Raw genomic sequence first — 115,343 nt, forward strand, 5'->3', positions numbered from 1 at the left:
GCTTTAGACCGAGCGCCAGCAGAGTACCATGATAATACGTAGACACGATACGCTGCGGATTCGTTGGGATTGTAATTTTGCCTTTGGCGGTATCGATTGTACGCGTAGCCGATGTGTCGGTAGCAGCTGTCGTACTTGTGTCCGTACCGGATTCTGTCGTTGTTGCTGTACCGGATGAGGCTGTCGGAGCAGCGGACGATCCGCATGCAGAGAGCAGCAGGCAGAACATCACCATCATCGCTATCATACAGGCTGGCTTGCGAAGCAGCCGGTTATTCATTGTTCATTCCCCCAGTTTGCTAATTGATAATCATTATCAACCAGAATCATAACAACCTACTGCGGGAACGTCTATGGACAAACATGATCAATTCCTGTCACAAATATGATGCCAGACTATCCAGCCATGCCTGTAATTGCAATTGCTGGGAAAAAGGGTCAAATCCATAAAATACATGCCGATCCATAAGATGCACCTTGCCCGCCTGTACCGCCGGTAATTGCTTCCATAGTGGCGACTCCATCACTGGCGCAGCTAGTTGCCGCTGCTGACCATCCTGATGTTCCACCGGATAATGAATGACGATCATATGATCAGCAGCATAATCGTCCAACCGATGCAGCGGAACTTCTATATTAAGCAAGCCTGTATCAATCAACTGCTGTCGCACTTGATCCGGTGGCTTACACCCTAACCCGTCATATAGGAGCGGCCCGCCCATGCTGCGCAGATTCCCATACACATATACCTTTTCAGAGACGATCTTGTAAATGCCCACCGTTTCGCCTTTATCCTGCCAGCGACGTAGCTGTTGTCGGACTTCTGCTAATTGATCATCCCAGCTGTCCAGCCAATGCTGTGCCTGTTCACTGCGCTGGACACGCTGTGCAAGCCAGAGCCATTGCTGCCGCCAATTGTACTGCTCCACAGGTAAGCACTGCACTGGCGCGTACTCATCCAACCATTCCGCATGTGGATCATCAGTATAAGCGAAGACTAGATCCGGCTGTTGCTCGCTTAGTACAGACAGCGAAGGAGAGGGCATCATCGTAATATCGACTTCTGGCAGGGCAGTATAGCCATTTACATACTCAGCTGTCTTCCGATGCGTTTGCCAGCGGTGCCACATCCTCCTGTCGATCTGCCCGGCAACCGGAAGGATACCGAGACCGAGCAGCATTGCCGTTAACGGTCTATTCCACGTCACATAGGATTTGGGCGCCGTCCTGTACTGACGCGGTGACATCCCGAATTGCTGCTTGAATTTGCGGCTAAAATAATGCATATCACCGTACCCGCAGCGGCGTGCGATCCCATCCAGACTAGCATGCGACAGTTGCAGCTCCAACCGCGCACGATGCAGCCGCAATCGGCTCAAATATTGGCTGAACGAGCAGCCTTTATGACTGCGGAACATCCGTGAGAAGTGCTCTGGCGTCATCCCTGTTTTCCGAGCCAGTTCATCCCGGCGCAGATCGTCACGATAATGGGTCTGCACATAGCTGATCATCTGCTGAAAAGACAAGTGCTCGTTATGCACTCCAGTATCTGTTTCCAATGACAACAGATGCAGCAGCTCATAAAAGCTCCGGTAAAAAGCCAACATATTCAGCGTTGAATGCAGCTGTGCAACATCTCCGGCTAACTTATCCATGTCCTCACACAAGCGCCGCATTTCGGCAGGCGAGTGAATGAGCAATACAACGGCTGTGCCTGCAATATCACCCGTTCTCACTCCACTTGGTAGAAACGAAGGCCATGCCGCATCTGTCGCCTGTTGTTTGTCGTCCGCATGGCTTGACAGTTCCCGAAATACAAGCCGATACAATTCCAGCGGCTGCTGTCCCGTACTGCCGATATGTATACCTGCTCCAGATGGGCAAAATAATAATTGTGCATCATTCATTGTGGTCATTTGTCCACCAATCGTCACCTGTGCCTGACCTTTGCTCATGAACAGCAGCGTATGCCCATCCGCCACCATCCATTCCTGTCCATCGGCATCATCGAACACCATGTTTGTAAAAGACAACGGCATCCACATGATCGGCAACATACCATTCGCCGTATGAGAGAGCGGAAGCGATACTATATCGTTATCTACAGTATGCTGAATAGAATCAGACAACTCTGGTTGTGGCGACGAATTGATCCGCTCCCATGTATCTATATATTCCAGTACTTGCGCCTCCGTAGTGTACTGTTTCAACTGCTGGCGCAGCGCTGCCGCCTGTTCCTGCTCCAACTTGCCTACATAACGTACCGTTCGATGCCGCACTTTGCCATCTTCAGTCCGATACGATTCCACCAGCCGATAATACGTATGTGTATTCGTCCCACGTCGAACGAGTTGCTTTTTCAAAAACATATCGCCCATCACACTCCATCCGAGAGCAAAATAACAATCAACAAAATAATCAACGAAGAAGTAAAACGAAGCAGTAATCAGCTACGTTCCAATGTAGACAAATATAGCCGAATATAGTCAAACGAAAGTTAAAGACTACATATTAAAGTAAGGACTACACTTCATACGTTCATTTTGCCGTAAAAAAGCAATCTGCGAAAGAGCCAATCTTACCATGGCACAACCACCAATAGAACCACTGACGACAGAACGAATGGGATAAAGGAAGTAAACATGCCGCACACCGCTCCATATCAGCGTTCAACCGCATTCGAATATTTTCCCAAACGCCCGGTTTGTGATACATTAATAAACAGATAAAGCTGGGTTTTGTACCATGCTCAACAGGAATGAGGGGAATGAAGGATATGGCTGTAGATGAAAACTATCAACGCAAGCTGGAAGATCAGAAGCGTTTGTTCAAGCAGCTTGGCGTCAAGTTCGATTCACTTACGATTCATGAGAAGGATTTCACCACCAAGATGAGAGGCTATTCACAGGAAGAAGTGGATTTCTTTCTCGATGATGTCATTCAAGATTATGAGCGCTTTTACAAAATCATCACTGATCTGCTGGATAAATATAACGAGCTGCAACGCCGCCAAACGTATGAAAAAGAACGCGCTGCCGTGGAGCGTGATCGCGTCACTGCCGAGCAGGAACGTGCCACCGCCAGAGCACGCGCGCTGGAAAGCGGTGTGGAGCGAAGTGTTGTAACCGATGCGATTAGCAGTTTGGAACGCACAATTGCTCAACTGAAATCACGTCTGGACGAGAAGCGTGACGATTCATACTGAATAATGAAGAAAGGGATGCCCTGCGATGGTTCACAGGGCATCCCTTTTCTTTGTACGTTAACGGTATTCATCCAGAGCTTAATCCGTCACATGGCTGCTGCTCTGACGCAGATCAACAATCTGTTGTAACTTGCGTGCATATTCCGCCAGTTCGTCATATCCGCTAATAAAGTTCAGCAGGGCACGAATCATACCAGAGCGACGTTCCGTCCGAATGACTTCCTGCTCTAGCGAATGCAGCACTTGCCACAGCTCTTGTTGTTCCTCGTCACCGATGGCGAGAGCGTCCACATGGCGTTTGATAGCAAGCAGTAGTTCATGAATCATGATGCCCTGAAATACCGGGCTTTGCTCCACACATTCCGGCTTCATGGTCACTTTTTTCCAATCCCAGATCGGTTTGTACTCGTATTTGACCATATTCTTGACCATCTGGTCGACCAATCCAGCCAGAAAGCGTGCCAGCTCCTCATTGGTCGTCTGCGGCTGTAATCCGATGACTGGCAAGAACAAATATTGCATCAATAGCGAACGTACCATGAAGATAATGTCGTATACATAGATGCTCACTTGTTCACCATAAATATCGGTCAGGCAATCCGTACACCAGCGATTCGCCTGATACTCTACCTGCAAGCAGGCTTGCAGCAGCTTCTCATTTTGCAAAATCGTCTTGTCGTGCAGCGCCATCAGAATAGAGTGGATCTTGCTCTCCAGCATCATGCTTAGATGCAGCTGTACGAATCCGTTCAGCTTTTGCTCCGGCGATTGCTCCATGCCAGCGTACAGCCGTTCAATCCGTTCGTTGATCATACGCCCGTGCTCCAGAACTGTAGCGATCAGAACGTCTTCTTTACTCTGGAAAAACTTATAAAACGAAGCCTTCGCCATACCGCTTTCCCGGGCGATTTCGTCTACCGATGTCGCGGTATAGCCTTTTTCCGAGAAAAGCCGAACTGCCGCTTCGATAATATCCTGTTCTTTTGACTTCAAGGGCGTGTCCTCCTGTATCCGGGGAAGGGCAGAAGCCATTCATCACCGGATAAAAATGCGACAAACGGACAGTTTCCCGTCCGTTTGCCTGTTGTGCCGCGAATGCTGCGGACATTCTATTCCCGCATATCGATTTGTTGGTCACTTGCGATGTTCAGCTGCAAGTGGATATGATCTCGGTACGATATCCGCTTATTCCTGTAACGGTCTATACATTATACTTTCGGAGCAGCATTAAGTTTCTCTAAGCGTCTTTGTTTTCGTTCCATTTTACGAATCTGGCGTTTTTCCTTCCAGCGTGCGACAACCATATAGAGAGAAGGAACGACGAACAGCGTCAGAATGGTCGAGAAGATCAGACCGAAGATAATAACGACACCGAGCGGTCGGAATAGCAATTCCCCAATCGTAGCAATCGGGATCATACCTACGATTGCAGTCAGTGAAGTGAGCAAGATCGGACGGAAACGGGCGGAAGCTGCCATAATGACTGCTTCTTTCAGTTCCATACCTTCACGCCGTGCATCCTCGATAAACTCGATCAGTACGATACCGTTCCGTACGACGATACCCGCGAGCGCGATAATACCCATAACCGACATGAAGCCAATCGGTGTACGTGTCAGGAACAGACCGAGAATACCGCCTGCCGCCGCCAGATACACGGTCGTCATAATGATCAGCGGAATCGACAACGAGTAGAACTGAATCACGATCAGAATGAAGATCAGGAAAACGGCAACAACGAACAGCTTGCCGAGATCGCCGAACGTATCCGCCTGATCAGACGTTTCACCGCCGATTTCGTACGTGTATCCTTCTGGGAAATTCATTTGCTGCAATTTTGGCGTGATTTCTTGCATAACTTCCGTTGCAGTGCGACCATTCACATCTGCTTCAATCGTATTCACGCGTTGCAGATTGTAACGGTCGATTTGTTGGACTGTGAATTTCGGCTTCATTTCCACGATTTGAGACAGTGGAATTTGCGTGCCAGCCGAGTTGGTTACATTGGTTTGTTGCAGCAGGGCGGTTGGATTCGCGGTTTGTGACCCTTTGATATACAGCTTCATATCAACCAGATCATCACCGTTGTCAAAATCACCTACGCTCATACCGCTACCCATCATCAGCAATGTCTGGGTTAGATTGTTGTAGCTCACTTTGTAACGATCCATAGCTTGCTTATTCACGACAAAATCAAGTGCATAGTTGTCGATGCCCAGACTGTCGCTAATGCCGTACGTTCCTGGCGTATCGCTAATAATCTGCTTGATTTCGTTGGACAGCGAACGGATTTCTTCCAGATTGTCTCCGAGAATACGGATCGATACTGGCTTACCGACCGAGACGCCGACGGCGGTTCCGCTAACAGAAGTCTGGATACCCGGATAATCGGCTTCCAATTGATCCGACCATTTGTCCGTCGTTTGTTCTACCTTCATGTCGTGTTTACCAGTAATGAGAATCTGACCGGTATTCGTACCACCACCAGCAAGTGCGCTCAAGTTGGTAAACAGCTGAGGTGCAGCGCCGCCAGAAGCGTACGCCATATTTTCTACTTCTGGTTGTTTTTTGAGCCATGCTGCCATGCTGTGAACCGTTTTATCGGTTTCTTCCAGCGATGTACCAGACGGCATATTCACATTGATCGTAATCTGCGGGTCTTCCGATGTTGGGAACAGCTCAATCGGTGTAAAAGCAGCCAATCCGTACGCAAACGTACTGACGAGCAGACCGACGATGGCTACGATCAATGGACGTTTCAACACTTTTGGCATCAGACGATGCGCATAGCCATTGCTGACTGCTTGAATCTGTTTGCCCAGCAAACCAGCGGGTTTGTCCACATGACGACGACCGCGTTCTAGCTGGCGTTCTTCATACCATTGACGGAAGATTGGAATAATCGATAGCGACATAATCATCGACGCCAGCATACAGAGCGAGATAATCGTCGGAATCGGGCGGATAAATGCTCCCATATCGCCTTGCAATACCATCAACGGCAGGAAGGCAGCAATCGTTGCGAGTGTCGCCGTAATGATAGAGATAGCGACCTCTTTTGTTCCTTTTAGCGCTGCATCGGTTGGATTCTCACCAAGCGTCGATAGTCGCCGCTCAATATTGTCGTTGACGACGACCGCGTCATCGACCAGAATCCCGAGTACGATAATCAGACCGACAATCGTAATCTGGTTGAGCGTGATCCCGAGTTGCGGCAGGAAGATCATGCCGAGTGCAATGGAGATTGGAATGGCAAGCGCGACAAACGCCGCAGTCAGCCAATTCATACCCAGTGTACAAATTAAGATAACCGCTGCAATCGCAATCGCCATCTCTTTGATCAGGTTGTTGTAACTTTTGTTCACCTCATCATTTTGAGCGAACAGCGATTCAATTTTGATATTAGCGGGCAGTGTCTTTTTCAATGTATCCATCTTGGCGGTCAGACGTTGATTCATGGTTGGAACGTCCGAACCGGTCTGACTGCTAATATCGAGCGAGATGGAAGGAGTACCGTTGTAATAACTCAAATACGATTCGGTTGCTTTGACCAGGTGTACATCGGCAACATCTTTCAGATATACCGGAATACCAGCTTCGGTCTGAGACACAACGATATTTTTGAGTGTATTATAATCGGTTGCCTTATCGACCGTGAGTTGATATGTACGGTCTGCATACGTAAAGTTCCCGGTCGGCACGCGGTTATTTTCCGATTGGATTGCCTGCATTACGGTTCCCCACGGAATTCCGTATTGTTGCAGCTTCGCCATATCGGCATCGATGCGTACTTGCTGATCCGGAATCCCTTGGATCTCGACATCGGTAATACCCGGAACCGAACGCAGCTGATCGCGCCAAGTATTCATCAGGTCACTCAGTCCATAAATGTCTTCTTTCGTTTTGCCATAGATGGCGAACGATTGGACAAAGGTTTGCGTCAGATTATCGTTGACGACTGGCGTATCTGCATCGGCAGGAAGCTCTGCTTGCGCATCTTCTACTTTGCGACGCAGCTCGTTCCAAGTGTCTTTGGCATCGGCGCTGTCCTCTGCCTGGACTGTAATGGAAGAAATACCATTACCGGAGGTGGAGGAGATTGTCTTCAGATCCGTAACTTCCTTGATCTTTTGCTCCAGCACCTCGGTTACCGTCTGCTCCATCAGATCAGGGCTGGCACCGGCATACGTTGTTGTAACAATTGCCGTTTTGACCACAACGTCTGGCATGAGCTGCTTCGGCAAACCCATCAGCTGGGCAGTACCGAAAATAATCAGCATCACAAAGAACAGAAGAGTGATTTTACGTTTTTGAACAAAGTACTTAATCATTAGCAGTGGCCTCACCGTTTGTGCCGGTTGAAGCTGCATTGGATTGGCCAGCGCTGCTGTTGCCCTGCGCGTTGTTCGTCGCAGCATCACTTACTTTCAATTCGTCGCCATTGAATAACCGATCGGCGCCGCGGGTAACGACTTTGTCTCCTACTTTCAGACCGCTTGTAACTTCATAGCTATTATTGTACAGATTGCCCAGCTTGACGGTTGTCTGTACAGCTTTGCCATTCACGGCTTTGAATACATACGGTTCACTGCCGGAGCTAACGACTGCTTCCACCGGCACGAGAATGCCGCTCTGCGAGGAAGCTTGACGGGAAGCGCTCACGACCTGTCCCGGTTTCCAATCTTGGTTCGAATTGCTAATTGCAACTTCGACGCTGATCGAACCGGTATTTTCATTTGTTTGTGGATACAGCTTGCTTACTTTTCCAGTGCGTACATCGTCGTACAGACTGATGCTTACTTGTTGTCCGACTTTCCACTGACTGATCTCGCTATCTGGAACCGGCAGCAATACTTTCAGACGATTGATTTCGCCGATTGTAAATACTTCGGTACCTGCGCTTACCGTTTGTCCAGCTGACAGCGTTTTGGTCAAGATCGTACCAGAAGCGGGAGATTGCAGATTGCCGCGAGTCAGATTGAGCTGCGCGGTATCACGGGAAATGACCGCCTGGTCATAACTAGCCTGTGCTTGTTCGACCCCAGCCTGTGCTTGCTCGACTGCGGCATTGGCTTGAGCTACGCTCGCCTGTGCATTTTCGATGCCAACCTGTGCCTGTTTTACAGCAGCGGCGGCAGAAGCACGATCCGAATCTTTGGCACCAGCAAGTGTCAGGGACAACTGCTCCTGTGCATCTTTTAAGCCAGAATCGGCATTATCAAGCGCCGTTTGTGCCTGTTCGTTTTCCTGCTGAGTCAGCAGCCCATTATCGAACAACGTTTGTGCACGGGTAGCGGCTGTTTTCGCTTGGTCATAAGCAATTTGTGCCTTGTTGACCGCGTTTTGCGCTTGCGCCTTTTCTTGTGGACGTGCACCATCTAGTACACCTTGCTGACTTGCCTGTGCACTTTCGACCTGAGCTTGTGCAGAAGCGATACCAGCAGCGGCAGCTTGTTGACCAGCTTTGGCATTGGTCAGCGATGCTCTGGAGCTGGCAAGAGATGCTTGCGCGGCTGCAACTGACTGACTTGCATTTTCAACTTCGAGCTGAAGATCGGCCGTATCCAGTCTTGCAAGCACCGATCCTTTATTTACACGGTCACCTACATCGACGCCTACCGATGATACCGTTCCGTTAATACGGAAAGACACCGGTGTTTCGTCATAAGCAGCAAGTGTGCCAGACAGATCATAGACCGCATCCAATGGTTGCTTCTTGATCGTACTCACTTCAACAGTAGTTGTGGTCGGCTCGACAGCAGCATTGTTTGCTGTTGAGCAGGCGGTCAGGCTGACGGCAAGCAGCAGCGCTGAAAAGGCTGTTGGCCAGCTTTTTTTCATATTGCAGGTTCCTCCTCTAAACTCCCCAGTTTTTTTTATACTCCTTAGTTCATGGCTGAATTATAGAATTAATCCAGTCTACTTGTCAATCATATCAAGACCTCCCGCCGATGTACTCAATCCAGAGATGTAGATTGAGAAAATGGGAACTCCGTCTCTAAGCCGATGTACATTTACCAAATAGATGTACCAACAACAATTACGTATATGTACAGACTCCTATAGCACAGTATCGGACAAAGGTAAGAGGAGATGTACATGTGGCACATAAAAAAAGAATGATATGACTTGTGAATATTGTGTGAACGGGGAGACGTTTGATGGTATAATTAAAATATACAACATTTGGAAGGAAGGTAGACGCATGAAAATTAGTGATGATCTGCAAACTAACCATAAAGCGACGTATGCCGAAGAAGAGCAGCCTTCATATCTTGCCGTCAAGACGTCCATGTCCAACGCACGCGCGCAACTGGTTATTGCAGCGCTTGTACTGGTTGTGTCTGTCGTCCTGTTCATTGAGTGGCAATGGTAGCCCATAACATGTTCCTGATCGTGCACATATCATATATAACTTTTTATATAGAAGATAAAATGGATCGTACTGCAACCTTCACCTGATGTCGGCGTCTAATAAGATAGAGCCGGCAAAGGTGACTTTTTTGTGTGCAGTTGAAATTGTTCCTATGTTAAGGTGGAATAAAGGTTGATTTATTTTGTTAGGAATGCTAAATTAATTTTATTAGTATTACTAAGTGTTTTGCAGACAGAGGATGAATGTCGGTCTCATATTTGCTGAAATACATGAAGGAAGGAATTTTGAATGATGAAAAAAGGAATGGTTAGTGCTTCGGTATTCGCTGCTGTACTGCTGGCTGCAACTCAGCCTGCTACATTTGCCAATGCCGCAGATAGCACCACAACAACTACACCTGCTACAACAGGTACAACAACGGATCAAACGGCAACAACCGATAGCTCCACTACAACGCAAAGCCAGATCTCTGGCGTACGCGAAGCGAAAAAAGTCGATAGTCTGGATCTGGAAAAAGTAATCGATCTGGCGATCAATGACTCGTACAACCTGCAATTGCTGCAACTGAAATATCGTGTACTGGATCAACAAAATGCCAGTCTTGGTTTGAACTATGTCGATTATCTGAACGCTTCTCCGGGTCTGCAATATGTAACAACGAACCGCAGTAACGAAGTGAGCCTGTCTACTGGTTCCCAAACAGGTCAGACACTGGAAACGAATATTCGCGATCTGGATACCCAGAAGCTGAACACACAACTGCAAGTCGATGAAGCCAAAGAAGGTACGAAGCTGGCAATGACCGGTCAGTACGTTCAACTGCTGACGCTGCAAAAACAAATCAACCTGTCTCAAGAATATATTCAAGTGCTGCAACGTGACGTGCAACGTGCACAAACGCTGCAAAGTCTTGGTTCCGGTACACAGGAAGATATCGACAAAGCGGATCGTGCACTCAAAGCAGAGCAGGATAACCTGACCAGCTTGAACGATTCGTACCAAAAAACACTGTCCACACTCAGCTATGATCTCGGCATCGTATACGATCCGAATATCAAACTGGCGGACGTTGATGTAAAACTGGATGCTGCACCGACAGTTGATGCAGATACACTGCTCGGCAAATCGTACCAGATCCAATCGCTGGGCAATAGCCTGAACAAAGCGGAACAAGATGAGCAAAAAGCAATTACAGACAACAGCTTTGAAGATCAAGCGAACAAAGCAACGACTCAAATTGCTGCTCAACAACTGGAACAAGGCAAAGTAACCTATGCCAAAGCAATCGAATCGAATCTGAAAGATATGGACACTGCGCTGAAAGACGTGCAAACAGCACAACGCTCGGCACAGGATGCTAGCGTCGATGGCGTGAACATGCAGATTCGTTACAATGCAGGCGTCGTTACCAAATACGATCTGGACAAATACCAGTATCAAGTCGATGCTTCCCAAGTCAAAGCACAACTGACTCAACTGCAATATTATGTACAAAAAGCAAAAGTAGATGCGATGAACAACGGCTACATCGCCAGCAGTTCATCATCGGCAAGCAGCTCCTCTTCGTCAGGTAGCTAAGCTTAGCTGATTGGTAGATACACGCATATAACTCACAGTGCAACCGTTGGATTGATGCAACCGGATAGACTACGGAATCCGTCATCCGACGTTACACTGTATGAGTAATGAAATAAACCGCCGCAGTTCACAGATTATGTCCGTGAGCTGCGGCGGTTTTTGTTTGACTGAAAATAACGATTGGTTTGATTGAATGATCTACACAGCTAGTAGAACGAAGCATATGTGAGATCAGGTGGCACGAGAATAGACAAATTGCTTTACTACATTACTCGGATGCGCCGTTCGTCCATTCGTTCAGCTTGCGATCCGTCGGCAGCAGGAAGGTGAATGCGCCGAGCAGCGGCAAGAAGCTGCACAACTGCATCACTGGCGAGATGCCGATTGCATCAATCCAGTTGCCGAGTACGAGCGCGCCTACACCACCCAGTCCAAAAGCAAGCCCAGTGATCAAGCCCGATACGGTACCAATCCGACCGGGTACGAGCATTTGCGCATACACGACGGTTACCGAGAAGCTCGATGTGACGATAAATCCGACCAGCGCCAGCAGCACACCTGTCCAGAAGAGATTGGCATAAGGGAGCAATAGCGCGAGTGGAGCAGCTGCTGCCATAGACGTGAAGATGAGATTACGTTTACCAAAACGGTCAGCAAGCGGTCCGCCGAAGAACGTTCCCACCGCACCCGCTGCCAAGAACAGAAATACATACAATTGCGCTTCACCGACATTGGTATGGAACTTATCAATTAGCAGGAAGCTGTAGTAGCTACCGATGGATGAGACATACCAGGAACGAACGAAGACGAGCATAATGAGCACCACCATTGCAAACGCAATGCGCTGCTTCAGCTCGGGGCGGATCACACCAGCTGTTTGTTGTCGTTTCGCAATCGATGTATCGCGCAGTGTATTGCCATACCAGCGAGCGATAAAGATTTGTACGATAATTCCTGCTGCCGCCACTCCGGTAAATCCAATCGCACCGAATTGTCCATACGGTACGAAGATCAGTGACGTTAACAGCGGAGCCAGCGATTGTCCAGCATTGCCACCAACCTGAAAGATCGACTGTGCCAACCCGCGCCGACTACCTGCCGCCAGATTGGATACTTTGGAGCCTTCCGGGTGAAATGCCGCTGAGCCAAGCCCGACAAACACGACTGCAACGAGCACCGCTGTATACGTACCTGCCAGCGCTAACAGCAGCATCCCGGTAAATGTAAACGCCATGCCGATAGGTAACAGCGCTGGTGTCGGTCTTTTATCAGAGAATAGACCGACAAACGGCTGCATAATAGAAGCGGTAAAGTTAATCGTAAACGCGATCCAGCCAATCTGCGTATAATTGAGATTCATCGTTTCCTTTAAAATCGGGAAAATTGCCGGAATCACAGATTGCATCGAATCATTGAATAGATGCACGAGCGAGATCGCCAGCAGTACGCTAAAAATCGTACGTTTTATCGGTGGCTGAGTGGTCTGCTGTCCGGCAGTTGTTTTGGATAAACTAGAAGAAGACACATGCAAGACTCCTTTGCTATAAATGGATTGGATAGAAACAGCATCTTATGTATGAAGCGTAGGGAAAGCAGTACAGCTGTAAACGAGCAGATGGCTACCTGTCATCGTCGGTGAAGATGGTTTTCAGTATACCAGAATTTTGAGAAAGAATTACAAATTTGTACAAATAAATATATGAATACAGACATATGAACATGATGATTAAATAGATGAAGTAGATAGACGGCAGATAACAAGGACTGGATGCAGGAGTAGAGATGCAGTGGAGATGCAAGAGTGGAATGGAAAAGTGGATTTGTAAAAGTGGATGTGTAAAAATCATACCTGATACTGTCATCATCTATAAAAAGCCGCAATCCACACAAAACAAAGCCGTAATACATCAACAACATCAACACGATCGGTGATCACAAAAATAGCAGCAAAAAAGCGGAGTATACAATCATTCTGCGCTTTTTTTGCTGCTATTTTGTACCATTTTACAGAACTCAGAACTCAGAACTCGGTGGGTGGTATGTTCAGCTTTGCAGTATACTCGCTACTCGCTGCGGCTCAAATACTTCTTTCAATTCTTCCAATGCCGTCAAATACAGAAATCCATTTCCTTCCGAGCGCGCTGGATATCCAAGTGGAATCGTGCGTCGTACCAGCTGTGCATACAACTCCGGCTCACTCAATGAACGCTCAAATTCAGCGTTAGCAATATTTTTGATCAGTGCTAGTGCACCAGATACATGCGGCGTTGCCATTGATGTACCGCTCAGGGTAGCATAACCGCCGTTCAGATAGGTTGATTGAATATCTTCACCGGGTGCGACCAGATCGACTTCTTTGTTTGTATTGGAAAAGCCCGATGTTTGCCGTGCCAGATTGACCGAGCCGACGCTGATTACTTCATTGTAGTAACCGGGATATCCGTATTCATCCGTATCCGGGTTAGCGTCGCCTTCATTTCCGGCAGCGCATACAACCAGAATATTGTTATCGACCGCCTCTTGAATCGCTTTGTGCATATCAGGTACATCTTCGGGGCCGCCGAGTGACATGGAGATCATATCGACCTTCTGCTTGATAGCGTAACGAATGCCACTGATAATCCATTCATATTGCCCGGAACCTTCATGATTGAGCACTTTGATGATTAGCAGACTGGCTTCCGGCGCCACACCTACAACACCAGTACCATTTGCAATGGCGGCAATTGTACCGGCGACATGAGTGCCATGACCGTTATGATCTTCGTACACGTCAGCATTGCTGTCATCATCATCGGTAAAATTGCGACCGCCGATAATACGCCCCTTTAAATCGGGATGATCGGTATCGCAGCCTGTATCCAGAATGGCGACGGTAATGCCTTTCCCTTTGCTCTGCGACCATACCTCTGGTGCCTGAATCAAATCCACGCCACGCGGTGTCTCACTTACCTGCTCTGCTTGTGCTTTGACCTGATACGGAATCACACGCATTTGACGTTCCATAATAAAGCCTCCTGTTCTATTGGTTTGTTCCCGACCTTGTATGTGCAATCTGTGTTGAGCTAGAGAAGATGGAAGGAAGTAGCGACATGCAGGATGAATGCATCTCATTGCAAACCATTGGTACAGAGTAGGATGTGTAGATTAAGATATGTCTTTTCTTTGTTTGTATAAATGCGTTGTAAACGGACGACGAGAAGGAACACGGCTTGTCCATGGCATGATCCTTATTCATCGTCAACATCCTGCTAACCATAATTATCCATTCCATGCGTGGGGAAAACAACAAAGTGGATTGGAATAGACAGGAAAATAATAGTAATAACAAATGATAAGTCAAAATAGATGACATGAATATTATTTTTAGCAAATAAAACAAAAGATAATGGGATGAATAGTGCATATTTATAGATTATAGCTATTTTATATGTAAACTATATTGACGTTATAAACGTAATCTGACTATAATCCGTGTAAATAAAACATACATGAAACTGAAGAGCGAGGGATACCAATGGCGCTGGAACAGGAGCAGGAGATATATCAGGCGATCAAGCAGGCCATTATTGAGCAGAAGATGCGACCGAATATGCAGCTGGTGGAAGAAGTGTTGGCAGAATCATTTGGCGTTAGCCGTACGCCGGTGCGTAATGTGGTACGACGATTAGCAGCGGAGAAGCTCGTAACGATCATCCCTTACAAAGGTGCATTTGTCTCATGCCCGACGATTGATGAAGCCAAGCAAGTATTCGAGATGAGGCGAGTGATCGAAACGGCAGTTGTACGCAAGGTATGTGAGCATTTGGGCGATGAGCAATACCAATTGCTGCACCAGCTCATTCGGGATGAACACGATGCCCAGCATCACGGTAATATTTTCGCAGCGATTCGTATTACAGGAGACTTTCATCTGCGGCTGGCAGAAGCGTCAGGCAATGAATACTACTCCAGATATTTGGAAGAACTGATCTCGCTGTCTTATGTCATTATCGCCTTGTATGGTGAGCAGAAGACCAAGTGCTGTGACGATCATCAACTAATATTGGAAGCCATTCGCAGTGGACCGACGGAGCAGGCGGAACAGTTGATGAATAATCACTTGCTAGAGATCGAACAGGCATTGAAGTTTGAAGAGCAATATGAACGACCGTCGTCATTGAGCGATATTTTCCCGCATCATGCTCGAATGACAAGCCTTTCTTAAAGGAGAGTAGCGTAAGTATTCCGCTGATTATCAGGATGATTGCTCTCATAATCCGAAGCATCAGCCAGCGTTGTCCATCACTGTACACAAGATTGTATACAATCTTGGATTCAAAAGTGACAGGTATTGTATGCAAGATTGCATGGATGGATAAACGACTGAAATTGCTAGGAAGAACTACCAGCTAATCCTAACATCCGATATCGATGTTTGATAAGAGTGCCCATCGTCACTGTGTTTAATTTGATGAAAGAGGTGGTTGTATGAAACTGATCGTGGAGCATGTGCAGAAGAAGTTTGGTGAGCGGACGATTTTGGAAGATATTAATCTGACGGTGAACGACAATGAATTTATTTGTATTCTCGGTCATAGCGGCTGCGGCAAATCGACATTGCTCAATATGGTAGCGGGCTATATGTTCCCTGACGAAGGCAGTCTGAAAATGAACGGCAAAGTCATCGAAGGACCTGCAAGAGAGCGTGGCATGGTATTTCAAGATCACGCGCTATTTCCTTGGTACACCGTACTGGAAAATGTAGCGTTCGGACCAGAAGTGCAAGGAACACCAAAGCCGCAGGCACGTGACATAGCGATGGACTTTTTGAAAATGGTCGGTCTGGACGCGTATGCGCATCATTATCCAGCAGATCTGTCGGGCGGTATGAAGCAGCGTGTCGGCATTGCCAGAGCGCTTGCTAGTCATCCAGATGTATTGCTAATGGACGAGCCGTTTGGCGCACTTGATATTCTCACTCGTGATCTGATGCAGCGAGAACTGCGCAGAATCTATGAAAAGCTCAAAACGACGATCCTGTTCGTCACGCACAGCATTAGCGAAGCAGTCTATCTGGCAGATCGCATCGTCGTGATGAAGCATGGAGCGATTGCCGAGATTTTTGAAGTGAATATGCAGCATCCGCGTACGTTTGAGACACCGGGCTTTGGCGAGATGATGGGCAAGATTGAACGGCTGCTGATGGAAGATGAAGAGGAGGTATTGTTATGAACGAAGTTCCGACAACACTGGGCAAAGGCGGCAAGACATCCCAACCAGTTCCCGTATCACCACCAGTCGCCAAGAAAATGTCATTGGATCTCAGCGTATGGAAAAGCGCACTCCCATACATATTATTCTTCGTCATCTGGGAAACATTCTCGCGCCTTAATATGGAGATCAAGCTGTTCAATCCGCTGTTCCTGCCTGCACCGTCGCTGCTGCTGCACGATGGCTGGGCGCTGGCCAAAACCGGTATCATCGTCGATAGTCTGATTGCCAGCTCCATTCGTATCTTTGCTGGATTCGCGCTTGGTGCAGTGGCGGCGGTCATTCTAGCAGTGTTGATCAGCAAGTTTGCTACGCTGGAACGCTGGATTTCACCGATTTTGACATTGATCAGTCCGATTCCGTCGCTCGCTTTGCTGCCGCTGTTCATTATCTGGTTCGGCATTGGTGAATTTCCGAAAATTATGCTGATTGCTTGGACGACCTTTGTACCTGTGCTAGTGAACACGGTGGAGGGCTTCAAGTCCGTTCCGTCTACATTGATCCGCTCTGCACTCAGTCTGGGTGCATCAGAGCGCAACGTATTTACCCGCGTGATGATTCCATCCGCTGTACCGAATCTGCTCATTGGCGCACAGATCAGTCTGGGGTTGTCCTTTTCCGCACTGATCGTATCCGAAATGATGGGTGCCGATTCTGGGCTAGGCTACATGATTGTCGATGCGCGCAACTATTTTAAAGTAACGAATATGTTTGTCGCTATCATCCTGATCGGGATTGAATACAGTATCTTCTCCATTCTGCTCAAATTGCTGGAACGTAAAGTACTCAGCTGGCGCAAAGGCGGCATGGGACAAGCTGTGGAGAAAGCCAGAGTGGTAAAATCCGCCAAACGCTAAGTTTGCACTGACTGCACAATCAAGGGAACTATACCATACCGGCATGGCACCATACATCGAGGGTATCCAAATATACAGGTTATGACCATTATTGGAGGGGGAAACAGAATGAAAACAAACTGGTTGAAAATGATTTCCGGCGTAACGATGGCGGCTTTGCTGGCAACAGCGTGTTCAAGCGGAGGTGCAAGTAGTGATATGAGCGCAGCCAACAGCTCGGCTTCAGCGAATAGTGGATTGGAACAAACGGATGTCACATTGGTAGGGGTACGGGATGCACAGATCTCCTCGCAGCAGATCATTGCCGATAAACTGGGCTATTTTAAAGAAGAAGGCTTGAATGTGGAGAGCAAGCTGATCGAGAGCGGACCAGACATTGGACCAATGATCTCCGGTGGTAGTGCACCAGTCAGTGTGCAGACGAACTTTATGGATATTATTTTGAAATCGAATAATATTGGCGTCAAAGTTGTTGCACCGTTAGCTCAAATTGCGGGTACACAAGCGGTAGTCGGTTCTGCCAATCTGCAATTGAATTCTGCCAAAGATCTGGAAGGCAAAACGATTGGGATTCCGAACGGAGCAGATGTGAAGATCGCCATCGACAATATGGGCAAAGAGCTGGGTGTCGATGTGAGCAAGATCAAATTCGTGAATCTGGCACCAAGTGATGCCGTAGCAGCCCTGCAAAATGGTTCAATTGATGCGATGGCAGCATGGGAGCCATTTATCACCAAAGCGATTCAAGGCGGTGGTAAATTCCTGTTCAGCGGTACGAAGAGCGAATTGCCTGACAAAAAAGGCGATGTGAACTGGATGAGTGTGCATACGACGATGCAAGTGACAGACGACTATTTGCAGGAAAATCCGAATACGATCAAAGCAATTCTGCGTGCATTGGAAAAAGCGACTACGTACATTAACGATCACCGCGAAGATGCCATCAAAATCCTCGCACCAGAGCTGCATCTGACCGAAGACGAGCTGAAGCAAATTATGGATCGCAATGTGTACTCGATGGAAGTGGATGATTCGTATGTAAATGGTAGTAATGGAGCAGCGGTTGGCAACTATCTGTTGTCAGTTGGAAATATTACGTCCATTCCTGATCCAGCATCGTATCATGACCTGAGTTTGCTGGAGCAAGTCGATTCGAAATTGATCAAAGCACAGATCAAGTAAGTCGTACCCTATCGTATTACCCTGCAACGCATCTCAATACTGCACGATGCACGATAGAGTGTAAACAACTGCGCAAGAGACAATTATTCAGCCACAATACAGACATAGCAATCGTGATATTCATTTTGCAGAAGGGAGTGTAGCTTGTATGGACAAGCTGGATATGATCATTCGAGGCGGAACCGTCGTCTTTCCCGACCGGGTGGAACACTGCGATATCGGTATTCGCGACGGCTGTATCGTACAGATCGGCTCATTGGATGAAATCGATGCTTCTGCTCAACATACTGTCGTAGATGCAACCGGTCTGCATGTGATGGCAGGCATGATCGATGCGCATGTGCATCTGAACGAACCGGGGCTAGGCGATTGGGAAGGCTTCGTTACCGGTTCGTCGGCGCTTGCCGCCGGTGGCTGCACGATGTATATGGATATGCCGCTTAATGGCATTCCACCAACCGTAACGACCGCCGCTTTACAGCAAAAAGTCGCTGCCGCTCAGAACCGCACGTATATTGACTATGCGTGCTGGGGTGGATTGGTGCCGGGGAAGCTGGAGCATTTGGAAGCATTGAGTGACGCCGGAGTATGCGGGTTCAAGGCATTCATGTCTGCACCCGGCGACCCGGACGAAGAAGCGTTCCGCAATGTAGACGATGTGACGTTGTTGGAGGGTATGCGCATCATTGCACGTACCGGACGTATACTCGCACTGCATGCCGAGCATGAACCAACCGTATCGGCGCTGACGGCAGAACGTCTGGCAGCTGGTCAAACAACACCTGCTGATTATACGTCCTCTCGTCCGATCGCCGCTGAAATCGCTGCGGTGGAGCAGGCATTGAGCTATGCAAGGCAAACGGGATGCCGTCTACATTTTGTGCATATTAGCAGTGCGGAAGCTGTACAGATCATTACACAGGCAAAAGGCGAGGGCATGGATGTCACACTGGAAACCTGTCCGCATTATTTAGCAATGACCGATCAGGCACTGGAACATATCGGCGCCACTGCCAAATGCGCACCGCCGCTACGCAATGAGTCAGAGCAGGAGCAGCTATGGCAATGTATCGCGCAAGAGCAGATCGATATGATCACTTCGGATCATTCGCCTTGCCCGACTGAGCTGAAAAGCAATGCCGCTCATATGTTTGACGCATGGGGCGGTATCTCTGGAGCACAACATTCGTTGGAGTTAATGCTGGACGAAGGGCATTTGCGTCGCAATGTACCATTGCCGTTATTGACTCGGCTGTTATCGCTACAACCAGCACAGCGCTTTGGACTTCTTCCCTACAAAGGCGTAATTGCTGAAGGTGCACATGCCGATCTAGTACTGGTCAATTTACAGCAGGGATATACGATTGAAGCTGAGCATCTGTACTATCGTCACAAGCACAGCCCGTATGTTGGACGCAAGCTAAACTGCCGGGTGGAACAGACGATTAGCCGTGGAACCATCGTATACAATGTACAGCACGGAATGATTGGTCAACCGCAAGGACAGCTTATTTCCATTCCTGCTTCGCAACCGAAGGACACGCAAGAATATCGTCCGCATGATCAAGATGAACACCAAGTCGTCCAAAGTACGTATTCTGCAACATCGCTTCAGTACAACCAAAAGTAATGATTCATAATGTAAGTATTGCAAAAAAAGCAAAGTCCCACATAACCTTTAGCTGGTTGTTTGGGACTTTGCTTTGTTGATCAGCATAATAACCAGACCAAGCAGTCCAACAAAAATAGCAACCCATAGCAGCGAATTGCCCCATACAAAGTTGGTTTTGATTCTTATGATGTTGGCAATCACACTCAACACCAAACCACATGTAAGCACTCTTTTTCCAAGCTTCATATATAGGCTCCTTTGTACTTTGGTATCGTTCCGTCTTTGTATTGATGTGGCATGCTAATGATTCAGACTCAGTATGATCGCAACATGCAATCATGTTGATCACCTAATTTCAATGTTACATATGCTTCAATCCATTGTACCGTTTCCCCAACGCTTTGTATCGCATCGTACGGATTTGCTCCAATCGATGGAAATTATCCGTAAACGAGATTCCAGCTGGTTTCAATCCCTCGCCAAAATCGTTCTTATACTTCAACATCGCTTCCGGGTACAATCCAATCACATGAATCTGGTTCCAGTTCGGCGCATCTGGATGCTGCATATAGACGTTCACCGTTTCTAGTGCAATCATACAATAACACCAGCGCTTATGCTCCAAAATATAGTTCATAGCAGGTCCATTATTCGTAATCATAATATCGCGAAACTCATCCAAATACGGTTGCTGCACATCTACATACTCCACCGCGAAAAAGGGCTTGAGCTTGCGTTTATGTACATGTTCTGGCGGATACGGAAAGTGCGAAGCAGGCGTACTAACCAACAGCTCTTGACGAACGACCGTAACCAAAGCATCCATTGAGGCAGAAGTAGAAGTAGAAGTAGAAGTAGAAGTAGAAGTAGAAGTAGAAGTAGAAGTAGAAGTAGAAGTAGAAGTAGAAGTAGAAGTAGAAGTAGAAGTAGAAGTAGAAGTAGAAGTAGAAGTAGAAGTAGAAGTAGAAGTAGAAGTAGAAGTAGAAGTAGAAGTATGCTGCTGCAACGCCTGTGCTTGTTCTGCATACTCTACTCCGATCAGCTCCAGTACATTCCAAGTCGGGAAATCGCCTTCTTTTTCAGCGGTAATACGTAGTGTGTATAGCTCATGACTACGAATCAAACCTTGCTGTACCTGCTGTTGCCGCTGCGGTTGAATATGAGTTTGATAATGATGAAGATATGATTTTAATGTGGAACGCGGCACCAACCGACTTTCCGCATAGTAGAACTGGTTATCCTGTGCTTGCATAACCAAACCTCCTTAATATGAAATGAATAACTTTCTGCACGATCGCTCTTGCTGTCACTGCATTATGTAATTACGTGATATTGTAGATTATCCTCATTAGCATTAGTGTTATCTCTTTATTGTAAACTGTCCAACAATGTAGTGGACGGCAAACAGACAAACTGTACTCAAATGGTCATTTTCGTCCAAACTGTGAAGAACCAACCGAAGAACCAACCGAAGAACCAACCGAAGAACCAACCGAAGAACCAACCGAAGAACCAACCGAAGAACCAACCCTATACTTGCGACCAATCTCTTGTAATGAGGACTTGCACGACTTCGTACGAACAATCACTCCATAAAAAAGACTCCCTTCCACATTAGAAAGGAGCCTGCACTAATATTATTCCTATTTTCTCTCTCTATCCCTGCATTTGTTTATGTTGTCGTACCTGTATCGCCATATCCCAATCGGTCAGCCAGACTACAACAATCCAGCAGAATGCCAACGATTCAGATTCAGCACGATCGCAACATGCAATCCATCCACCCATGTATACTCAGGCGCCAGCTCCTGCACCTTCCGCAGTCAGAATCGCCTGTTCCAGATCCGGCGTTGCCAGATCGGCTTTCAGATAGTTGTCGTCGCTTGGTAGTAGTAGATTGAAATGCTCACTACTGCAAATGGAGATTTTGCATTTCTCGACTACAAAGTCCAGCACATGACCACCACCATTGCGCTCGTCGTTAATAAAATGCAGATGATACCCGGCTACGCCAATGCCTTGCGCAAATGCTGGTGTCCAGAAACCAGCAATCACACCATTTACCCGGTCAAAATGGAAGGACGATTGCGATTTGGTTACTTCTACAAATGGTTTGTACGGCTTGGTCTGATGCGTTACCGTTCGTGTATTCACCTCACGGAATGTGCCTTCGATCCGAATCGCATGGAAAATATTCGGACTGGATAGGCGATCGTTCAGCACTTCTTCCAGCTGATGACGAGTAAATGTTCCGTTCAATTCAAACGACTGCTCCGGTTCAAAATACGTCACTGTCGAAAATGGCGTCGATTCCTGCAACTCGACTTTACGAGCTGTACCATTTGGATAGAGATGATAGTACGAGCCGTCAAATGCGATCATTTCCCCGTCCAGCTGATGAAAAGTTCCGATGCCAAAGTCTCCATATGTTTGCAATTCCTCAAATGTGATCGCTCCGTCATATAGTCCGCTGAGTAGCGCGACCATGGTGGAAGCCTGATAGACGACATGATTGCTCATTATGATGATCTCCTTTTTATATCAATTATCCGTTTCGTTTGCTTATCAGTTGGTCGTTCCCGGCAGTAGTTTTTGACCCAGTTTGATATTGTCTTTGTAGTCGATCGGTACATCAATCACGACCGGACCTTGTTGCTGCAATGCTTCACGCAGTACCGTTTCCAATTCGCCCGGGGAGTAGACACGCATCCCTTTAGCGCCAAAGCTTTCAGCGTATTTGACAATATCCACATCGCCAAAATGCACACCGGATGTACGTCCGTATTTCATTTCCTGTTGGAACGCAACCATATCATAAGTGCCGTCATTCCACACAATATGCACCATTGGCGTTTGCAGACGGACAGCCGTTTCCAGCTCCATCGAAGAGAATAGGAAGCCGCCATCCCCGGAAATGGAAACGACCTTCTCATGCGGATTCACCAGTCCTGCGGAAATTGCCCACGGCAGTGCTACGCCAAGCGTTTGCATCCCGTTACTGAACAGCAGGCGGCGCGGTTCATACGAACGGAAGTAACGCGCCATCCAGATGTAGTGAGAGCCAACGTCGCAGGTCACTGTTACATCGTCACCGATCAGCTTGCGCAGCGTCTGGATAAAGAACAACGGATGCACGCGGTTGTTATCCGACGAAGTGTAAGAGATATCATCCTGATTCAGTTTGTTTTGCAGCGGAGACAATATATCTTTTGCTTCGGTGGATAGCTTCAGACTTTCCAGTTTGGGCGTGAGAGCTTCCACATTGAGCGCAATATTGCCGATAAGCTCTAGCTGTGGTTGGTAGTCCATATCGATATCGGCTTTGCGGTTATCCAGATGATAGACGAGGCGCCCGCCGCCTTTATTCCACAAATACGGATCATATTCAATCGGATCGTATCCAATGGTTAGTACGAGATCGGCTTGTTGCAGCAGCAGATCGCCCGGCTGATTACTGAATAGACCGACTCGTCCGTAGAAATGATCGACCAGATCACGGGAGATTGCACCCGCTGCTTGGAACGTTTCTACTACTGGTAGATCGGTGTGGCGAAGTAGTTGGCGTACCGCTGCTGTCACTTCCGGTGTACTTGCTTTCATACCAAGCAGCAGTACGGGGAGTTTGGCATGACGAATCTGTTCTGCCACTTCGTCGATAAAGGCGGCTGGCGCTGTACCGAGTTGCGGCATACGCAGTGGTGCCAGTTCAAATGGCTGTGCTTCACTCAGCAATACGTCGGTTGGTAAACTGACAAATGCCGCTCCGGGCTGCGAAGAAGAAGCTTCGCGGAAGGCATTGGTGATCGCTTCGACCACATTGTCGGGATGACCGACTTCGACACTATATTTAGTTACCGGTGCGAACAGCCCGGCATTATCCATCGATTGGTGTGTACGTTTCAAGCTGGCAGTGCGTGGAACTGCACCGGCAAGAGCAACAACTGGATCACTTTCGGAATTGGCAGTAACTAGCCCAGTGACCAGATTGGATGCGCCCGGCCCCGAAGTTACGAGACATACGCCCGGTTTGCCAGTCAATCGTCCGATAGCAGCAGCCATAAAAGCAGCATTCTGCTCATGACGACATACGATCAGCTGTGGCCCGCGTTCTTGCAGCACGTCAAATACCGGATCAATCTTCGCACCCGGAATCCCAAAAATGTACTGTACATCTTGTGCAATCAGCGCATCTACGACCATATCCGCTCCTGTATTGCGGCGAGTAATAGTCGGATTCGCAGAAGCGGCATCCGTCTGATGCTCATCCGGCATCTGCAACTGATCCGCGGCAACCGATTGATTCTGTTGCGGCCGGGCAGGGGCAGATACCGAAGCGGCAGGTGCCTCCGATTGCTGCAATTTCATTTCCTCTACATGGGTTTGTTCGGATGTTGCTGTTTTTGTACTCAAGCTCTCCATCTCCTTTGATTTTGTAGTTTCTTGCTGGTCATATGCAAAAGAACAGCAGGGTCTGAATACACAATGAAATAGGTTTCTCTTTTTCTGAATGTACATGTAAATATGGAAAAGAGTACATATCTATTCTATTCCCATAAAAAGTAAAATCAATAGTTAAAATTTGAATTATTAACTGGAAGTGATAACAAAAAGAGAAGGAGTCCAAGATAGATAACATAGAACAAAGATAGGAGATAGTTCACGCTTACATGAGGAAAAATGAACGAATTTGAATGTAAATGGCTTTTTTTGAGAGATTTATAGGAGGTTTATACAAGTGGAGTAGTATGTAATACATTAAAAAGCGATATACAAGAGTAGATATTCATTTTACAATTTCCAGTTTTTTATTCTGAATTTAATATTGATCAAAGGTTAGGAGGGGCAAATATTATAAATTTCTATCTGTAAGATTCATATATTCTTTTCAAAAAATGATGAAAAGGTGCAAATATATTACGTATTAAAGCGTAGCACAAAATAAGGCTTGTATATAATATATTTCTTCTTAAATATAATAAAATTGCACTTTATAGATACATGATATTTCGCACAATATATACATTCAAAATAGAACGAGCCAAACAAATATGCTACCTATTCAGAATGAACAAAGTATGCAGCAAGGAGTATGTCGGTGTTCATCTGTGAGTCGCCTATAGATATGTATGAATGCGGGCGATCATAAGATGAAGTATTTCTATCCAATAATACGGAATTTTTTCATAGGTCACATAAGAAAAACGAATACATAGAAAAGCGCCTGTCGGAATCAGCAAAGTAACAAAAACATCTTGTGTACGATACTTCATCAAACAGGCGCTTATTTAAGCGTCATAATCTATTCTATTCAAATAGTAACTATATCGTATATATATCTGTTTACGTCCTCGCCATAGAGGAACATACTTCAAACGCAAACGCAAACGCAAACGCAAACGCAAACGCAAACGCAAACGCAAACGCAAACGCAAACGTGTTACGGTTTAGCGGTTGTCGATCGTCTCCGGGTACATGTCGTGGTTCATCATGCGATGTTCTGCCATTTGCTCATACTTCGTGCCAGGCTTGCCGTAGTTGGTGTACGGATCAATCGAGATACCACCGCGCGGGGTGAATTTGCCCCATACTTCGATATAACGCGGATCCATCAGCTTCACTAGATCGTTGAGGATGATGTTCATGCAATCCTCGTGGAAATCGCCATGATTGCGGAAGCTGAACAGATACAGCTTGAGCGATTTACTTTCTACCATTTTCTCATCTGGAATATAGCTGATATAAATAGTCGCAAAATCCGGTTGACCCGTAATCGGACACAGACTCGTAAACTCCGGGCAGTTGAATTTTACAAAATAATCGCGATACGGATGCTTGTTGTCAAAGCTCTCCAAAATACTTGGATCGTACTCAAATGTATATTTCGTGCCCTGATTGCCGAGCAACGTCAGGTCTTGCATTTCGTTTTCCTGTCTGCCTGCCATAGTGTGCAAAGCTCCTTTTTGTAAATAAAATAGTGTCGTTATATAGATACCGCATAGCGATGGCAGTGGCTGGATGCTACATTATCCTCCAGCATATCCCATGCCCCACCATCGCATTGTCCATAATATATCGTTACACGCCGCGCTTGTTACCCCAGACGAGCGTGTGCAGCTGCGGCAAGATGCGTGCATCATTGAACGCGGGACGCTCCATCGCCTGATCAATCAGCCATTCGTAACGATGCAGCAGGGAGGAGGCGATATCGTCGTCCGCACTCACCACATCAGGATTGCCGGTTTGCATGTAAAAAGGAAGAGACGGATAGCGCTGATGCACTTGCTGCGCATAATCCAGATCGGCTTCGTCGAAAATCACAACTTTCAAGCTGACTGCCTGCTCTACAGCTGGCAACTCATCGCCATCCTCATCTGCAAACATAATTTGCTGCATCATCTGATCTACCGGATTCCGGCGCAGACGACCAACAATATCATCCAGCACATCAAAATCCGTCGTCATACCAGAACTTGGTGGCTTTGGCGAAATAGTCACGTCGTTAATATTCAGCAACCAATCCTGCCAACGCGAGCCTTGGGTTTCCACAGCGGTACGGATATTGTGCTGACGCAACAGAGTAACAAGCTCGCCGATGGAACCTAGCAATGCTGGATTCCCACCGGAAATGGTCACATGGCTGAAGCGGTCGCCGCCAACGGCTTTCAATTCATCCCATACATCCTGTGCACTCAGTTTACGAATCTGGTCTTTGGCACTGCCATCCCACGTAAACGCCGAATCACACCAGCTGCAACGATAATCGCAACCAGCGGTACGCACGAACATCGTTTTTTGCCCGATGACCATGCCTTCGCCCTGTACGGTTGGTCCGAAAATTTCCAGTACCGGAATCGTAGCAGCGGCTTTAGGGGATGCATTACGAGCAGATGACATATTTGAGCGATTATCAGATGGCGTAGCGTGACTATTGTCAGTATGGAGCGTGTTCATTTCGCTATGTTTGGCATGCGATGAGCCAGAATCAGGCAGTTTGTTTTCTGTTGTATTGGACATGGAAGCTGTCGCCTGTTCTGTTGCTGGACGAGTATCTTCCCAAACTTTACTCATGAGAACATCCACTCCCGTCTTGCTTCGGCATAGCTGGTCGGTGTCTCATACAGCTGTACGAATTCCGTCCGTCCGCCTTCTACTTGACTGCGATATGGCTCGCTTTGTAGCGCTTGCTCCATTTGTTCAAACAGCCAGACGACCATATTCTCGGCGGTCGTATTCATTGGCGGCAATGTTTCATTCAAATAGCGGTGATCCAGATACGGTTCGATTTGTTCCTTCCAAATGGTTTTGATATCGCCAAAATCGACGACGATCCCATTCTCGCTTGGCATGCCGCTAATGCCGAAGATTACTTTATACGTATGCCCGTGCAGATTCATACATTTGCCTTCATACGCATGCAAATGGTGCGCTGCATCGAATGTGAATTCTTTGTTCACTAGTACCCTTTTGCGATGGTAACGGAGCTGTTCGTGCGTAATGTCTGTGCCAAACTGCTGTAGCTGCTCGACAATACGAAACGGTCCGGGTTGACTCATGATGATTGTCCTCCTTGTGAAGGAGTGACTTCAGAATCGTCCAGCTCCATCATGATGCGATTGCCGGAGGAGACGGTTGCGCGTTCCTGCATGTATTGATCCAGACCAGCTTTACGCAGTTTGCACGCCGGGCATTCGCCGCAGCCGTCGCCGATAATGCCATTGTAGCAGGTCAGCGTTTTCTCGCGGATATATTGGAAAGCGCCTAGATCGTCTGCCATTTTCCACGTTTCTGCTTTGTCCAGCCACATCAGTGGCGTATGAATCACGAATTGGTGATCCATCGACAGATTGAGCGTCACGTTGAGCGATTTGACGAAAATATCGCGACAGTCCGGGTATCCGCTAAAGTCCGTTTCGCAGACGCCAGTAATAATATGACGTGCGTCTTTTTGTTTGGCAAGAATAGAAGCAAAGCTCAAAAACAGCAGATTGCGTCCATCTACAAACGTACTTGGCAGCTCGCCTTCTTCATGTGTAATCTCGATATCTGAGCGAGTCAGCGCATTCGGTGCCAGCTGGTTGAGCAGACTCATATCCAAAATCGTATGCTCCACACCTTGCTCGGCAGCGATTTGCTGGGCGACTTCAATCTCTGCACTGTGGCGTTGTCCATAGTTAAACGTAACAACTTCCACCTCGGCAAATGTTTGTTTTGCCCAGAACAGGCAAGTGGTGCTATCCTGACCACCACTAAATACGACAACTGCTTTTTCATTTTTAAGCATAACAAAATCTCTCCATTTCCTTAAAGGGATAATCAGATAAGCAACGAACCATTCATTTCAAATGTCGTCTCTGTTGTCCTTCGGGAAGCGAGAGATCCATGAACTTGGTCTATAGGCATTTGGACAATGCAAAAACAAACCTGACGATGTGCCGCAAAAATTACGACTGTCTACCATTGAAAATAGGTATTGTCGCAACAGACATATCAATTTCAGGTGGGTTTTAGTTTTTTATAGAGGGAGTTCGCGAACCTCTCCCGCGTAGTACCGTAGCGAACAACGACCAGTACAATATAGGACTGACGAAGTGCTGTATGGTGCGACGACGGATTTTCTTCTGTTCAGGATGCGGCTCAAAAACCGCTTTACCAGTATAGCATATTTACGTGCCGAGGAAAGGAGATTTTGCTTCGATGTATCGAGATTTTGGACTGTTATTTTGAAACGCGAAAATAAGGAATAAATTCTATGGTATGATATAAATGAGAATATTTATCATTTAGAGGAGGTACATAATGAATGTAACAAATCGTATTCGCCAATCTGCTTATCTCAAAGGAATGACGCTAGTCATGTTAGCGTTTGGATTGCTTCTAGTTGGATGCAGCACACAGTCCGAAGGATCAACATCAAGTAGCGCGCAGTCGAACAATGGAGGTACACCAGCTGAGACGATACAGGTACAGCACGCGTTTGGTACAACTGCTATTCCGGCGCATCCAGAGCGCATTGCTTCGTATAATTTGGAGGATATGCTGTTATCGCTACATGCACCGCTCGTAGCAGCAGTATCCGCAGGTGAAGATTACTATCTGGCGGATCAGTTGGATCAGCTTCACGTACCGATCCTGAATATGAATGGCGGTACGTCCAATCTGGAAGCTTTTATCAACGCAACGCCCGACCTGATCGTCGCAAGTGCTGCGATTGACCAGACGACATATGAGCAATTGAGCCAGATTGCTCCGACGATTGTATATGACCGCGAAAATTGGAAGCAATCCATCGTCGAACTGGGCAACGTATTAGGGTTGGAGCAGCAGGCACAAACCGTGCTGAAGCAGCATGATGAAAAGGTGGCTGCAACCAAAGAAGCTGTTACCAAGGCTGCTGGCGAAGGCAAAACCGTTGCGTTCCTGCGCACCACCGCCAAAGAAATCCGTTTATACCTGCCGGGTTATACCGATAGCCAAGGAACGGAGCTGCCCGGTTATGGCGGCATGCTGTATAACAATCTGGGTTTTACACCGCTGGATACCATCCTTCAATTGCAAAAGCAAAACCCGACCAAACAAAATGTCACCGTATCACTGGAAACATTGCCCGATCTGAACGCCGACTACGTATTTGTCACAACAGGTAGCGCCGGCGGAACGGCCGCTGACCGTCAGCAGGATCAACAGCAATTCAAAGAACTCAGCGCCTCACCACTCTGGCAATCATTGCCTGCAATCAAACAAAACCATCTGTTTACCGTCGATGCCCGTCACTGGATCAGTACCGGACCGATTGCGGATGAAATGAAGATGGATGATGTGGAAAAAGCGTTAGGCATGTGATCGTTTTGAATATATTGTAAGATTCTATCAAGTCAAATCATCAGTTACAGATTGTATAGTCTGTCTGATGATTTGGCTTTATTTTTTGAGGCAAGCCAATGGATGTAGCATTATTATATGAAGATTCTCGAAAACGGTAGTCACAGGAAACGAAAACAAAAGGTTAGCATATCTATATTGATAAAATGCTACATCTACCAACCATAGCCACAGCCTACCCATTTACGCTATACTGTCATAGGAGAATGTGACTGACACCGAAAATTTACATTATGGAAAGGCGGACATTCGATGCTGACTATTCATATTCGTCATAAGCAACTGGAAAAGCTAGAGGAGCCAGATAAAGGATACTTGGGTCGTGTGGAGCTGGAAGTAGAAGGGCATGCGGAGCCGTATGAATTGACCCTCTTTTCCAAGCGTGGTCATGACTGGGATTACAGTCTGCACTTTTTGAACGAACCTGGTAAAGAAGAAGAGATTGAAGCAGTAGAGCAGATCATCGAGGAAAATGATGATGAATTTGACCGAATTATTGAAGCGATCTGGTCGGTATATCCTGGTGAGGACAAGCCAAAAGATTATCGCTAAGATGACATGGTGATGCAAAACGGCAATCCTTTATCATTTCTAAGTAGAGATGTTAAAGTAATTGGTTGCCGTTAAGCTACCATATAGATGTAGATACTATTCAGACAGCAATGATTCGACAAAAGATAGATACATAAAAAATACAATCCAAAAGACATGCGCCTAAAGTTTTGTTTCTATGAAAATAACGAAAAAAAGAGATATCTGCAAAAAACTTAGATTCTGAGCTATATACTTATCATGAGATGACGCAAAATTGCTATATTACACATTTTTTGCCTGTTCAGCTTTGCTCAAGATGGGTATATAAGACTAGCGTTTGCATGTGTGTGTAGTGATAATATGACAAATATCATCATTATTTTAAGCACGGTGTCTTTAGACTCAGGATTTTTGGTATGTATGCCTGTTATATTTAGTAATACCCGGATGATACGTAAATCCGAAAGTAGCGTGGAATAAGAAACGGTGTGAAAATCAGGTGCAGTTGGGGACAGCAATATTAAAACTGTGCAGTTTTTTGTACATCGTTTGATTCATACCGGGTCAGTATGGGGAATTGGACATTTGTATTTGCAAATGAAGGATACAACAACACTGTACGCATAAATAGCAGGATATTTGAACAATCATACGTGTAAAAGAATAGTTCATGCGCGACAAAAAGGGACGTTAAACAATGCCAATCTGATGGATTGTCCAGAGAGGAGATTAATAATGATCAGTTTTTTTCGCAATAAAACGATTCCGTTAGCCGATCAATGGAGCAAATTGCAGGAAGCTGCAATCCAGCTCAAAGATGATATAAGTATGGAGCAAGTGATTCATGGCAATTCGATGTCCTGGTATGAGGAACGACCGTATACCAATCTGTTGATTTCACTAGGGGAGAAAGTGTGCCAAGACGAGCTTGATCTGGATTGCACATATCCGACCGACCAGATCTGGTATGTAGACTTGCAAGAAGTCGAAAGTACGGATCTGTATACGCAGCTTGCGGAACGCCTCGTTGCCATGACGGGCGGCGAACTGAATATGACCCATATTCGCAGTTGTTTGGATCATGAGCATAGCAATGTTATGTTCAGCTTCTTGCATCATGGGGAACGGATGGAATGGGATATTCAGTATTACAGCGAATGGGTAGACAAGTCATTTTTTGACCGGATCATTAAGCTGAATCGCCAACGTGGGGATGAGCGTGAATTTGTGTATATGACACTTGGGCAGCACTTGCTCATTGCCTATATCGACCCACAGCAATTCAAAACATTAAACAAGATCGTAGAACCGAAATTTAATGTTTGGAAACTATGATCCTTATCTGTAGATGAGCATGAGGGGATGGAACGAGAAATACAGCGTTTCATGTCATGAGCGTTCCATTTCATACAGATGCCAAAAAGCACAACCGGATGCAGTGTAGACTGTTATCGGTTGTGCTCTTTTGTGTGCGTTAAGGATGAATGCTGATGTATTAACATATTACTTTATAAAAATACCGCCAAACGGAATTACTTCGCGCAGGATGCGTTTGAACAGGCTGTTATCCTCCAGATGCTCGGCAAGCTCGCCGTTATCGTGTCCAGTCTGGATCAGAACAGAGCCGTTCCCTGTCATTGCCCACTGATAGTGCATATGCTGACTCGCGAGATGGTTGCCGTATACGCTCAGCTTGAGCGTGGCATTTTCTGGATAAGCAAGCAGGCTGCGCGCATCGACATAGATGGGCTGCGTCGGATGCAGCTTCATATCGATCACCGCACCACGAGTCAGCAGACCGATTTCACCTTCGCCGCCAAACTTCACTTTGATAACGTCACGAGTAATGAGGATGTTTTTCAGCTTGAGCAGTCGCGTTTGCATAGTGATGCCGGACGTATAATAGAACAAATGGCGAAAATCATACAGCAGATCGCTACCAGCATCAATCTGAATAGGAATCAAACTGAATCCGGGCGGCAATGAAGTGACAAATCGGCAAGGACCGGTAAAGTCGGCACGGATCAGATTGCGCTTACGGTACATGCCTTTCACATCCATCAGCCGGTCATTACGTCCAGCTGAAGGACCTTCATAGGCAATAATTTGACTCGGATGCAGCAGATGAAGTTTCTCGGCGTCCGCCAGATTGACGATCACCGCCTGTCCGCCATGCGGAAGTATTGAGGATTGCTGCCATTCCAGTTGCAAGGGGATGCCCTCCTTTGTATCCAGTATAAGAAAAGGTAGAAATACATTCATGATCATCATCTGAATAATCATTCATAAGTATAGTAAGACAAGAATACCACGGGCGGTAGGGAACCAACCATTATTCACGGCAAATAGCCGCCGTATGCTTAACGGCGGCGTAGTCCGAAGCGAACGAGCCGGGTGAAGATGAACCAGAGCAGCACTAGACCGATGGCGGAAAAGAGTAGGATTTTCCAGAAACGAGCGCTGGCTGCACGTTCGGCTTCTGCCTGTTGCAGCTGCTTGATCGTCTGGGACAGTAATTCGTTTTGCTCCGCTAGACGTACATTCTCATCGCGATACGTTTGTATATTTTGCTGAGCCTGATCCAGCTGGTTTTTGGCTTGATCGTAATTTTGCTTGAGTTCATTCACTTCCTGCGGAAGTTCGGTAAAACTTTGAATACCTTCCCACCAGCTACTGGCTTGCGCGGCTTGTGCAGGTAGAAGTAGACTGGAACATAGGAGCGTAATGCTCAAACCGGCGGACCAAATCAGGGATTTCCATTTCATAAAAGATGAATGCCCTCCTTTGCTAGGCAGAAGTAACGTTAGTATATACGAAAATAATCATAAAACGATGCTGAATCTCTCATATTTTCATTATACATGTCGATAATATATATTGACATTATTCAAAATGTAGAGTAAAGTATGCTAAATCTTCCATGCACGTCTCTTTTATGTCATGAGATCTGACACTGGCTGCTGGCGAATCCAGTCATCTGATCCTTATGCACGTAATAGCTGACACTGATAGCTAGCAACTTTCTGCTGAATGTTTAGCTTGTAGATAGACAGGGTATAAATGATGTGCCCCACCTGTCTCTTTTTTGCAGCCATGATATCTATTAAACCTCCTGATCCTCAGGATAAACGATAAGCAAAGCACAGGCTTTGCATATATAAGTAGTAAACCAACAATAACGTATTTTTCAATACACTAGGAGTGAAACGCACATGCATGAAACAAACTTTGATCCTAACTTCAAAAAAGTAATGATTACTGTAAATGGCGAGCCAGTCGGCAACGGTCTGGTGATCGACCGTATCACATACGCACCTGTACGCGAGCAAGAGCTTGTCAATGAAGCTGCACCAAAACCGACAGCACCGATGCTGTAAAGGTACAACGTACTCCGAATAAGCGTGCTCATTCGGTAAATGATTGATATACAGGTTATGAAGTACAGTCGCACACCTTTATGGTGCTGCGGCTTTTTCATTTCGATGAATAGGACGACAAGTTGCGGCACAAGATGACACCAAGATGTTTTAACACAGGCGCTTCGGTATAATAGACAGTAGGGCAATACGGATTCAACACTTGGTACATAGACAGAGCTGGAGGGATCAGACGATGGAGATACAGGAAACTCGTAAACAACTGGAACACGAACTGGAGCAGGTCAACAAATGGGAGAAGGAACAGCGCGGCACATCGATTTTGGACAAAATCGGTCGCATTCCATTTGCGCTACTGGATCGACTGACACCCAAATTTATTCGCGAAAAATTAGGAGTTGCTCTGAATGAGATCGGACGCTTTATTCAAAATGGCGGCGCCTATCTGATCTCTCCCAAAGGCATTATGCAAAAGCTGGCAACACTTAGCGGGCAAAAGGATGCAGTATTAAAGCCAAAGGATGTTGCTCAGTTGCCGCTAGAAATTATGGACAAAGCGGCGCTGGACCTGTCTCGCAGTCGCTCAAATCTGGCAGCGCTCGAAGGAGCCGCTTCCGGTATCGGTGGTATTTTTACCATTGCGGCGGATATTCCGGCGATGATCGGCATTTCGCTGAAGGTGCTGCAAGAAATTGCTCTGTGCTATGGGTATTATCCAGATGATCCGCAGGAACGTTTGTTTATTCTGAAATGTCTGCAATTTGCTTCTTCAGATGTAGTCGGAAAGAAGGCAGTATTGCAGGAGCTTGCTGATTTTGAGAAGGCGGATACGGGTAAACAAGTATTTTCGCAAATTCAAGGATGGCGTGAAGTAGTCAATTCTTATCGGGATAACTTTGGCTGGCGCAAGCTGTTTCAGGCTGTGCCGATTGCCGGAATTTTGTTCGGATCATTTGTGAACAAGAATTCGCTTGATAGTGTGGCAGAGGCTGGACGGATGCTGTATCGCAAACGTCGTATTTTGGAAAGATTGAACGAGCTGAATCAACCAGTCACCGAGCAGAATGCCTGATTGACAAAGGAAAACGAAATATAGGATAGAATGAAAAGCCGATAATGTGCGCATTTGTGCATGCTATCGGCTTGTTTATTTCCATATGGCGAACATATGTGCTATAATGGACGAAGCATCCAGATGGCAATGGTATTGTTGCCATTTGGCGACGTGTCTGTCATGGTCGCGCATGACGGAACAGATTCAGATAGATTCTGAAATGTCGGAGCGAACATGAGTAAATTATGCAAACATGTCTATAGAATATTTCCGAAGTGTACGCTTCATCGCAGATTGTCCCCCTGCTGATGTAAAGAGAAAAGCTGCACATATAATGAGGATCTCATCAATGTACAGCTCTGGCGACACTGCCGGATGACGTCAAAGCGCCAACCTGCATTGCAAGAATGGTATGATCCGGGTAACCCGGGTGATGCTCGGCAAAGACAATCTCAATCCCTTTGTTATGCCGCGCATTACACCAGATTTGGCGTAGCTTCCCTTGTTCGCGCACACTGGAAGACAGAATATAGCTGTCTGGATCACTAGTGAACGATTGTAATGTATCGAGAAAGGCATTCCAGCTAACTTGGCGTTTGAAATGGTCAGATGTCTGAGAGTAGACAGTCTCGTAGTTACCTTGCATGATGCTGTCAGGCAATTGCTCGGGTGGAAGCGGGTATTGTTCGTTATATACAGGTGTTGCCTGATGATAACGGGATATTGGAACTGGTTGCTGATCAGATTGTTGCTGTCCGCCAAGCGGATGAGAAAGTGTAAGTTGGAGATTGTTGGCTGTGCTTATAGAGCTGCAACCAGCCAGCAGAATAGTGGCGAGTATGCCGCCTGAGGCTATCCAATGCCCTTTCCGCAGTTGCTTCATGATAAAGACGCTCCTTATCGCCCGAAACGATATACCGGGCAGTAGTAGATCAGACATGCTGAATATCATCGTGGTGTATCTTAACCATACTACAGATGAGTAAGTGATACGTACTTATATCCAAAATTTAACACTAAGTTTAAAATATTGAAACATTAAATTTACACACATCATCTTGCGAGCGCAGCTGTCGTAACAGCAAGTGTTTTTGAAAGGAAGTTGTATTCATCATGATGGGCAAATCCCATTTTATTATTAGTACAGGGCTGACCGTGTCGATCATGACGATGGTTGGTGTTCCTGTTACTTCTGCTGCTGTAGTAGCTGCCGCTGTTAGTTCCTTATTACCCGATATTGATGAGCCTAATTCACTCTTGGTGTCCAAGACACTGTCGGAGCCGATTTTGCGGATTTTGCAGACGATTATGCTTGGTGCAGTAGTATGGATTTTGTGGAAAGGGTTGCTAGGCATGCCTTGGGATATCGGCATTGCCGTGGCGGTCGTATTCGTAGCCTTTTTGCCATTACGTTCGCTGCGCAAATTTGTGATGTTTCTGATTGGTGTGGGCATTATATTGTACGGGCATGAGATTGCGCCTTGGAATTATATGGGCGGCAGTCTGCTGATCATTTGTACCTTTTTGCCACATCGCGGATTAACGCACACGATTTATGGCACGGCAGCATGGACAGCGCTGCTCTATGGGACAACGGCACATACCGGCAATAGTATCTGGATTGCTGGTGGAGTCTCGTATTTCTTGCATCTGCTGGCAGACTCGTTAACCAACCGCGGCGTGAAGCTGCTACCACCGCTAAAATGGCGACTTCGCTTCAATCTGATGAGCACAGGGACACGGAAAGGCTCGGCAGTGGAAAATGTATGTATTTTGCTAACGATCATTATCGCTGGACTGGTGTTTTTGCCGAAGCTGACTGGCGGTTGAATTTTGCGATACCGGATATCAGATACTAGATAACGGATACTGCATACTGGTGGATACTGGATATCATGTAATAGATCATAAATGACAGATACCTGATAACAGACAACAGATAAGAGTTGCACTAGTAGGGACAGCATCGGTGAGACAAGATTGGCTATGTTGAATAGAATAGTAGCAAGTGAAATATAAAAACAAAAATAAAAGTAAAACAAGCCCTGCCGTGACTGTATCATTCTTGTTTGATAGAACAGAATGACAGAACAGAAACGGCAGGGCTTTGTAGTTACATAATGGAACGTATGTTCGATTACGGATCAAAAAAATATAGCATTTCACGAGGAATGCCAGTACGCATGGCGAATGCTTCCAATGTCTCGTCGTCACGCTGCTCGCGTCCGGTCGTTAATAGGGTAATGGCAAAAGAGTTTGCCTGACGCTCCATTTTCCCTGGCCAGAAATACGAATGCTCTTCCAAGAAAAAGCGGCTGAGTCCTTTGTGTAAACGGTCGTGACCGAGTTCATGAGCGCAGACAAACCGCTGCCACTGCGGAGACAGCCCGTGATTGATGACGATAAAGCGCCGTCTTAGTTTGGTATAGTACAGACCTTTGGTTGATTTGCCAAGATCCATGTAACGAATATGTATGCCGAGCGCTTCAGCAATGTCAAAAGGGCAATTGGTTTGGTATTGATGCACCAGCCTGGCTGCGATATCATCCATCGGTATGATTCACCTCGATATAAGCGTTTGGTTTGGAGCGCCGTTGTCTCCCTAAGAATAGGGCAACCGGGCGCGATGGCGTGCGTGTACAAAACCGGCTTACGATTGGCGCCTGTCATCACCTGCAACAGGTTTGCGTTTGTTCATATGCTTCGCTTCCCAGAATAGTCCGGTTAATACATCCTTGATCCGCTGCTTGTCTTCATCATCCAGCGGAACGCCATCAAACATCAATTCACCATCTTCCTCCAGCATTTTCTTAAAATCACGTTTGTCTCTGGAGCTTGCCCATTCCGGAATCTGCGCAGTCTCCTCCGGATGCAGATAACCGGCATGATCCATCATTTCCGCATAAGGCACATGTAGCGCCTGCGATAGCTTTTCAATCGTTTGCGGCTTAGGTACACCGCGCTTGCCATTTTCGATGCGCGAGATTTGTGAGGTGCTAATCCCAGCAATATCGGCAAGCTGATTGATGCTCCAACTTTTTTGTTCGCGTATTTGCTTTAAATAACTTCCAAATGAAGGATTATCCACGGACATAACACCCTTTCTCCAGACACGATAAAAAGAAAGGCAATCTACCGATGCATATTGCCGGTTTGCGAATACGTATCACATGTTGTCTTACCATGTTACTATAACCCATTATTGCCATTAGGTAAACAATGGGAATCCACTCTTTGCCAAAAGGCACAAATGCAGGAGCAAGAAGTAGATAAATGAAGATTTACCCGTAAAAAGCAACTATTTTGGCAGTTTACGATCACTATACTTTCGTGTTATCTTAAATATACGAAATGCGAACAAAATACGAACATTAACAAAAAAATGGAATTTTATCGTGTTGAAACGATGGATATTTGGTTATATTTATATCATCATTGCCAAAAGGCAAAGATTGCATAGAGTGAATATGGATGGAATAGATTGAGCTTGAATTCTTCATTATTATACTAAAGGAGTGTTGTACAATGAACCCTATGATTTCCCTGCCGCAATTGGATCGTCGCCAAACTCGTAATGCCGTCGAAGCGGTATTTGAAAAATATCGGATCTACAAAACGATTACGTTTGAAATTCGCGAAACTTCTATGACTGCTTCTTATGAAGCAAGAATGCACGGACCGACTAACGTGACTGGTGATCCGACGGCTGGGGCTGCCATTTATAATGTAGATACACCGGCTGCACGTCGTGCATATTGCGAGCGTGTCGAAGCAATTGTCGATCGGTTGAGCGAACGTGAGCAATTGCTCATTCGGGAACGTTATCTCAAGCAGGATGATGTGTTCGATTATAAAGTATACAGTCATCTGTTCGATCCGCCGATTAGCAAAGATACTTACGTCAAAATTCGCAGCCGTGCCTTTTACAAGCTGGCACTGGCGCTGGCGGATAGCGGTATGATGCGACTGCCTGTCTAAGGTTAGATGCAAGGTGATGTAGACAAGGCGCTCCGTAGAAGTTTGGAATTTATAATGTCATTCCATTGCTTGGATGTAGTGGAAGAAGATGAGCAATTAGAGGTTTGCCGAAGTATACAGGCTGTCCCAGGATGGGGCAGTCTTTTTGTTTATATTGATTCGCAAGCTATGTATACAGGTTATGTACAAGTAAGGCAAAGGACGGATAAATACAATTCCATATTATTTTAGCGGAAAACATAGCATATATTCTGATTTTATGTTATTTTATGGTAAAAATATGGATGATCTTACATACATGTATACAATGTAAATTTATGATAGATAGGGGTATCGGTTCAGTGAAAAGCGAATTACCTGCCGCTGCCATGATGGTGAAGCGGTTCCGGTCTACAACGTATAGCCACCGGGCATGGCTATTTGATAGTACAATCGCAGCGCTATTCGTTAGTCTGCTGGGCGCACTGTATTTGAGCTTTGCTCTGCAACAGACGGTGCTGGCGCTACCAGATCGATTGCAGGAGCATCTGCTGCTGTTTTTGTTTTTCTTTATTCCATTATTGGTGTATACACTTGTGATTCTTGCCCCGCTAAATCGGGGCTTGCGGACGTTAGTACGACAGGTGCCATTGCAGTTTCTTCTATTTAATATTGTAGCGCTGCCGTTTACATGGCTCATTATTCAGATTCTGCCACTACCAGCAGTAGTGGATTCGCCGATGATGTTATGGTTTATTCCAGTGTTTGCGCTGATCTCGTATTTGTATTCAGGTTTATTTTTGAGTCAGGCGTCGGTGGGGCATGATGAGACTGAGGCGCAATAAATCTTGTTCGGAATTGTATACATGTTGAACTCTAGATTTGAATTCTATATAAATGAAGCAAAATACCCGTCATCTGGCGGGTGTTTTTTGTTAAAAGCCTGATATAGTAGGCTCTCCCCGTTTTGAACGCAAAATAGCGCTCTACATCCGCTGCAAAACATCTAATAACCGTCCTTTTTCCGTCTACAACACCGTCTCCATTAGGAGAAATCCAGTGTAAGATTGTATTATCGGAAATGAAGCAAAAGAGCACAAACGACCGAAAGCACATACGCTAATGTACAGGACTGGCATAGGAAGCCGGTTCTTTTTTATGCGGTCATACTGGCTCTTTTCTTCCTCTCCGTTGTTGATGTAGCAGCTATTCATTTTGCAAAAAGGAGGTGAGTATCATCCCTAAGATCAGGGCAACCCTCAAAGCCAAACTGGCTGAGCTGATTCCTGCCTGGTCTGGCAAGGTACTGGATATCCAGTTGCCGGATGTCGGATTGAGCGGCGCCAGTGCAGTCATTACGTTTGCTGAGGAAGTGCAGAAATCGTCATGGGTAGGTTATCGGCGGATTGTGAAAATTTGGCCGTATGCTTTGCCTGGCTCTGGTGGCATGGAGCAGGTGGAAGCCTGGTGTGAGACGTTGATCCAAAAGCTGCATAATACGCGGCTGGTAGACGATGCAGGCGAAGCCTTTACGTGTGTATATCTCGGCGCTGCCGACAGCGATCGTACCGAGCCGCTGGGTGGATTGGTCACACGACCGATTCGGTTTGGCATTTACGTACCGGAGCCAGAGGCGAATGTCGAAACCGACGCCGACAAAGACCCATGGCTAACAGCACTTAATAACTGGACCGCTCAGCAACTTGGCGAGAGCTGGACGATCTATAACGATGCCTGGCCTTCCGGTTATGTGGAGCGCTCGGTGTTGTGGCGGCTGACCAGCATCAGCACTACGGCACCAGGTACCACTGCTTTTGAACTGCGCAAGCAGTGGATGGGTCATATTTATGGGCATAGTGAGCAGGAAAACAAACGTATTGCCGCACAGTTGGTAGAGCGCTTGAATGCACAGGTGAAAATTGTACTGGATAGCGCAACACGCCGTTATTTGACGGTAGGCGAAGCATCTGCTGATGTACAGGCAGATGCTTTTTTGAATGGACAAATTCGCTTGACTCTGCTGCGCCGTGCTCAGCGTGATCTGCCGGATGCACCACTGGTGCGTGAAGTACACAACAAACCGGTGTTGGACGGTTAGACGTTCTGGCAACGGCATACAAGTAACAGAATCGAGGTGGATGGCATTGGCAACAAGTGCAAAGGGTAGTACAACTACTGCCCGTAAACGTAGCAATACCAAAGCAGCAGACTCCAAAACGGTATCTGCGGGTACACAGAATACATCGCCGGAGCCGAGCGATGAAGCAGTAACAACGGCACAAGCAGAGTCAACCTCTGTGCAGTCTACAGATCATTCGGTTTTCTCAGGTGAGGCGCGCTATCCGCTGGATGAACTGATCCAGCATGCTGGCTACCTGTTTGGCGTAAAACCGGAAGTCATGCATGGCGTATTCCATGCTGCATCTGGTCAGACATTTACAATCGACGAAGTGAACCAACAAATCCAACAATTTATGAAAGCGAAGGTGGAGTAATATGGCAGGCGGAACTTGGGAAAGTACGAATCGACCGGTATTACCGGGTTTATATATGAATTTTCAGGCGGCAGCAGCTTCTGCAATCCAAGGTGGAGATCGCGGTACAGTCGTTGTACTGGTCAAAGGCAACTGGGGACCGGAGCAACAATTTGTAGAGATTGGCAGCGAGACTGCAATCAACTCGATCTTCTCCGGTGATAGCGACAACGGAGCAACAGCTTACAGCTCGCTCTATCTGGCACTGCTGGGTAGTCCGAAAAAGCTGCTCGCTTACCGTCTGGCTGACGATACAGCCAAAAAATCAAGCGTTACGCTGAAAGCGGAAGATGTAGCCGTACTGAAACTGGATGCCCAATATACTGGTACACGCGGTAACGGCTTTACAGCAACCGTACAACCAAGTATTACGGATAGCACGAAAAAAGAACTGCGTCTGTACGAAGGCACACGATTGCTGCGTTCGTATGTATCTACAGCGGGTACAGCAGCCGATTTTGCAGCTCAGATCAATGCGGATGAAGACAACACGTATGTAGTTGCATCTGTCGTTGGCAATAGCGGTATTCCGTCTGACGTGGCAACAGCTGCATTCAGCGGCGGTGCGAGCGGTAATGCTGGTCTGGTGAATGCCGATTATATCGCAGCACAGGAAGCGCTGGAAGGTGAAAACTTTGACGTACTCGCGCTGGATTTTGCAGCTGATTCTGCATTGCTGCAAAGTTTCGCTGCATGGGTAAAACGTGTACGCAGCGAAGGTAAGCTGATTACCGCGGTTGTCGGCGGCAGCGCAGCAGACGATGTATCTGCTAAGGCAGCAACTACAGCAGCTACACGCTCGCTGGCACTGAACTACGAAGGTATCGTCAATGTCGGTACAGGCGTGCGCATCGGCACAACCGATTACAGCTCTGCCCAAACAAGTGCATACGTAGCCGGTCTAATTGCCGGTCAACGTCTGAACGAATCTACAACGTATCATGTCGCTCCATTTGATGATGTGACTCGCCGTTGGACTCGCTCTGAGCAGGAACAAGCGGTCAAAAATGGTGTGTTCATTTTCTTCAATGACGGTCGTCAAGTGAAAGCACTGCGCGGCGTGAACAGCCTCGTGATTCCGGGTGCAGGTCAGAACAATGCTTGGAAAAAAATCCGTTCGATCCGCGTTATGGATGCAATCAACACCGATCTGCAACAAGCGGCAGAAGATTCCTATATCGGCAAAGTCAATAACACGGAAGAAGGTCGTCTGGCGCTGATCGGTGCGATGAAGGAATATCTGACCCAGCTGGCACAGAGCAGTGTGATCGAAGCATCTGGCTTCGATGTGATTCTTGACCCGGCATACTATGGTGAATCGCCTGTGCTGAAACCAGAAGCGGATCAAGTATTCCTGCAATGGAATGTGAAGCTGACCGATGTGATGGAGCAGCTGTTCGGCACCTTTTACGTGCAATAATTTCCAACTGTAAAGCAAGTCTATTCCAATCAAAACAAACATTCCTGAGGAGGAACAAACTATGTTGGACGCTTCAAGAGTAATTCTCGGTACCCATGGACAACTGCACATCGATGGTGTGTGGCAAACGCATATTAACAAACTGGAAGCAAGCGTGGAAATTGAAAAACGCGAGCTGAATCTGGTTGGCAACGACTGGAAAGTGCACAAAAATGGTATCAAAAAAGGTACAGGCACAATGACCGGTTACAAAGTAACTTCCGATATGATTCAACGCGGTTTCCAAAAATTCGATATCATCTCCAAACTGGACGATCCCGAATCGTACGGACATGAGCGCGTACGTCTGATCCGCTGCATGGCTGACAAAATCCAACTGGCGAACTGGACAGCTGGTGAGGAAGTGCCGGAAGAAACGACCTTTACATTTGAAGGATACGAGCTGCTGGATCCGATCGTCGCGAACTGAAGTTAATGCAATAACAGCGTAATAATAGCGCAGTATGAAAATATGAAATGCGGTAAATTCGAGAATGATGGATTTGCCGCATGTTTCATTTTTGTGTTTAACGAATTGTTATGTCTATTGCACTGTTACGTTTGTTTAGATATGACGTATGGTTTGTTGGCTAAGGCGTAGTAAGAACGGTTAACTGTCATTTGTCATGGTTGTAAGGAACCAGTATGGAACGAAATCTATTTTACTTTTCAGGAGGCATTTACCTATGAGTTTGAATGAAAATATGTCGGAAGAACAAATCTTGGATAGTCTGTTTGAAGCTGCGGACAAGCTGCCGGAAGAAACGGTACGTATTCAGCGTCTGGATCTGCTGATGACACTGCGCGGTTTGACGTCGAGTAAGGTGGATAGCATTCGTGAGCGTTGCACCGTGCGCAAGACGGTAAAAGGTCGCACGGAGGAGAAAGTGGATACAGAGACGTTCAACGCGCTGCTGATCTCGGAAGCGACTGCTCAATTGGAAGTGAAGGGTCTGGCGCTGAATGGCTGGGGCGATCCACGAATTACGAGTCGTTTGAAACTGTCCGGCGGTGAACAGGCAGTACGTCGTATGCTGCTGGCAGGCGAACTGGATGCCGTCGGTGACAAAGTGCTCGAACTGTCCGGCTTCGGCGTGGAGCTTGAAGACTTAAAAAACTAATCCACACCGGCGGAATCACGACGATGATGTACCACATGTGGGCACGCCATCATCTCCGACCGGGCGACTTCTGGAATTTGCCGAGGGGCGAGCGCATGATGCTGATCGCATTTTCACAGGAGGAAATGGATGCAATGACTCAATCCAATAGATAGTACGCAATCTCTGATCCCATAGAATTTGATAATGATATCAGGAGGTGACGCTATGGCTACAGATATTACAGAATTGCGTAAAAGCAACGGTGAATTAAGGGCGACTGTTCGTTATTTTGATCAAATTCAGCGTGCAAGTGAACGATTAGGTCGAACTCAATATCAAAATATAATGAAGCCAAATAACGAATTGAAGTTTACCGTTCGTTATTTTGAGAGTGCTTATCGTACTGCACTCAAGTTAAGTCGCTTGAGATTGATGCCAACGATCAGCTTAAACGATCAAGCTACTCCGGCACTACAGCGACTACTTCGGAAGCTGCGGAGTGTACAGGACGAAGCGATCAATGCATCAGGTCATTACACAGTAAAGCAAAAATTGGACGTATTTATCAAAGGATTGAAAATTCCACCTCCAGGTCCCGTAAATGTAACAGTGGATTCCAACTCGAATTCTAATTTGTTAGCACTTTTAAGTTCTAGCAAAACAGAAAAAGCAGAAGAACCGGAGAGCATAGTAGATACAATATCTAAATATATTGATCTTGGCAAAAACATTATAGAAATTCCAACTTCAATAGATGAATCAGTAGAGACAATAAAAAAATGGCTAGGAAAAGGAAAAAGTGATGAAGGCGAATCTAATCTGGATCGCGCAGCTAATAGTAATAAAAAGTGCTGTTGTTGCTGTAAAGATAGTGATACAAGTGGCTCGCCACTAGACGATATTGATCTTGGTGATCCTGATCGAAAAAATAACGATTCTGATTCGTCTGATAATCGCAATCAAAATAATGGAAACAATCAAAACAATAATGGTAACAATAATAATAATGGCGGAAATAATGGCGGTAGTGGAGGTAACGGGGGTAGAAAAAGAGGAATCAAGGGTTTTTTCCAAGGCATAGGTGGAGCTGCTGGAAAGTTTTTTGAAAGTGCTAAAAGAATAGCTCAACGCAATCCAGGTGAAAGGTCAGGTTTCTTGTCAACTGGATTAAGCAAACTAAAAGGGTTTGGTAGTGACATTGCTGCTGGTGCAGCTAAAGGGTGGAAAAAAACAAAAGAATTGTTTACTGGAACTCCTAATTCAAGTGGTATTATATCTCGTGGATGGGATGGGTTGAAAAATATTACTAAAGGCGCGGGTTCTGGTTTATCCAAAAGTTGGGATGCTATCAAATCGGTAACAAAATCTGCTGGAAGTGGTCTTGCAAAAGGTGCTGGTAAAATATTCCGCCCTCTTGGAGCAGTTATGGATATTGCCAGTATTGCTACTGCTACTAGTGGCAAAGAACGTGGAGCAGCAATTGGCTCGATGATTGCCGGAGCTTTGGGAACTATGGCAGGTGGTGCACTTGGTTCTGTCGTTCCAGGAGCAGGAACTGCTATTGGTGGTATTGGCGGAGGTATGTTATTTGGAGCAGCTGGCGACTGGCTTGGTGGCAAAATTGGTGGTTTATTTGACACTAAAAAGGCTGCAGCAGCTCCTGCAGCAAGTATAGCTTCTCCACTAGGAAGCGCCGCAACAGGTAGTGCAGCAGCAACGGTTACAGCCAAGCCTGCTACTGTTACTACAAGTGCAGCTAACAAACCTGCAACAGGCAAAGACAGCGCTATTCAAATTGATAGCAATCAGATGAATGCAATTTCAAGTTCACTAAAAGATTTTAAAACAGAAGTGACTAATGCTGTCTCTATCAATATTCCGGCTGGTGCAGTCCAATTGACGGTCAAAGAAAACGAATTGGATTATGATGCCCTTGTTCTACAAATTGGTCAACGCGTCGTCAACGAACTGCGCAAATCGATGCAAAATCGTAAATCCAATTCACAAGGCAATACTTCAGCTAAACCAATCATGGCTTAAACATATCTAATCCTACCTAGAAAGGAGGAACACTATGGACATCTACCTGATCGACGGTACACGTAACTTTTTCCACTTCCCAGTCAACCCCGAGGAAATTACCATCTCTCGCTCCAAAGGATACGAAACGATCAACATGCTAGAGTACGGCGAGTTCGACTTTACACTCGGTGATAAAATCAAGGAAATCAGCTTTACTTCCTTTTTCCCAAAAGACTACGACGCATCGTACTGTCGATACAGCACATTGCCTACCCCGCAGGCAGCGACGAACAAGCTGAACAACTTTCTTGTCTCCAAACGTCCGGCACAGCTAGTCATTACCGGTACAGGCGTAAACGTACCTGTCTATCTGATCACCTACAATACGACGTTCCGCGGTGGAGAGCCGGACGATATTTCATTTGATATCACGTTCCGTACTTGGCGGGATGCCAAAGTGCAGCAGAAGAAAACAACAAACAACGGCAAAACGACAACCAAATCTGGCTCCCGTACCGATCTCAAGCAAACGGGCAAAACGTACACTGTCAAATCCGGCGATTCATTGTCCAAGATTGCGAAGCTAGAGTTGGGTGATAGCTCCAAATGGAATGACATCTACAAGCTGAATACGAAGGTGATCGGAGGCAATCCGAATGCTATTAAACCCGGACAGAAATTGGTGATGCCATCATGAGTTACAAGGTCATCGTCAAGGATAAATACGATGTGACACAGCTGGTCGAGACGATTAGCTTGCGCGATTCGCTGGATCAGATTTCGTATCAGGCGAGTGTGCGGCTGGCATTGGACGGCGGTTCCGGCTTGCCTGCATTGACGCCGGGCATGGATATTCGTATCAGTGGCATTCCGTTTGGCGATAAGAACTACCATCCTTTGCTGCATCCGGCAGTCATTTGGGAGATCGAAAGTACGAATAGTGGGACGAAGCGATTGAATATGACAGTATATGATCGCATGATTTATTTGGAGAAATCCGAAGATGAGTATTTGTTGCCAAAAGATCAAACAGCAAGTCAGCGTATTCGCAAATATGCCAAAGATTGGAGTATTACGTTAGGCAATATTCCAGATACAAAAACGAAGCTGGGCAAAGCAGTATACCGAGCACAGACGATTTTCTCAATGCTGTTTGCTGATCTGAAAGAAACAGCCAAATCCGGTGGTCCGATGTTCCATCCACGCATGACAAGTCGTGGATTGGAACTATTTGAGCTGGGCAGCAATAGCAAGGTGCAGGAGCTGGATCATCTGATTGATCTCACTCAGATGCGCACGTTGGAAGGCGCCGTTACCAAGGTGAAGGTACTGGCAGCTAACGAAGCGACCAATGGCAAAGAAGTGCCGTCCAAAGTACTTGCCATTGAAGAAAAAAACACCGCTACCCTCGGTACATTGCAAAAGCTAATGAACGACGACCAGATCAAAACCGCGGATGCTGCCAAAAAGTACGCCAAAAATTATCTAACCGGCGTACAGCAGACGTTTACCGTAACTGCACCCGATATGAATACCATCCGTGCAGGCGATGCCGTACTGCTAAGCGGTATGACGCTGATCGTTATGACGGTCAGCCATGATCTGGGCAATCCGGGTACGATGACGCTGGAGCTGGCAACGACGGATTACGTCAGAAGGAGGTATTATCTTGAGTAAAAAAGATCCTTACGGGCATTTTGCCGACGTGATGCGCTCCACGATGTCCAAGCATACGCAGCAGGCAGTTAACGGTCTAGGCGCGGTGCTTGGCACGATGACGTCATCCGGGGTCAAGCTGGACGATTTTAAACATGAAATTCAGGATTATATGATTGCCGAATTGCCGGGAATGCTGGAACTGCCGCAGCGCATTTATACCGGCAGCACGCATGAGCAGGGAAAGGGTACGTTTCACGGGAATGCCACATTGAGCGATTATGCGTTTGATCCAACTGAAGTAGAAGATACCGTGTTATACCTGAACAAAGGGCTGAAGCCTGGTGACCGTGTGCTAGCGCTGCGTGTGAATAGTGGTAACGATGTCGTTATTTTATGCAGGGTGGTGAGCGGCAATGGCTAATCTTTTCCCAAGTACTGACGATTTTATCTGGGGAGACGAGCAAAGTGTCATCGACAGTGACAGCAGTACTGTCATCTTTGGTAAAAGCTGGCGCTACGATTATGACGCTGGTGATTTTGTGATGACGCCGAGCGGACGTGTCGCTCTAGCAGATGACAAAGAAGCTTGGGTGCAGTGGTGTCACAAAGCGTTGCTGACTCCACGTTACCGGCATGTGATTTATTCCCGTGATTATGGTAGCGAGCTGGAGGAACTGATCGGGACCGGTCAAGGACGTGCCGTATTGGAAAGCGAAATGACACGCATGATTACCGAAGCGTTGCTGGTGGATGCGCGGACTGAAGCGGTGGACCAGTTTACGTTTACGTGGTCGGAAGACCATTGCACGATGACCTGCCGGATTACGAGTGTGCAGGACGATACGGAAATTTTGGAAAGCGAGGTGATCTGAATTGGCAGATTTCCCATACTATCTGGAAGAACAAACAGAAGACAATATTATGCAGCGAATGCTGGACAAAGTGCCTTCGGATATTGACAAATCGGAAGGCTCTTTTATTTGGGATGCGCAGGCACCCGTTGCCTTTATGCTGTCTGAAGCGGCGATCTGGGCGCAGGAATTACTGCGTAGAGGTTTTGCCAGTACTGCAGCTAGCAGCGATGACAGTTATCGCTCAGAGGAATTGGATCTGCGTGCTGCTGAGCATGGTGTAACCCGGCGGGCAGCCGTACAGGCAGCTGGACGCATGACGTTTACCGGCGAAGCTGGCAAAGTCGTGCCTGTTGGGACAGTCGTTGCAACGCAGGCGGACGATGTGTCTGGTGAAGCTTCATTGGAATACGAAACGACAGCAGCAGTTACACTGGATGCTACAGGTAAAGCAGACGTAGCTGTACGTGCATTGGTAGCTGGCAAAAGCAGCAATGTACCTGCGGGCGCAGTTACTATTTTATCGACTGCTGTTAGTGGTATTACTGGTGTTACGAATGCGGCGGCATTGACTGGCGGTACTGATGTGGAGACTGATTCATCGTTGCTCGAACGCTTTTATGCGAAGGTGCGCAATCAGGGGACAAGTGGGAATAAGGCACAATATATGCAATGGGCAGGCGAGATCGCTGGTGTTGGAGCCAGTCGTGTCATTCCACTCTGGAAAGGGCCGGGTACGGTTGGGATTTATTTGCTGGATGCTGACAAACGAGCTGCCAATGCGGACATTGTGAGCGCTGTGCAAACGTATATTGATCCGACTCAGGACGGACAGGGCGAAGGTGCTGCTCCAGCTGGACCGATCATTACCGTTATGGCAGCAGAAGAAGTACCGATTCATATCGCGGTGCAATTGACATTGGCAAGCGATGTGTCACTTGAACAGGTACAGGTACAGATTCAACAAGGCGTTAGTAGTTATTTGAAACAACTGGCGTTTACCGATTCGCTTGTCCGCTATACACGGATTGCAGCGATCTTGCTCGATATCCCGCCAATCATCGACTACACCGGGCTGACTGTGAATGGCACCAGTGATAAAAATATCGAGATCAGTGCTAATCAGGTTGCCGTACTGGGGACGGTGACGGTCAATGGCTGATGAAACACAAATCAATACTGGAGCAAGTAATGATGCTGAAAATAGTGTTCATACTACGAATGAAGTGCAATCCCAGAGTGTAACAAGTACTTTATCTTCGAACATTATATCCGCACAAAGCGGAGCAGTATTAAGTATTGCCAGCGATGCATTTTCCAGTGTGAAAGGCGCTGAGCTATTCTCCTACTTGCCTGCGTATTATGAAACTTCACGTGTGATACGCGCTGATATGGATAGCAAGGGTGCGGAAATGGACGCTTTATATCAAGCGTTGGATGAGACATTTCAACAATTTTTCGTTCGGACGGCAACGTGGGGCATCGAGCGTTGGGAGAATGAGCTGGGTATTGCGGTAGATGTGACCAAGCCTCTGGAGCAACGTCGTGCGGTAGCTGAAGCGAAGCTGCGCGGTGGTGGGAAGTTTTCCGGGGCTCTGGTGAAAAATGTAGCTGAAGCTTATGATGGCGGAACGGTTGCTGTGACGTTTCAACCAGAGCGCTGGAACTTCACGATCCAGTTTGTTGATACACATGGCATTCCGCCCAATCTGGACGATTTGAAAGCAGCAATCGAAGAGATCAAGCCCGCACATTTGTCGGTAGAATACAAGTTCAGCTATTTGCTAATCAAAGAAATTCATCAGGTCAAAACACTAAGTGACATGGAACTGATCCCATTGTCTAAATTTGCAGGAGGTGCAGTATAATGGCGAGCAATACACCTAATTTGAATTTGCTGAAAAAGAATCCGGCAACGGACGGAAACGATACGTTCAATGTCCAAACGATGCTGAACGATAACTGGGATAAGATCGATACAGCTGTAAAGCAGGTGAAGGATAAGGTCGATACGATCAACGTGCCACCTGCCAGTACGACCCAGGCGGGCATTGTGCAATTGACCAATGCGACGAACAGCACGAGTGAAACACTGGCTCCAACAGCAAAAGCACTGAAGACGGTTTCGGATGCGGCATTGCCCAAGACAGGAGGAACCGTTTCGGGCACGCTGAGCATCAGTGACCCGAATACAACCCCGCTGATGATTCATAGCCCCGGTAGTAAACGCTGGGTGTCTCATTTGGAGACGCCTGCTAATTCAAGTACTACAGGTGGTAGACTACACTTGGCTCCTTCCAAAAGTGTGGATGCTACAGATTGGGATTTTGATAAAGGGATTATGATCAACTCAGATACAGGGCGTGTAAAAGTGAAAAATGGTGTGGAAGGAGACTTTGTTACGTATAACCGTACATGGTTAAATGCGCAAACTAATTTGGGCACAACTCCTTCATATACACTCACTCTTGGTGATTCAGATACCGGATTTAATTGGAATGGTGATGGCTATTTTGACATCAAAAGTAATGGCAGTACGGCTGCCTATGTAAATAACGGAAAATTTGTCGTGCGTGACGATGGAAATAACTATTACGATGTAGGAAATGATATCCGCGATTTAAAGTCCTCTGGCGTTAACTATAAGAATCAGCTGGCAGCCCAGCTTAACGCCAAAAATGTTTCAGCGGCTGGCAGCGAAGATTTCTCAGCATTAGTTAACAAAGTTGGAAATATTCGAGCGATAGCAAGAGAGGTTAGGGGCAGTGCACCTGGTTTGACTAATTCAGGATATATAACAAGAGGATCTAATACAACCCAAGATTTTGTTTTTTCATTGGAAAATTTCCCTTATAATTTAGCATCTGGGCATATTAGTCTAACTGGTGTGAAAGTTTATGACACCAATGGCAATTATGTTTTTGATGGGGGTACAGCTTGGATCAGTAGTTGGGGAGATCAATATATATTATCTACGAGTGTAGGTGTTTATTTTACAGTGGTTGGTATTGGTTACTCAACAATCACAGTTAGAGTATATATAAATACTTCTTCATTTAGAGAGGTCAGATTTAATGCAACAAACGTGCGAGCTATTGGGATTTAAGATCTAACATTGATAATTCTGAAAGGAGAAGGAAGGGGATGGGGGAGCCTTGGCCGCAAATCATCAAGATAGTCTCGACGGCATTTGGCGGTGCTGCGGGCTACCTGTTTGGGGGTTGGGATGTGTTGATTAATTTGTTATTGTTGCTTGTAATAGTAGATTGGCTGTCCGGTTTCGGAGCTGCCTGGATGCGAGGAGAACTGAAAAGTCGGATCGGATTCAAAGGGATCATTCGCAAAGTGACGATTTTTGTTATCGTTGCTGTCGCGCATTTTATAGATCAGGCACTCGGAAGTTTGCGTTACTTCAAAGATGCGGTGATCTTTTTTTATTTGGCAAATGAGCTGCTGTCTGTCATTGAAAATGTCGGCAAAATGGGTTTGCCGATGCCGGATATTTTGCGTAATGCGGTACAGATTTTCGAATCAAAACAGACACCACCTGAAAATCCGAATCTGACTACGGAAGCGCAGCCGGAAGCAGTGAAGGAGAAAATTAGCGAAAAAACCGACGATGCCCATTCAGCACAGTCGGTTGATTCGCTGAACAATGTCACGACAACAGGAAAAGAAACCGATGCCGATTTCTCCACAAAAGAAGATTCGTCTGATCTGCATCCATCGTCGATTAATGTACATGCTACAGAACCCGATGAAGGTCCAAACGATGCCAATCACCGTTCTTCTTGAAATAATCATCAATACCGTTATAACGACAGGCATAAAGCAGAGTAAGTACCGCTTTATGCCTGTTTTTTTACAATAACAACCAGATTGTAAAATGATGCTGTCATTTGAGTACCAGATCTAGGATTAGATGCAAACCGTCAAACGACGCTCAATACGATACATCGTCATATACAAACGCACACGTTACTGTATCTCATACAACGGATGATACAAAAGAAATTTTAAAAACAGTTAAAAATAGTTCAAAACAGATTGTACATGTGTATCTTATATTTCCTTATATAGTACAGGATGCTTTTCACGACAACATGCAACATGCCAATCATCTGTTCTATGTTAGAACGCAGTCCCACTCTTTTCTTACGCAAACTATGAACACTTACTGTAAAGCGGACAGAACCAGCTGAATCATAACGCATTCATCCAAATGAATGCATGAACAGACTTGAAAGGAGGATACCACCATGCAATCACGAAGCAGCAACAATGCTCAGGGGATCGATGTATCGCATTGGCAAGGAACGATCAATTGGAGCAAGGTGAAGGCTTCTGGCAAACAGTACGTTTTTATCAAAGCAACCGAAGGAAGCAGCTACCAAGACAAGCAGTTCATCACCAATGTCAAAGGGGCAAAAGCGGCGGGATTACTCGTCGGTGCCTATCATTTTGTAAATGCGACTACGGCAATAGCGGCACGGCAGGAAGCAACGAATTTTGTGACCCGTCTCAATGAAGCGGGTGGCGTTTCTTCTTTTGATCTGCCGCCGGTGATGGATTACGAGAACAATCCTGGCAATTTGAGCAAAAGTGGCATCAATGCCGTAGCACTTGCTTTTTTGCAGGAAGTGGAGCGACAAGGTGGGCGTAAGCCAATTGTGTATACGGGCAATGCGTTTGCACAGAATTTCGATGTTACTCTTGGCGCGTATGACTTGTGGATTGCCCGTTACAGCATTACGCGCATACCGGATCATAGCGCAGCATGGCAAGAATGGGATTTCTGGCAATATACCGATTCCGGTCAGGTGGACGGGATTAGCGGTGGAGTGGATCTGAATGCTTACCGCGGTACGCTGGATGAATTGAAAGCACGTTATATCCAAAAACATACGGAGCAGGGAGGTGACCAACCGATGACAACTGATGAGCAAAAAGCATTTGCCGCGCTGCAAGCAACCGTCAAAGCACAGGCAGATCGTATCGCTGCCTTGAGCGATAGCCGTGATTTGCTGAAAACCAGCATTAGCAAAATCGACAGCCGGGTACAATCCGTTGAGAAAAATCATTCCATGGATGTGCCGGAATGGGCAAACGAAGCAGTACAAAAAGCAGTTCAAGCTGGTATTATTAACGACCCGGATGGCGGCAGTTATGATTTTTACCGCTTGCTGACTGTACTGGATCGTAAAGGTTTGATTTAACTGAAATGGCGACAAGCTAGAGTCAATGCTGAACCAAGCGAAGAACCAAGCGAAGAAACAAGCCTATATTTAAACATATGATTTATATTTTTCGATCACCTATGTACAAATGAGAACAACAATGAAGAGTGACAACAGAATGGAAGCTAACAACAAATAACAAAGGAGCGATTCTTCATGGCAAACGATCTGTTAAACAGCGTACTCGCTTTTGCATCTACACTGGCGGTTATTGTACTGGCACTAGTACAACTGGTAAAAACGACAGTGAATCTACCCAAAAACTGGGTGCCGTTGATCGGTACAGTAGTTGGCATTCTGATCGGCGCCGCAGCGTATCCATTTACCGATCTGGAGTTGGTGCCGCGACTATGGGCAGGCGGTCTGGCTGGATTGTCGGCGACAGGATTGTTCGAACTGGCGTTTAACCCGAAAAATGGTACGACCAAAGAGAGCATCTAATCTGTACTGAATAGCAGATAAACTGTCTTTCAGTGAATAGAATTGCATTGCAAGCATGAAAATAGCAAATAGCGAAACAACATATGTATAGAAGTGTAACAGCAGTAAGACAACTACAAGAACTACAAGAACAGCATAAAAGTTAAAAGTAGTACAATGACATTCTAAATTGAGCACTGGGAAAAATCAAAAGCCTGTATCCACTTACATGGGATACAGGCTTTTTGACGTACATATACTTTGGAACGACATATACCGAGATCAATCATAGCGCTGGATCATAGCATCACATACACTGCGTATAAATACTGCATACATACCGCAGCAGTCCAATAACCTCACAATCACAGCTTGCAATCAATTCCCGATTCTATCTTACAATCAAGAATATTACGAAGCTTTTGTCGCTTTTACAGGCAGTTCCAGCTTTTGACCTGGATAGATCCAATGTGGATTGTTCAGGTCGTTCAGATCGCGCAGTACTTGCCAGGTTGTACCATGACTTTTAGCGATAGAATACAGTGTATCCCCATTTTTGACCACATAGGTGCTGCCATCTGCTACTGGTGGTTTTACCGGAGTAACAGGTTTGGTAGGCGTCGGCTTCGCAGGTGTGGCAGGCTTAGCCGGTGTAGTTGGTGTTGGTTTAGCTGGAGTAGCAGGTGTTGTTTCTTTGCCCGGTGTGGCGGCAGTTTCTACACCTTCGGTGATACGTTTTTCGGCAGTCAGGCTCTTAGTGCCGTTGGCTTGCATGTACTCGATCAATGCTTCATCCAATGTACCGTACGTACCGGTTTGCTGTTTGCCTACAAACATCGTGTACTCGTCACCACCAGCGACCATAAAGTCGTTGGTTGCTACATTGTACGTTTTGGTCAGATCCAGCGGTTTGCCGCCGACAGTAATCGTATGAACACGGCTACCTGCTGGTTTGGAAGTATCGATTTTGTACGTGATACCAGATACATGGGAAAATGCCCCTTTGGCTGTCGGATAGTCAGTCGCTCCGTTTTCCAGAGCTGCTTTGATGTCCGCGCCTGTTACTTCAATAGAAATAACCAGGTTGCCGAATGGCAGTACGGTAACGATCTCACCTTTGGTCACAGGACCTGCGTCGATCGAAGCGCGGATACCACCGCCATTCGTAATCGCGGCATCTGCACCGGAAATGGAACGCATGGCATCTGTGATCAGATCGCCGAGGTTCGTTTCACCAGCACGAACTTTCTCGCGCGCACCGTCCAGCAGAACGGACGATTGAGCAACAACTTCATTCAGGATTGGCTCCTGCGAAGCTTTGATCGAATCGATCAGGCTGGCGACTTCGGCATTCGGTTGAACGCCTTCGGCTTGCTTCTCATCAATCGTGTATGCTTCTTTTTTCGTCACATCGCCTTTGTCGACCCACAGATCGATTACACCGAGATGTTCACCATATTCGCCTGTACTAGCGATCAGGGTACCATTTTCAGTCTGCCCGTTTTGCAGCAGTGTATGGCTGTGACCGTCAATGAATACGTCGATACCCGGTACAGCTTTGACGATATCAATACTCGTTTGCTCGGTCGACTGATCCATACCGATATGACCGAGTGCAACGATGACATCGACTTTGCCTTGCAGCTCGGATACCATGTTGCGTGCGGCTTCAGTTGGATCGGTGAACTCTACGTTTTTGACATTGTTTGGGTTGGTTTTATACGCCGTTTCCGGTGTTTCCAATCCGAAGATACCGATCTTCACGCCGTCCACTTCACGGATGATATACGGTTCAAATGGTGCTTTGCCCGTATCCTTTTGAATAATGTTGGATGAGATGACTGGGAAGTTTGCCATTTTGGTCAATTCCAGCAGACGCTCGTATCCATAGTCGAATTCATGATTACCTGGTTCCATAACGGCATATCCCATTTTGTTCATGACCTGAATGACACTTTCGCCGCGTACAAGTGTAGCAAAAGAAGTGCCGTGAACAGCATCGCCGTCATCCAGCAGCAGCGTATTGGGATTGGCTGCGCGATACAGATCCGCCAATCCAGCAATTTTGGCAAGACCCATGGACGGTGATTCTTCCACTGCATGGGCATGCACGTCATTCGTATGTAAGAGAGTGATATGGGTGCCTGTACCGGCATCCTGCTTCATTTGCTGCTGAATACCTTCCACCGTAAACGTAGCAGGTGCAGCCGCGCCTGCGAAGCTAGCAGCATTCAAGGTCATAAATGCTGACACAGCCATTGCGAAAATCGTTTTTCCTTTGAACATATTTGTATAATTCCTCCCCTTTTGCATAATTCTCATTTATTTTATCAGCTTTCGGTTAAAAGTGTTACTACATTTATTGCGTATCTATGTAAAAAAGTTAATTTTATGTATGATATATGTAAAATATGTAATAACGATTATTTCGGCAATTTCGTATATAGTATCTTAAAAAAGAAGAAAATACATACGAAATACAAGATAAATTACGCATTTTCGACCTAAGTTGAGCAAAACTGCTAAAAAAAATAATAATCTGTCGAAAAACATCATTACGTGTTACATATGAAAATAAATTTCGGTTATTATGTAAAACTTGTTGCCAAAACAAGGTACATAATGTAAATTGAATTCATCCTATGGTCAATTTCGGCAATTTCGACATGGATAACTGTATACATATACATAAAGACAATTAAATAATGTATACCGTGTCGAATTGACCTCCATCTTGGTATTTCAGAAGGGAGTAATGGTTTGTGAAAAAAAGTTGGGCACTTGTACTTACACTGGTTTTATCGTTTGTCTTGATTCTGGCAGGTTGTAGCGGTGGAGGAAATGGTTCATCAACGGAACCGGCGGCTTCGGACAACGGTAGTGAAACCGCTTCCTCTGGTGGAACGCTGATTGTCGGTCGCGGCGGCGATTCGGCGGCACTTGATCCGGCAATTGTAACGGATGGCGAATCACTGAAGATTGCACAGCAAGTGTTTGATCCATTGCTGGCTTACAAAACAGGAACAACGGAAGTAGAACCTGCACTGGCGGAGAGCTGGGAAATCTCCGACGATGCGCTGACGTATACATTCAAATTGCGTCAAGGTGTGAAATTCCATGATGGCACTGATTTTAACGCAGCTGCTGTTGTATTCAACTTTGATCGTTGGAGCGATCCAAAAAGCAAATACAAATTTGAAGGCGATTCATTCGATTATTATGATTCCATGTTTGGACCAGAAGACGCGCGTGTGATCAAAAGCGTCACTGCCAAAGATGATTATACTGTCGAAATTCAATTGAATAATCCGCAAGCACCATTCCTGCAAAATCTGGCAATGCCAGCATTCTCGATTGCTAGCCCGGCAGCCGTCGAAAAAGAAGGCGCCAACTTCAAATCCAGCCCGGTAGGTACAGGACCATTCGTATTCAAAGAATGGAAACGCAGTGACTCGATCACACTGGAGAAAAACAAAGAATACTGGCAGGAAGGTCTGCCTAAAATGGATCAGCTGATTATCCGCTCCATTCCTGACAATACCGCTCGCTTCAATGCACTGCAAAACGGCGAGATCGATATGATGGAAGACCTCAGCCCGGATGATCTGACTACACTGGAAAGCAATCCAGATCTGCAAAAGTTCAATCGTCCACCATTTAACGTAGCATACTTGGGCTTCAATGTTACCAAAGAACCGTTTAACAATCCGAAAGTTCGCGTAGCCCTGAACCATGCCGTGGACAAAAAAGGCATCATCGATGCATTCTTCGCCGGACAGGCGGAAGCAGCGATTAACCCGATTCCACCAACGTTATGGGGATACAATTCCAATATCAAAGATTATGACTACGATCTGACCAAAGCAAAACAATTGCTCGCTGACGCTGGTTATCCAAACGGCATCGACAAAGAATTGACCTTCTACGCAATGCCAGTATCCCGTCCCTATATGCCAGACGGTCGCAAAGTAGCAGAAGTCATTCAAGCGAGTTTTGCCCAAATCGGTGTTAAAGTGAAAATCCAATCTCCAGAGTGGGCAACGTATTTGGACGATCTGAGCAAAGGGCAAAAAGACGATCTGTTCATCATCGGCTGGACGGGTGATAACGGTGACCCGGACAACTTCTTCTACCCACTGCTCGACAAAGACTCCATCGGCGGTAATAACTACAGCCAATATGACAGCGAACCGCTGCACAAGTTGCTCGTTCAAGCACAGCGCGAAACCGATCAGGATGCACGTGCCAAGCTGTACGAACAAGCGCAAGTCATCGTTAAAGAAGATGCACCGTGGGTGCCACTCGTACACTCCACGCCATTGCTGGCAGCGAGTGCTAAGCTGAAAGGCTACACACCATCTCCAACTGGCTCGGAGCCATATACCGAGATCTATCTGGAACAATAATACGGCTGCATCCAGTCGTATGAAGTAAGGAATAACGCGATTTTACAGGGAAAGAGACATGCTGCTATCTGTGCAGTCATGTCCTTTCACTGTCCTAATGAATGTATGGCAGGTGATCAACGAAGTGGGTTCCTACATTATTAAACGTCTGCTAGTCTTGATTCCGGTACTGCTCGGCATGACTATTATCGTCTTCTCCATCATTCATGCGATTCCTGGTGATCCGGCAGAAACGATCCTTGGGGAAAAGGCGACAGAGCAGTCCAAACAGGCATTGCGTGAACAACTTGGACTGGATCGTCCGCTGCTGGAGCAGTATTTCTCCTATCTGGGTGAGTTGGTGACCGGCGATCTGGGCAATTCGATCCGTACGCGTGCACCAATTAGCGAAGAGATTGGGCCGTATCTGGCGGCTACAGTTGAGCTGACCGTAGCAAGTATGTTATTTGCGATTGTGATCGGTGTGAACGCCGGGATCGTGAGTGCTTGGAAGCATAATTCATGGTTTGACTATATCTGTATGTTGATTGCATTAGTCGGGGTATCGATGCCAATCTTCTGGCTCGGTCTGATGGAGCAGTGGATTTTTGCGAACAAGCTGCACTGGCTGCCGTCGATTGGGCGGATGAATCAGCGTGATCCGATGGAAGCCATTACGGGCTTTTATGTACTGGATGCGATCATCTCTGGACAATGGAGTCAATTATGGACGATTATCAAACATTTGATCTTGCCATCTGTAGCGCTCGGTACGATTCCGATGGCGGTTATCGCACGGATGACACGTTCCAGTATGCTCGAAGTGATGCAGTCTGATTATATTCGTACTGCCAAAGCGAAAGGAATTTCGCAATTTCTCGTTATTTACAAACACGGGCTGAAAAATGCCTTTATTCCGGTGCTGACGGTCATCGGGATTCAGACAGGTGCCCTGCTTGGCGGTGCGGTACTGACTGAAACGATCTTTGCCTGGCCGGGTGTTGGTCGCTATATTTATGAAGCGATCAGTAACCGTGATTATCCGGTCATCCAGTCCGGCATTTTGATCATTGCCGTTATGTTTGTACTTATCAATCTGCTGGTGGATCTGCTGTATGCCGTGTTTGATCCGCGTATCCAGTACAAGTAAGAGGTGATTACATGACACAGGCTTCACTGGGTACAGGATCGGATGCACCGATCAAAGAAGTAAAATCAGGCCCTTGGCGCGACGGTATTCGGTTGTTTATGCGCAACAAGACCGCTGTAATTGGACTGATTATTGTATTGTTTTTCGTTGTGCTAGCGATATTGGCGCCGCTCATTACAAAATATGAGTATACCACTCAGGTGCTGGCAGATCGCTTGCAAGCACCATCAGCACAGCACTGGTTTGGTACGGATGATCTGGGACGTGATATTTTTACCCGTACGATTTATGGTGCGCGTCTCTCGCTCTGGGTTGGTGTACTGTCTGTCATCGGTTCGATTATTATCGGAACGGTGCTTGGTATTTTGGCAGGCTTTTATGGCAAATGGGTAGATATGGTCATCTCGCGCTTTTTTGATATTTTGCTTGCGTTTCCGGGGATTTTGCTGGCGATTGCGATTGTTGCTGTTCTCGGACCCTCATTGCAAAATGCGCTATATGCGATTGCTATCGTGAATATTCCGACCTATGGACGGCTGGTACGCTCGCGCGTACTGTCGCTACGACAGGAAGAATTCATTACGGCGGCAAGAGCGATTGGCGTGCGTGATGCACGTATTCTGTTCCGTCATATTTTGCCGAACAGTCTAACACCGATTATTGTGCAGGGAACGCTTGGGATTGCGACTGCAATTATCGAAGCGGCGGGGCTTGGATTTCTCGGTCTAGGCGCGCAGCCACCAGAGCCGGAATGGGGCAAAATGCTGTCCGATTCGCGTCAATTTATCCAGACCGCGCCGTGGACGGTGATTTTCCCGGGTTTGTGTATTTTGCTCACGTCGCTCGGCTTCAATCTGATGGGTGATGGATTGCGTGATACCTTTGATCCGAAACTGAAAAATCGTTGAGATGATCCCGCTAAACTAAGCGGTTTAGACGTCTTCAATAAGGTCCGGGCCGTGAGGTCCGGATTTTTTTCTTCCTATATATAGGTGTAAAAATAGCGATGTGTACTAGCTACCTTTTGGAGCACGTCCAAGCGCATATCCATTTCCGGCAAAAGCGACGATTTGCGGAATGAGCTTTTCGGATGCGTAAAAAATGTGTATAATCACTCCAACTGTGAACGTTACAGAAAGCATAAGTACAGGAGAGCAGGATATGGACAAATTTACGAAACTCAAACATATGCGTGAGCATCGGCAGTATGCTGAAGATAAACATGAAGCTTCCCGTGAAGCGTATGAACGCGATTATTCGCGTCTGATTCATTCACCGACCTTTCGCCGATTGCAAGGTAAATCGCAGGTGTTCGGTGCTGGAACCGGAGATTATTATCGTACTCGTCTGACCCACTCGCTGGAGGTAGCACAGATTGCTCGCCAGGCAGCGAAAAGTCTGTTAACCCGCTATCCCGAAATTCAGGAGCAGCAGGCGGATCACCCCGGTCTGATCATTCACCCGGAAGTGGTGGAGTGCGCTTCGATTGCGCATGACTTTGGTCATCCGCCATTTGGTCACAAAGGCGAAGAAGTGCTGGCTGGTATTCTGGATGACTGGATCGCCAGTAAAACGAAAGAAGCGCTGCGCGGACGTTCGGCAACGGAAGAAGAATACGAGCGTGTGTATCAGGAGATGCGTGAGAACTATGAGCATTTTGAAGGAAATGCCCATAATTTCCGACTGGTCATGTTTTTGGAAAAACGCGAAAATCTGGACGGACTGAATCTATGCGATGCCGTGCTGCTTGGCATTAACAAGTATCCCTATTCTGGCATGGATAACAAAAAAGGATTGTATGAGCGCGAATGGCAATATATTCGCGAGATTCGCCAGCAATGGGGCATTCCTGATCGCAAAACAACACTTGAAGCTCAGCTTATGGATTTGTGTGACGATATTGCGTATTCTGCTCATGATCTGGAAGATGGCATCAAGGCAGGCAAGATCGAGGTACACGAGCATTTTATGAAAGACCCGCATATTCACAAGCTGATTATTGAGAAAATCATGACGCTGGAAGACTGGTTCTGGCAAGGTTGTAAGTGGGATGAGATTTCCGCGAAGGTCGATCAGGTGTTAACAGATTATTTGCATATTTGGCGGGAAAAGCTCCCAACCTGCGGTATGGATTATTCGCGTACCCGGCGTGAAGTCAAAGCGTACTGGGTAAATCATTTTGTAAGTCAGCTGGGCGTGATTGAGGATGATAGCTGGAAGAAAGTTACCTTTGTACAGGAAGGCTACGAGAATGCAGATATGCTACGCACAGTGAGCGTGCTGAAAAGCTTCGCTTGGGTAACGATGATCCGCGATCTGCGGGTACAGCGTCTACAAAAACGCAGCGAATGGATTATTCGCCGTCTATGGAAAGCATTTATCGATCAGGAAACGTCGATGGCGATTATGCCGTCGGACTGGTTGCAGCGGTTTGAGCAGGATCAAGCTAGCGATCAGCCGGTATGGACGTGGGAGCGTATGATTATCGATTATATCGCCGGTATGACGGATGCGTTTGCCGAGAAAATTTATAATGAATTGTATGGATTGAAAGTTGGTTCTATCTATGATGTAGATTGAAGCGACAGCAAAGCACGAAAGGAGAGACATCATGACAGAACAACAGACTTCCATTCCGCTAGGCATACTGGATATGTCTCCTGTGCTGGAGCAAGTATCGGTCGAAGAAGCGCTGGAACGTTCAGTACAATTGGCAATTATGGCAGAGCAGCATGGGTATGAACGATTCTGGCTGTCGGAGCATCATGATATTGCGGCGCTAGCTTGTACAGCACCAGAAGTGCTGATCGCTCATATCGGAGTGCGCACGTCCAGTATTCGGCTCGGTTCGGGAGCAGTGCTGCTGCCGCATTACAGTCCGATGAAAGTAGCGGAGACGTTTCGCATGTTGTCGGCATTGTATCCGGGGCGGATTGATCTCGGTATCGGTCGCGCGCCAGGCGGTTCGGCACATGCGGCGATTGCACTTAGCGGCAATTATCTGGCACATGTAGCAGAGATGCCACAGCTGGTAAGTGATCTGCGTAGCTTGTTGCAAGATCAGTATCAGGTAGAAGGCGGCGCAGTGCGTGCTCGTCCACAAACAGCATTCCCACCACAGCTCTGGCTGCTTGGTACGAATCGCAAAAGTGCCGGTCTGGCAGCAGCGCAAGGTGCAGGTTATGTGTTTGGTCATTTTATGAGTAGTAGCGACGGTCAGGCAGCGATTCAGCATTACCGCGAGCAGTTTCAGCCTGTTGCCGATGGAGAACAAGCGCGCGTGATTCTAGCGGTCAAAGTCATCGCTGCCGATACCGATGCCCGCGCAACAGGCTTGTACGAGAAATGGAAACAGTCGCCTGCCGGTCTGGCAGCGATTGGTGAGGAGATGCCAGAGCCAATTATTGGCACACCTGCCACGTTGCGTCAGCAATTTGAGAATTTGCTGCAACAGTATGAGGCGGACGAGCTGATGCTGATCTGCCCACTGGATCAATATGAAGAGCGTATGTATGTGTATGAGACAGCTATAGCGGCTGTAAAAGGTTTTTAGTAGCACGTATTGCGAACATTCACTGGGAGAACGCTTTTACAGCATCCTTGGCAGCTGCAATCATTATGTGAATTTGATTGAACTAGCTGGAAATTGGAGATTAAGCGATGTTGACATATTTGTTCATCGTCTGCATGCTAAGTTGGATTCTTAGAATGAGAAATCCAGGCTGCAAAAGTTAACATTTTCGTTATTGATTTAGCATTATATTTATACAGCTTATTGAATGAATGAATAGCATTATAATGAAGAAACAAGCAGCAACCGGATGACATCAATCGGTTGCTGCTTTTGTATGCGGGCGGATAGAATGTTTGGAATTTGTCAGTCAGGGCAAGCTATCTAGCTTGGTTTGCGAAAAATAATCCATATATGATGATGATCGTTCTTCGTAGGATGCTACAAAGTATATTGGCAAATAGCACTTCATCCTTTCGCTGTATAATGAATAGTAATCTATAAAATATTTTCCAACATATGGGATAGTGTGCTGTTATATAAACGCAGCATCAAACAGGCTCGTTCCTCTACCGAAGGAAACGAGCCTGTTGAGCGATGATGTCAGCAGTAATGCTTCCATTACATACAGTAATCACCATTTTATCCATTTCGTCTTTTTGTTGCGACAAGGATGATCAGTATCCATGTTCGTAATCAACCAGATTGACTGGCAGCGATTCACCTTTGTGATACGCATTCAGATTGGCAAGGAAAATCTCCAGCACTCGATCCGTATAATACTCGTTGCTGCCAGCAATATGAGGCGTGATGATAACCTGCTCCAGCTGCCAGAGTGGATGATCTTCCGGCAATGGTTCTGGATCGAACACGTCCAGCCCTGCTCCGGCAATGATTCCTTCCTGCAATGCGGCAGTGAGATCATCCGTATTCACAGTTGGACCACGTCCCACATTGATAAAGACTGCGCTGTCTTTCATCCGCTCAAAACGTTCACGATTGAATAATTCGCGCGTATCATCGGTCAGCGGCAAAATATTCACAACAAAGTCTGCATTTGCAAGTGCGTCATCCAGACGATCCATATCGTACATCATATCAAATTCATCCAACGGCTCACCAGAACGGCGAATACCGATAACCTTCATCCCAAAGGCGCGTGCGAGATTAGCAGTGCCTTTGCCAATATTACCCGCCCCGGCGATGGCGATCGTTTTGCCATGCAGTTCGCTAAACGTTCCGCTTTCGTCCCATTGATTACGACTTTGATTGCGGATAGCGGTATGCAGATTACGTGCAAAGGACAACATATATGCAAAAATATGTTCCGAGATCGGAATCGTATGCACACCGTTAGCGCTAGTCAGCAATACCTGCTTGTGCTCTAGCTTATCAAGTGGCATTTTATCAACACCGGCGGACCAAGCCTGTACCCATTTGACCGGACAATCATCCGACAGGATAAAGTCTTGAAATTTGCGTGACCAGCCGACGATGATTTCCGCATCTGCTAGATCCTGCGATGATGCTTCCTTGACGGGAATCGCAACAATCTCGTCATGAGGAGCGGCTTCGCGGAGCTTTTGCTGCTGCTGTTCATTCAGTTTTTGCAAAAAAACGATTTTGGACATGTGTAAAACCTCCTCCTCGTAGATGACAAACGGGTGATGCTCATGTTCAGGATTGATCATACCAAATTTCGGAAGGGGAGGCGAATGAGGTGGCGGATGTCAGATGATAGCGGTGTGGCAGAGCTTTGTTGCTGCTTTGCACTCTGCGTAAGATTAGTGTATACTATTGGCATTCATGAAGAACGTGTGTTCGGTACTGTGCGTCATAGGCGAATACTGATTGCACATGTAAACGAAAGGAGTGTTTGCGGATGACAGAACTTGGGCAGGAGCGTGTATTTGCGGCGATTCCTTTGACAGGAGAAGCGCAGCGTGTGCTGGCGGAATGGAGTCGGGAGATGCAGACACGGTATCCTTTTCGTAAATGGACATGGCATGAGGATTTGCATATTACACTGCAATTTTTCGGGGATGTGGATATTGCACAGTTGCCCAAGCTGCATGAAGCGCTGGCAGCGGCAGCACAGCAGGTAGAGCCTTTTACGTTAAAGCTGGGGGAGCCGGATACATTTGGTGTACCGGAGCGTCCAAGAGTATGGTGGATTCAGACGCAAGGAGCACTGGATACACTCAGGCAGTTGCAACAACACGTACAACAGGAGTGCGAACATCTTGGATTCAAGCCGGAGCAGCGTGCCTACACACCGCATATTACAATAGCACGCAAATATGCCGATTCTACAACGTTTATACCGCTACCATCAGCAGAATATCCGAGTTCGGCTCAATGGTTGGCAGATGAAATCGTGCTGTATCATACTCGGCTGGGACAGATTCCGATGTATGAACCGGCAATGAGATTTCCACTTGGGAAGAGCTGACTATGCCCAAAACTCGCTTTTTGTCAATTTGACAAAAGCATGTTAACTATAATAATATACTTGCTGCTGCAAAAAGGCGGCAATTTGATTGGGGAAAATACAATGACAGCATAGCGAATGCTGCTGCTTTGGGCAGATATCCGGCTGACGGATATTCAAATTAACGTTGGTTCTTTTTCCGGAGCGCGGATGGACTCCGGACGGCGTTGTCAATCGTTCATGATTCAAAATTTGGATGTTGGTGTATTCAAATGAAAGGTCATACGATTACATAAGAGCCAGAGGTATGCCAACAATACTGGAGGACAAAAATGGAGTTTATTAGACGCAATCAGTGGATTACGCCTCTTCTCGGCGTGCTTTTTATATTTATCATGTCCCTTCCATTCTGGATGGACCATAAAATGAGTGCAGGACAAAAATCGTTTACCGAGCTGCCGTCGTGGGGTGCGCAGTCGCACGGTTCTGTTTCCTATGCGCAAAAGGACAGGAGTAGTACCGATTCCACCTTTGTATCGTGGAATCAAACTCACACCAAGAAGCTGATTCAGCAAGGCAAAGCCGAAACAGCCGCCGCTCAAACCAAGCAGGAGAACGGCACCAAGGCGAACACCGCAGCAGCCAAAGTCAAAGCATCGGCAGCCGTGGCAGGTTCGTCCATTCAGCATTCCACCCCCACCCAATTATACTTTACCCGGACAAAGCTGCTTCCCCAGGATCACAAAGCCCAAGCGACCTGGACCTACGCATTGTCGGATAAAGAACGGCTCATGCTTGAACGCATCGTTATGGCAGAAGCCGAAGGCGAACCGTACAAAGGCAAAGTGGCAGTTGCCAATGTTGTCTTAAACCGGCTACGGTCCGCAAATTTCCCCGATACCATCAGAGATGTATTGTACCAGAAATATCAGTTTTCTCCGGTAGGCAATGGCCGTTTTGACCGTGTGAAGCCGAATGCCGATTCCATCAAGGCTGTTCGCGAAGCGCTACAAGGTCGCAAGGAAGTTCCGGACAATACGTATTATTTTGTGTCGCTTTCGCTGGCGACTGATTTTGCGATTCCAAATTCACGTACCGTCGTAACGAAGATCGGTCATCATACCTTTTTCAAATAAAGCTTCGAAATGGATACAGCTGTTTATGTAAAAGTTGAAATAGGCAAAGTTACAAATTTGTTTATTTTGGTGATAAAATAAACGGTGGATAATCAATTATATTTCGGAGGTGCTTCATCGATGAAAATTACGTACTATGGTCAATCCTGTCTGCTTGTAGAAGAAGGCGGTAAAACGGTTATTATTGATCCGTTCCTGTCCGGCAATCCGCAGGTGAATGTAGATGTAAAAGATATCAAAGTGGATGCAGTCATTTTGACGCATGGTCACGGCGACCACTTCGGTGACACCGTGGAGATTGCACAGAACAACAATTGTCCCGTTATTGCTGTCGTAGAGCTGGCACAATATGCCGGTGCCAAAGGCGCAGCGGAGACCGTTGGAATGAATCTGGGCGGTTCCAAACAATTTGACGGCTTCAAAGTAAAATACACACTGGCATTCCATTCTTCGTCTAACGAGCTGGATGGACAGAATGTATACCTGGGCGAGCCAGCAGGCATTCTGCTGACGATGGGTGGCAAAACGCTGTATCATGCTGGAGACACAGCACTGTTCGGCGATATGAAGCTGATCGGCGAATTGAACAGCATTGATGTAGCAGCATTGCCAATCGGTGACTTCTTCACAATGGGTCCCGAAGATGCACTGTATGCGGCAGAATGGGTAAAAGCGAAGCATGTACTGCCGGTACACTACAATACTTTCCCACCGATTGAGCAGGACGGCGATGCTTTTGTAGCTGAGCTGCAAAAGAAAGGCATCAAAGGCAGCGCGTTGAAAGTCGGCGAAAGTGTCGAAATCTAATCTCTGCGTAGATCAAAGGTCAACCAACATACACCGATGGATCTGCGAATAAAGGCTCTGGAAAAAACCGGTATTCTCCCAAAGAGATGCCGGTTTTTTGTTATTTGCGACAGAGTGGATACGCTATGTTGTCTTCTTTTCCGTCTGTTATGCACAAATGATAGGCTTGCTTGGTTATCATGGACCTATTCAAATGAAGAGAGATACGAGAAATATATTGAATTAAATATACGTTTAAATGTATAATAATACAATTATGGTTAATGCGTTACGTTATCACACTAATGCTTTGACGCAAAATAATAATTTATCGCATATATAAAAAGTTTGAATTGCCATCATGTCAGCTCAGTGTTAAAATGTATAAAACCAACGAAGGTTACAACAATATCACATCGCTGAATAAGTGACTTGAACCCGTACGAAATGGATATTTATTCTTCGTGCACCTCTTCAGAACTTATATTCAATGTAGGCTGCTTCCATAATCACTCTCTGTACAATATGTACAAATATTGTAGGGGATACTGTATGGAATGAGCAGCCTGTTTTGTATACCCTACTCGTAACAGCAATTGTTCTTCGTCCGGCCATCCTCTGGCTCGTCTCTTGACCATTCACTTCATAATAGAAAGGTTGCGTATTATGAACATTACAGGTTTGCCTCCAAAGCAGGGTCTATATGATCCGCAGTTTGAAAAAGATGCCTGCGGTATGGGATTTACCGCGCATATCAAAGGAATACCCAGTCACCAGATCGTAGGTCAGGCGCTGACAATGCTCGAAAATATGGAGCATCGTGGCGGCCAGGGCAGCGAACCGAATTCAGGTGACGGTGCAGGGATCATGGTCCAGATTCCGCACCGCTTTTTTGTCCGTGAAGCCGAAAAGGGTGGTTTTGAGCTGCCTGCAAAAGGTCAATATGGTGTAGCGATGGTATTCCTGTCCCGTGACGAGGAGCTGCGCGCACGTCATGAAGATCTGTTAAAAGAGATTATCGAGCAGGAGGGACAGGTGTTCCTCGGTGCGCGTACCGTGCCAACGGATGACAGTACACTCGGTAAAACTGCCAAAGCGGCAAAGCCGGTTGTACGCCAATTTTTCATCGGTCGTAGCGAAGAACTGCGAGATCAAGATGAGCTTGCTTTTGAGCGCAAGCTGTACGTTATTCGTAGACTGGCAGAGCGTCAGATTCGTTATGCGGAAGCAGCGGGCGGAGAAACATTCTACGTGCCAAGTTCGTCTTGCCGTAAAGTCGTTTACAAAGGTATGCTGACGACAATTCAGGTCGGTGAATTTTATCTGGATTTGCGTGATGAGGGGTTTGAGTCGGCGATTGCACTAGTGCATTCCCGTTTCAGTACGAACACATTCCCAAGCTGGGATCGTGCTCACCCGTATCGTTTCATGATCCATAATGGGGAGATCAATACGATGCGCGGTAATGTGAACTGGATGCATGCGCGTCAGTCGCTGTTTGAGAGCGATGTGTTTGGCAACGATCTGGACAAGATTCGTCCGGTGATTAACCCAGATGGCTCGGATACAGCGATGTTTGATAACACGCTGGAGTTTTTGTATCTGAACGGACGTTCCTTGCCGCATGTCGCGATGATGATGGTACCAGAACCGTGGAGCAACCACGATACGATGGACGAGAAGAAAAAGGCGTTTTATCAGTATCACAGTTGTCTGATGGAGCCATGGGATGGACCGGCAGCAATGGCGTTTACCGATGGTATTCAGATCGGTGCGATTCTGGACCGTAACGGGCTGCGTCCTGCGCGTTATTATGTAACCAAAGATGATCGGATTATTCTGTCTTCCGAAGTGGGCGTGCTTGATATTGCCCCGGAAAACATTTTGTATAAAGACCGCTTGCGCCCAGGCAGGATGCTGCTGATCGATACACAGGAAGGTCGTATCGTTGCCGATGAGGAGATCAAGGAGCAAATCGCTGCTGAGCATCCATACGGCGAATGGCTGGAAGAGCATCTGGTGAATCTGGAAGATGTACCGGAAGCCCCGGAAGCGATTCAGCCGGATCACGATAACGTACAGCAATTGCAGCTTGCATTTGGCTATACGTTTGAAGAGCTGCGCAAAGTAATCGAACCGATGGCATCTACCGGTGCTGAAGCACTCGCTTCGATGGGTTACGATGCTCCACTGGCAGTGCTGTCAGATCGTCCGCAGCGCCTGTACAGTTATTTTAAACAGCTGTTCGCTCAAGTAACCAATCCACCGATTGATGCGATTCGTGAGGAGATCGTTACCTCGACAGCAACTTCGCTTGGACCAGAGCGCAACCTGCTTGATCCACAGCCCGAAAGCTGTCGACAGATCATCCTGAATTCCCCAATTCTGTCCAACGAAGAATTTGCCAAAGTACGCCATGTACGCCGTCCAGGCTTCAAGGCGATGACGATTCCAATCTTCTTTGAAGCGGAAAAAGGAGCAGAGGGACTGCGCGCAGCACTAGTTAACCTATGTGAAGCAGCAGATCGTGTCATTGCCAAAGGTCATAATTTCCTGATTCTGTCCGACCGTGGGATGGACAAGGAAAATGCAGCCATTCCGGCACTGCTTGCGGTTGCCTGTCTGCATCACCATTTGATTCGTCAGGGAACTCGTACTCGTGTCAGTCTTCTGCTGGAATCTGGTGAGCCACGTGATATTCACCAGTTCGCTGTATTGCTTGGCTACGGAATCAGTGCAGTCAATCCGTATCTTGCCTTCGAGACGATGCAGGATATGATCAAACAAGGCTTGCTGCGCGGTATCTCACACGAGAAAGCTGTCAAAAACTATATCAAAGCCGTTACCAAAGGCGTTGTGAAAATCCTGTCCAAAATGGGTATCTCTACCATTCAATCGTACCGCGGTGCTCAGATCTTCGAAGCAGTCGGTTTGAAGCAGGAGTTTGTCGATCAGTACTTTACGTGGACACCATCCCGTATCGGCGGGATCGGTCTGGAAGAAGTAACAGCAGAGACGCTGGTACAGCATTACCGCGCCTTTACGGATAAAGACGGCAATGACCGTATTCTCGATGCTGGTGGCGATTATCAGTGGCGTAATGACGGGGAAGATCATTTGTTTAATCCGCAAACGATCCACCTGCTTCAACATTCCGTTCGTACTGGCGATTACAAATTGTACAAAAAATACGCGGCGCTAGTTGAAGGGGAGAACGAGAAGCACCTTACCCTGCGCTCGCTGCTCAAGCTGAAACCAAATGGCGAACCGATTCCATTGGAAGACGTAGAGCCAATTGAATCTATTATGAAACGTTTCAAAACAGGCGCGATGTCCTTCGGTTCGATCAGTAAAGAAGCGCACGAAAGTCTCGCGATTGCGATGAACCGTATCGGCGGTAAGAGTAACAGCGGTGAGGGCGGCGAAGATCCGGCACGTTTTGTACCGGATGCGAATGGCGATTCTCGTCGTAGTGCGATCAAACAGGTCGCTTCCGGTCGTTTCGGCGTAACATCTAACTATCTGGTGAACGCTGATGAGATTCAGATCAAAATGGCACAAGGTGCCAAGCCAGGTGAAGGCGGACAGCTGCCAGGTCGTAAAGTATATCCATGGGTTGCGGAAGTGCGTCACTCGACGCCGGGCGTTGGTCTGATCTCGCCACCACCTCACCATGACATCTACTCTATCGAGGATTTGGCAGAACTGATCTATGATCTGAAAAATGCCAACCGTCGTGCACGCATCAACGTGAAGCTTGTATCCGAAGTCGGTGTCGGCACGATTGCTGCCGGTGTTGCCAAAGGACGTGCCGATGTGATTCTCGTCAGCGGTTATGACGGCGGTACCGGTGCATCACCACAAGGTTCGATCCGTCATGCGGGTCTGCCATGGGAACTCGGTCTGGCTGAAACGCAGCAGACGCTGATTATGAACAATCTGCGTGACCGTGTCGTACTGGAAACCGACGGCAAAATGCTGAGTGGACGCGACCTTGCGGTAGCGGCACTGCTCGGTGCGGAAGAATACGGCTTCTCTACTGCACCACTCGTTGCTGTTGGCTGCATTATGATGCGTGTCTGTCAAATGGATACCTGTCCAGTTGGCGTGGCGACACAGAACCCGGAACTGCGTAAAAACTTTACCGGTGATCCGCAGCATGTCGTCAACTTTATGAAATTTTTAGCACAGGATCTGCGCGAGATTATGGCAGAGTTGGGCTTCCGTACCGTACAAGAGATGATCGGTCGTCTGGATCGTCTGGATGCGTCGCAAGCTGATGCACACTGGAAGAAAAAAGGTCTCGATCTGTCCGTACTGCTGCATGAACCGCAAATGCCAGCAGGTAGCGAGCGCTTCAACGTGCAACAGCAGAACCATCTGCTGGAAGAAACGCTGGATCTGCGCGAACTGCTTCCACTTGCTGCAAATGCACTGGAAACAGGCGAGCCGGTTCAAGCCGAGCTGTCGATCTGTAACGTTGACCGTGCAGTCGGTACCATTCTTGGTAGCGAAGTAACGATGAAATACGGTGCTGCTGGTCTACCGGATGATACGATTTCGTTTACATTCAAAGGATCAGCAGGTCAAAGTCTAGGTGCATTTATTCCGAAAGGCATTACGCTGCGCGTCGAAGGCGACTCTAACGACTATGTTGGTAAAGGTCTGTCTGGTGGTAAAATCATCGTAAAACCAGATGCGGCGGCTACCTTTGCTGCTGAAGATAATATCATCATCGGTAATACAGCGTTGTACGGTGCAACTAGCGGTGAAGCATACATCAATGGTATTGCTGGTGAGCGCTTCGCAGTTCGTAACTCCGGTGCCAAGGTCGTTGTTGAAGGCGTGGGTGACCACGGCTGTGAATATATGACTGGTGGACGCGTAATCGTGCTTGGTTCGACTGGACGTAACTTTGCAGCGGGTATGTCTGGTGGTATCGCGTATGTGCTGGATCCAAGCCATGACTTTGTTAGTCGGTGTAATCTGGAAATGGTATTGCTGGAAGATATCGAAGAAGCTGACGAGCTGGCTGAAGTTCGCGCCTTGATTGAACAGCACGTTCGTCATACCGGCAGTGAAGCAGGGAAACGTGTGCTGGAAGATTGGGAACACCAATCCAAGGACTTTGTCCGTATCATCCCGAAAGATTACAAACGGATGCTGGAACAAATCCGCAAAGTTCACGAAAAAGGTCTGACTGGCGAAGCAGCATTGCTTGCAGCCTTTGAAGCCAATATGCGTGAACTGGCTCGCTCCGGTGCGTAATTTATTGAGTGCTCTGACGCTGATGCTCGCGATATTCGATTGCATAGAATAAACTGGCATCAAGAAGCGTTTGAATATGTAGCGGGAATCGTTACGCAATAATGGAAAGAACTGTTGATCTGTAAGCAGCTGTGATGATAAGGCTGCTTATGGATAGAACAGTTCTTTTTTTGTTATGCGAAAAGCTATTTTCAAATTAACGCACTTCGTTAGAGCAGATGATTTGAAGTCGTCCGTTTTGTCCATGCAGTTATGCTTATTTTGGATTGGTTCCATGCTGTGTTACAATAAAATCGCCGAAATTTGACACAGTATACATACACTGGTAGTGTCATTGCGATTTGATTGGCTTGATGGATTTGATTACTATTCATACGGCATGATAACAACGATGAGTCGGTACGCGGAGAACGATAAGGAAATATGAGACGAATGACGATCTGATATGTGTAGAAAGATGAGGAAACGCGAGACGAACGATAAGCTGATTTGTGAAGAACGACAATGCAATACGATGGGAAAGCTAAGATCACTATTGCGCAGAATAACAAGACGATATGAGAAGCGCTGTGAGATGAGAAAGTACGGTTACGAATGTACGTGCATCATATACAGAAAGGGATGAGTATAGCCAATGAACAGAATCACACGGCAAACAGGAATCACCATGCCAGTATATAAACATGATGGCGGTAACAATGGTGGCAACGGGTCTATTCCAGAACATATAAGCGAGGCAAATGAACGTAGTTTGGCAAATTCCGATTCTACTGAGTCATTGCCCATGCATCAGAATACTTCAACGACTTCGTCCTCGAACAATGTGTCCGGAGCATTGGACCCCATCGCTGCACCGGTTGTGCAATTTCGTAATATTACGAAGAAGATCGGTTCCAAAACGATTATCGACAATCTAACACTGGATGTGCCGCCGGGCTGCGTGTTTGGCTTTCTCGGTCCCAATGGTTCTGGTAAAACTACAACGATCCGTATGCTGGTTGGTCTGATGACACCGACACAAGGCGATATTTTGATCGAGGGACAAAGTATTCGCACTCATTTTGAACAGGCGATTGCCAAAGTGGGCGCTATTGTGGAGAATCCGGAAATGTACAAATATATGACCGGATACCAGAATCTGATGCAATATGCTCGTATGTCACCAGGCGTGACCAAGGAGCGTATTGACGAAGTCATTCGCTTCGTCGGACTGGTCGGGCGTACCGATGAGAAGGTTAGTACGTATTCGCTCGGTATGCGTCAGCGTCTCGGTGTAGCGCAGGCGCTACTACATCGTCCACGTCTGCTCGTATTGGATGAGCCAACCAACGGTCTTGATCCACAGGGGATTCGCGAACTGCGCGATTATTTGCGTGCCCTGAGCCGGGAAGAAGGTACAACCGTATTCGTATCCAGCCATTTGCTTTCGGAAATGGAATTGATGTGCGACCGCGTTGCTGTGATCAATGGCGGACGATTGGTGGATGTACGTAATCTGCGTCATGATTCTGCGGCAACGGCTCCAGTAGATGAACTGCTAACGGTACGCTTTGAGCTGGATCAGCCAGAGCGAGCAATACAGCTAGCAGCAACCGGTCAACTGGAAAATGGTAGCTGGAAAGTCACTGCTTCGCGGGACGACATCGCTCGCATCAATGCACTGCTAGTTAGCAATGGGATTGCCGTGTACAGCATTGTACCGGAGCGTCAGACGCTGGAAGATCAGTTCCTGGCGATGACACGGGAAGGTGGGCTGCGTCATGACTGATTTTGTCCAATTGATCTGGAATGAAATATTGAAAATTGTGCTGCGCGTATCCAACTGGGTGATGCTGATCTTGTTAGTTGCGCTGTCCCCAGCTCTATTATTACTGTTGAAGTTTGGCGATTATCCGGGAAGCGCACTGATGGCTTTGGAACAGTCATTTGCGATGTTTTTCCTAGTCGTATTGTTTATGCTGATCGTCGCTTCGGAATCAGTTGCTAGTGAATTTACAACCGGTACAATCAAGCTTTTGCTGATTCGTCCGTGGCAGCGCTGGAAGATTTTAAGCTCCAAGTTTCTGGCAGTGACTGTATTTTTGCTAGGATTGACGGTGATTTTTACACTCATCAATCTGATCGTTTCGTATGTACTGTTTCCGGCACAGATCGCTGGTGTACCAGATGGGGAATTATCGTCGTATGAAAATAATTTGTTGTTGCTCATAGTGTATTCCTTTATTCGTGCGCTGATTTTGGCGACATTCGCATTTATGCTGTCTGCGCTGTTCCGTTCGTCCGCGCTGGCGATTACACTGTCGATGCTGCTGTACTTTTCCGGTACGATTACGAATGGATTACTGCGTCTGGCATTGAAACCGGATGATTATTGGATTGTAAAATATCTGCTGTTTACGAATCTCGATCTCACGCAGTATTTCTCTGAGCCGACTGGAAGCTTCGGCGTAACGAGTCTGGGCTGGTCACTGTTCATACTTGCAGTCTATTTTGTACTGTTCTTGCTGATCTCATGGCTATCGTTTGCCAAACGAGACGTTCGCTCTTAGGATGTGTAGTTGTAGATAAAGGTCGGAAAATGTATTAGATCGTGATGAACATCGACGTATACATCATTGTGTAAGCCCATTGATTTGCAGATCATTATGTCAGTCTATGGATTTGTAGATTATGATGTAAGTTCATTCAAAGATTATTTACGCGTATCGAACAATAAACAGATTGAACTCAAACAGGCTGCCTGAATGATAGACAGGGAGCCTGTTTTTCTTTTGCGGAAGTCGTTACATACATCACTATGCCGTAGTCTCTATGCTACTCATTCTCGCTACCATCCCAATACAACGAACAAGCAATTATACCTCTTCTCACCAGTGAATATGACAAAAACCGACGAACGGTGAATCACTTTCTAGTAAGAATGGTTATATGGTAAAAGCAGGCTATCGCTAAATAACCATCTCTTCTGATATGATATTGTTTGCATAGCGAATAAGAAGGATTCAGCAGGAAAGGAAGCGCAGGTATGATCTGGTTGTTGCTGTTATGCATCATTTTCATTTCTCAAGCAGGTATTATTCTTATTTTGGAATTCCGTTCACCAAGCAAAGCGGTGGCGTGGATGTTTATATCGTATTGTGTGCCGTTTCTCGGCTTTATTATGTACTATTTTGTTGCTCGTAATTATCGCAGTCGTCGTACGATTCGGAAAAAGGGTACGATCATTTTCCGTGAGGTGCGCAGTCGCTTATGGCGTCAGGCAGCGGTCATTCGTTCTGCTGACGATATGGGCAATCCAGAGTTTCACGAGCAGGGGCGGCTATTTTCCTTGCTGTCACATTTGACGGAAAATCCGATTACGTCATGCAGTAAGATTGACGTGCTGACGGATGGAGAGAATACGTTCGCTGCCATGCTGCAAGCACTGGAACAGGCGCAGCATCATATCCATATTCAGTTTTACATTTTCCGTGAAGATGAAATCGGGCAGACCTTTACCGATTTGCTGATTGCCAAGGCGCAGGCAGGTGTCAAAGTACGTATGATGTGCGACGGATTGGGCAGTTATCATCTCAAGCATACATTTGTGCGTCGGTTGAAAGAAGCAGGCATTGAGTTTTACTTTTTCCTGCCACCGTTTACTTCGTTTATTCAGCGGGAAGTCAATTACCGTAACCACCGCAAAATTCTCGTCATCGACGGCGAGGTAGGATTTATCGGCGGTTTGAATATCGGGGACGATTATCTCGGGCACGATCCGAAGCTGGGGTACTGGCGCGATACGCATCTGGAAGTGCGCGGAGATACAGTTTACTTTTTGCAAATTGTGTTTCTGGAAGATTGGGAATTTGCATCTGGGCAGCGCTTGACGGATTCGGCGTATTTTCCAGAGCATACGTGTACAGGTAGGGAACGGGCATTAATTGTTGCCAGCGGACCGGATCGCAACTGGAATGCCATTCAGGAAATGTGTTTTAGTGCGCTGGCAGCAGCGAAGCGGCGCATTTGTATTACAACGCCCTATTTTATCCCGGATCAGAGTATTTATTCTGCGCTAAAAACGGCAGCAGTTAGCGGCGTGCAAGTCGATATTATTATACCGAAAGTGTCCGATTCGCAGGTTGTGCAATACGCTTCCTTGTCGTATATCGAGGAGCTGATGCGGGTAGGTGTACGGATTCATCAGTACGAAAAAGGCTTCGTGCATGCCAAAGTCGTCATCGTCGACGATCTGCTCGCTTCGGTCGGAACCGCCAATATGGACATGCGCAGTTTGTATAGCAATTTTGAACTGTCCGCCGTACTGTTTGAGCAGGAAACCATCGAGCGACTCATGCTGGATTTTCGCCGCGATCTGCAAGAAAGCAGCAAAATCAATTATCATGAATTCATCCGTCGTCCACGTACTCAGAAAACGCTGGAAACCTTGTCCCGATTACTATCTCCTTTATTGTAAAAATGCCATAAAGGGCTAAAGTCGCCGCCGAATATGATATACTGGTCGTACGTTCAATAACAGAATGCTGTTGGCGCCACGTCACAGCATATGATGGAGGATTTCATGGGACAGGCAAGACCAGAGCAGACAGTGGAATACACAAGTCGCCAGCTGGACGATACCAGCCGACTGGCGGCTTTTTTTGCAAAACGAGCATTTCCAGGTACGCTGATTACGCTAGATGGTGATCTGGGCGCAGGCAAAACGCATTTTTCCAAAGCGTTTGCGCAGCATCTAGGTGTACCGGGTATGGTGAATAGTCCGACCTTTACGATCATCAAGGAGTACGAAGGTGCATTGCCTTTTTATCATATGGATGTGTACCGGATCGACGAGGATCAGGCTGCTGAGCTAGGGCTGGATGAGTATTTCTTCGGTCAAGGTGTAACACTAGTAGAATGGTCGAGCCGGATTCCCGACCTGCTGCCGGAGCAGCATCTGTCGCTGAAGATTACCGTCAACAGCGAAGATGATAGCCGCACCATCCTCTGTACTGGATATGGAGAACCGTATGCCGATTGGTGCAATGAGTTAAAACAGAATGGAGTTAGTGACAATTCATGAGTGACATAAAGGAACAGCCGCGTAAGCGGTTTTTGGTTTTGGATACAGCGACAGCATCACAGGCGGTTGCAGTCACCGAGAATGGGACGATTCTGGCAGCTGAGAGCAGTCAGGCAGATCGTAACCATTCGGTCGGTTTGCTGGATCGGATTATTGATGTATTGAACACAGCAGGCGTGTCGCGTCAACAATTGGACGGTATCGCCGTTGGGGTAGGACCGGGTTCTTATACCGGTATTCGTATTGCAGTAACGACAGCCAAAACGCTAGCATGGACATTGAAGCTGCCGGTTGCCGGATTTTCCAGTTTGGCAGCACTATCGTTAAGCGGATATCATGCAGCGACGATTCAGCCAGCTGTGCAGCCATCGCAGGCGCAAGCAGCGGCTACCGACTGGATTATTCCTCTCATTGATGCGCGCCGTGCGCAGGTGTATACCGGATTGTTTACGTTACATGATGAACAGTCCATTCCCGTATCCTTGGAGCAGGATCGCATCGTACTTATGGAGTTGTGGGTGCAATCGCTAGTTGAGACATATCGTGCATGTGAGCCGTCGGAACGTCCGCGCCATATTTATGTAGTCGGTGAAACGACTGCGCATGAACAGCGGCTGACACCATTACGTGAACTGGTTGGTGATGCGCTGATCGTAGTAGAGCATACACTGGATGCGCATGAAGCAGGCATGATCGGTGCGGCGGCATTACTGTCCGGTCATACGGAGCCTGCGCATACCCTTTTACCAAACTATACGCAGCTGTCGGAGGCGGAAGCCAATCTGCTGCGTCAATCCTGAAGAGAGGACGTGCTGGGATGGCGACATTATTCAATCATGACGAAGCAGAGCCGGTGTTCCGTCAGATGACAGTTGATGATCTAGCAGCCATTATGGAGATTGAGCATGAAGCATTTACGCTTCCGTGGACGGAAGAGGCATTCCGTAATGAGCTGACGATGAATCATTTTGCCCGCTATCTAGTGTTGGAACTAGACGATCATATTATCGGCTATGCCGGCATGTGGACGATTATGGACGAAGCCCATGTGACGAATATTGCGATTCGCGAATTGTACCGTGGTCGTCGTTTCGGTCAGGAGCTGCTGATCAGCCTGATGAAATGGGCGGTAGAGCTAGGTATGATTCGTATGACGCTGGAAGTGCGCGTCAGCAATGAACCCGCCCAAAGTCTATATCGTAAACTGGGGTTTGCCGGAGCTGGCGTACGTCGTGGGTATTATTCGGACAACAATGAAGACGCACTGATTATGTGGTGCGAGCTCTCCACACAGGGAGAGTATGGCAATGAGGAAGGAAGCGTGAACAATTCATGATGCAGCAGGAACACCAGGAATCGGTGTGCAATATATTGGCGATCGAGACGAGCTGTGATGAGACATCCGTCGCGATTGTACAAAACGGCAAAACAGTATTATCCAATCTCGTATCAAGCCAGATTGAAACGCACAAAGCATTTGGCGGTGTAGTACCAGAAGTCGCTTCACGCAAGCATGTCGAGACGATCAGTCTCATTATTGAGCAAGCGATGGAAGAAGCAGGCATGGAGCTGGATGATATCTCTGCCATCGCTGTTACAGAAGGACCGGGGCTGGTTGGAGCGCTGCTGGTCGGTATTATGGCTGCCAAAAGTCTGGCTTTTGCATTGGACAAACCGTTGATCGGTACGCATCATATTGCCGGTCATATTTATGCGAACAATCTGACAGCAGATATGCAATATCCGGCGTTGGCACTTGTCGTGTCTGGCGGTCATACCGAGCTTGTATTGCTGGAGCGCGAAGGTCAATTTCGATTGATCGGCAGTACCCGCGATGATGCGGTCGGCGAAGCGTATGACAAAGTGGCGCGTGCTCTTGGTTTTCCGTATCCGGGTGGTCCATACGTCGACAATCTGGCGATGGAAGCGAACGATGCAGTCGAGCTGCCGCGTGTATGGCTGGAACCGGGATCATACGATTTTAGCCTGAGTGGCTTGAAGTCGGCGGTACTGAATGTAGTCAATCAGAAGAAGATGCGCGGCGAAGAACCGATGACTGCGGAGATTGCTCGTGGTTTTCAAGAAGCGGTAGTAGAAGTGCTCGTGGAAAAAGCGATTCGTGCCGTGAAAGCCTACAACGTACGTCAGCTGCTGCTGTGCGGTGGGGTTGCCGTCAACAAAGGGCTACGCCGTGAATTGACAGCACGCTGTCAGCGTGAGCAAATTGAGCTGCTTATTCCGCCATTTGAATATTGTACGGACAATGCCGCTATGATCGGCGCAGCAGCGTATTTGAAATGGAAAAACAATGAGTTTTCCGATCTACGTATCAAAGGAGACCCGTCTCTATCGTTAGAGCAGTGGTCGGTTGGTCAGCCAGTATCGGAATCGTAAGTTGCAAGCAATAGATCATAACCACACATTAACTGAATCTATTCCAATGGCAATAACCAAACGAGAAGCACATAGAGCGCGCAATGCTCTCTATGTGCTTCTCGTTTTTTGATGTGTATATTTCGAAATGTACTTGATTCGTGACAAGGATTATGTCCTATCGACATGCTGTTGGAATTTACGATCCCAAGTTAGTCAGATAACATACGTAATTGCATCGTTGAGCAGCTCAGTATATGACTAGTTTGAGTTGTTTACACACTTTACGAATACATAAGCTGAATTTGTCAAGATGTTAACAAAGTTATCCACATATCCACCAAAATTTGTTTATAAAAGCGAAAATGCTTGCTGGATTAACCTTTTGCAGAAATTTGAAACAGGGGATAGTTAAACACAGCTTCTCTTCGTAAATCTGTGGACAATGTGCATAACTTAGTGGATAAATATGGATTTTATCGAAAAAAGCGATTCTACCAACAAAAAAACGCTATTTATTCGCTCAATATCAGCTTTCTGATTACAATTTTCTGTGGATAAATCTGTTTACAAAATAAATCGCTTGCTTTTACAAAAATCTCATATCTTTTACACATTGATGAACATGTATTGACAAATTGATATTACTCATTCGGCAGCCAGTGTTTCCCATTCCTCATACGCCTGTTCCAGCGCCTGCTGATGGTCGGCGATAGCTTGCTGACGAGTCTGTACCGCTTCGTAATCCTGATATACGTCCGGTACAGTCAGTTCCTGCTCCAGCACCGCAATCTGATCCTCATGCTGCGCAATCTCTTGCTCCAGCTGTTCCAGACGGCGCTTCCGATTGCGTTCCTCACGCTTGGCTTGTTTGCCTTCCTCGTAGGCGTTGACAGGCACTTTGGCGGCATCAGCAGCTGTCTGTCCGTTGCGAGCTTGGGTTGCGGCAGTTGCCGCAGCGGCTTCGGCAGCCAGCTCTAACAGCTCCTGCTTTTTGGCGGTATAGTCGTCAAAGTTACCGAGATATGTCGTTAATCCATCTGGACGCAATTCCAGAATACGCTCTGCCATTTTGTTCAGGAAATACCGGTCATGGGAAATGAACAATAGTGTTCCTTCATAATCAATCAGCGCTGATTCCAGCACTTCCTTACTCACCAGATCGAGATGGTTGGTCGGCTCATCGAGAATGAGTACATTGGCTTCCAACAGCATCAATTTACTGAGCGATACGCGCGCTTTCTCGCCACCACTAAGCGAAGATACCTTTTTCAATACATCTTCCCCGCTAAACAGGAAGTTGCCGAGCACTGTGCGAACACGTACTTCGTCCAGATGGCGGAAGCTGCTCCATACTTCTTCCAGCACCGTGTTGTTAGGATTGAGATGCCCTTGCTCCTGATCGTAGTAGCCAATCTTGGTTTTGGCACCCCATTCGATTTTGCCAGCGTCTGGTGGATGCTGACCAATCAGCGATTTGAGCAGCGTCGTTTTCCCCGTTCCGTTTGGACCGATCAGTGCAACCGTATCGCCGCGCCACATCTCAAATGAAATGGGTGAGAAGAGGGGATGCTTATTTTCGTAGGACAATGTTAGCTGGTTCACCCGCAAAACATCCTTACCGGATACAACCGATGTCTCAAATGAAAAGCTTGCCTTTTTCAGATCACCGGCAGGGCGATCCATCCGATCCATTTTCTCCAGTGCACGGCGACGACTTTGTGCACGCTTGGTAGTAGAGGCACGTACGATATTTTTCTGAATAAACTGCTCCATGCGGGCAATCTCATCCTGTTGCTTCTCAAACTGCTTCAATTCCGATTCATACTCGGCAGCTTTGATATCGATATAGCGACTGTAATTGCCAGTGTAACGCTTGGAGCGATGGCGCTCGATCTCGACAATGCTGGTGACAAGTCGATCCAAAAAGTAGCGGTCATGGGATACGATCAGCAGCGCACCCGGATAAGCGCGCAAATAATCTTCCAGCCATGCGAGTGTGTCCAGATCAAGATGGTTGGTCGGCTCATCCAGCATCAATACGTCTGGGGATTGCAACAGAATACGTGCTAACGCAAGTCTCGTCTTCTGCCCGCCGCTTAATGTAGATACTTCGGTATCTTGTGAAAAATCACCAAAGCCCATACCATGCAAAATGCTACGAATCCGCGTCTCCATCTCATAACCACCGCGTTCACGAAACCAGTCCGATTGTGTCGCATAGCGTTCCAGCAGATCGGCATACGCTTTCTCGTCTTCCATGCGGGCAGGATCAGCGATATGTTGCTCCATCATACGCAGCTCGCGTTCCGTATCGATCAGCTCCGCATAGACAGAGCGCATTTCCTCGCCGATCGTATTGCCATGGTGCAGTCCACTATTCTGAGCGAGATAGCCGAGCGACATTTCCTTACTACGGAACACCTGCCCGCTGTCGTACGACATTTCACCTGCCATAATTTTGAGCAGTGTCGATTTGCCAGCGCCATTGACGCCGACCAGACCGATCCGTTCCCGTTCTTCAATTTGCAGATTGATGCCTTCCAGAATCGGCGTAATGCCGTATAACTTCGTAATGCCGCTTGCTTGTAATAACACGTTGATTCATCCTTTCCGGTAGGCAGGGTGTACCTGCATCTATTTCATCATGGAACAGGGCAAAGTTTACAAAATCCCCATTGTTTTTTAATCATTCCTATCAATCTTGTGGTGGTTCATTTCACATATATGGAGTATGCTGAACGAAAAGGCGTATAAATAGGTGACATAAAGTCATACAATTGTTTACGCATAGTACGCGTAGTATTCTGTACATGACCGACATACTCTATTCTCCATCCTGTCTAGTGTACATGAAATGCCGCTTTTTTGCATGATTTATCACCTATTCATAGGTTGCAGTGATCAGGATTACAGCCTGTGATTCCTGATCTGTGAAACGTGATTCCTTCGCTTGATGAAGGGTACATAATGAGATAACGGGAAATTGGTTTTTATACAGGAAAATGTTACACTGTCAGTAGGTGTGACTCAATCCTGTCAACCGTTAACGCAGACATGTCTGCGCAGGGAGGTAGCATATGGAGCACGCTTTGGATAAAAGAATATTGCGCAAGCAACTTCAACAGAGCAGGCAACAATTGGAACCTGCGATCAGAATGAAACAATCGGCGGACATTCGTGCCGCTGCGGAACCATATATTGCATCATTGCGTCGTTCGTGCGGAACGTCACCACTGACGATATTTAGCTATCTCGCGTATCGTGATGAACCGGATACGTTACCGTTGCTGGATGATTGCTGGCAGCACCACGATATTGTGCTGGCACCTCGTATTGACCGCACACAGCAAGGCATTTTTCATTTGCACTGCATTACAGGTATTGATGAGGTGGAGCCGGGAGCGTATGGTATTCCAGAGCCAGTATCCACCTTGCCGCTCTATGAGCCGTCACAATGGGGCGATATTCAGCTAGTGATCGTACCGGGATTAGGATATGACCGGCATGGTGGACGCATTGGCTATGGTGGCGGATTTTATGATCGGTTTATGGATCGGCTGCTGTCTGTAAGTCCTCGTCGCCCATTGCTGGCTTCGCTGGCGTTTGACATGCAGCTGGTAGAGCATATTCCGATGGACGCTCATGATTTTGCGATTGATCTGCTGTTTACGCCGGATGGCGTGATTACAACGGCAGCAGGTAGAGAGCATTTGCTCAATAGCGGGGTATCGTCTGGATAGATTTTCAATGTGAGCGACTACACGTACACCGTACCGCATAACAATTACAGCATAGCCGAATTGTAGGCTGCTGCTCTGCAAGATAGATACCACATTATGTGTATAGAAATGAAGGTTGATAGATCATGAACGAACATAACGACGATAGTCAATACGAAGGGCTGCCCACCTCGGCGGGATCGCTGACACATTTCAATGAACAGGGTCGCGCGCGGATGGTTGATATTTCTGGTAAAACACAAACAGTACGCATCGCGGTGGCATCCAGCATGGTGAAGATGCAACCGTCCACCTTGCAGGCAATCAAGGATCGTCAGATTGGCAAAGGCGATGTACTAGCTGTTGCGCAAGTTGCTGGTATTCAAGCAGCCAAGCGCACATCGGATTGGATACCGATGTGTCATCCACTACCACTGACAGGCGTAAACATTACATTTAACGATAATGGACAAGATGAGCTGTACATCGAAGTACAGGTCAAAACCGAAGGCAAAACTGGCGTAGAAATGGAAGCCTTAACCGCCGCTTCCGCTGTAGCTTTAACCATTTATGATATGTGCAAAGCGCTGCAAAAGGATATGGTGATCGGTCCGACGCTATTACTATCCAAAAGCGGTGGCAAAAGTGGAGATTTTGTCCGAAAATCGGCAGATTGATGATAGCAACACACAACGATACTACACGGATGGCATAGAGATGGGAGGGTAAGCGTATGGTTTGGAGAACGGCGATTTTGACAGCCAGCGATAAAGGCGCGCGTGGAGAGCGCGAAGATACAAGCGCACAGGTCATCCGCGAGCTGGTAGAGGAAGAATTAGGCGGTGAGATTGTTGAGTACCGCGTCGTACCGGATGAGCCGGACGAGATTATCGCCGCATTGATTGAAATGACCGAATATTTTAACGCGGATCTGGTATTAACGACTGGCGGTACGGAACTGGCACAGCGCGATGTTACCCCAGAAGCGACACGCCGAGTCATTCAGCGCGAAGTGCCGGGCATGGCAGAAGCAATGCGTGCTACCGTTATGCAAAAGAACCGATCAGCGATGCTGTTTCGTGGTATCTGCGGTATCCGTGAACGCAGCCTGATCGTCAATCTGCCCGGAACTCCCAAAGGCGTTCATGAACATCTGGCAGCAATTATGGATCAACTGCCAGAAGCGCTACGAATGATTACCGGACAATATCTTCCCGGCGAAGAACGCTGAGTAGCAAAGCACGCTCACGCACAGATCAGCGATATCCGTATATCGCAATACGACTGGATGAGATAACGATCATGTATACATGGAACTGCTGCTATATACACCATTTTTGAACATGAATGGTTGTATGTTTTTGTATGCAAAATTTTGCGATCTAAGCATGATCCAAAGGTGAATTGCGATGCGTAGTTATGCTATGATAGGAGCACGATAGACACAGTGCTGTCGTATCATGAAGGAGGAATTACTATGTTTAGCGGTGCAGGTATTGGCCCGACCGGATTTATTTTGCTTATTATTCTGGCACTGATTTTGTTTGGTCCGAACAAGTTGCCTGAGCTTGGCCGCGCTGTTGGTCGTACATTCCGCGAATTCAAGGAAGGTACGCGCGATATGATGAAAGATGATGAGACCAAGTCCAAGTCCCGTACAGAATCGATTGAAGCGACTGAAGTGCAGTCACCGATTCGTCCGGAAGATAAACGTTAATCATACACGTACGATACCAATCGCCATCCCATCCGGTAGCCAGATGGGGGCTTTGTTGATGACGGCGGTTGTACAGCTCTTCCGAATCCCTTCCCCGGCGGAAGGGATTTTCTTTTAATGAAATGTCGCCAGTAAGTAGAAGTGAGGGAGTTCATGAATAAATCGGATAATGAAATGTCGCTGATCGACCATCTGACCGAATTGCGCCGTCGATTAATGATTGTAATCGCTGTGCTGTTTTTAGGTATGATTCTGGGATTGTTCGTCGCTCAACCGGTGTATCAATATTTGGTGTCAGCAGAGACAGCACGGAATCTGGTCTTCCATGTATTCTCGTTCTGGGACGGGATCGGCTTGTATATGAAGATCGCGATGGTGGTAGGTATTGCTGTAACACTGCCATGTGCGCTATATCAAATATGGGCATTTGTCAGTCCGGGCTTACTGTTACAGGAACGTCGGATGGCGCTACGATACATTCCGTTTGTATTCTTGATGTTCCTGATCGGTGTATTGTTTGCTTACTATATTGTATTTCCGATGGCACTGACCTTCACATCGCAAGTAACCCGTAGCATGGGGCTGGAAGAAACGTATGGTGTCGTGCAATATTTTACCTTTATGTCGAATATCGTATTTCCAGTAGCAGGGTTGTTTGAATTGCCGCTCGTGATTATGTTTTTGACTACTCTGCGCATTGTGAATCCAGCATTGCTGCGTAAGTTGCGGCGAGTTTCCTATTTTGTACTGGTGCTTGTGGCGGTCGTCATTACGCCCCCGGACTTCATATCCGATATTCTGGTAGCCATTCCGTTGCTCGGATTGTACGAGCTGAGTGTAGTACTGTCGACGATTGTTCATCGCAAGCAGATTGCACGAGATGCACAGCTATTAGATGATAGCGAGCTATAATATTACCCGGATCATGAATGGAAATGATGGGAATTGTTGTTCACTTGTATCCAGTAAATAGGTACCGAATTCCCATAAATTTTATACTTTTACAATAGAATGATATTAGAAAAAATACTTTTCCAGCGCAGTCCAGAATAGCCAGTAGGCTACTGTCGCGCGGAAGAGTATTTTTTTATTAATTATGCGTCAAAACACTATCTTTTTTGTCGAAGGCAGATTATAACTAGTTAATAAGCGACAGTTATAAGGATCGTCACAGCACTCATATTGGTATCTAATCGACAGAGATTCGCAGCTCTGTGTTTTGTAAACATATGCAATGGGAGCACAAGCAGGGAGGGATTGCAGGCTGTACACAACAGCTGTCTTTTGCCGCTTTTTACATAAGCAGGCCGGTCCAAGGTAAGTTCAGCACACAGACAAAAAAGGGGTTAATATTTTGAAGAAAATAAGTATACTGCTCATTACTTTGGCGTTTATTTTTATCCTGCCGTTGATTGGAAGTCTCGCCAAATGGGGAGCGCCTCCGCCGGGATACGGTATATTTCCTGTTCTAACCGAAGTACCGGACCCGCCGTTCAATTTGACATATTTTATCGCTGCCAGTTGTGTAGCTGCTTTTATTTTGATCTTTTTGCTGTTTCCGCGGCTATTCGGTTTCCAAAAGCCCGCCAAACGCAAAGAACCGCGTGAAAAGGCTGGCTTCCCGATCTGGTTTTGGGCTGCATTGCCCGTATTGATTATTTGCTGGGCGATTATGTGGACCCGGGTGAGCATCTTCTGGGGCTTTGAAAAATACACCTTTGTTCCGCTCTGGTGGGCATTCATCTGTATTCTCGACGGTATTGTATACAAGCGCAACAACGGCATTTCGCTGCTGTCCACCAAGCTCTATATGGTACAACTGCTGGCAGTAGTATCCTGCTATAGCTGGTTTGCCTTTGAATACTTGAATTACTTTGTTATGGAAAATTGGTATTACCCTAATAATGAGATTCTCACCAACTTCGGCAACATCTTCTGGTTCTCCCTTTCCTACACGACGGTATTGCCCGCGATTGTGGAATGGTATTTGCTACTGAAAACATTCCCAGCGCTGCGTGATCGCTACAGTAATGGTCCACGCCTGAAGCTGAGCAAGCCTTGGCTAATTTTCTTTTACATTGTCGGCTTGATTTTGTCATTGGCAATGGGGTACTACCCGTTCGAATTGTTCTGGGTTTTGTGGATCGCACTTGTACCGATGTTGTCAGCAGCTATGGGATTGATGAAAATGTGGACACCGTTCACGCCTATTCGTGAAGGTAACTGGTCACCAATGTTGCTGATTGCAATTGCCACAGTTGCTAACGGATTTTTCTGGGAGCTTTGGAATTTTGGTAGTGAATGGTTCAATAAAGGCATTCCGCTGAATCCGAACTTCTGGAAGTATTCCGTTCCTTATCTGGACAAGTTTCACATTTTCTCGGAAATGCCGATTCTCGGTTATTTCGGTTATTTGTTCTTCGGCGTCAACTGCTGGATCCTCTGGTTGACCGCTGCATATATTTTTAAATTTGATCCTAACTTTGAGCTTACTGGCAGACAGGATAAAGTGAGGGAACGCTAATGATATGGAAAGATCACAAGTACAGCGTGATAGAAGAAATCGCTGATCATGGCAGCAAAGCAATCTATCGGTGCGTCGATCATCTTTCCGGACAGCAAGTGATCGCCAAGGTGCTCGGTGCGAAAGCCTCGACCTATGAAGCGATCATGCGTATCAAAAAAGAATACAAATTACTTTCCGAACTCAGCCCGGCGATCTCCGGTGTCGTTCGCCCCATTCAACTGGAAGAACGTAGCGGCTATCTGATTCTGACGATGGAAGATATCTCCGGGCAATCGCTCAAGAGCATTATGCAGCAGCAGCGTCTTGATATGCATACCGTATTGCGCCTTGCCGTGAAGCTGACGGATATTATCGGCGGCATCCATGAACGGCAAATTATCCATAAGGATATTAAACCGGCGAACTTGATCTGGAATCGGGACACTGACCAATTACGACTGATCGACTTCGATCTGTCTGTACGCTGGGGCAATGAGAAGCCGGATTATAGCGCCACTGGTATTATGGAAGGCAGTCTGGCTTACATTTCCCCAGAACAGACAGGGCGGATCAATCGCCATATTGATTATCGTTCCGACTTTTACTCACTTGGTGTGATGCTGTATGAGATGGTTACTGGCACTCGTCCATATCCGTCCCATTCGGCGATGGATCAGATCTATGCAATCATCGCCAAGAAGCCGCTCCCGCCATATGAGCAAACCGATGGTAAAGTGCCGCAGGCATTATCCAACATCATTATGAAGCTATTGGAGAAGTCACCCGAAGATCGCTATCGCAGCGCCTACGGTATCCGTGCCGATCTCAAAAAGTGTCTGGCTTCGCCATCATATAACGAATTCCAGATTGGGCTGGATGATCGGGCAACTTTATTTCGTATTCCACAGCGTCTATATGGTCGTGATGAAGAACTAACCCAAATGGAACAGGCACTGGACAAAAGTATTCACGAACGTGTACAGCTGGTGCTTGTATCCGGTGAGGCGGGCGTTGGTAAGACGGCATTTGTCAACGAATTACAAGCCGCTGCTTCCCGTAAAAAGGGCTATTTTGTCCAAGGGAAATTTGAACAATATAACAAAAATATTCCGTACAGTGCGCTAATCGAAGCATTTCGTGTATTGCTCGGACAATGGATCAATGGACCAGCCAATGAGCGTGCTGATCTACAACACGCACTACAAAGTCATCTTGGCGCAAATGCCGGTTTGATGACTCGTTGGTTGCCAGAGTTGGAGCAATTGATCGGTGCTCATGATGAGCCTGAACCGCTGCAACCACTGGAAGAAAATAACCGATTTTTCCTGTCCTTTTTGCGACTATTGGAAAGTGTGGCTGGGCAGCAAAAGCCAGTCGTGCTGTTTTTGGATGATATCCAGTGGGCAGATTTGTCGAGTGTACAGTTAATTACAAGACTGTTGGAAGCGAAGACACTCAAGCGCATTCTGATCATCGCTTCGTATCGTCATAATGAACTGCACGCCACCCATCCGTTGTCGATTGGTTTGCAACGTATTCAAGATCAGGATTTTATCCATCAGCTGCATCTGGAACCGTTGACAGAGCCATTTGTCCGGCAATTAATCGGTGAGACGGTCGAATTGACACCGCAGCGGCTGCAATGGCTATCACCAGTCATTCATCGTCAAACGGGCGGGAATCCATTTTTCGTCCACGAGATATTAAAAGACCTATATAAGCAAAAGGCGCTTTATTTTGATGCACCAAACGGTGAGTGGACGTACAATGCCGCCCATATTAGCGCCATGACTGCCAACGAGAATCTGATTGATTATTTAATTCAAAAAATGAAAAATCTACCTGCCGAGATTCAATTGATTCTGAGCATCGGTGCTCTGATCGGTCGGAGCTTTGACTGGCAAGTCCTGCAAATGATCGGTCATTCCGAAAAGGAACAGCTGATGCCAGCATTGCTGCGTGCGGTTCAGGAAGATATTTTACTGCCGCTTCATTCCAGTTATCATCTGCTCCATGATGCTTCCTTATCTGAACAAGAGCTGGACGGGCTGGATATCCAATTTGCTTTTCAGCATGATAAGCTTCAGCAGGCGTTGTATCAATTGATCGATCCGCAGCTGCGTCAGCATTTGCATTTACAGTTAGGCTGGTTGCTGCTTGATAAATGGACAGAAGAGAAAATACAGTCGGATATTATGGATATCGCCGGTCATCTCAATCGCGGATTGAAGCTGATCGTACGGGATACCGACCGCGAACAGATTATTGATGTGAACATGCAAGCAGCTCGCCGTGCCAAAAAAGCATTTGGTTACGAAGCAGCTCTCCGTTTTCTTGAGGCGGCGATGGCGCTGTCTGCGGATACGCATTGGAACACGCATTACGAGCGTACGTACGAGCTGTATTTGCTGCATAGCGAATGTTCGTATCTGGTGCAGCAGCCTGAAGCGGCTGACCGCTCCTGTACGGTATTGCTACACAAAGCACATACAGCGTTAGAGCAGGCTGCCATTTACGAGATGCAGTCCAATCATTATATGTATCTCGGACTAATGAAAGAAGCGATTGCCGCTGGACGTGCCGGACTGTCGTGTCTGAATTTTGCCGTTCCAACCCGCTTGAGTATGGCGAATGTTGCCAAAGAATTAGTCACCGTCAAATTCCATTTACGGGGCAAAACGACGCAAGAATTGCTGGATGGACCAGAAGTGGAAGATCAGCGAATCAAGCTGATTATGCGACTGCTAGTTAGCTTTATTCCACCAGCATTTATTTCTGGAGAACAGATGCTGTTTGGCTGGGCAGTATTAAAGAAGACTGCGCTGTCGATCCGCTACGGCAATGCACCGGAATCGGCGGGTGCATATATCGGTTATGCGATGCTGTTGTCTGGCATGGGCGATCTGAAAGGTGCCGAAGCCTATGGCAAACTGGCGGTCGATCTAAATCGCCAATTCGGCGATTTGCAGTGGCGTAGTCTCGTCCATGTGCTGTATAGCCTGTTTTGCTACAGCTGGAGTCATGATTGGGAGACGCTGGAGGAACAATATCGGCGCACGATCGATTACAGCCTGCAATCCGGGGATATGCTGTATCTGGCACACGCCTGCTATTATATGAACCTGTGGAATCCGAATATGGAGATTGAAACGTATTTGCTGGAAAGTGACTCCATGCTGGCGATGATCGAAAATACCAAGTATATGCCTGCACTCGCAACGGCTCGTCTATCACGTCAGAAGTTTCGTCTGCTGGCAGGTGAGCTGGAATCCACTCATTCCTTGGATGATGAACAATTCAGCGAACAAGCGTATCTGGATCAGCTGGAAGCGGCGCAATATTACTCTGGGATTGCTATCTATTACGTTAACCGCCTGCAACTGTCATTCCTATTTGAGCAAAAGGGCAATACGCTACAATTGCTGGAAAAAGCAGATAAAGTCGTCGGTACGCTTGCAGGTTCTGCTTTTGTAGAGGAGTTCACATTCTACACGATGCTCAATCTGGCAGCCGATTATGACGCTATGAATACGAATCAACAGCGCCGTGCACGTATTCGTATGCGCCGTGAGCTGAATAAAATGAAAAAATGGTCTGCTCATCATCCCCATAATTTCCGTGCACAATACGATATGATGCAGGCGGAGTGGCTACGCATTAACCGTCGGTATGCGCAGGCAGAGACGTATTACCATCAAGCATTGCGGCAGAGCGAGCAAGGACATTTTACCCGCTACAAAGCAATTGCAAGTGAGCTGTCCGCGCGCTTTTACTTGCAACGCCAATTACCTGAATTAGGCGCATATTATGTAAAACAAGCGTCCTACTATTATTCGGTCTGGGGCGCAAAGGGCAAAGTATTGGAGATGCGAGCTGCTTACGATGATCTGATGGGGCATATCCAGTGGCTGCCGCTGCATGGCGATCAGACGCTCAGCATTTCGACCGAGAATATCGACATTCATCTGCTACTCAAAGCATCTCAGACGATCTCACGCGAGATCGAGCTGGATCAATTGCTGCACAATATTATGCATATCGTGCTCATCAACGCCGGTGCGCAGCGTGGCTGTATGGTGATGAAGTCGGGACCGGAGCTATGGGCGGAAGGCGAATACAATGAAGTGACAGATCAGATTGAGATTCAGGTGCATCATCATGAACGTCAGAGCGGCGTTGATTTTCCATGGTTGACGCTTGATGAAGTGGCGATTGGACAGGAGACGCTCATTTATAGCGATGCCCGTTCGGTGAACCGTTTATCCGATGTGCGTTATATGGCGAATCATCAGCCCAAGTCGGTGCTGTGTATGCCACTGATCAATCAGGACAAAGTCATCGCCATCATCTATTTGGAAAATAATCTGATGACCGGTGCTTTCACCCGCGAGCGTCTGAATATGGTCAATCTATTGTCCCGTGAAATGGTATACGCGATCGAGAATGCCAGTCTGTATAATGAATTGGAGCATCTCGTTACCAGCCGTACGGAAGAGTTAGCAGTCAAAAACGATCAGCTGATCAAATATTTCAACATCGTCGACAAAAACGTCATTATCGTGCATACCGATTTGTATGGGAATGTAACCAACGTCAGCGAGGAATTTTGCTTGCTGACGGGGTATAGACGCGAAGAGTTGATCGGTAAGCCACATCAATTTTTCAAGCCATTGTCGTATCGCAATGATGGCATCGAGCCATTCGTCATGAATCTGAGCAAGACGTGGGAAGGCGAGCTGATCCAGTTTTGCAAGGATAAGAGCAAGCTATGGCTCGATATCGTCATCGAACCTGAGTTTGATCCATATCAGCTTGTTGGCTACGCCTTTATCGGTCACAATATTACCGACAAGAAGCAGATCGAACGTATCTCCATTACCGATGAGCTGACCGGATTGTACAACCGCCGTTACTTTAATGAAATGATCGGCTACAAGATTGAGTCCATGGCGATCCATCATTCCAGTATCGCCTTCGTACTACTCGATATTGATCATTATAAAAAGTACAATGACACGTACGGTCACTATGAAGGGGATAATGTATTACGTCGCATTGGAGCTACACTGTTGGAGCAAACCGTGTCTCAGGGCAGAGCCTTCCGTCTGGGTGGCGAGGAATTTGCCATTTTGTATGCAGGGTTGCCACTGGAGGAAGCGTACGCACAGGCAGAGCAGATTCGTCGCAGCATTGAAGACCTGAACATCGCACATGCTCAAAATGCCGCCAGCCCCTATGTAACGGTATCGATCGGCATCGGCTTTGTAGAGCAGGTAACGATGGAATTGTCCGAAGAAATGCTATATCGACTCGCAGACGATGCGTTGTATCGAGCGAAGGACAATTATCGTAACTGTGTTATGCTGAACACGCATGAATGGTTCGAAACGGCAGCAGCTCCTGCTGGTAGCGCTTCGGCGCGAACGAATGTAGCTGAATCTGATCACGAAGTCAAATGAGTACATCCATAAGACATGAAATAAAAAAAGACCATTGCGTATAGCATCTTTCTACTGTGGTAGAGTAGCTATTATCGCAATGGTCTTGCATTATTTTTGCGCGTCTGGATTGAATTTTACACAAAGGGACTTGAAATCGTCGCTCAAGTTGAGTATCATAAAGTTGGTTGTTAGCACTACACGCTGTTGAGTGCTAATACATAGGTACATCGTTACCTGCTATAACGAATCATTCAAATTAAGGAGGCTATTTTTCATGATCAAACCTTTAGGTGAACGTGTATTGGTAGAAGCGAGTCAACAGGAAGAAACGACTTCATTCGGTATCGTGCTTCCAGATTCCGCTAAGGAAAAGCCACAGGAAGGCACAATCATTGCTGTAGGCAGTGGTCTGCTGAAAGACGGCGTGCGCACTCCGCTGGAAGTAAAAGAAGGCGACCGCGTACTGTTCTCCAAATATGCCGGTACAGAAATCAAGTTCGAAGGTAAAGAATATCTGATTATGAAAGAAAGCGATATTCACGCAATTATCGGCTAATCCCGTTACGTTGCACATAGATGGTTCAAGCCGTTGCTTGAATCCGGCTCGTTACTCACGCAAAATATCCATGTCTCATCATAAGATTGAACCCTATTTTTCCATCATACTGAGGAGGTACTGTTCAAATGGCTAAAGACATTAAATTCAGTGAAGACGCTCGTCGCTCCATGCTTCGTGGTGTGGATGCCCTGGCAGATGCAGTAAAAGTAACACTCGGTCCAAAAGGTCGCAACGTGGTTCTGGAGAAAAAATTCGGTAGCCCGCTGATCACGAATGATGGTGTAACCATCGCCAAAGAAATCGAACTGGACGACGCATTCGAGAACATGGGTGCGCAACTGGTCAAAGAAGTAGCAACCAAAACAAACGATGTTGCTGGTGACGGTACAACAACTGCAACCGTTCTGGCTCAAGCGATGATTCGCGAAGGTCTGAAAAACGTAACAGCTGGTGCGAACCCAATGGTAATCCGCAAAGGGATCGACAAAGCCGTTCGTGCAGCAGTTGAAGAACTGAAAAGCATTTCTCGTCACGTTGAAGACAAACAATCCATCGCACAAGTAGCGGCAATCTCCGCTGCCGATGATGAAGTTGGTCAACTGATTGCTGAAGCGATGGAAAAAGTCGGCAACGACGGCGTTATCACCGTAGAAGAATCCCGTGGATTTGCAACCGAACTGGAAGTTGTAGAAGGTATGCAATTTGACCGTGGTTATATCTCTCCATACATGATCACCGATACGGATAAAATGGAAGCCGTTCTGGACAACCCATACATTCTGATCACTGACAAAAAAATCAGCAATACGCAAGAAATCTTGCCGTTGCTGGAAAAAGTCGTACAACAAAGCAAACCACTCGTGCTGATCGCTGAAGACATCGAAGGCGAAGCACTGGCTATGCTCGTTGTGAACAAACTGCGCGGTACATTCAACGCAGTAGCAGTGAAAGCTCCTGGCTTTGGTGACCGTCGTAAAGCGATGCTGCAAGATATCGCTGCACTGACAGGTGGTCAAGTGATCACGGAAGAACTCGGTCTGGATCTGAAATCTGCATCCATCGACCAACTGGGTACTGCACGTCAAGTGCGCGTAACCAAAGAAAACACAATCGTTGTAGACGGTGCTGGCGACAAAGCCGACATCGATGCACGTATTAGCCAAATCCGTTCGCAACTGGAAGAAACAACTTCCGAGTTCGACAAAGAGAAACTGCAAGAGCGTCTGGCGAAACTTGCTGGCGGCGTAGCAGTAATCAAAGTCGGTGCTGCAACCGAAACCGAACTGAAAGAGCGCAAACTGCGCATCGAAGACGCCCTGAACGCAACTCGCGCTGCGGTTGAAGAAGGTATCGTATCCGGTGGTGGTACTGCCCTCGTGAACGTATATAACGCGGTATCTGCTGTGAATGTAGAAGGCGACGAGAAAACAGGCGTAAACATCGTCCTGCGCGCTCTGGAAGAGCCAATTCGCACAATTGCAGCGAACGCTGGTCAAGAAGGTTCCGTAATCGTGGAACGTCTGAAAAAAGAAGAAGTAGGCATTGGTTACAACGCCGCTTCCGGCGAGTGGGTAAACATGTTTGAAGCAGGTATCGTTGACCCTGCCAAAGTAACACGCTCCGCTCTGCAAAACGCAGCATCCGTAGCAGCAATGTTCCTGACTACTGAAGCTGTCATCGCTGACAAACCAGAACCAGCAGGCGCTGCGGCTCCTGACATGGGTGGTATGGGCGGAATGGGTGGCATGATGTAATGAAAGGATTCTCTTGAATCCTTTCGGCATCACCGCTCCAACCTCTGCAATTGCAAAAAGACTCTCCTGAATCATCAGGAGAGTCTTTTTTGTGCTTCTTTAAATATATTGTACATAGTAGTAGTATGAAATTGAAAAATATATGGTATAATTTTACTACCTATTTTTATAAAATCCTACTAAAAGACTAATAAATACCAAGATTAAGGAGAGTAAAATATGTCCATATTAAAAAAAATATTTAGTCAAAAGCGAACAATTCAAAGTCCGACATTCACTAAAGAATTTTCTAAAGAAAATCAACAATTACTTGCTCTTAACGAATTATTAAATAAAGTGACTGAAGGGGAAAAGAAGGATAAAATTGAGAAGGATATAAAGCTCCTTAAATATGGGATTGATGGTGAGAATAATGTTTATTTTGAATTGAAAAATTCGTTTATACCTATGTTGTGTTTACATGATGTAAGAGTGAGTTATGAGGATTACATAGCTCAACTTGACTTTGTTATAATTTCAAATAAGTTCATTTGTATTTTAGAAACAAAAAAATTAAGCGGCAATATTTCAATTGATAATGAGGGCAACTTTACAAGAATAATGAGAAATCGTTTAGGAAAGGAATATAAAGAAGGTATTTATAGTCCAATAACTCAAAATAGAAGACATGTTGACATACTTAAACATATATTGTCAAAAGAACTGAAAATTAACGATATGCCTATCTTATCGCTTGTGGTTATGGCCAATCCAAAAACCATCATTCATAAATATAAATATTCCTCAGAGATTGATACTATGATAATAAAATGTGATCAAATAAAATCTACGCTTGAGAAATATCATAACGATAAAATCAATTCTTTTAATCTTGCTGAAAAGCATATGGTCAATATTTCTAATTTACTTCTTAAATTAAATACTCCAATTGATATGAATTTAAATGCTAAGTATCAACTACTAAAGGAAGAATATAAAAAGAAAGATGAACAGCAATTGCGAGAAGAGTTAAAAAAATATCGACTTCAAACTTCGAGATCAGAAAAAATTAAAGCCTATATAATTTTCAATAATGCTGAAATTGAAGATATGATCGAAAAATATCCTCGAACAGAAGAAGAGTTGTTAAAAGTTAAAGGATTTGGTAAATCCAAATTAGAAAAGTACGGAAATGCAATTTTGGATATTTTTAATAAAGTATAGTAATGACAGAAATTATTTTAAAATATAAAGTGCATAATAAAACAAGAAGTTAAATGATGAATGGAATATAGAAAATTCTTTCTAGTTGCGATCGAATAATATGAGATTATCTTATCTATTGTTCTACTTATTTTGAATCCTTATATGCATACAAAAAAGCTGACACTCAGGGGAGGGTGTCAGCTTTTTATGGTGTCCGGCAGGCATTTGGCAGATGCTTGCCGGAATCTATAGCTTGGCCGATTTTGAAAGGGGGAACTTTCCAATCGTGTATGGGTATAGCTTGAATGTCGAATATTACAGTTGGATTTCGTTGTTCAGTTTGATGGGGGCAAGCTGAACGATCTATTTCATGGATGAGATGGGTTTTGTTCCGTTCAAATATTCTTATTTTTGCGGGATAGTCAGTTGAGTTCCAGCAGGCAGCAGGTTGTTGGCAGCAACCAGTTCGTCTACAGTGATACCGTATTGAGCAGCGATTTCAGTAAGGCTGGCACCTTGTGGAACGACAACAGTGACGTTGTTGGATGTTTCAGTTGAAGTAGCTGGTGTTGTTGTAGCAGGTTGTTCAGCAGGAGTTGTTTCTTCTTCTGTACCGAACAGACGATTGAATTCAGCAGTTTGTGCAGCCAGGAATGCAGCGTTATCTGCGCGTTGCTCTTCTTTGTCTTTGCGTTTGTCAGCATTGGATTGATCGCTTGTTGCAGCGTAAGCGTGACTGCCTCCGATTGGAGCGGCTACAGCGATGGCACCCAGACTTGCAGCTAAAGTGGCGGACAACAGGATTTTGTTAAATTTTGAACTCATGATAATATCTCCTCTTTTGTTTATATTTATTAAGTATTCATCTTGTTAGTAATGTCTTGGTGTTCCCTTATGAATACATAATACCATAGAATAAAGATGATTGCAATACTAAATAAAAGGTAAATTAATAAAAAGTATAACTACATATTTTGAGAGTAACGTATTCTGAAACTACATGAACCCTTCACCAGTCTGCAATAACAAGATAGTCAATCTCAAAACAGAACGCAGACTCTCAATGGGATCCATTACGAAAGGCTGCGTCTGTTGTATAAGATGAAAGCTATAGTTCTAGCATATACCTGGAATGTGTCGACAATATGTCGTAAGTGAAACTTTTTTCAATCTTGATGATTACGACTAGATTGGATACGATCAGCTATTTTGATCGATCAGATACTCCAAACGATCTGCGACATGATGTGCACCGCGGTTCAACTCGGCAGCACTCAGATCAAGCCACGCCTGACGCTCATCCATATCGAATGCACTTGCGAAAAATCCACCTAATCCGCGACCACGACGATCTACTTCTACTAGTACCTGCAATCCGTCACTACGGAATGCCATCATCAATTCCAGCTCCGTAATCTGCCCTTTAAAATCTGGTCCCGGGTAAAATTCAATCTCCTGTACGTATGGAACACCGAACGGCGCGCGGGAGGCGTATTCTACACTGGACGCTTTGAAGCGAAAGCCAAGCAGCTCGGTTGCTTCCAATACGATATCCATATAAGGATGCGGTCTAACCACGATATAATCCTGATCGGTCGGGTCCATGCTCATCTCGATATCCAGTCCGGTATGCAGCCACACTTTCTGATTGCCTAGCGTGAGTGGCGTTTGCGGAGGCAGAATAAAGGAAAAAGGGACTTCTGTTTTCTGATTACTTTTTACAACCGTACGTTCGGAAACTCTGTGTTTGGCGATGGTGTAATTGACATGATGCTTTTTATCGTCTTCTTCGCGGATATACTGAGTCATCACTTCGATATAGATGTTACCGACTTCCTGATCCACGTTACCGCCCTGAATGTATACCACACCGCGGATTTCACTATTCGGATAATATTCGCGCTGCTCCACCACCGTATCGATTTTGGCAGCACCGACACCAACGCGTGCAAGCATTTTGTTAAAGAATGACATAGACATTTCTCCTTTAAGAATAAATAGTAAGTATGCAATTCTGCCTGTCTATATATAGCAGGCTCATTAGTTATGGGGATATACGCAGCAAGTTATATAAACGTTTCTAAAAAATCGAAAATTGTCGTTATTTCGTCTATACCGATTGAGTAAAGTGATGTATATGCCGAAAATTTGAAAATAAACCCAAATCTATTTAATACTGGTGTGAAAAACCGATATAGCTAAAGAGATGATTGGAACCTTTATACGTACACTGACCATTACCAGGGGGAGTTTATGAATGAACATTAAAATGAAGCTATACGGCGTATTTACGATTATGATTCTCATTGTACTGATTGTTGCTGGAATCAGTGGATATGCAACTCGTTATATGAATACGAGTTATGAGAATCTGCTCAACGGCAGGGTAGAGAACATTATGGGAATCAAAGATTTAAAATATATGGCTGCGGATGAGACCAAATACATGCGTGGTTATTTGTTAACTGGTCGACAGGATCAATTGGATTATTTGAATAAAGCCAAAACCGATATGGCTGCCGAATTGGTAACTTTGCGTACAGTGCTGGCGGATAGCAATCCACAGTTACTTGAGGAATTTGCTACTTTACAAACCGAATATGGAAAATTAACCGATCAGCTGATTGTATTGAAACAGGCAGGTGATCAAGCAGCTTACACTCAGATTGTATCGACGCAGTGTGTACCGATGGCACAGAAGCTGGCAGAAAAAGCACAGCAAATGGAAGACTATGAGCGTCAACAGCTGGATATAGCCAAAGCTGCCAATGCCGCTGTCGTAACTCATGTACTCTGGACAATGGTTATCGCGGTCATCGTTGCGGTATTGATCGGGCTGGCGATTGCAGGGCTGGTTGTGCGTATGTTCTCCAAACCAATTAAAATGGTCGCTGACTCTGCTCGTGAAATTGCGGATGGCAATCTGACCATTCCAGACATTCATCTGAAGTCGCGCGATGAGCTGCACCAGATGGCAGAATCATTTAACCTGATGAAGAATAAACTGCGTGATTTGATGAAAGTCATTTCGATCAGCTCCGAACAAATGGCATCCGCATCCGAGCAATTGTATGCTAACGCCGAAGAAGGTATGAGTGTAGCAGAAACGACTGCCAAAATGGTCAACGAAATTTCCGACTCTGCCGAATTACAGAAAACACAGGTGAATATGAACAATGATCGTCTGGAGCAAGGCGCATCCAGTATCTCGCATATCGTCGATGCTACATCGCAGGTATCGCGTTCCTCTGAGCGTGTATTGAATGAAGTCGATCAAGGCAACCACAATGTGCAGCATACCATTTCGCAGATGAGTGTCATCGATGGAACCGTACAGGAAACTGCCAACTCCCTGTATAAATTGGCAGAGCATTCACAGGAGATTGCTGCGATTGTACAGGTCATTCGTGATATTGCTAGTCAAACAAATCTGCTGTCACTCAATGCGTCGATTGAAGCGGCGCGTGCAGGCGAGCATGGTCAGGGCTTTGCAGTCGTTGCCAGCGAAGTGAAAAAGTTGTCCGATTATTCCAGTCAGTCTGCTGGTCAGATTACGACCAAGATCGAAGATATGATTCAAAATATGGCGTATACTGTATCCAAAATGGAAGAAGGCGCCCGTCAAGTACAGAGCGGTACGGAAGCTGTACAGCAAATGGGGCAAATTTTCAATACTGTTCAGGATACGATTCGTCTGGTCACCTCACAGGTGGAAGAAGCATTCCGTTCTTCCGATGAATTGGCTAATGCGTCCAAGCATATTATGGCAGCAGAGAACAATATCGCAGGCATGTCGGAAAGCATCACATCCCGTTCGGTCAACGCTGCGAATGCATCCAATCAACAGGTAGAAATGATGCGCGAAATCTCCACGGCTGCGGATTCGCTCAGTCAATTGTCGATCGAGTTGCAAGAGGAAGTACAGCGTTTCAAAATTTGACCTAAACGTATGTTCCCATGACATGCAATCCCGTTTATACTGATACAGTACCGTTATATCATCGGACGGTAGTTATCAAGCAGGAGGAATTGTATGTTATGTCATCGAAGAAAAAGTGGGCGCTGTTAACCGCCGTTGTTGTTGCGATTGTCATGTATCTGATTACTGGTAAGCTGGATTTATCTCATGTAACGGATCAGCTGCAATCATCATCAGGTACGACGAGCACCCGGCAGAGCGGTCAGGCGGATTACACGCTACAGTTTCCTGCTGACCGTTACCCGAAGACCGCTGCGCATATTCGTGATGCAATCGCTGCTGGTGAATCGGCAATCTGTACGATTGATCGTTCCGGTGCAGACGCCAATCGCAAGCAATCGCTTAAAGGAACACCAACCCGCAAAGGGTATGATCGGGACGAGTGGCCGATGGCGATGTGTAGTGAAGGCGGAGCCGGTGCGGATATACGATATGTCACACCATCGGACAATCGAGGCGCCGGATCATGGATTAGTAACCAATTAGACAATTATCCAGATGGCACCCGCGTATTATTTGAGGTAAAATAATGGGAGAATGGGTAAAAACCTAGTAGTGTATATTTGCAAATGTTGAAGGAGGACGTAACGTGGAAGCGGCGATGACGGCTCTGTTGCCTTTATTTATGGAATTTAATGCACATACCCCTTATATCCTGCTGTATGCAGTGATGATTGTAGCGGCATGTATTGCATTCGGTCTGTGGATCAGAAAGCTGAACAAACATCAGGACGATTCGGATAGCGGTCTGTAAAAGATACGCAATCGCAACGTCTGCTGGTACTGTATAGCGATGCTGTACTCTTAATGTACGAATCAAAATGCAGCTAAACTATGGTATACCAGCAAATGAAAAAGGTGCATTTCCCTTTATACTAAGGGGAATGCACCTTTTTTGTATTTCATGCTTCTACAGGCATAGCCATCAATTACATAATTTAAGAACCGGAAGAGGAAGTAGCCAGATCCTCAATCGAATCGATATTCATATAAGCAGGAACAACCAGTCCAATACGTACGCCTTTCATATTTGGACCGAGATCATCCAATTTGGCTTTGTACTGCTTCCAGTACTCAACATGTGTCGTTGGCAGCCAGGCAGCCACGATCGCATCCGTATCGCCATTAGCCAGACCTACATACATCGGGCCAACTTCGACCTGCATCATACTCACATTGTACCCAAGTTTTTCTTTTAAAATATAGGCGATCAGATTTGTACTTACGATCTCGGAATCCCATGCCGGGTAGCTTAGTTTGATCGTTTTACCGCTGACTGGTTTGATGCCATCTGTCCATTCCTTGATACGATCAGGATGGGCATCTGCCCATTGTTTCACAGCATCGGCAGGATCAGCACCATCTTGAACAGTAACCATAATCTCCTGCATTTCCTCTGATGTCCAGAAGAAACGATCTAAAAAAGCATAGGCAGAAGGTTCATCTTGTTTGAGATTTTTGCGAGTTACGGTATGAATCTCTTCACCGCTACCAAATATGTTTTTGGGATCATCAAGATATTTTAGATCGTACTTGTTAAACATCCAGTGCGGAGTCCAACCCGTAACAACAATCGGTTGTTGGGTGTTAATTGCACGTTCTAGCGCAGCAGGCATAGCGGCAGAGGAACTGGATAACAGAGACCAATCGCTCAATCCATATTGTTCCATCGCTTTCCGTGTGGTCTGCATCTGTCCAGCAGCAGGTTCTACACCAGTAATCTGGTAGTTCAGCTGTTCACCAATTGGTTCTGAAGCTGAAGATTTGCTAGAACCGGGTAAGCTTGGAAACGGCTGGCGTTCTGGATTACAGGCAGTTAATAGGATCAACATCAATACGATACAACCAAACATCATTCTTTTTCTGTACTTCATCATGTGCGCACATCGCTCCTTTGAGTGTGTGGAATAGAATAGGTATATTTAAAACAAAAAGCAGCTTGTATCAAGCTGCTTTTTGTTTTTTATTTGTTGTTTCGTGTATTCATTCAATTAGGTGCACATATTCATCGAAGATAGGTAGGGCATCATAGTATTCCTATTCATTTGCTTGCTTATAAGAGGAAGGAAATGAATAAAGAATGAACAGGGATTACTTTTGTTGGTCAGTTCTTTTTCTGTACTTCATCATGTGCGCACATCGCTCCTTTGAGTGTGTGGAATAGAATAGGTATATTTAAAACAAAAAGCAGCTTGTATCAAGCTGCTTTTTGTTTTTTATTTGTTGTTTCGTGTATTCATTCAATTAGGTGCACATATTCATCGAAGATAGGTAGGGCATCATAGTATTCCTATTCATTTGCTTGCTTATAAGAGGAAGGAAATGAATAAAGAATGAACAGGGATTACTTTTGTTGGTCAGCCAGATCTTCGATCGAATTTACATTCATATACGATGGAACAACTAGACCGACTTTGACACCTGTCATACTTGGACCAAGATCATCCAATTTGGCTTTGTATTTTTCCCAGTAGTCGGCGTGAGTCAGTGGCAACCATGCTGCCAGTGTTGCATCAGCATCACCGTTGGCTACACCGGTAAACATTGGACCAGCTTCAACTTGCAATGCAGTAACTTTGTAGCCCAGTTTGTTTTCCAAAATGTATTTGGCAAGGTTGGTGCTGGCAATTTCAGAATCCCATGCTACATAACTTAGGGTCAGTGATTTGCCGCTTACTTTGCTCAAGCCTTTTGTCCATTCGTTTACTTTATCAGCATGTTTGTCTGCCCAATCTTTGGCAGCTTGTGCTGGATCAGCGCCATCTTGAATGGCAACCATGATTTCGCCCATTTCGTCCGAAGTCCAGGAGAAACGATCTAGGAATTGATATGCTGTAGGCTCGTCCTGTTTTAGACCTTTACGAGCGATGGTGTGAATTTCTTCAGCATCACCGTATGATTTTTTGGGATCTTCAAGGTATTTCAGATCATATTTGCTGAACATCCAGTGTGGAGTCCAACCAGTGATGATCACAGGCTGTTGATCACGGATTGCTTTTGCCAGTGTAGCGGTCATGGCGGCACTGGAACCTTCGACCAGTGTCCAGTCGCTCAGACCGTAGTCTTCAATTGCTTTGTGTGTAGCTTTCATAATACCAGCACCGGCATCAATACCGATGATCTGATGATTCACTTGCTCGCCTATAGGGGCAGAAGTATCAGCGGCAGCGCCACTGTTAGGAAAGCTCGGAAACGGCTGGCGGTTTGGATTGCATGCGGAAATGATCATAATGAGCACGATGCAACCTGCCAGAATCCAATTTCTATGTTTTCTCATGAGTTCATGTCGCTCCTTAATCTAAAATTGTTTATTAACGCGGAAAAATGGACAGGCAAAAGGGAAAGCGGCTGAATTAAGCCGCTTTTCTGCGTTTACCATTAAAGAAGCTTTGGGACAGACGGTCAAGTACAATCGCCAGTACGACAACAGCTAGACCGGCTTCAAACCCTTCACCAATTTTGAGCTGACCTACTGCACGATATACAACCGCACCGATACCTTGTGCACCGATCATGGACGCGATAACAACCATAGACAGTGACAGCATGATTGTTTGGTTGATCCCTGCCATAACGGATGGCAGAGCAAGTGGAAGTTGTACTTTAAACAGCTTTTGTCCGCCAGTGGAACCGAAAGCGTCAGCAGCTTCGACCAGTTCTTCGGATACTTGTGTAATACCGAGGTGAGTCAAACGAATGGTTGGTGGCAGGGCAAAGATGACCGATGCGACAACACCCGGTACCACACCAAGGCTGAAGAACGTAACGGCTGGCAGCAAATATACGAATGCAGGCATTGTCTGCATAAAGTCGAGTACAGGCGTAATGATGCGTGCAGCAATTTTACTAGATGCACACCAAATACCGAGTGGTACACCGATAACAATTGAGATCAGAGCCGATGTAACGACAAGACCGAGCGTATTCATTGTTTCTGTCCAGTAGCCAAGATTATAGATCAACAGGAAGCCCAGCGCGGAAAAGAGCGCCATTGACCATCGTCCTGCCATATAACCAAGAATAGCAACAATCGCTACGAACAGGAACGGATGCGGTAGCATGAACAACCAAGTGAAGATGTCCACCACATACGTAATAATATTGGAAATTCCGCGGAATAGGGAAGCCCAGTGGATACTGAGCCATTCCACAATTACATCAATCCAGTTTGCAATAGGAATCTTAGGCATTTAAAGCAACCTCCTCGTTCTGAACTTCTCCAGCCAGTGCACCCAGCAGTGCGCCACGTACGATTACACCTGTCAGGCGTTCTCTTTCGTCGACGACAGCAACCGGCAATTTGGCCGTACTTACCATTTCGAATAGATCGTTCAGCATGCGTTCAGGCTCTACATACGGAACGTCTTTGATCAGGATATCTTCAAGCTTCTGTTGTTGACGAACAGCAGTAGCTGCATCTTCGGCTGTAATAATACCAAGCATTTTCTTGGAGCGGTCAATGACAAACAGATTGGAAATCCCGCGTTCGCGCATCAGTTCCAGCGCAACACGAGGTCCGCGATCCAGTGTGATCGTTTCCGGTCTGCGCATAACATGTGCCGCAGTCAGTACTTTGGACAGATCGACATCTTCTACGAAGCGTTCTACATAAGAGTTCGCTGGTTGGATCATGATCTCTTCCGGTGTACCGATTTGCACGACAGCGCCGTCTTTCATCAGGGCGATGCGGTCACCGATACGAAGTGCTTCGTCCAGATCATGCGTGATGAAGATGATCGTTTTTTTCATTTTATCTTGCAGTTCCAACAACTCATCCTGCATATCGCGACGAATCAGTGGATCGAGTGCGCTGAACGCTTCATCCATCAGCAGTACTTCAGGATCGTTGGCAAGTGCACGCGCTAGACCGACACGCTGCTGCATACCACCACTCAGCTCATCTGGCATTTTCTCGCCCCAGCCTTTGAGACCGACGAGTTCCAGTGAAGTCAGTGCTTTCTCACGACGCTGAGCTTTTGGTACTTTTTGTACTTCCAGACCGTATTCAACGTTGTCCAGTACAGTACGGTGTGGGAACAGTGCGAATTTTTGGAATACCATACTGATTGTTTTACGACGTACAGTACGCAGTTGTTCTTTGTTCATTTTGCGAAGGTCTTTGCCGTTAACGAGAATCTCTCCGGAAGTTGGCTCGATTAAACGGTTGAACATACGCACGAGAGTGGACTTACCACTACCGGACAGACCCATGATTACGAAGATTTCACCTTCGTTAATCTCCATATTGACACGGTTGACACCGACGGTGGTCTGCTTTTCTTTCGCCATTTTTTCTTTGGTCCAGCCTTGCTCCAACAGTTTTGCACCCTGTTCTGCATGTGGTCCAAACAGCTTACTGACATTTTTGATTTCCAGAATAGACATTACATCGTCACCCCTTATATATAGTAGGAAAAGAATGGTCATGCATATTGCACGAGTTAGCCGAAGTTTGTGTATCACCTGCGAAGCGTCAAAACGTCCGGCAACGGATTGAAATTGGAATTTGCTTACTCGGTCACTTATTCAACAGTAATCTACTTAACCAATTTGACGCGAATGAAAACAAGAATATTTTTCATTCCAGTGATATGATTTTCACGATTTGCAACACAACGGGATTAATTGTAGCAAATCTGATTTTGCAAATCAACCGTAAAATCCGTATAATAAGTTTGTACAGAAAAAACTGTACGATGTTTACAATATAAATGCTATACTATGCTATGGAATACTCCCAAATACTCCACTTTACTTTTTTTGATAATTTTTTTAAAATGATGAATGTTCATTTATTTCGGATTATTTCGTATAAACTGTATATATAGAATGGAGTGTGCAAGCATGAGCTTGGACCAATTAGATGAAAACCAGCTGGAAACAATACAAAAGTTGCGAAAGCGAGTGATCGAGGTTATCGGTCGCAACATGGATCTATACGGCATCTCGCATTCGACCGGTCATCTATATGGCTTGCTTTTTTTTGCTGATCGTCCGATGACATTGGATGAGATGGGAAAAGAAATGGCGATGAGCAAAACTAGCATGAGTACGGGGGTACGCAATCTGCTGGATTTGCATATGGTCAATAAAGTATGGGAAAAAGGTTCACGCAAAGATTTGTATGAAGTGGAATATGATTGGTATCAGACGTTTACTGATTTTTTCGTTATCAAATGGCGGAAAGCAGTAGAGAGTAATATGTTAATTCTACGCAAATCCGTACGGGAGATTGATCGGCTGATTACAGAGTTGGAAGAACCTACTGTGCGGGACGTATTATTAGAAGATAAAAAGAAAATGCAGGAATCAATCAAATATTATCTCTGGCTAGATCGTCTGATCGATGCGATGGAGGAAGGAACGATCTTTGATCTCGTTCCACGTGAGGAATAAAATAGTAGAGACGAACGGCATCACATACAAGATGGCACGATTCCAACCTCATTTTTGCTAAAGCATTTGGCGGCTGCATTAATAAACATGCAGAAAGCTGAATGCTTTTTTGTTATGTCGTTGGAACGATAAGAGGGCAAAAAAAGGGCGGTTAGGCGGATTTTTTTGTGCGGATTAATAAAATATTACTTGCAGATTATAAGTAACGCAAAAAATATCTATTCATGGATAAAATATCTAGCCAGTGGTCAATTCAGATGATAATATAATGCTACGTAACAAAATCTTCCTAATATGAAGGAAACTTTGAAGAAGGAGGTCAATAAAGCTAACATAGCAATAATCTGGAATATTGCAGGGGTATGCTGCACAGACAACATCTTATTACACTACACGAAATGAGGGACGTAATTTGACGAAATTCCATGTTTTACGCAGGCTGTCCACAGTTTCGATGGCAGCGCTGCTTGCTGCCGGAACGATCTGGACGCCGGGAGCTGCACATGCTGCAACGTTAGGAACTGCCGAATCGCCATACATACTGGAGCAGAAGACACTGCCTGACCATCTGATTGGTCTTAACAGCAGTAGCCAAGAACATGTCATCTCTCCGAATATCAATACCGGCAGCAAAGCGAATATTCGCGTTATTGTTCAGCTCACTACACAGCCAGCTGCTGTTGGTGAATATGCGTCCCAGCTTGGATTGCAGTCGCTTGCCGCTGAATCTACGGAAAGTACGGTCAACAATCAGCAGACGGATCTCGTGAGCCGTGCAGTAGCCAAAGGAATCAATCTGCACGTCAATTATCGTTACAACACGGTACTGAATGGGATGGAGATCACAATTCCAGCCAATCAGATTCCACAATTGGCGGAACTGGATGGAGTCAAATCCATTTATGAGAACAGCACGTATTACACGATTCCTGTACAGGACCCTCCATCGCTGACGGCAACGCAAGCTACATATGATGCTTCCCCGTTGTCCCTGATCGGTGCGCAGACCGCATGGGCAAAAGGCTTGACGGGTAAAGGTGTCAAAGTCGGTGTTATTGATACCGGTGTCGATTATTACCACCCCGATCTGAAAGACGCTTACAAAGGCGGCTATGATTCCGTAGACAAGGACAAAGATCCGTATGAAGATCGTCCATTGTCGGTAGAAGAAGATCCGTACGGCACTGGCTTCTCCGGCACATCGCACGGTACACACGTATCCGGTACGATTGTCGGTCGTGCTGCCAATACAACAAGTGATATCGTACAAAAAGGGGTAGCGTACGGAGCAGACCTGTATGCTTACCGCGTATTGTCCCGTAACCCACAAACCAATCGTGCGTCCGGTTCTTCCGCACAGGTGATTGACGGTATCGAGCATGCAGTCAAAGACGGCATGGACGTAATCAATTTGTCACTCGGTTCCGATTCCGAGAAAAATGTAAATTCCCCGGATTCCGTAGCGATCAACAATGCCGTATTGAGCGGTGTAACTGCGGTAGTAGCGAATGGTAACGCAGCGACAGCTGGATATTACTACTACTCGATGGGTTCACCAGCGAGTGCACAGCTCGCCATCTCGGTTGGTGCATCGTCTACTCCGTATTCTCTCTATACAGCTAGCGTAACAGCTTCTGTATATGGCAGCACGAAGGCAGCGGCTACTTCTGAAGCTTCCAGCGTGAACTATCTGGATGGCAACGGTCCAACCGTTAGCCAAAATGTATATGATGATGCACAAAGCTATGGTCTGAACGTGATGGGCTGGCAAGTAGCCAAAGAAGACTTTGCTTCCATTCTGGGTACGAAAGCACTGGATGGCGTATATGTCGGTCTGGGTGCAGAAGCAGACTATGATGGCAAAGATGTAAAAGATAAAGTAGTACTCGTATCGCGTGGTAATCTGCCATTCGTCGAAAAAATGGCAAATGCACACAAACATGGTGCCAAAGCGATCATCATTTTCAATGGTAATGCTAAAGCAAGCAATGCCACTGAAGCTGATCTGTCGGAAAGCATCTCCGGTCGTGATGGTCATATCGGTTCCACTGCCTTTATCGGCGAAGGTTTCGACTATGTGCCAACATTCGATCTGGCTGGTAAAGAAGGACGCGCACTGGCACGCAAAGCGCTGAGCAGCAACAATGGCGAAGTTTCCTTTGCTTTTGGCAGCAGCTATCCGAAAACTGAAGTGCCAGGCGACTACATGGCAGACTTTAGTTCCCGTGGTCCGAACCAGGATGGATTGCTCGGTATCAAGCCAGATGTATCTGCACCAGGTGTCGGTATCCGCTCCTCAATCCCGGCTTATGGCAAATACATCAAAGATGCTTCGTACGCACAAGCGTATGAGCGTGAAAACGGAACAAGTATGGCGTCTCCGCACGTAGCTGGTATGGCTGTGTTGCTGAAGCAAGAACATCCAAACTGGACACCATTTGATATTCGTGCGGCACTTGCCAACACGGCGGATAATCTGTCCGATCCAAGTGGTACACAGTATGATGTATATTCTCAAGGTGCAGGTCGCGCCAATGTAGGCTCTGCCGTGTATACACCAGCAGTATTGCAAACGGTCGAAGATATCACAATTCTGGACAAAAACTGGAATAAAACAAAAGTAACGAACTACAATCCATCCGCAGCCTTCGGTGTACTGACAGCTGGTGGCGATGCGGTAGATAAAACACTGCAACTGAAAAATACGTCCGGTTCGTCCGTTACGTACAAAGCGAGCGTGAAGCTGCATGCGAATGTTACTTCCGATCCGTATGCACCAACAGCTACGCCGGATGTAAGTAAACTCACCGCTTCCCTCAAAGGCGTAAATGCTGACGGTTCCGTAACAGCGAGCGCAGGCAATGCATCACAATTCTCACTGTCGGTACAAGCAGCATCTACCGCAGCAGAAGGAGCATACGAAGGCGAAGTTGTACTGACAGCTGCCGGTTATCCGACACTGCATCTGCCATTCGTCGCTCATGTTGGCAAAAACGATCCAGATAGCGGACTTGGTCTCCAAGAAGTAACTGTTAGCCAGCCGAAGATTACGCTGAACGGCAAACAGGATTCTACGAATGTAGGTTTCCGCTTGCTGACTAGTGATACAAACGTATTGGAACTGTATGCATACAATCTGGAAGATGAATATGTAGGAACTCTGGCACAAGCGGTACAAACGCCAACGGAACAAGGGTATCCAGTATTCGCACCAGGGCATTACCAGTTCAGCAATGTAGATAATGTCTATATCGGTCAAGACGATACAGGCAAGCCTGTTTACAAAGTACTGGGCAAAGGCGTGTACAAACTGGAACTCGTTGCGTACAACATCGACTCTAGTGGCAATGTTAAACAAAGCACACTCAAACGTGCCTATGCTTCTTACCGCGTAGACGGTACAGAAAAAGACCGCATCAATACAGCTGCCAGAGCGTTTAACTACATTCTGGATGGCAATAATGTATTGGGTCAACCAGTACTGAACCTGCCGCAAGACGGTCGCGTAGAGTACAAAATCTTGTCTAGCAGTGACGTGAAATACGTAGATAACAATGGTACGCTGATCAAATATCCGTATACCGATTACCGTATTGCTCGTCTGCAAATTCAACTCACTTCCGTTGCCGACCCGACTGTGAAAAGAACGGTGAACGCACTGGTGAAAATCAACAAACCCAAATGATCATACGTACAATAACTGAAATGAACTAAAAAGACCCTTCAGGATGTCAGGCAGCTGCTATATAGCAGCTTGCCTATGCCTGAAGGGTCTTTTATTTCTCCGTATTCGAAGAGGACATATTCCATACAATCAAAGTTGTCTTTTGCATGGTGAAGCCTATCTTTATTTTACGCCGAGTTGAGTATACAACAGCGTTTGCTGGTGTACAGCTTCGGCGTATTTATCATGCTCTGGCTGTTGCAAAATGAACGTCAGATCGTCGTGGAAATCTTGCACCATATATCCTTCCGGCAGATCTTCAAACAAGCTGTGAAAATCAACTTCCGGTAGTTGCTGAGTACCTTCCGCTGCTCGTTGCAACCAGTCGATCCAATCGGTGAGCGATAATACACCAGTCATATATAGATCTTCCTGCAAGCTGATAGCATCCTGCAAGCGCTCGTAATCTTCCGCTGCCTGATGCAATGCAAAGGCTTGGATCACGACGGTATACAGCGCATCTGCGGCTTCGGCAATTTCACCGTGTAACGGTTGCTCTAGCTGCTCGTGGAAATCTTCCAGCTTCAACTGACCACCTTCATCGTACAACAAGGGTACAACTGAGCATTGATGTACAATATCGATCAGTGTATCTTCCTGCAATGTATGTTCCTTGTACAATTGTTCCAATTGATGTGCTGACATGAATACCCTCCATAATATCGGCAGACCTGTTACAGCTTGCCGGGCGCGTAATTGATGAGTGTTGTTAACGTAGTGCTGTTGTGCAATCATAACTCGTAACGATTATACACTACACGGTTGCAGGATGCTCTCCCTATTGGAGAATATACATATCTATCGATCGTGATTGATCATTCTGGTGATTATACCCACTGTGCACCATAGGGCGACGGACAACGACTAGCCACTAGCCGCGTGCGAATATGCACCAGACAACCACAATGTTTACAGGTAGTGCCGAATTGCAGGGAAGGGCAAGACATACAGGTGTTAAAACGTTCCTGTTGTAGAGCAGGATTTGCTAGTTCATGTTCCTGCTTACCTTGAATAGCGATGACTACCAACTGTTCAATCTTTTCCTGAGACAGCTGGGGGCTGCGGTTACAGCCTTTACAGCCAGCATCCACAGGCGGTGAAGAAGGATGACGAAATGGATCATGATGAGAGGGAGCAGGTTGTGAGTTCAATGCTTGCTATACCTCCTCCGAATGGCAGAATAGGTTAAAATGAACCCCATCTTGCAAGATAACATCAAGCCTGCGACAGAGTGATCGCAGCGACCGAAGCCGCCGGTAGCTCAAAGCTCAGTACGCCTTCTGCCGACAACGTTACTTCAAGCGATTGCGGAGCAACACGATCTGGTTGGTCAAACGTATTGTGTGCATCCAGTGCATCACCAGCGATCACTTGTGCTGTAGCCGTGTAGGAGCCAGCACCATCCAATTGGCATTGGAATGCTTCTGATTCGTTATGGCTCAGGTTGCAGACGGTGATATGAATATGACCGTGCGCATCACGCGAAGCAGCCGCACTGATTTTGGGAATGGATTGTGCGCCGAATTCGTATGACGGGCTATCGAATTGCAGATCCAGTCGTTCGCTATCCTGATGCACCTGATACAGATTGAATACATAATACGTTGGCGTGAGTAGCATACGATCGCCTTCGGTCAGCACCATGGATTGCAGTACGTTGACCATTTGAGCGATATTTGCCATTTTGATACGGTCAGCGTATTTGTAAAATAAATGGAGATTGACGCCAGCAATCAGTGCATCACGGATCGTATTTTGCTGATACAGGAATCCCGGATTTGTGCCTGGCTCTACATCCGTCCAGATGCCCCACTCGTCGATGATAAGACCGACCTTTTTATCTGGATCGTATTTGTCCATAATTTTGGAATGTTTGATGATTAATTCTTCCATGAATAACGTGTTTTTCAGCGTACGGAACCATTCGGTTTCGTTGAAGCCAGTGGAAGGGCCTTTGACTGGGAAAAATTCGCCACTTGGCAATGTATAATAGTGCAGACTTAGCCCGTTCATATGCTGAGCCGCTTCACGCATCAGCACTTCAGTCCATTTGTAATCGTCGACGTTGGGACCGCAGGCGATTTTATAAATTTGGTTGTCGCCATAGTTCCGTACATAGGTGGAATAATGACGATACAGATCAGCGTAATATTCCGGGCGCATATTGCCGCCGCAGCCCCAGTTCTCGTTGCCGACGCCAAAGTAGGTGATCTTCCACGGTTCATCACGACCGTTACGGCGGCGCCAATCTGCCATCGGGGACGTACCGTCCTGTGTCATATATTCAACCCATTGCTGCATTTCGTGCACAGTACCGCTGCCTACGTTGCCGCTAATGTATGGCTCTGTATCCAGCAGTTCACACAGTCGCAGGAATTCATGCGTACCGAAATGGTTATTTTCCTCAACACCGCCCCAATGGCTGTTTACCATGCGTGCGCGTTCTTCCAGTGGACCTACGCCATCTTTCCAATGATATTCATCTGCAAAACAACCGCCCGGCCAGCGTAGCACCGGAATATGTAAATTTTGAAGCGCTTCCAAAACGTCGTTGCGAATACCGTCCGTATTTGGAATAGGGGAGTCTTGGCCAACCCACAGTCCTTCATAAATACAGCGCCCTAGATGTTCAGCGAATTGACCGTGGATATGACGACTGATGATGACATTTGTTTCGTTTGTGTTCACATTCATGTTAACCATTGGAATAATCCTCCTTTAGTGGATAAAGCGTTGATTAGACAGGGATGGAAAGGAACAGAACGGTAGTTGAATATAAGATTTGAGAATTTCGAGTAGAAACGTTTGTGTTTTTATTAACATAAGGATATAGTGATAAGATAAATATAAATGTTACACACTTGCCAACGGAGGAGCTTGAGTATGAATCTGGACATTTCAGAAAAATCATTGCCTGTGTATGAAGCCCTAGCCAGCAGTGTACGCCACAAAATCATTCAACTGCTTGCCGAACGTCCAATGAATATCCGCGAATTGGCGGAAGCGGTAGGATTAACGAGCGCCATCGTATCCATGCACGTCAAAAAGCTGGAAAAAGCGGCAATCATTTCAACCAATATGCAGCCTGGCAAAGGCGGCGTGCAAAAAGTGTGTATGCTACAGGTAGAAGAAGCGAATATTATTTTCCCTAACAAAGTCGAGCATTTGCGTCAATATCATGAAAGCGAAATCTCGATCGGGCATTATACCGATCTTCAAGTGGAACCAACGTGCGGACTGGCTTCAACCGACAATTTTATCGGTCAGGTAGACGATACGCGTTACTTCTTTGATGCGGAACGGTTTCAGGCAAAAATTCTCTGGTTCAGCGAAGGATTTATTGAGTATAAAATCCCGAATTTCCTATTATCGACCGAGAATCCGCTGGAGCTACTTATTTCACTGGAAATCGCTTCGGAAGCACCGCTTACCGATAATCGGTTTCCGTCGGATATCACCTTCTATCTGAATGAAGTCAAGCTGGGTACATGGACCAGTCCCGGCGATTATGGAGACAAGCGCGGGAAATACAATCCGCCATGGTGGCCGGATATCGTCAACCAGTACGGTCTGCTCAAGCATCTACAAGTGACCCGTGAAGGGACTTATATGGATGGCATCAAGATCTCCGAGGTCAATCTGGATCAAGTGAATGTGCGTGATCGCCAGTGGAGTCTGAAGATCGCCGTTGAGACGACTTCGGAGCATGTAGGTGGATTGACGTTGTTTGGACGCGGCTTTGGTAACTATAATCAGGATATTGTATTCCGACTGTATTACGACAAAATCGTGCGTCAATCGCTGCAACAAGCCGAAGAGCAACCGCAACCATAACCATCATAGCACAACCGCAAGCAACATAAATACCATCATAATCGGCATATTCGGTGGCGCTTACATTCTATCATGTATACACCAGTACAGAGCGCAATCAGTAGCCGATAAGATAAGGCAAGAGGGGCGAACGAATGAACGTTCAGCCCCTTTTGTGCATATCTATTTGGTATTGTATTGTTGCTTTGCCCAGACCGCATATCCGATATCGTCATATCCGGTGCCTGTAATGGTCGTACATTCTCGTTCCCAATCCCAAGAGGGCAATAGCTTCA

At 46.4% G+C, this 115,343-nt stretch carries 95 protein-coding genes, 2 pseudogenes and 1 riboswitch (2 of these 98 running past the window's edge); of the genes and pseudogenes, 64 read left to right on the forward strand and 33 right to left on the reverse strand.

What is annotated here, in order from left to right; translation table 11 throughout:
• On the reverse strand, positions 1-280 hold the start of the coding sequence (locus tag ACDE64_RS05390) for an ABC transporter substrate-binding protein (protein WP_411349251.1). It extends 743 nt beyond the left edge of the window; 280 of the gene's 1,023 nt are visible here — the first part of the coding sequence; the start codon lies at positions 278-280; its stop codon lies off the left edge, out of view.
• Between the two features lie 97 nt (positions 281-377).
• The gene (locus tag ACDE64_RS05395; protein ID WP_411349252.1) at positions 378-2,378 is read right to left on the reverse strand and encodes a helix-turn-helix domain-containing protein; all 2,001 of its coding nucleotides are present in this window, start codon (positions 2,376-2,378) and stop codon (positions 378-380) included.
• Between the two features lie 398 nt (positions 2,379-2,776).
• Between ACDE64_RS05395 and ACDE64_RS05400 the strand changes: the two genes are divergently transcribed.
• A complete protein-coding gene (locus ACDE64_RS05400) occupies positions 2,777-3,205 on the forward strand; it encodes a DivIVA domain-containing protein (protein WP_411345472.1) in 429 nt (142 codons plus the stop codon).
• A gap of 78 nt (positions 3,206-3,283) precedes the next feature.
• On the opposite strand, the gene ACDE64_RS05405 is transcribed toward ACDE64_RS05400, so the two are convergent.
• From ACDE64_RS05405 to ACDE64_RS05415, 3 genes are all read right to left on the reverse strand, one after another.
• Positions 3,284-4,198, reverse strand: coding sequence for a TetR/AcrR family transcriptional regulator (locus ACDE64_RS05405; RefSeq protein ID WP_411349253.1), 915 nt, complete (start codon positions 4,196-4,198; stop codon positions 3,284-3,286).
• A gap of 215 nt (positions 4,199-4,413) precedes the next feature.
• Complete coding sequence (locus tag ACDE64_RS05410) at positions 4,414-7,536, reverse strand: efflux RND transporter permease subunit (RefSeq protein ID WP_411349254.1); 3,123 nt, start codon at positions 7,534-7,536, stop codon at positions 4,414-4,416.
• Positions 7,529-9,046, reverse strand: coding sequence for an efflux RND transporter periplasmic adaptor subunit (locus tag ACDE64_RS05415; protein ID WP_411349255.1), 1,518 nt, complete (start codon positions 9,044-9,046; stop codon positions 7,529-7,531). The genes ACDE64_RS05410 and ACDE64_RS05415 overlap by 8 nt, the downstream gene beginning before the upstream one ends.
• Before the next feature lie 364 nt (positions 9,047-9,410).
• Here ACDE64_RS05415 and ACDE64_RS05420 point away from each other — a divergent pair, with 364 nt between their 5' ends.
• Together ACDE64_RS05420 and ACDE64_RS05425 are read left to right on the forward strand one after the other, a co-directional pair.
• Positions 9,411-9,581: a hypothetical protein gene (locus tag ACDE64_RS05420; protein WP_411349256.1), complete on the forward strand. Its 171-nt coding sequence runs from the start codon at positions 9,411-9,413 to the stop codon at positions 9,579-9,581.
• Between the two features lie 288 nt (positions 9,582-9,869).
• Positions 9,870-11,159 (forward strand): TolC family protein, encoded by a 1,290-nt coding sequence (locus ACDE64_RS05425; protein WP_411349257.1) that lies wholly within the window; start codon positions 9,870-9,872, stop codon positions 11,157-11,159.
• A 268-nt stretch (positions 11,160-11,427) separates the two neighbouring features.
• Here the strand turns inward: ACDE64_RS05425 and ACDE64_RS05430 are convergent, their stop codons facing one another.
• Positions 11,428-12,684: an MFS transporter gene (locus tag ACDE64_RS05430; RefSeq protein ID WP_411349258.1), complete on the reverse strand. Its 1,257-nt coding sequence runs from the start codon at positions 12,682-12,684 to the stop codon at positions 11,428-11,430.
• Positions 12,685-13,202: 518 nt separating this feature from the next.
• Positions 13,203-14,165 carry a S8 family peptidase gene (locus ACDE64_RS05435; protein ID WP_411349259.1) on the reverse strand — a complete coding sequence of 321 codons (963 nt, stop codon included), beginning with the start codon at positions 14,163-14,165 and terminating at the stop codon, positions 13,203-13,205.
• A 511-nt stretch (positions 14,166-14,676) separates the two neighbouring features.
• Between ACDE64_RS05435 and ACDE64_RS05440 the strand changes: the two genes are divergently transcribed.
• The 5 genes from ACDE64_RS05440 (at position 14,677) to allB (ending at position 20,081) form a co-directional block, all read left to right on the forward strand.
• A complete protein-coding gene (locus ACDE64_RS05440; protein WP_411349260.1) occupies positions 14,677-15,366 on the forward strand; it encodes a GntR family transcriptional regulator in 690 nt (229 codons plus the stop codon).
• Between the two features lie 263 nt (positions 15,367-15,629).
• Complete coding sequence (locus ACDE64_RS05445) at positions 15,630-16,373, forward strand: ABC transporter ATP-binding protein (protein ID WP_411345481.1); 744 nt, start codon at positions 15,630-15,632, stop codon at positions 16,371-16,373.
• Between the two features lie 77 nt (positions 16,374-16,450).
• Positions 16,451-17,269 carry an ABC transporter permease gene (locus ACDE64_RS05450; protein WP_411350237.1) on the forward strand — a complete coding sequence of 273 codons (819 nt, stop codon included), beginning with the start codon at positions 16,451-16,453 and terminating at the stop codon, positions 17,267-17,269.
• Between the two features lie 108 nt (positions 17,270-17,377).
• A complete protein-coding gene (locus ACDE64_RS05455; protein ID WP_411349261.1) occupies positions 17,378-18,451 on the forward strand; it encodes an ABC transporter substrate-binding protein in 1,074 nt (357 codons plus the stop codon).
• A gap of 148 nt (positions 18,452-18,599) precedes the next feature.
• Entirely contained in the window at positions 18,600-20,081 is a 1,482-nt protein-coding gene (allB, locus tag ACDE64_RS05460; RefSeq protein ID WP_411349262.1) for an allantoinase AllB, read from the forward strand.
• 48 nt (positions 20,082-20,129) lie between these two features.
• On the opposite strand, the gene ACDE64_RS05465 is transcribed toward allB, so the two are convergent.
• From ACDE64_RS05465 to queC, 9 genes are all read right to left on the reverse strand, one after another.
• Positions 20,130-20,309, reverse strand: a complete 180-nt coding sequence (locus ACDE64_RS05465) for a hypothetical protein (protein WP_411349264.1) — start codon at positions 20,307-20,309, stop codon at positions 20,130-20,132.
• 115 nt (positions 20,310-20,424) lie between these two features.
• Positions 20,425-21,315, reverse strand: a complete 891-nt coding sequence (locus ACDE64_RS05470) for a hypothetical protein (RefSeq protein ID WP_411349265.1) — start codon at positions 21,313-21,315, stop codon at positions 20,425-20,427.
• Positions 21,316-21,490: 175 nt separating this feature from the next.
• Positions 21,491-21,652: a hypothetical protein gene (locus ACDE64_RS05475; RefSeq protein ID WP_411349266.1), complete on the reverse strand. Its 162-nt coding sequence runs from the start codon at positions 21,650-21,652 to the stop codon at positions 21,491-21,493.
• A gap of 205 nt (positions 21,653-21,857) precedes the next feature.
• Complete coding sequence (gene budA, locus ACDE64_RS05480; RefSeq protein ID WP_411349268.1) at positions 21,858-22,583, reverse strand: acetolactate decarboxylase; 726 nt, start codon at positions 22,581-22,583, stop codon at positions 21,858-21,860.
• Between the two features lie 45 nt (positions 22,584-22,628).
• Positions 22,629-24,263, reverse strand: a complete 1,635-nt coding sequence (gene alsS, locus ACDE64_RS05485) for an acetolactate synthase AlsS (RefSeq protein ID WP_411346710.1) — start codon at positions 24,261-24,263, stop codon at positions 22,629-22,631.
• A 1,244-nt stretch (positions 24,264-25,507) separates the two neighbouring features.
• A complete protein-coding gene (queF, locus tag ACDE64_RS05490; protein ID WP_367054385.1) occupies positions 25,508-26,005 on the reverse strand; it encodes a preQ(1) synthase in 498 nt (165 codons plus the stop codon).
• 133 nt (positions 26,006-26,138) lie between these two features.
• The gene (gene queE / locus ACDE64_RS05495; protein WP_411350238.1) at positions 26,139-26,957 is read right to left on the reverse strand and encodes a 7-carboxy-7-deazaguanine synthase QueE; all 819 of its coding nucleotides are present in this window, start codon (positions 26,955-26,957) and stop codon (positions 26,139-26,141) included.
• A gap of 170 nt (positions 26,958-27,127) precedes the next feature.
• Entirely contained in the window at positions 27,128-27,616 is a 489-nt protein-coding gene (gene queD, locus ACDE64_RS05500) for a 6-carboxytetrahydropterin synthase QueD (protein WP_411349269.1), read from the reverse strand.
• Entirely contained in the window at positions 27,613-28,344 is a 732-nt protein-coding gene (gene queC / locus ACDE64_RS05505; protein WP_411349270.1) for a 7-cyano-7-deazaguanine synthase QueC, read from the reverse strand. Before queC ends, queD begins: the two co-directional genes overlap by 4 nt.
• Before the next feature lie 217 nt (positions 28,345-28,561).
• Positions 28,562-28,605: riboswitch (PreQ1 riboswitch) on the reverse strand.
• 254 nt (positions 28,606-28,859) lie between these two features.
• On the opposite strand from queC, the gene ACDE64_RS05510 reads away from it, so the two are divergent.
• The 3 genes from ACDE64_RS05510 to ACDE64_RS05520 all read left to right on the forward strand — a co-directional run bounded on the left by ACDE64_RS05510 (position 28,860) and on the right by ACDE64_RS05520 (position 31,811).
• Entirely contained in the window at positions 28,860-29,903 is a 1,044-nt protein-coding gene (locus tag ACDE64_RS05510; protein ID WP_411349271.1) for an ABC transporter substrate-binding protein, read from the forward strand.
• A gap of 291 nt (positions 29,904-30,194) precedes the next feature.
• Positions 30,195-30,494: a hypothetical protein gene (locus ACDE64_RS05515; protein ID WP_411345490.1), complete on the forward strand. Its 300-nt coding sequence runs from the start codon at positions 30,195-30,197 to the stop codon at positions 30,492-30,494.
• Between the two features lie 717 nt (positions 30,495-31,211).
• Positions 31,212-31,811, forward strand: coding sequence for a hypothetical protein (locus tag ACDE64_RS05520; protein WP_411349272.1), 600 nt, complete (start codon positions 31,212-31,214; stop codon positions 31,809-31,811).
• 168 nt (positions 31,812-31,979) lie between these two features.
• Here the strand turns inward: ACDE64_RS05520 and ACDE64_RS05525 are convergent, their stop codons facing one another.
• Complete coding sequence (locus ACDE64_RS05525) at positions 31,980-32,687, reverse strand: AIM24 family protein (RefSeq protein ID WP_411349274.1); 708 nt, start codon at positions 32,685-32,687, stop codon at positions 31,980-31,982.
• Between the two features lie 149 nt (positions 32,688-32,836).
• The gene (locus tag ACDE64_RS05530) at positions 32,837-33,241 is read right to left on the reverse strand and encodes a hypothetical protein (RefSeq protein WP_411349275.1); all 405 of its coding nucleotides are present in this window, start codon (positions 33,239-33,241) and stop codon (positions 32,837-32,839) included.
• A 447-nt stretch (positions 33,242-33,688) separates the two neighbouring features.
• On the opposite strand from ACDE64_RS05530, the gene ACDE64_RS05535 reads away from it, so the two are divergent.
• Positions 33,689-33,853 carry a hypothetical protein gene (locus ACDE64_RS05535; protein ID WP_411345495.1) on the forward strand — a complete coding sequence of 55 codons (165 nt, stop codon included), beginning with the start codon at positions 33,689-33,691 and terminating at the stop codon, positions 33,851-33,853.
• Positions 33,854-34,088: 235 nt separating this feature from the next.
• The gene (locus tag ACDE64_RS05540) at positions 34,089-34,925 is read left to right on the forward strand and encodes an EcsC family protein (RefSeq protein WP_411349276.1); all 837 of its coding nucleotides are present in this window, start codon (positions 34,089-34,091) and stop codon (positions 34,923-34,925) included.
• Between the two features lie 328 nt (positions 34,926-35,253).
• Here ACDE64_RS05540 and ACDE64_RS05545 read toward each other — a convergent pair whose 3' ends face one another.
• Positions 35,254-35,790: a hypothetical protein gene (locus ACDE64_RS05545; RefSeq protein ID WP_411349277.1), complete on the reverse strand. Its 537-nt coding sequence runs from the start codon at positions 35,788-35,790 to the stop codon at positions 35,254-35,256.
• Between the two features lie 230 nt (positions 35,791-36,020).
• On the opposite strand from ACDE64_RS05545, the gene ACDE64_RS05550 reads away from it, so the two are divergent.
• Positions 36,021-36,737 carry a metal-dependent hydrolase gene (locus tag ACDE64_RS05550; protein WP_411345498.1) on the forward strand — a complete coding sequence of 239 codons (717 nt, stop codon included), beginning with the start codon at positions 36,021-36,023 and terminating at the stop codon, positions 36,735-36,737.
• 307 nt (positions 36,738-37,044) lie between these two features.
• Here the strand turns inward: ACDE64_RS05550 and ACDE64_RS05555 are convergent, their stop codons facing one another.
• A complete protein-coding gene (locus tag ACDE64_RS05555) occupies positions 37,045-37,458 on the reverse strand; it encodes an ImmA/IrrE family metallo-endopeptidase (protein ID WP_411349278.1) in 414 nt (137 codons plus the stop codon).
• Between the two features lie 99 nt (positions 37,459-37,557).
• Positions 37,558-37,995, reverse strand: a complete 438-nt coding sequence (locus ACDE64_RS05560; protein ID WP_411346712.1) for a helix-turn-helix domain-containing protein — start codon at positions 37,993-37,995, stop codon at positions 37,558-37,560.
• A gap of 437 nt (positions 37,996-38,432) precedes the next feature.
• Between ACDE64_RS05560 and ACDE64_RS05565 the strand changes: the two genes are divergently transcribed.
• The 18 genes and pseudogenes from ACDE64_RS05565 (at position 38,433) to ACDE64_RS05650 (ending at position 54,170) form a co-directional block, all read left to right on the forward strand.
• Positions 38,433-38,885, forward strand: a complete 453-nt coding sequence (locus ACDE64_RS05565; RefSeq protein WP_411349279.1) for an ArpU family phage packaging/lysis transcriptional regulator — start codon at positions 38,433-38,435, stop codon at positions 38,883-38,885.
• 341 nt (positions 38,886-39,226) lie between these two features.
• The gene (locus ACDE64_RS05570) at positions 39,227-39,709 is read left to right on the forward strand and encodes a hypothetical protein (protein ID WP_411349280.1); all 483 of its coding nucleotides are present in this window, start codon (positions 39,227-39,229) and stop codon (positions 39,707-39,709) included.
• Between the two features lie 383 nt (positions 39,710-40,092).
• Complete coding sequence (locus ACDE64_RS05575; RefSeq protein ID WP_411349282.1) at positions 40,093-40,962, forward strand: hypothetical protein; 870 nt, start codon at positions 40,093-40,095, stop codon at positions 40,960-40,962.
• A 46-nt stretch (positions 40,963-41,008) separates the two neighbouring features.
• Positions 41,009-41,359 (forward strand): hypothetical protein, encoded by a 351-nt coding sequence (locus ACDE64_RS05580; protein WP_411349283.1) that lies wholly within the window; start codon positions 41,009-41,011, stop codon positions 41,357-41,359.
• A 1-nt stretch (position 41,360) separates the two neighbouring features.
• The gene (locus tag ACDE64_RS05585; protein ID WP_411349284.1) at positions 41,361-42,818 is read left to right on the forward strand and encodes a phage tail sheath family protein; all 1,458 of its coding nucleotides are present in this window, start codon (positions 41,361-41,363) and stop codon (positions 42,816-42,818) included.
• 61 nt (positions 42,819-42,879) lie between these two features.
• Positions 42,880-43,287 (forward strand): phage tail tube protein, encoded by a 408-nt coding sequence (locus ACDE64_RS05590; protein ID WP_367054442.1) that lies wholly within the window; start codon positions 42,880-42,882, stop codon positions 43,285-43,287.
• Between the two features lie 256 nt (positions 43,288-43,543).
• Positions 43,544-43,978: a phage tail assembly chaperone gene (locus ACDE64_RS05595; RefSeq protein ID WP_411349285.1), complete on the forward strand. Its 435-nt coding sequence runs from the start codon at positions 43,544-43,546 to the stop codon at positions 43,976-43,978.
• 207 nt (positions 43,979-44,185) lie between these two features.
• Positions 44,186-46,000, forward strand: coding sequence for a hypothetical protein (locus ACDE64_RS05600; protein WP_411349286.1), 1,815 nt, complete (start codon positions 44,186-44,188; stop codon positions 45,998-46,000).
• A 34-nt stretch (positions 46,001-46,034) separates the two neighbouring features.
• Positions 46,035-46,679 (forward strand): LysM peptidoglycan-binding domain-containing protein, encoded by a 645-nt coding sequence (locus ACDE64_RS05605; protein WP_411345506.1) that lies wholly within the window; start codon positions 46,035-46,037, stop codon positions 46,677-46,679.
• A complete protein-coding gene (locus tag ACDE64_RS05610) occupies positions 46,676-47,659 on the forward strand; it encodes a phage portal protein (RefSeq protein ID WP_411349287.1) in 984 nt (327 codons plus the stop codon). Before ACDE64_RS05605 ends, ACDE64_RS05610 begins: the two co-directional genes overlap by 4 nt.
• Before the next feature lie 31 nt (positions 47,660-47,690).
• Positions 47,691-48,062, forward strand: a complete 372-nt coding sequence (locus tag ACDE64_RS05615) for a hypothetical protein (RefSeq protein WP_411350239.1) — start codon at positions 47,691-47,693, stop codon at positions 48,060-48,062.
• On the forward strand, positions 48,055-48,513 hold the full coding sequence (locus ACDE64_RS05620; RefSeq protein ID WP_411349288.1) for a DUF2634 domain-containing protein: 459 nt from the start codon (positions 48,055-48,057) through the stop codon (positions 48,511-48,513). Before ACDE64_RS05615 ends, ACDE64_RS05620 begins: the two co-directional genes overlap by 8 nt.
• A 1-nt stretch (position 48,514) precedes the next feature.
• Positions 48,515-49,654 (forward strand): baseplate J/gp47 family protein, encoded by a 1,140-nt coding sequence (locus ACDE64_RS05625; RefSeq protein WP_411349289.1) that lies wholly within the window; start codon positions 48,515-48,517, stop codon positions 49,652-49,654.
• A gap of 106 nt (positions 49,655-49,760) precedes the next feature.
• The gene (locus ACDE64_RS05630; RefSeq protein WP_411346714.1) at positions 49,761-50,360 is read left to right on the forward strand and encodes a YmfQ family protein; all 600 of its coding nucleotides are present in this window, start codon (positions 49,761-49,763) and stop codon (positions 50,358-50,360) included.
• On the forward strand, positions 50,360-51,598 hold the full coding sequence (locus ACDE64_RS05635) for a phage tail protein (protein WP_411349290.1): 1,239 nt from the start codon (positions 50,360-50,362) through the stop codon (positions 51,596-51,598). Before ACDE64_RS05630 ends, ACDE64_RS05635 begins: the two co-directional genes overlap by 1 nt.
• Before the next feature lie 38 nt (positions 51,599-51,636).
• Positions 51,637-52,035, forward strand: a pseudogene (locus ACDE64_RS05640) (holin family protein); the annotation flags it as partial.
• 716 nt (positions 52,036-52,751) lie between these two features.
• Positions 52,752-53,708, forward strand: a complete 957-nt coding sequence (locus ACDE64_RS05645) for a glycoside hydrolase family 25 protein (RefSeq protein ID WP_411349291.1) — start codon at positions 52,752-52,754, stop codon at positions 53,706-53,708.
• A gap of 177 nt (positions 53,709-53,885) precedes the next feature.
• The gene (locus ACDE64_RS05650; RefSeq protein ID WP_411345512.1) at positions 53,886-54,170 is read left to right on the forward strand and encodes a holin; all 285 of its coding nucleotides are present in this window, start codon (positions 53,886-53,888) and stop codon (positions 54,168-54,170) included.
• Positions 54,171-54,560: 390 nt separating this feature from the next.
• Here ACDE64_RS05650 and ACDE64_RS05655 read toward each other — a convergent pair whose 3' ends face one another.
• Positions 54,561-56,435 (reverse strand): 5'-nucleotidase C-terminal domain-containing protein, encoded by a 1,875-nt coding sequence (locus ACDE64_RS05655; RefSeq protein WP_411349292.1) that lies wholly within the window; start codon positions 56,433-56,435, stop codon positions 54,561-54,563.
• 476 nt (positions 56,436-56,911) lie between these two features.
• Here ACDE64_RS05655 and ACDE64_RS05660 point away from each other — a divergent pair, with 476 nt between their 5' ends.
• The 5 genes from ACDE64_RS05660 to ACDE64_RS05680 all read left to right on the forward strand — a co-directional run bounded on the left by ACDE64_RS05660 (position 56,912) and on the right by ACDE64_RS05680 (position 63,237).
• Positions 56,912-58,555: an ABC transporter substrate-binding protein gene (locus ACDE64_RS05660; RefSeq protein WP_411349293.1), complete on the forward strand. Its 1,644-nt coding sequence runs from the start codon at positions 56,912-56,914 to the stop codon at positions 58,553-58,555.
• Between the two features lie 124 nt (positions 58,556-58,679).
• Entirely contained in the window at positions 58,680-59,684 is a 1,005-nt protein-coding gene (locus ACDE64_RS05665) for an ABC transporter permease (RefSeq protein ID WP_411345515.1), read from the forward strand.
• Between the two features lie 11 nt (positions 59,685-59,695).
• On the forward strand, positions 59,696-60,592 hold the full coding sequence (nikC, locus tag ACDE64_RS05670) for a nickel transporter permease (protein WP_411345516.1): 897 nt from the start codon (positions 59,696-59,698) through the stop codon (positions 60,590-60,592).
• Positions 60,593-60,845: 253 nt separating this feature from the next.
• Positions 60,846-62,264 (forward strand): deoxyguanosinetriphosphate triphosphohydrolase family protein, encoded by a 1,419-nt coding sequence (locus ACDE64_RS05675; protein ID WP_411345517.1) that lies wholly within the window; start codon positions 60,846-60,848, stop codon positions 62,262-62,264.
• Positions 62,265-62,295: 31 nt separating this feature from the next.
• On the forward strand, positions 62,296-63,237 hold the full coding sequence (locus tag ACDE64_RS05680; protein WP_411349294.1) for an MsnO8 family LLM class oxidoreductase: 942 nt from the start codon (positions 62,296-62,298) through the stop codon (positions 63,235-63,237).
• Positions 63,238-63,872: 635 nt separating this feature from the next.
• Here ACDE64_RS05680 and ACDE64_RS05685 read toward each other — a convergent pair.
• Entirely contained in the window at positions 63,873-64,826 is a 954-nt protein-coding gene (locus tag ACDE64_RS05685; protein WP_411349295.1) for a D-2-hydroxyacid dehydrogenase, read from the reverse strand.
• A 251-nt stretch (positions 64,827-65,077) separates the two neighbouring features.
• On the opposite strand from ACDE64_RS05685, the gene thpR reads away from it, so the two are divergent.
• The 11 genes from thpR (at position 65,078) to tsaD (ending at position 80,272) form a co-directional block, all read left to right on the forward strand.
• Positions 65,078-65,647 carry an RNA 2',3'-cyclic phosphodiesterase gene (gene thpR / locus ACDE64_RS05690; protein WP_411349296.1) on the forward strand — a complete coding sequence of 190 codons (570 nt, stop codon included), beginning with the start codon at positions 65,078-65,080 and terminating at the stop codon, positions 65,645-65,647.
• 404 nt (positions 65,648-66,051) lie between these two features.
• On the forward strand, positions 66,052-66,762 hold the full coding sequence (locus ACDE64_RS05695) for a cell wall hydrolase (protein ID WP_411349297.1): 711 nt from the start codon (positions 66,052-66,054) through the stop codon (positions 66,760-66,762).
• Positions 66,763-66,882: 120 nt separating this feature from the next.
• Entirely contained in the window at positions 66,883-67,569 is a 687-nt protein-coding gene (locus ACDE64_RS05700) for a metal-dependent hydrolase (RefSeq protein WP_411349298.1), read from the forward strand.
• Between the two features lie 645 nt (positions 67,570-68,214).
• Positions 68,215-72,816 carry a glutamate synthase large subunit gene (gene gltB / locus ACDE64_RS05705; protein ID WP_411349299.1) on the forward strand — a complete coding sequence of 1,534 codons (4,602 nt, stop codon included), beginning with the start codon at positions 68,215-68,217 and terminating at the stop codon, positions 72,814-72,816.
• A 634-nt stretch (positions 72,817-73,450) separates the two neighbouring features.
• Positions 73,451-74,584 (forward strand): ABC transporter ATP-binding protein, encoded by a 1,134-nt coding sequence (locus ACDE64_RS05710; protein WP_411349300.1) that lies wholly within the window; start codon positions 73,451-73,453, stop codon positions 74,582-74,584.
• Positions 74,577-75,365, forward strand: coding sequence for an ABC transporter permease (locus ACDE64_RS05715; protein WP_411349301.1), 789 nt, complete (start codon positions 74,577-74,579; stop codon positions 75,363-75,365). Before ACDE64_RS05710 ends, ACDE64_RS05715 begins: the two co-directional genes overlap by 8 nt.
• A gap of 476 nt (positions 75,366-75,841) precedes the next feature.
• Positions 75,842-77,272, forward strand: a complete 1,431-nt coding sequence (gene cls / locus ACDE64_RS05720) for a cardiolipin synthase (protein ID WP_411345526.1) — start codon at positions 75,842-75,844, stop codon at positions 77,270-77,272.
• 105 nt (positions 77,273-77,377) lie between these two features.
• Complete coding sequence (gene tsaE, locus ACDE64_RS05725) at positions 77,378-77,878, forward strand: tRNA (adenosine(37)-N6)-threonylcarbamoyltransferase complex ATPase subunit type 1 TsaE (protein ID WP_411349302.1); 501 nt, start codon at positions 77,378-77,380, stop codon at positions 77,876-77,878.
• Positions 77,875-78,678, forward strand: coding sequence for a tRNA (adenosine(37)-N6)-threonylcarbamoyltransferase complex dimerization subunit type 1 TsaB (gene tsaB, locus ACDE64_RS05730; RefSeq protein ID WP_411349303.1), 804 nt, complete (start codon positions 77,875-77,877; stop codon positions 78,676-78,678). The genes tsaE and tsaB overlap by 4 nt, the downstream gene beginning before the upstream one ends.
• A gap of 17 nt (positions 78,679-78,695) precedes the next feature.
• Entirely contained in the window at positions 78,696-79,214 is a 519-nt protein-coding gene (rimI, locus tag ACDE64_RS05735) for a ribosomal protein S18-alanine N-acetyltransferase (protein WP_411349304.1), read from the forward strand.
• Positions 79,211-80,272 (forward strand): tRNA (adenosine(37)-N6)-threonylcarbamoyltransferase complex transferase subunit TsaD, encoded by a 1,062-nt coding sequence (tsaD, locus tag ACDE64_RS05740; protein WP_411349305.1) that lies wholly within the window; start codon positions 79,211-79,213, stop codon positions 80,270-80,272. The genes rimI and tsaD overlap by 4 nt, the downstream gene beginning before the upstream one ends.
• Positions 80,273-80,899: 627 nt before the next feature.
• On the opposite strand, the gene ACDE64_RS05745 is transcribed toward tsaD, so the two are convergent.
• Positions 80,900-82,849 carry an ABC-F family ATP-binding cassette domain-containing protein gene (locus tag ACDE64_RS05745; RefSeq protein ID WP_411349306.1) on the reverse strand — a complete coding sequence of 650 codons (1,950 nt, stop codon included), beginning with the start codon at positions 82,847-82,849 and terminating at the stop codon, positions 80,900-80,902.
• A 482-nt stretch (positions 82,850-83,331) separates the two neighbouring features.
• On the opposite strand from ACDE64_RS05745, the gene ACDE64_RS05750 reads away from it, so the two are divergent.
• From ACDE64_RS05750 to ACDE64_RS05795, 10 genes are all read left to right on the forward strand, one after another.
• Entirely contained in the window at positions 83,332-83,994 is a 663-nt protein-coding gene (locus tag ACDE64_RS05750; RefSeq protein ID WP_411349307.1) for a 5-formyltetrahydrofolate cyclo-ligase, read from the forward strand.
• Between the two features lie 125 nt (positions 83,995-84,119).
• Positions 84,120-84,650, forward strand: a complete 531-nt coding sequence (moaC, locus tag ACDE64_RS05755; RefSeq protein ID WP_411349308.1) for a cyclic pyranopterin monophosphate synthase MoaC — start codon at positions 84,120-84,122, stop codon at positions 84,648-84,650.
• Between the two features lie 56 nt (positions 84,651-84,706).
• Positions 84,707-85,204 carry a molybdenum cofactor biosynthesis protein B gene (locus ACDE64_RS05760; protein ID WP_411345534.1) on the forward strand — a complete coding sequence of 166 codons (498 nt, stop codon included), beginning with the start codon at positions 84,707-84,709 and terminating at the stop codon, positions 85,202-85,204.
• Between the two features lie 246 nt (positions 85,205-85,450).
• Positions 85,451-85,690, forward strand: coding sequence for a twin-arginine translocase TatA/TatE family subunit (tatA, locus tag ACDE64_RS05765; RefSeq protein WP_411345535.1), 240 nt, complete (start codon positions 85,451-85,453; stop codon positions 85,688-85,690).
• Positions 85,691-85,843: 153 nt separating this feature from the next.
• The gene (gene tatC / locus ACDE64_RS05770) at positions 85,844-86,602 is read left to right on the forward strand and encodes a twin-arginine translocase subunit TatC (protein ID WP_411349309.1); all 759 of its coding nucleotides are present in this window, start codon (positions 85,844-85,846) and stop codon (positions 86,600-86,602) included.
• A gap of 442 nt (positions 86,603-87,044) precedes the next feature.
• The gene (locus tag ACDE64_RS05775) at positions 87,045-88,214 is read left to right on the forward strand and encodes a small-conductance mechanosensitive channel (protein ID WP_411349310.1); all 1,170 of its coding nucleotides are present in this window, start codon (positions 87,045-87,047) and stop codon (positions 88,212-88,214) included.
• Positions 88,214-93,655 carry a diguanylate cyclase gene (locus tag ACDE64_RS05780; RefSeq protein WP_411349311.1) on the forward strand — a complete coding sequence of 1,814 codons (5,442 nt, stop codon included), beginning with the start codon at positions 88,214-88,216 and terminating at the stop codon, positions 93,653-93,655. Before ACDE64_RS05775 ends, ACDE64_RS05780 begins: the two co-directional genes overlap by 1 nt.
• Before the next feature lie 256 nt (positions 93,656-93,911).
• Positions 93,912-94,193 (forward strand): co-chaperone GroES, encoded by a 282-nt coding sequence (gene groES, locus ACDE64_RS05785; RefSeq protein WP_411345538.1) that lies wholly within the window; start codon positions 93,912-93,914, stop codon positions 94,191-94,193.
• 128 nt (positions 94,194-94,321) lie between these two features.
• Positions 94,322-95,950, forward strand: coding sequence for a chaperonin GroEL (groL, locus tag ACDE64_RS05790; RefSeq protein WP_411345539.1), 1,629 nt, complete (start codon positions 94,322-94,324; stop codon positions 95,948-95,950).
• A gap of 219 nt (positions 95,951-96,169) precedes the next feature.
• Complete coding sequence (locus ACDE64_RS05795; protein ID WP_411349312.1) at positions 96,170-97,153, forward strand: NERD domain-containing protein; 984 nt, start codon at positions 96,170-96,172, stop codon at positions 97,151-97,153.
• Between the two features lie 387 nt (positions 97,154-97,540).
• Here the strand turns inward: ACDE64_RS05795 and ACDE64_RS05800 are convergent, their stop codons facing one another.
• Both ACDE64_RS05800 and ACDE64_RS05805 read right to left on the reverse strand, forming a co-directional pair.
• On the reverse strand, positions 97,541-97,960 hold the full coding sequence (locus ACDE64_RS05800; RefSeq protein ID WP_411349313.1) for a LysM peptidoglycan-binding domain-containing protein: 420 nt from the start codon (positions 97,958-97,960) through the stop codon (positions 97,541-97,543).
• Between the two features lie 375 nt (positions 97,961-98,335).
• The gene (locus ACDE64_RS05805; RefSeq protein ID WP_411349314.1) at positions 98,336-99,109 is read right to left on the reverse strand and encodes a sporulation protein; all 774 of its coding nucleotides are present in this window, start codon (positions 99,107-99,109) and stop codon (positions 98,336-98,338) included.
• 283 nt (positions 99,110-99,392) lie between these two features.
• Here ACDE64_RS05805 and ACDE64_RS05810 point away from each other — a divergent pair, with 283 nt between their 5' ends.
• From ACDE64_RS05810 to ACDE64_RS05820, 3 genes are all read left to right on the forward strand, one after another.
• Positions 99,393-101,075: a methyl-accepting chemotaxis protein gene (locus ACDE64_RS05810; protein WP_411349315.1), complete on the forward strand. Its 1,683-nt coding sequence runs from the start codon at positions 99,393-99,395 to the stop codon at positions 101,073-101,075.
• Between the two features lie 98 nt (positions 101,076-101,173).
• Positions 101,174-101,644, forward strand: coding sequence for a sporulation protein (locus ACDE64_RS05815; RefSeq protein WP_411349316.1), 471 nt, complete (start codon positions 101,174-101,176; stop codon positions 101,642-101,644).
• Positions 101,645-101,703: 59 nt separating this feature from the next.
• Positions 101,704-101,868, forward strand: coding sequence for a hypothetical protein (locus ACDE64_RS05820; protein ID WP_411345544.1), 165 nt, complete (start codon positions 101,704-101,706; stop codon positions 101,866-101,868).
• A 184-nt stretch (positions 101,869-102,052) separates the two neighbouring features.
• Here ACDE64_RS05820 and ACDE64_RS05825 read toward each other — a convergent pair whose 3' ends face one another.
• The 3 genes and pseudogenes from ACDE64_RS05825 to ACDE64_RS05835 form a co-directional block, all read right to left on the reverse strand.
• On the reverse strand, positions 102,053-102,991 hold the full coding sequence (locus ACDE64_RS05825) for a glycine betaine ABC transporter substrate-binding protein (RefSeq protein WP_411349317.1): 939 nt from the start codon (positions 102,989-102,991) through the stop codon (positions 102,053-102,055).
• A gap of 467 nt (positions 102,992-103,458) precedes the next feature.
• Positions 103,459-105,304, reverse strand: a pseudogene (locus tag ACDE64_RS05830) (glycine betaine ABC transporter substrate-binding protein).
• Positions 105,297-106,499, reverse strand: coding sequence for a quaternary amine ABC transporter ATP-binding protein (locus ACDE64_RS05835; protein ID WP_411345547.1), 1,203 nt, complete (start codon positions 106,497-106,499; stop codon positions 105,297-105,299). Before ACDE64_RS05835 ends, ACDE64_RS05830 begins: the two are co-directional and overlap by 8 nt.
• Positions 106,500-106,958: 459 nt before the next feature.
• On the opposite strand from ACDE64_RS05835, the gene ACDE64_RS05840 reads away from it, so the two are divergent.
• Positions 106,959-107,510, forward strand: coding sequence for a GbsR/MarR family transcriptional regulator (locus tag ACDE64_RS05840; protein WP_411349318.1), 552 nt, complete (start codon positions 106,959-106,961; stop codon positions 107,508-107,510).
• 412 nt (positions 107,511-107,922) lie between these two features.
• Positions 107,923-111,195, forward strand: coding sequence for a S8 family serine peptidase (locus ACDE64_RS05845; protein ID WP_411349319.1), 3,273 nt, complete (start codon positions 107,923-107,925; stop codon positions 111,193-111,195).
• Between the two features lie 162 nt (positions 111,196-111,357).
• On the opposite strand, the gene ACDE64_RS05850 is transcribed toward ACDE64_RS05845, so the two are convergent.
• The 3 genes from ACDE64_RS05850 to ACDE64_RS05860 all read right to left on the reverse strand — a co-directional run bounded on the left by ACDE64_RS05850 (position 111,358) and on the right by ACDE64_RS05860 (position 113,937).
• A complete protein-coding gene (locus ACDE64_RS05850; protein ID WP_411349320.1) occupies positions 111,358-111,879 on the reverse strand; it encodes a hypothetical protein in 522 nt (173 codons plus the stop codon).
• Positions 111,880-112,061: 182 nt separating this feature from the next.
• Entirely contained in the window at positions 112,062-112,385 is a 324-nt protein-coding gene (locus ACDE64_RS05855; RefSeq protein WP_411349321.1) for a DUF6171 family protein, read from the reverse strand.
• A gap of 64 nt (positions 112,386-112,449) precedes the next feature.
• A complete protein-coding gene (locus tag ACDE64_RS05860; protein ID WP_411349322.1) occupies positions 112,450-113,937 on the reverse strand; it encodes an alpha-N-arabinofuranosidase in 1,488 nt (495 codons plus the stop codon).
• Between the two features lie 180 nt (positions 113,938-114,117).
• Here ACDE64_RS05860 and ACDE64_RS05865 point away from each other — a divergent pair, with 180 nt between their 5' ends.
• The gene (locus ACDE64_RS05865; RefSeq protein ID WP_411345553.1) at positions 114,118-115,068 is read left to right on the forward strand and encodes an ArsR/SmtB family transcription factor; all 951 of its coding nucleotides are present in this window, start codon (positions 114,118-114,120) and stop codon (positions 115,066-115,068) included.
• A 162-nt stretch (positions 115,069-115,230) separates the two neighbouring features.
• Here ACDE64_RS05865 and ACDE64_RS05870 read toward each other — a convergent pair whose 3' ends face one another.
• Positions 115,231-115,343, reverse strand: partial view of an arabinan endo-1,5-alpha-L-arabinosidase gene (locus ACDE64_RS05870; RefSeq protein WP_411349323.1) — the final stretch only. 1,264 nt of this gene lie beyond the right edge of the window; only the last 113 of its 1,377 coding nucleotides appear in the window; the start codon falls outside the window, past its right edge; it ends in the stop codon at positions 115,231-115,233.

The sequence above is a fragment of the Paenibacillus sp. WLX2291 genome, from assembly GCF_046603665.1.
Classification (GTDB): Bacteria; Bacillota; Bacilli; order Paenibacillales; family Paenibacillaceae; genus Saccharibacillus.

Coding starts and splice junctions, on each gene's coding strand:
- ACDE64_RS05615 (WP_411350239.1), top strand. CDS start 47,691: ATGCGCTCCACGATGTCCAAGCATACGCAGCAGGCAGTTAACGGTCTA.
- ACDE64_RS05715 (WP_411349301.1), top strand. CDS start 74,577: ATGACTGATTTTGTCCAATTGATCTGGAATGAAATATTGAAAATTGTG.
- ACDE64_RS05440 (WP_411349260.1), top strand. CDS start 14,677: ATGGCGCTGGAACAGGAGCAGGAGATATATCAGGCGATCAAGCAGGCC.
- ACDE64_RS05860 (WP_411349322.1), bottom strand. CDS start 113,937: ATGGTTAACATGAATGTGAACACAAACGAAACAAATGTCATCATCAGT.
- ACDE64_RS05795 (WP_411349312.1), top strand. CDS start 96,170: ATGTCCATATTAAAAAAAATATTTAGTCAAAAGCGAACAATTCAAAGT.
- tsaD (WP_411349305.1), top strand. CDS start 79,211: ATGATGCAGCAGGAACACCAGGAATCGGTGTGCAATATATTGGCGATC.
- ACDE64_RS05585 (WP_411349284.1), top strand. CDS start 41,361: ATGGCAGGCGGAACTTGGGAAAGTACGAATCGACCGGTATTACCGGGT.
- ACDE64_RS05685 (WP_411349295.1), bottom strand. CDS start 64,826: ATGTCCAAAATCGTTTTTTTGCAAAAACTGAATGAACAGCAGCAGCAA.
- ACDE64_RS05445 (WP_411345481.1), top strand. CDS start 15,630: ATGAAACTGATCGTGGAGCATGTGCAGAAGAAGTTTGGTGAGCGGACG.
- ACDE64_RS05780 (WP_411349311.1), top strand. CDS start 88,214: ATGATATGGAAAGATCACAAGTACAGCGTGATAGAAGAAATCGCTGAT.
- ACDE64_RS05545 (WP_411349277.1), bottom strand. CDS start 35,790: ATGAAGCAACTGCGGAAAGGGCATTGGATAGCCTCAGGCGGCATACTC.
- ACDE64_RS05650 (WP_411345512.1), top strand. CDS start 53,886: ATGGCAAACGATCTGTTAAACAGCGTACTCGCTTTTGCATCTACACTG.
- queD (WP_411349269.1), bottom strand. CDS start 27,616: ATGAGTCAACCCGGACCGTTTCGTATTGTCGAGCAGCTACAGCAGTTT.
- ACDE64_RS05510 (WP_411349271.1), top strand. CDS start 28,860: ATGAATGTAACAAATCGTATTCGCCAATCTGCTTATCTCAAAGGAATG.
- ACDE64_RS05680 (WP_411349294.1), top strand. CDS start 62,296: ATGACAGAACAACAGACTTCCATTCCGCTAGGCATACTGGATATGTCT.
- ACDE64_RS05695 (WP_411349297.1), top strand. CDS start 66,052: ATGAGTGCAGGACAAAAATCGTTTACCGAGCTGCCGTCGTGGGGTGCG.
- ACDE64_RS05600 (WP_411349286.1), top strand. CDS start 44,186: ATGGCTACAGATATTACAGAATTGCGTAAAAGCAACGGTGAATTAAGG.
- queC (WP_411349270.1), bottom strand. CDS start 28,344: ATGCTTAAAAATGAAAAAGCAGTTGTCGTATTTAGTGGTGGTCAGGAT.
- ACDE64_RS05520 (WP_411349272.1), top strand. CDS start 31,212: ATGATCAGTTTTTTTCGCAATAAAACGATTCCGTTAGCCGATCAATGG.
- ACDE64_RS05835 (WP_411345547.1), bottom strand. CDS start 106,499: ATGTCTATTCTGGAAATCAAAAATGTCAGTAAGCTGTTTGGACCACAT.
- ACDE64_RS05645 (WP_411349291.1), top strand. CDS start 52,752: ATGCAATCACGAAGCAGCAACAATGCTCAGGGGATCGATGTATCGCAT.
- ACDE64_RS05515 (WP_411345490.1), top strand. CDS start 30,195: ATGCTGACTATTCATATTCGTCATAAGCAACTGGAAAAGCTAGAGGAG.
- queE (WP_411350238.1), bottom strand. CDS start 26,957: ATGTCATCTGCTCGTAATGCATCCCCTAAAGCCGCTGCTACGATTCCG.
- ACDE64_RS05555 (WP_411349278.1), bottom strand. CDS start 37,458: ATGGATGATATCGCAGCCAGGCTGGTGCATCAATACCAAACCAATTGC.
- ACDE64_RS05415 (WP_411349255.1), bottom strand. CDS start 9,046: ATGAAAAAAAGCTGGCCAACAGCCTTTTCAGCGCTGCTGCTTGCCGTC.
- ACDE64_RS05825 (WP_411349317.1), bottom strand. CDS start 102,991: ATGATGAAGTACAGAAAAAGAATGATGTTTGGTTGTATCGTATTGATG.
- alsS (WP_411346710.1), bottom strand. CDS start 24,263: ATGGTCGTAGATGCGCTGATTGCACAAGATGTACAGTACATTTTTGGG.
- ACDE64_RS05865 (WP_411345553.1), top strand. CDS start 114,118: ATGAATCTGGACATTTCAGAAAAATCATTGCCTGTGTATGAAGCCCTA.
- ACDE64_RS05550 (WP_411345498.1), top strand. CDS start 36,021: ATGATGGGCAAATCCCATTTTATTATTAGTACAGGGCTGACCGTGTCG.
- ACDE64_RS05675 (WP_411345517.1), top strand. CDS start 60,846: ATGGACAAATTTACGAAACTCAAACATATGCGTGAGCATCGGCAGTAT.
- ACDE64_RS05620 (WP_411349288.1), top strand. CDS start 48,055: ATGGCTAATCTTTTCCCAAGTACTGACGATTTTATCTGGGGAGACGAG.
- thpR (WP_411349296.1), top strand. CDS start 65,078: ATGACAGAACTTGGGCAGGAGCGTGTATTTGCGGCGATTCCTTTGACA.
- ACDE64_RS05470 (WP_411349265.1), bottom strand. CDS start 21,315: ATGCAAGCACAGGATAACCAGTTCTACTATGCGGAAAGTCGGTTGGTG.
- ACDE64_RS05810 (WP_411349315.1), top strand. CDS start 99,393: ATGAACATTAAAATGAAGCTATACGGCGTATTTACGATTATGATTCTC.
- ACDE64_RS05465 (WP_411349264.1), bottom strand. CDS start 20,309: ATGAAGCTTGGAAAAAGAGTGCTTACATGTGGTTTGGTGTTGAGTGTG.
- tatC (WP_411349309.1), top strand. CDS start 85,844: ATGAATAAATCGGATAATGAAATGTCGCTGATCGACCATCTGACCGAA.
- ACDE64_RS05530 (WP_411349275.1), bottom strand. CDS start 33,241: ATGAAATGGAAATCCCTGATTTGGTCCGCCGGTTTGAGCATTACGCTC.
- budA (WP_411349268.1), bottom strand. CDS start 22,583: ATGAGCAATCATGTCGTCTATCAGGCTTCCACCATGGTCGCGCTACTC.
- ACDE64_RS05805 (WP_411349314.1), bottom strand. CDS start 99,109: ATGTCATTCTTTAACAAAATGCTTGCACGCGTTGGTGTCGGTGCTGCC.
- ACDE64_RS05410 (WP_411349254.1), bottom strand. CDS start 7,536: ATGATTAAGTACTTTGTTCAAAAACGTAAAATCACTCTTCTGTTCTTT.
- ACDE64_RS05840 (WP_411349318.1), top strand. CDS start 106,959: ATGAGCTTGGACCAATTAGATGAAAACCAGCTGGAAACAATACAAAAG.
- ACDE64_RS05395 (WP_411349252.1), bottom strand. CDS start 2,378: ATGGGCGATATGTTTTTGAAAAAGCAACTCGTTCGACGTGGGACGAAT.
- ACDE64_RS05710 (WP_411349300.1), top strand. CDS start 73,451: ATGAACAGAATCACACGGCAAACAGGAATCACCATGCCAGTATATAAA.
- ACDE64_RS05655 (WP_411349292.1), bottom strand. CDS start 56,435: ATGTTCAAAGGAAAAACGATTTTCGCAATGGCTGTGTCAGCATTTATG.
- ACDE64_RS05590 (WP_367054442.1), top strand. CDS start 42,880: ATGTTGGACGCTTCAAGAGTAATTCTCGGTACCCATGGACAACTGCAC.
- ACDE64_RS05635 (WP_411349290.1), top strand. CDS start 50,360: ATGGCGAGCAATACACCTAATTTGAATTTGCTGAAAAAGAATCCGGCA.
- gltB (WP_411349299.1), top strand. CDS start 68,215: ATGAACATTACAGGTTTGCCTCCAAAGCAGGGTCTATATGATCCGCAG.
- ACDE64_RS05435 (WP_411349259.1), bottom strand. CDS start 14,165: ATGGAACGTCAAATGCGTGTGATTCCGTATCAGGTCAAAGCACAAGCA.
- ACDE64_RS05565 (WP_411349279.1), top strand. CDS start 38,433: ATGAACCCTATGATTTCCCTGCCGCAATTGGATCGTCGCCAAACTCGT.
- moaC (WP_411349308.1), top strand. CDS start 84,120: ATGAACGAACATAACGACGATAGTCAATACGAAGGGCTGCCCACCTCG.
- ACDE64_RS05455 (WP_411349261.1), top strand. CDS start 17,378: ATGAAAACAAACTGGTTGAAAATGATTTCCGGCGTAACGATGGCGGCT.
- ACDE64_RS05800 (WP_411349313.1), bottom strand. CDS start 97,960: ATGAGTTCAAAATTTAACAAAATCCTGTTGTCCGCCACTTTAGCTGCA.
- ACDE64_RS05400 (WP_411345472.1), top strand. CDS start 2,777: ATGGCTGTAGATGAAAACTATCAACGCAAGCTGGAAGATCAGAAGCGT.
- ACDE64_RS05750 (WP_411349307.1), top strand. CDS start 83,332: ATGGAGCACGCTTTGGATAAAAGAATATTGCGCAAGCAACTTCAACAG.
- queF (WP_367054385.1), bottom strand. CDS start 26,005: ATGGCAGGCAGACAGGAAAACGAAATGCAAGACCTGACGTTGCTCGGC.
- rimI (WP_411349304.1), top strand. CDS start 78,696: ATGGCGACATTATTCAATCATGACGAAGCAGAGCCGGTGTTCCGTCAG.
- ACDE64_RS05610 (WP_411349287.1), top strand. CDS start 46,676: ATGAGTTACAAGGTCATCGTCAAGGATAAATACGATGTGACACAGCTG.
- ACDE64_RS05815 (WP_411349316.1), top strand. CDS start 101,174: ATGTCATCGAAGAAAAAGTGGGCGCTGTTAACCGCCGTTGTTGTTGCG.
- tsaB (WP_411349303.1), top strand. CDS start 77,875: ATGAGTGACATAAAGGAACAGCCGCGTAAGCGGTTTTTGGTTTTGGAT.
- groES (WP_411345538.1), top strand. CDS start 93,912: ATGATCAAACCTTTAGGTGAACGTGTATTGGTAGAAGCGAGTCAACAG.
- ACDE64_RS05450 (WP_411350237.1), top strand. CDS start 16,451: ATGTCATTGGATCTCAGCGTATGGAAAAGCGCACTCCCATACATATTA.
- tsaE (WP_411349302.1), top strand. CDS start 77,378: ATGGGACAGGCAAGACCAGAGCAGACAGTGGAATACACAAGTCGCCAG.
- ACDE64_RS05420 (WP_411349256.1), top strand. CDS start 9,411: ATGAAAATTAGTGATGATCTGCAAACTAACCATAAAGCGACGTATGCC.
- ACDE64_RS05850 (WP_411349320.1), bottom strand. CDS start 111,879: ATGTCAGCACATCAATTGGAACAATTGTACAAGGAACATACATTGCAG.
- tatA (WP_411345535.1), top strand. CDS start 85,451: ATGTTTAGCGGTGCAGGTATTGGCCCGACCGGATTTATTTTGCTTATT.
- groL (WP_411345539.1), top strand. CDS start 94,322: ATGGCTAAAGACATTAAATTCAGTGAAGACGCTCGTCGCTCCATGCTT.
- cls (WP_411345526.1), top strand. CDS start 75,842: ATGATCTGGTTGTTGCTGTTATGCATCATTTTCATTTCTCAAGCAGGT.
- ACDE64_RS05700 (WP_411349298.1), top strand. CDS start 66,883: ATGAAAATTACGTACTATGGTCAATCCTGTCTGCTTGTAGAAGAAGGC.
- ACDE64_RS05535 (WP_411345495.1), top strand. CDS start 33,689: ATGCATGAAACAAACTTTGATCCTAACTTCAAAAAAGTAATGATTACT.
- nikC (WP_411345516.1), top strand. CDS start 59,696: ATGACACAGGCTTCACTGGGTACAGGATCGGATGCACCGATCAAAGAA.
- ACDE64_RS05595 (WP_411349285.1), top strand. CDS start 43,544: ATGAGTTTGAATGAAAATATGTCGGAAGAACAAATCTTGGATAGTCTG.
- ACDE64_RS05425 (WP_411349257.1), top strand. CDS start 9,870: ATGATGAAAAAAGGAATGGTTAGTGCTTCGGTATTCGCTGCTGTACTG.
- ACDE64_RS05760 (WP_411345534.1), top strand. CDS start 84,707: ATGGTTTGGAGAACGGCGATTTTGACAGCCAGCGATAAAGGCGCGCGT.
- ACDE64_RS05605 (WP_411345506.1), top strand. CDS start 46,035: ATGGACATCTACCTGATCGACGGTACACGTAACTTTTTCCACTTCCCA.
- ACDE64_RS05540 (WP_411349276.1), top strand. CDS start 34,089: ATGGAGATACAGGAAACTCGTAAACAACTGGAACACGAACTGGAGCAG.
- allB (WP_411349262.1), top strand. CDS start 18,600: ATGGACAAGCTGGATATGATCATTCGAGGCGGAACCGTCGTCTTTCCC.